This window comes from Sphingomonas baiyangensis, assembly GCF_005144715.1.
GTDB classification, from domain to species: domain Bacteria; phylum Pseudomonadota; class Alphaproteobacteria; order Sphingomonadales; family Sphingomonadaceae; genus Sphingomonas; species Sphingomonas baiyangensis.
On the sequence record NZ_SWKR01000001.1, the window covers coordinates 170,974 to 281,838 of the forward strand.

At 67.8% G+C, this 110,865-nt stretch carries 119 protein-coding genes and 1 pseudogene (1 of these 120 only partly in view); 37 read left to right on the forward strand and 83 right to left on the reverse strand.

The annotated features are described in order from the left end of the window. Positions 1-120 precede the first annotated feature (120 nt). The 6 genes from FBR43_RS00785 to pbpC all read left to right on the forward strand — a co-directional run bounded on the left by FBR43_RS00785 (position 121) and on the right by pbpC (position 12,222). Positions 121-1,530 (forward strand): glycosyl transferase family protein, encoded by a 1,410-nt coding sequence (locus FBR43_RS00785; protein ID WP_136941345.1) that lies wholly within the window; start codon positions 121-123, stop codon positions 1,528-1,530. Continuing rightward, positions 1,527-2,546 carry a hypothetical protein gene (locus FBR43_RS16010; RefSeq protein ID WP_169542422.1) on the forward strand — a complete coding sequence of 340 codons (1,020 nt, stop codon included), beginning with the start codon at positions 1,527-1,529 and terminating at the stop codon, positions 2,544-2,546. The genes FBR43_RS00785 and FBR43_RS16010 overlap by 4 nt, the downstream gene beginning before the upstream one ends. Positions 2,547-2,624: 78 nt before the next feature. Then, on the forward strand, positions 2,625-3,536 hold the full coding sequence (locus tag FBR43_RS00795; protein ID WP_136941346.1) for a sulfite exporter TauE/SafE family protein: 912 nt from the start codon (positions 2,625-2,627) through the stop codon (positions 3,534-3,536). Next, complete coding sequence (locus FBR43_RS00800; RefSeq protein ID WP_136941347.1) at positions 3,533-4,297, forward strand: TIGR02186 family protein; 765 nt, start codon at positions 3,533-3,535, stop codon at positions 4,295-4,297. The genes FBR43_RS00795 and FBR43_RS00800 overlap by 4 nt, the downstream gene beginning before the upstream one ends. Positions 4,298-4,396: 99 nt before the next feature. Continuing rightward, the gene (locus FBR43_RS00805; RefSeq protein WP_136941348.1) at positions 4,397-10,117 is read left to right on the forward strand and encodes an alpha-2-macroglobulin family protein; all 5,721 of its coding nucleotides are present in this window, start codon (positions 4,397-4,399) and stop codon (positions 10,115-10,117) included. Then, positions 10,114-12,222, forward strand: a complete 2,109-nt coding sequence (gene pbpC / locus FBR43_RS00810; protein ID WP_136941349.1) for a penicillin-binding protein 1C — start codon at positions 10,114-10,116, stop codon at positions 12,220-12,222. The genes FBR43_RS00805 and pbpC overlap by 4 nt, the downstream gene beginning before the upstream one ends. 257 nt (positions 12,223-12,479) lie before the next feature. On the opposite strand, the gene FBR43_RS00815 is transcribed toward pbpC, so the two are convergent. From FBR43_RS00815 to FBR43_RS00825, 3 genes are all read right to left on the reverse strand, one after another. Beyond that, positions 12,480-12,878 (reverse strand): VOC family protein, encoded by a 399-nt coding sequence (locus FBR43_RS00815; protein ID WP_136941350.1) that lies wholly within the window; start codon positions 12,876-12,878, stop codon positions 12,480-12,482. 167 nt (positions 12,879-13,045) lie between these two features. After that, complete coding sequence (locus FBR43_RS00820; protein ID WP_136941351.1) at positions 13,046-13,567, reverse strand: RcnB family protein; 522 nt, start codon at positions 13,565-13,567, stop codon at positions 13,046-13,048. Positions 13,568-13,768: 201 nt separating this feature from the next. Beyond that, a complete protein-coding gene (locus FBR43_RS00825) occupies positions 13,769-14,251 on the reverse strand; it encodes an outer membrane protein assembly factor BamE (protein ID WP_136941352.1) in 483 nt (160 codons plus the stop codon). Between the two features lie 116 nt (positions 14,252-14,367). Between FBR43_RS00825 and FBR43_RS00830 the strand changes: the two genes are divergently transcribed. Continuing rightward, positions 14,368-14,889 (forward strand): ubiquinol-cytochrome C chaperone family protein, encoded by a 522-nt coding sequence (locus tag FBR43_RS00830; protein WP_169542450.1) that lies wholly within the window; start codon positions 14,368-14,370, stop codon positions 14,887-14,889. After that, positions 14,886-15,416, forward strand: a complete 531-nt coding sequence (locus FBR43_RS00835) for a YceD family protein (protein WP_136941354.1) — start codon at positions 14,886-14,888, stop codon at positions 15,414-15,416. Before FBR43_RS00830 ends, FBR43_RS00835 begins: the two co-directional genes overlap by 4 nt. A 6-nt stretch (positions 15,417-15,422) precedes the next feature. Here FBR43_RS00835 and FBR43_RS00840 read toward each other — a convergent pair whose 3' ends face one another. Beyond that, positions 15,423-16,037 carry a TetR/AcrR family transcriptional regulator gene (locus FBR43_RS00840; protein WP_136941355.1) on the reverse strand — a complete coding sequence of 205 codons (615 nt, stop codon included), beginning with the start codon at positions 16,035-16,037 and terminating at the stop codon, positions 15,423-15,425. Between the two features lie 142 nt (positions 16,038-16,179). On the opposite strand from FBR43_RS00840, the gene FBR43_RS00845 reads away from it, so the two are divergent. Together FBR43_RS00845 and FBR43_RS00850 are read left to right on the forward strand one after the other, a co-directional pair. Further along, the gene (locus FBR43_RS00845; protein WP_249276382.1) at positions 16,180-18,585 is read left to right on the forward strand and encodes a TonB-dependent receptor; all 2,406 of its coding nucleotides are present in this window, start codon (positions 16,180-16,182) and stop codon (positions 18,583-18,585) included. Positions 18,586-18,679: 94 nt separating this feature from the next. Continuing rightward, positions 18,680-19,966 (forward strand): spinster family MFS transporter, encoded by a 1,287-nt coding sequence (locus FBR43_RS00850; RefSeq protein ID WP_249276383.1) that lies wholly within the window; start codon positions 18,680-18,682, stop codon positions 19,964-19,966. Positions 19,967-20,050: 84 nt separating this feature from the next. On the opposite strand, the gene FBR43_RS00855 is transcribed toward FBR43_RS00850, so the two are convergent. Beyond that, a complete protein-coding gene (locus FBR43_RS00855) occupies positions 20,051-21,355 on the reverse strand; it encodes a hemolysin family protein (RefSeq protein WP_136941356.1) in 1,305 nt (434 codons plus the stop codon). Between the two features lie 149 nt (positions 21,356-21,504). On the opposite strand from FBR43_RS00855, the gene FBR43_RS00860 reads away from it, so the two are divergent. After that, a complete protein-coding gene (locus tag FBR43_RS00860; protein WP_136941764.1) occupies positions 21,505-22,179 on the forward strand; it encodes an OmpA family protein in 675 nt (224 codons plus the stop codon). 77 nt (positions 22,180-22,256) lie between these two features. On the opposite strand, the gene FBR43_RS00865 is transcribed toward FBR43_RS00860, so the two are convergent. Continuing rightward, positions 22,257-22,688 (reverse strand): nucleoside deaminase, encoded by a 432-nt coding sequence (locus tag FBR43_RS00865; RefSeq protein WP_136941357.1) that lies wholly within the window; start codon positions 22,686-22,688, stop codon positions 22,257-22,259. Between the two features lie 23 nt (positions 22,689-22,711). Beyond that, positions 22,712-22,945, reverse strand: coding sequence for a hypothetical protein (locus FBR43_RS00870; RefSeq protein WP_136941358.1), 234 nt, complete (start codon positions 22,943-22,945; stop codon positions 22,712-22,714). A 150-nt stretch (positions 22,946-23,095) separates the two neighbouring features. On the opposite strand from FBR43_RS00870, the gene rpmB reads away from it, so the two are divergent. Next, complete coding sequence (rpmB, locus tag FBR43_RS00875; protein ID WP_136941359.1) at positions 23,096-23,389, forward strand: 50S ribosomal protein L28; 294 nt, start codon at positions 23,096-23,098, stop codon at positions 23,387-23,389. Positions 23,390-23,469: 80 nt separating this feature from the next. On the opposite strand, the gene FBR43_RS00880 is transcribed toward rpmB, so the two are convergent. Beyond that, a complete protein-coding gene (locus FBR43_RS00880) occupies positions 23,470-24,483 on the reverse strand; it encodes an esterase-like activity of phytase family protein (RefSeq protein ID WP_249276384.1) in 1,014 nt (337 codons plus the stop codon). 187 nt (positions 24,484-24,670) lie between these two features. Here FBR43_RS00880 and FBR43_RS00885 point away from each other — a divergent pair, with 187 nt between their 5' ends. Next, complete coding sequence (locus FBR43_RS00885; protein WP_136941360.1) at positions 24,671-25,066, forward strand: glycine zipper 2TM domain-containing protein; 396 nt, start codon at positions 24,671-24,673, stop codon at positions 25,064-25,066. Positions 25,067-25,169: 103 nt separating this feature from the next. Here FBR43_RS00885 and pgeF read toward each other — a convergent pair whose 3' ends face one another. Genes pgeF through lgt form a run of 4 tightly spaced genes read right to left on the reverse strand, consistent with a single transcriptional unit; the run spans position 25,170 to position 28,376 of the window. Further along, positions 25,170-25,934: a peptidoglycan editing factor PgeF gene (gene pgeF, locus FBR43_RS00890; protein ID WP_136941361.1), complete on the reverse strand. Its 765-nt coding sequence runs from the start codon at positions 25,932-25,934 to the stop codon at positions 25,170-25,172. Beyond that, positions 25,931-26,437 (reverse strand): GNAT family N-acetyltransferase, encoded by a 507-nt coding sequence (locus tag FBR43_RS00895; protein ID WP_136941362.1) that lies wholly within the window; start codon positions 26,435-26,437, stop codon positions 25,931-25,933. Before FBR43_RS00895 ends, pgeF begins: the two co-directional genes overlap by 4 nt. Continuing rightward, a complete protein-coding gene (locus FBR43_RS00900) occupies positions 26,434-27,504 on the reverse strand; it encodes a class I SAM-dependent methyltransferase (protein ID WP_394344001.1) in 1,071 nt (356 codons plus the stop codon). The genes FBR43_RS00895 and FBR43_RS00900 overlap by 4 nt, the downstream gene beginning before the upstream one ends. After that, positions 27,501-28,376, reverse strand: coding sequence for a prolipoprotein diacylglyceryl transferase (gene lgt, locus FBR43_RS00905; RefSeq protein ID WP_136941363.1), 876 nt, complete (start codon positions 28,374-28,376; stop codon positions 27,501-27,503). Before lgt ends, FBR43_RS00900 begins: the two co-directional genes overlap by 4 nt. A 111-nt stretch (positions 28,377-28,487) precedes the next feature. Between lgt and FBR43_RS00910 the strand changes: the two genes are divergently transcribed. Genes FBR43_RS00910 through phbB form a run of 3 tightly spaced genes read left to right on the forward strand, consistent with a single transcriptional unit; the run spans position 28,488 to position 32,482 of the window. Continuing rightward, entirely contained in the window at positions 28,488-30,722 is a 2,235-nt protein-coding gene (locus FBR43_RS00910) for a molybdopterin cofactor-binding domain-containing protein (protein ID WP_136941767.1), read from the forward strand. Beyond that, positions 30,719-31,726, forward strand: coding sequence for a ferrochelatase (gene hemH, locus FBR43_RS00915; protein ID WP_136941364.1), 1,008 nt, complete (start codon positions 30,719-30,721; stop codon positions 31,724-31,726). The genes FBR43_RS00910 and hemH overlap by 4 nt, the downstream gene beginning before the upstream one ends. Positions 31,727-31,759: 33 nt before the next feature. Further along, on the forward strand, positions 31,760-32,482 hold the full coding sequence (gene phbB / locus FBR43_RS00920; RefSeq protein ID WP_136941365.1) for an acetoacetyl-CoA reductase: 723 nt from the start codon (positions 31,760-31,762) through the stop codon (positions 32,480-32,482). Between the two features lie 120 nt (positions 32,483-32,602). Here phbB and FBR43_RS00925 read toward each other — a convergent pair whose 3' ends face one another. From FBR43_RS00925 to purB, 3 genes are read right to left on the reverse strand one after another with little or no spacing between them, the layout of a single operon-like run. Continuing rightward, entirely contained in the window at positions 32,603-35,194 is a 2,592-nt protein-coding gene (locus FBR43_RS00925; protein ID WP_249276385.1) for an HWE histidine kinase domain-containing protein, read from the reverse strand. Continuing rightward, positions 35,176-35,721 (reverse strand): biliverdin-producing heme oxygenase, encoded by a 546-nt coding sequence (locus FBR43_RS00930; RefSeq protein WP_249276386.1) that lies wholly within the window; start codon positions 35,719-35,721, stop codon positions 35,176-35,178. Before FBR43_RS00930 ends, FBR43_RS00925 begins: the two co-directional genes overlap by 19 nt. Further along, positions 35,718-37,040 (reverse strand): adenylosuccinate lyase, encoded by a 1,323-nt coding sequence (gene purB, locus FBR43_RS00935; protein WP_136941366.1) that lies wholly within the window; start codon positions 37,038-37,040, stop codon positions 35,718-35,720. The genes FBR43_RS00930 and purB overlap by 4 nt, the downstream gene beginning before the upstream one ends. Positions 37,041-37,248: 208 nt before the next feature. Between purB and FBR43_RS00940 the strand changes: the two genes are divergently transcribed. Next, positions 37,249-37,698, forward strand: coding sequence for an EF-hand domain-containing protein (locus FBR43_RS00940; RefSeq protein WP_136941367.1), 450 nt, complete (start codon positions 37,249-37,251; stop codon positions 37,696-37,698). Between the two features lie 66 nt (positions 37,699-37,764). Here the strand turns inward: FBR43_RS00940 and guaA are convergent, their stop codons facing one another. The 45 genes from guaA to FBR43_RS01170 all read right to left on the reverse strand — a co-directional run bounded on the left by guaA (position 37,765) and on the right by FBR43_RS01170 (position 69,060). Then, the gene (gene guaA, locus FBR43_RS00945; RefSeq protein WP_136941368.1) at positions 37,765-39,321 is read right to left on the reverse strand and encodes a glutamine-hydrolyzing GMP synthase; all 1,557 of its coding nucleotides are present in this window, start codon (positions 39,319-39,321) and stop codon (positions 37,765-37,767) included. 38 nt (positions 39,322-39,359) lie between these two features. Beyond that, positions 39,360-39,572, reverse strand: a complete 213-nt coding sequence (locus FBR43_RS00950; RefSeq protein ID WP_136941369.1) for a DUF2283 domain-containing protein — start codon at positions 39,570-39,572, stop codon at positions 39,360-39,362. 244 nt (positions 39,573-39,816) lie between these two features. After that, entirely contained in the window at positions 39,817-41,967 is a 2,151-nt protein-coding gene (locus tag FBR43_RS00960) for a prolyl oligopeptidase family serine peptidase (protein WP_136941371.1), read from the reverse strand. 84 nt (positions 41,968-42,051) lie between these two features. After that, positions 42,052-42,474, reverse strand: coding sequence for a 50S ribosomal protein L17 (gene rplQ / locus FBR43_RS00965; protein WP_136941372.1), 423 nt, complete (start codon positions 42,472-42,474; stop codon positions 42,052-42,054). Positions 42,475-42,716: 242 nt separating this feature from the next. Further along, entirely contained in the window at positions 42,717-43,781 is a 1,065-nt protein-coding gene (locus FBR43_RS00970; RefSeq protein ID WP_136941373.1) for a DNA-directed RNA polymerase subunit alpha, read from the reverse strand. Positions 43,782-43,879: 98 nt separating this feature from the next. Then, complete coding sequence (gene rpsK / locus FBR43_RS00975) at positions 43,880-44,269, reverse strand: 30S ribosomal protein S11 (RefSeq protein WP_066583941.1); 390 nt, start codon at positions 44,267-44,269, stop codon at positions 43,880-43,882. 105 nt (positions 44,270-44,374) lie between these two features. Continuing rightward, positions 44,375-44,743: a 30S ribosomal protein S13 gene (gene rpsM / locus FBR43_RS00980; protein WP_136941374.1), complete on the reverse strand. Its 369-nt coding sequence runs from the start codon at positions 44,741-44,743 to the stop codon at positions 44,375-44,377. A gap of 199 nt (positions 44,744-44,942) precedes the next feature. Next, on the reverse strand, positions 44,943-45,476 hold the full coding sequence (locus tag FBR43_RS00985) for an SRPBCC family protein (protein WP_169542424.1): 534 nt from the start codon (positions 45,474-45,476) through the stop codon (positions 44,943-44,945). A 72-nt stretch (positions 45,477-45,548) separates the two neighbouring features. After that, positions 45,549-46,196: an adenylate kinase gene (locus FBR43_RS00990; protein ID WP_136941376.1), complete on the reverse strand. Its 648-nt coding sequence runs from the start codon at positions 46,194-46,196 to the stop codon at positions 45,549-45,551. Between the two features lie 41 nt (positions 46,197-46,237). Next, the gene (secY, locus tag FBR43_RS00995; protein ID WP_136941377.1) at positions 46,238-47,611 is read right to left on the reverse strand and encodes a preprotein translocase subunit SecY; all 1,374 of its coding nucleotides are present in this window, start codon (positions 47,609-47,611) and stop codon (positions 46,238-46,240) included. Between the two features lie 194 nt (positions 47,612-47,805). Continuing rightward, entirely contained in the window at positions 47,806-48,351 is a 546-nt protein-coding gene (gene rplO, locus FBR43_RS01000; RefSeq protein WP_136941378.1) for a 50S ribosomal protein L15, read from the reverse strand. A 91-nt stretch (positions 48,352-48,442) separates the two neighbouring features. Further along, complete coding sequence (gene rpmD, locus FBR43_RS01005) at positions 48,443-48,619, reverse strand: 50S ribosomal protein L30 (RefSeq protein ID WP_136941379.1); 177 nt, start codon at positions 48,617-48,619, stop codon at positions 48,443-48,445. A 5-nt stretch (positions 48,620-48,624) separates the two neighbouring features. Continuing rightward, positions 48,625-49,371: a 30S ribosomal protein S5 gene (gene rpsE, locus FBR43_RS01010; protein ID WP_136941380.1), complete on the reverse strand. Its 747-nt coding sequence runs from the start codon at positions 49,369-49,371 to the stop codon at positions 48,625-48,627. Positions 49,372-49,373: 2 nt separating this feature from the next. Continuing rightward, positions 49,374-49,730 carry a 50S ribosomal protein L18 gene (gene rplR / locus FBR43_RS01015; RefSeq protein ID WP_136941381.1) on the reverse strand — a complete coding sequence of 119 codons (357 nt, stop codon included), beginning with the start codon at positions 49,728-49,730 and terminating at the stop codon, positions 49,374-49,376. Then, a complete protein-coding gene (gene rplF, locus FBR43_RS01020) occupies positions 49,730-50,263 on the reverse strand; it encodes a 50S ribosomal protein L6 (RefSeq protein ID WP_136941382.1) in 534 nt (177 codons plus the stop codon). Before rplF ends, rplR begins: the two co-directional genes overlap by 1 nt. Then, positions 50,263-50,658, reverse strand: coding sequence for a 30S ribosomal protein S8 (rpsH, locus tag FBR43_RS01025; protein ID WP_136941383.1), 396 nt, complete (start codon positions 50,656-50,658; stop codon positions 50,263-50,265). The genes rplF and rpsH overlap by 1 nt, the downstream gene beginning before the upstream one ends. Before the next feature lie 9 nt (positions 50,659-50,667). Further along, positions 50,668-50,973 (reverse strand): 30S ribosomal protein S14, encoded by a 306-nt coding sequence (gene rpsN, locus FBR43_RS01030; RefSeq protein ID WP_136941384.1) that lies wholly within the window; start codon positions 50,971-50,973, stop codon positions 50,668-50,670. Between the two features lie 19 nt (positions 50,974-50,992). Then, complete coding sequence (rplE, locus tag FBR43_RS01035) at positions 50,993-51,580, reverse strand: 50S ribosomal protein L5 (protein ID WP_136941385.1); 588 nt, start codon at positions 51,578-51,580, stop codon at positions 50,993-50,995. Continuing rightward, positions 51,580-51,891 carry a 50S ribosomal protein L24 gene (gene rplX, locus FBR43_RS01040; RefSeq protein WP_136941386.1) on the reverse strand — a complete coding sequence of 104 codons (312 nt, stop codon included), beginning with the start codon at positions 51,889-51,891 and terminating at the stop codon, positions 51,580-51,582. Before rplX ends, rplE begins: the two co-directional genes overlap by 1 nt. Next, complete coding sequence (gene rplN / locus FBR43_RS01045; protein WP_136941387.1) at positions 51,891-52,259, reverse strand: 50S ribosomal protein L14; 369 nt, start codon at positions 52,257-52,259, stop codon at positions 51,891-51,893. The genes rplX and rplN overlap by 1 nt, the downstream gene beginning before the upstream one ends. Before the next feature lie 62 nt (positions 52,260-52,321). Then, a complete protein-coding gene (gene rpsQ, locus FBR43_RS01050; RefSeq protein WP_136941388.1) occupies positions 52,322-52,600 on the reverse strand; it encodes a 30S ribosomal protein S17 in 279 nt (92 codons plus the stop codon). A 15-nt stretch (positions 52,601-52,615) separates the two neighbouring features. Next, a complete protein-coding gene (rpmC, locus tag FBR43_RS01055; RefSeq protein ID WP_136941389.1) occupies positions 52,616-52,819 on the reverse strand; it encodes a 50S ribosomal protein L29 in 204 nt (67 codons plus the stop codon). 2 nt (positions 52,820-52,821) lie between these two features. Then, entirely contained in the window at positions 52,822-53,253 is a 432-nt protein-coding gene (gene rplP, locus FBR43_RS01060) for a 50S ribosomal protein L16 (protein ID WP_136941390.1), read from the reverse strand. A gap of 5 nt (positions 53,254-53,258) precedes the next feature. Next, on the reverse strand, positions 53,259-53,969 hold the full coding sequence (gene rpsC / locus FBR43_RS01065) for a 30S ribosomal protein S3 (protein ID WP_136941391.1): 711 nt from the start codon (positions 53,967-53,969) through the stop codon (positions 53,259-53,261). A 3-nt stretch (positions 53,970-53,972) separates the two neighbouring features. Further along, on the reverse strand, positions 53,973-54,353 hold the full coding sequence (rplV, locus tag FBR43_RS01070) for a 50S ribosomal protein L22 (RefSeq protein ID WP_136941392.1): 381 nt from the start codon (positions 54,351-54,353) through the stop codon (positions 53,973-53,975). Beyond that, positions 54,353-54,631: a 30S ribosomal protein S19 gene (gene rpsS, locus FBR43_RS01075; RefSeq protein WP_136941393.1), complete on the reverse strand. Its 279-nt coding sequence runs from the start codon at positions 54,629-54,631 to the stop codon at positions 54,353-54,355. Before rpsS ends, rplV begins: the two co-directional genes overlap by 1 nt. Before the next feature lie 3 nt (positions 54,632-54,634). Further along, complete coding sequence (gene rplB / locus FBR43_RS01080; RefSeq protein WP_136941770.1) at positions 54,635-55,480, reverse strand: 50S ribosomal protein L2; 846 nt, start codon at positions 55,478-55,480, stop codon at positions 54,635-54,637. A 2-nt stretch (positions 55,481-55,482) separates the two neighbouring features. Beyond that, on the reverse strand, positions 55,483-55,800 hold the full coding sequence (locus tag FBR43_RS01085) for a 50S ribosomal protein L23 (RefSeq protein WP_136941394.1): 318 nt from the start codon (positions 55,798-55,800) through the stop codon (positions 55,483-55,485). Then, positions 55,793-56,419: a 50S ribosomal protein L4 gene (gene rplD / locus FBR43_RS01090; RefSeq protein WP_136941395.1), complete on the reverse strand. Its 627-nt coding sequence runs from the start codon at positions 56,417-56,419 to the stop codon at positions 55,793-55,795. The genes FBR43_RS01085 and rplD overlap by 8 nt, the downstream gene beginning before the upstream one ends. 2 nt (positions 56,420-56,421) lie before the next feature. Continuing rightward, positions 56,422-57,174 carry a 50S ribosomal protein L3 gene (gene rplC, locus FBR43_RS01095; protein ID WP_136941771.1) on the reverse strand — a complete coding sequence of 251 codons (753 nt, stop codon included), beginning with the start codon at positions 57,172-57,174 and terminating at the stop codon, positions 56,422-56,424. A gap of 285 nt (positions 57,175-57,459) precedes the next feature. After that, complete coding sequence (rpsJ, locus tag FBR43_RS01100; RefSeq protein WP_033921125.1) at positions 57,460-57,768, reverse strand: 30S ribosomal protein S10; 309 nt, start codon at positions 57,766-57,768, stop codon at positions 57,460-57,462. A gap of 161 nt (positions 57,769-57,929) precedes the next feature. Then, positions 57,930-59,120, reverse strand: coding sequence for an elongation factor Tu (gene tuf / locus FBR43_RS01105; RefSeq protein WP_136941396.1), 1,191 nt, complete (start codon positions 59,118-59,120; stop codon positions 57,930-57,932). Between the two features lie 104 nt (positions 59,121-59,224). Then, on the reverse strand, positions 59,225-61,318 hold the full coding sequence (gene fusA / locus FBR43_RS01110; protein ID WP_136941397.1) for an elongation factor G: 2,094 nt from the start codon (positions 61,316-61,318) through the stop codon (positions 59,225-59,227). Positions 61,319-61,480: 162 nt separating this feature from the next. Beyond that, entirely contained in the window at positions 61,481-61,951 is a 471-nt protein-coding gene (rpsG, locus tag FBR43_RS01115) for a 30S ribosomal protein S7 (RefSeq protein WP_136941398.1), read from the reverse strand. Positions 61,952-62,000: 49 nt separating this feature from the next. Continuing rightward, the gene (gene rpsL, locus FBR43_RS01120; protein WP_058716507.1) at positions 62,001-62,372 is read right to left on the reverse strand and encodes a 30S ribosomal protein S12; all 372 of its coding nucleotides are present in this window, start codon (positions 62,370-62,372) and stop codon (positions 62,001-62,003) included. Between the two features lie 199 nt (positions 62,373-62,571). Further along, a complete protein-coding gene (locus FBR43_RS01125) occupies positions 62,572-63,873 on the reverse strand; it encodes a Xaa-Pro dipeptidase (protein WP_136941399.1) in 1,302 nt (433 codons plus the stop codon). Positions 63,874-63,931: 58 nt separating this feature from the next. Beyond that, entirely contained in the window at positions 63,932-64,258 is a 327-nt protein-coding gene (locus FBR43_RS01130; RefSeq protein ID WP_249276388.1) for a DUF3140 domain-containing protein, read from the reverse strand. Continuing rightward, positions 64,255-64,506, reverse strand: a complete 252-nt coding sequence (locus tag FBR43_RS01135; RefSeq protein WP_136941400.1) for a hypothetical protein — start codon at positions 64,504-64,506, stop codon at positions 64,255-64,257. Before FBR43_RS01135 ends, FBR43_RS01130 begins: the two co-directional genes overlap by 4 nt. Before the next feature lie 79 nt (positions 64,507-64,585). Further along, positions 64,586-64,918, reverse strand: coding sequence for a hypothetical protein (locus FBR43_RS01140; protein ID WP_169542425.1), 333 nt, complete (start codon positions 64,916-64,918; stop codon positions 64,586-64,588). A gap of 61 nt (positions 64,919-64,979) precedes the next feature. Beyond that, entirely contained in the window at positions 64,980-66,395 is a 1,416-nt protein-coding gene (lpdA, locus tag FBR43_RS01145; protein ID WP_136941402.1) for a dihydrolipoyl dehydrogenase, read from the reverse strand. Continuing rightward, a complete protein-coding gene (locus FBR43_RS01150; protein WP_136941403.1) occupies positions 66,388-66,816 on the reverse strand; it encodes a PIN domain-containing protein in 429 nt (142 codons plus the stop codon). The genes lpdA and FBR43_RS01150 overlap by 8 nt, the downstream gene beginning before the upstream one ends. Further along, a complete protein-coding gene (locus FBR43_RS01155; RefSeq protein ID WP_136941404.1) occupies positions 66,817-67,074 on the reverse strand; it encodes a hypothetical protein in 258 nt (85 codons plus the stop codon). Between the two features lie 67 nt (positions 67,075-67,141). Further along, positions 67,142-67,519 (reverse strand): acyl-CoA thioesterase, encoded by a 378-nt coding sequence (locus FBR43_RS01160; protein WP_169542426.1) that lies wholly within the window; start codon positions 67,517-67,519, stop codon positions 67,142-67,144. Between the two features lie 4 nt (positions 67,520-67,523). Further along, positions 67,524-67,715 carry a hypothetical protein gene (locus tag FBR43_RS01165; RefSeq protein WP_136941406.1) on the reverse strand — a complete coding sequence of 64 codons (192 nt, stop codon included), beginning with the start codon at positions 67,713-67,715 and terminating at the stop codon, positions 67,524-67,526. 22 nt (positions 67,716-67,737) lie between these two features. Beyond that, positions 67,738-69,060, reverse strand: coding sequence for a pyruvate dehydrogenase complex dihydrolipoamide acetyltransferase (locus FBR43_RS01170; protein ID WP_136941407.1), 1,323 nt, complete (start codon positions 69,058-69,060; stop codon positions 67,738-67,740). A 130-nt stretch (positions 69,061-69,190) separates the two neighbouring features. On the opposite strand from FBR43_RS01170, the gene FBR43_RS01175 reads away from it, so the two are divergent. Together FBR43_RS01175 and FBR43_RS01180 are read left to right on the forward strand one after the other, a co-directional pair. Then, complete coding sequence (locus FBR43_RS01175) at positions 69,191-69,646, forward strand: universal stress protein (RefSeq protein WP_136941408.1); 456 nt, start codon at positions 69,191-69,193, stop codon at positions 69,644-69,646. A gap of 44 nt (positions 69,647-69,690) precedes the next feature. After that, complete coding sequence (locus FBR43_RS01180) at positions 69,691-71,010, forward strand: M28 family metallopeptidase (protein WP_136941409.1); 1,320 nt, start codon at positions 69,691-69,693, stop codon at positions 71,008-71,010. A gap of 13 nt (positions 71,011-71,023) precedes the next feature. Here the strand turns inward: FBR43_RS01180 and FBR43_RS01185 are convergent, their stop codons facing one another. Both FBR43_RS01185 and FBR43_RS01190 read right to left on the reverse strand, forming a co-directional pair. Then, positions 71,024-72,178 carry an RcnB family protein gene (locus tag FBR43_RS01185; protein WP_136941410.1) on the reverse strand — a complete coding sequence of 385 codons (1,155 nt, stop codon included), beginning with the start codon at positions 72,176-72,178 and terminating at the stop codon, positions 71,024-71,026. A gap of 117 nt (positions 72,179-72,295) precedes the next feature. After that, the gene (locus tag FBR43_RS01190; protein ID WP_136941411.1) at positions 72,296-72,778 is read right to left on the reverse strand and encodes a GAF domain-containing protein; all 483 of its coding nucleotides are present in this window, start codon (positions 72,776-72,778) and stop codon (positions 72,296-72,298) included. Between the two features lie 88 nt (positions 72,779-72,866). On the opposite strand from FBR43_RS01190, the gene FBR43_RS01195 reads away from it, so the two are divergent. Both FBR43_RS01195 and FBR43_RS16275 read left to right on the forward strand, forming a co-directional pair. Further along, positions 72,867-73,538: a hypothetical protein gene (locus FBR43_RS01195; RefSeq protein WP_169542428.1), complete on the forward strand. Its 672-nt coding sequence runs from the start codon at positions 72,867-72,869 to the stop codon at positions 73,536-73,538. A 62-nt stretch (positions 73,539-73,600) separates the two neighbouring features. Further along, positions 73,601-74,131 (forward strand): hypothetical protein, encoded by a 531-nt coding sequence (locus FBR43_RS16275; protein WP_212611865.1) that lies wholly within the window; start codon positions 73,601-73,603, stop codon positions 74,129-74,131. Between the two features lie 23 nt (positions 74,132-74,154). On the opposite strand, the gene arfB is transcribed toward FBR43_RS16275, so the two are convergent. Beyond that, entirely contained in the window at positions 74,155-74,562 is a 408-nt protein-coding gene (arfB, locus tag FBR43_RS01205) for an alternative ribosome rescue aminoacyl-tRNA hydrolase ArfB (protein ID WP_136941413.1), read from the reverse strand. After that, on the reverse strand, positions 74,555-75,223 hold the full coding sequence (locus FBR43_RS01210; protein ID WP_136941414.1) for an RluA family pseudouridine synthase: 669 nt from the start codon (positions 75,221-75,223) through the stop codon (positions 74,555-74,557). The genes arfB and FBR43_RS01210 overlap by 8 nt, the downstream gene beginning before the upstream one ends. Between FBR43_RS01210 and FBR43_RS01215 the strand changes: the two genes are divergently transcribed. Next, positions 75,222-76,019, forward strand: a complete 798-nt coding sequence (locus tag FBR43_RS01215) for a M15 family metallopeptidase (protein ID WP_249276389.1) — start codon at positions 75,222-75,224, stop codon at positions 76,017-76,019. The two genes, FBR43_RS01210 and FBR43_RS01215, sit on opposite strands and share 2 nt — an antisense overlap. A 13-nt stretch (positions 76,020-76,032) precedes the next feature. Here the strand turns inward: FBR43_RS01215 and FBR43_RS01220 are convergent, their stop codons facing one another. The 3 genes from FBR43_RS01220 to FBR43_RS01230 are packed head-to-tail and all read right to left on the reverse strand — an operon-like array spanning position 76,033 to position 77,959. Continuing rightward, complete coding sequence (locus FBR43_RS01220) at positions 76,033-76,557, reverse strand: DUF421 domain-containing protein (protein WP_136941415.1); 525 nt, start codon at positions 76,555-76,557, stop codon at positions 76,033-76,035. A gap of 43 nt (positions 76,558-76,600) precedes the next feature. Beyond that, positions 76,601-77,203, reverse strand: coding sequence for an NAD(P)H:quinone oxidoreductase (gene wrbA / locus FBR43_RS01225; protein WP_136941416.1), 603 nt, complete (start codon positions 77,201-77,203; stop codon positions 76,601-76,603). Positions 77,204-77,260: 57 nt separating this feature from the next. Next, positions 77,261-77,959: a pirin family protein gene (locus FBR43_RS01230; RefSeq protein ID WP_136941417.1), complete on the reverse strand. Its 699-nt coding sequence runs from the start codon at positions 77,957-77,959 to the stop codon at positions 77,261-77,263. An 81-nt stretch (positions 77,960-78,040) separates the two neighbouring features. On the opposite strand from FBR43_RS01230, the gene FBR43_RS01235 reads away from it, so the two are divergent. Both FBR43_RS01235 and ctrA read left to right on the forward strand, forming a co-directional pair. Continuing rightward, positions 78,041-79,084, forward strand: coding sequence for a LysR family transcriptional regulator (locus tag FBR43_RS01235; RefSeq protein ID WP_136941418.1), 1,044 nt, complete (start codon positions 78,041-78,043; stop codon positions 79,082-79,084). Positions 79,085-79,207: 123 nt separating this feature from the next. Then, positions 79,208-79,909, forward strand: a complete 702-nt coding sequence (ctrA, locus tag FBR43_RS01240) for a response regulator transcription factor CtrA (protein WP_136941419.1) — start codon at positions 79,208-79,210, stop codon at positions 79,907-79,909. A 323-nt stretch (positions 79,910-80,232) separates the two neighbouring features. Here ctrA and FBR43_RS01245 read toward each other — a convergent pair whose 3' ends face one another. From FBR43_RS01245 to FBR43_RS01260, 4 genes and pseudogenes are all read right to left on the reverse strand, one after another. After that, complete coding sequence (locus tag FBR43_RS01245; protein WP_136941420.1) at positions 80,233-80,880, reverse strand: hypothetical protein; 648 nt, start codon at positions 80,878-80,880, stop codon at positions 80,233-80,235. A 384-nt stretch (positions 80,881-81,264) separates the two neighbouring features. Further along, positions 81,265-82,896: pseudogene (locus FBR43_RS01250) on the reverse strand (amidohydrolase); the annotation flags it as partial. 5 nt (positions 82,897-82,901) lie between these two features. Continuing rightward, on the reverse strand, positions 82,902-83,756 hold the full coding sequence (locus FBR43_RS01255; protein WP_136941421.1) for an NAD(P)-dependent oxidoreductase: 855 nt from the start codon (positions 83,754-83,756) through the stop codon (positions 82,902-82,904). Positions 83,757-83,772: 16 nt separating this feature from the next. Further along, the gene (locus FBR43_RS01260; protein WP_136941422.1) at positions 83,773-84,111 is read right to left on the reverse strand and encodes a hypothetical protein; all 339 of its coding nucleotides are present in this window, start codon (positions 84,109-84,111) and stop codon (positions 83,773-83,775) included. An 80-nt stretch (positions 84,112-84,191) separates the two neighbouring features. Between FBR43_RS01260 and FBR43_RS01265 the strand changes: the two genes are divergently transcribed. Together FBR43_RS01265 and FBR43_RS01270 are read left to right on the forward strand one after the other, a co-directional pair. After that, complete coding sequence (locus tag FBR43_RS01265) at positions 84,192-85,436, forward strand: threonine ammonia-lyase (protein WP_136941423.1); 1,245 nt, start codon at positions 84,192-84,194, stop codon at positions 85,434-85,436. A 236-nt stretch (positions 85,437-85,672) separates the two neighbouring features. Continuing rightward, positions 85,673-86,455 carry an arginyltransferase gene (locus tag FBR43_RS01270; protein WP_136941424.1) on the forward strand — a complete coding sequence of 261 codons (783 nt, stop codon included), beginning with the start codon at positions 85,673-85,675 and terminating at the stop codon, positions 86,453-86,455. A 21-nt stretch (positions 86,456-86,476) separates the two neighbouring features. Here FBR43_RS01270 and FBR43_RS01275 read toward each other — a convergent pair whose 3' ends face one another. Then, complete coding sequence (locus tag FBR43_RS01275; RefSeq protein WP_136941425.1) at positions 86,477-87,232, reverse strand: TorF family putative porin; 756 nt, start codon at positions 87,230-87,232, stop codon at positions 86,477-86,479. After that, positions 87,225-87,683, reverse strand: a complete 459-nt coding sequence (locus FBR43_RS01280; protein ID WP_136941426.1) for a hypothetical protein — start codon at positions 87,681-87,683, stop codon at positions 87,225-87,227. The genes FBR43_RS01275 and FBR43_RS01280 overlap by 8 nt, the downstream gene beginning before the upstream one ends. Positions 87,684-87,832: 149 nt before the next feature. Here FBR43_RS01280 and FBR43_RS01285 point away from each other — a divergent pair, with 149 nt between their 5' ends. From FBR43_RS01285 to FBR43_RS01300, 4 genes are all read left to right on the forward strand, one after another. Then, the gene (locus tag FBR43_RS01285) at positions 87,833-89,521 is read left to right on the forward strand and encodes a sensor domain-containing diguanylate cyclase (RefSeq protein WP_249276390.1); all 1,689 of its coding nucleotides are present in this window, start codon (positions 87,833-87,835) and stop codon (positions 89,519-89,521) included. 76 nt (positions 89,522-89,597) lie between these two features. Beyond that, positions 89,598-89,795, forward strand: coding sequence for a hypothetical protein (locus FBR43_RS01290; RefSeq protein WP_136941427.1), 198 nt, complete (start codon positions 89,598-89,600; stop codon positions 89,793-89,795). A gap of 43 nt (positions 89,796-89,838) precedes the next feature. Then, positions 89,839-91,533 carry an AMP-binding protein gene (locus FBR43_RS01295; protein ID WP_136941428.1) on the forward strand — a complete coding sequence of 565 codons (1,695 nt, stop codon included), beginning with the start codon at positions 89,839-89,841 and terminating at the stop codon, positions 91,531-91,533. A 66-nt stretch (positions 91,534-91,599) separates the two neighbouring features. Further along, positions 91,600-91,899 (forward strand): GIY-YIG nuclease family protein, encoded by a 300-nt coding sequence (locus FBR43_RS01300; RefSeq protein WP_136941429.1) that lies wholly within the window; start codon positions 91,600-91,602, stop codon positions 91,897-91,899. Between the two features lie 47 nt (positions 91,900-91,946). Here the strand turns inward: FBR43_RS01300 and mfd are convergent, their stop codons facing one another. After that, complete coding sequence (gene mfd, locus FBR43_RS01305; protein WP_136941430.1) at positions 91,947-95,414, reverse strand: transcription-repair coupling factor; 3,468 nt, start codon at positions 95,412-95,414, stop codon at positions 91,947-91,949. 143 nt (positions 95,415-95,557) lie between these two features. Continuing rightward, positions 95,558-95,824 (reverse strand): FAD assembly factor SdhE, encoded by a 267-nt coding sequence (locus tag FBR43_RS01310; protein WP_136941431.1) that lies wholly within the window; start codon positions 95,822-95,824, stop codon positions 95,558-95,560. A gap of 72 nt (positions 95,825-95,896) precedes the next feature. Between FBR43_RS01310 and recG the strand changes: the two genes are divergently transcribed. After that, entirely contained in the window at positions 95,897-97,957 is a 2,061-nt protein-coding gene (recG, locus tag FBR43_RS01315) for an ATP-dependent DNA helicase RecG (RefSeq protein ID WP_136941432.1), read from the forward strand. Positions 97,958-98,115: 158 nt separating this feature from the next. Beyond that, entirely contained in the window at positions 98,116-99,999 is a 1,884-nt protein-coding gene (locus tag FBR43_RS01320; RefSeq protein ID WP_136941433.1) for an ABC-F family ATP-binding cassette domain-containing protein, read from the forward strand. Positions 100,000-100,012: 13 nt separating this feature from the next. On the opposite strand, the gene FBR43_RS01325 is transcribed toward FBR43_RS01320, so the two are convergent. After that, positions 100,013-101,371 (reverse strand): NAD-dependent succinate-semialdehyde dehydrogenase, encoded by a 1,359-nt coding sequence (locus FBR43_RS01325; RefSeq protein ID WP_136941434.1) that lies wholly within the window; start codon positions 101,369-101,371, stop codon positions 100,013-100,015. 95 nt (positions 101,372-101,466) lie between these two features. Here FBR43_RS01325 and FBR43_RS01330 point away from each other — a divergent pair, with 95 nt between their 5' ends. The 5 genes from FBR43_RS01330 (at position 101,467) to queA (ending at position 104,966) form a co-directional block, all read left to right on the forward strand. Further along, positions 101,467-101,712, forward strand: a complete 246-nt coding sequence (locus tag FBR43_RS01330) for an exodeoxyribonuclease VII small subunit (RefSeq protein ID WP_136941435.1) — start codon at positions 101,467-101,469, stop codon at positions 101,710-101,712. A gap of 23 nt (positions 101,713-101,735) precedes the next feature. Next, positions 101,736-102,620 (forward strand): polyprenyl synthetase family protein, encoded by an 885-nt coding sequence (locus tag FBR43_RS01335; protein ID WP_136941776.1) that lies wholly within the window; start codon positions 101,736-101,738, stop codon positions 102,618-102,620. A gap of 13 nt (positions 102,621-102,633) precedes the next feature. Continuing rightward, the gene (gene coaD, locus FBR43_RS01340; protein ID WP_136941436.1) at positions 102,634-103,140 is read left to right on the forward strand and encodes a pantetheine-phosphate adenylyltransferase; all 507 of its coding nucleotides are present in this window, start codon (positions 102,634-102,636) and stop codon (positions 103,138-103,140) included. Positions 103,141-103,220: 80 nt separating this feature from the next. Further along, positions 103,221-103,919 carry a peptidylprolyl isomerase gene (locus FBR43_RS01345; RefSeq protein ID WP_136941437.1) on the forward strand — a complete coding sequence of 233 codons (699 nt, stop codon included), beginning with the start codon at positions 103,221-103,223 and terminating at the stop codon, positions 103,917-103,919. A gap of 21 nt (positions 103,920-103,940) precedes the next feature. After that, complete coding sequence (queA, locus tag FBR43_RS01350; protein WP_136941438.1) at positions 103,941-104,966, forward strand: tRNA preQ1(34) S-adenosylmethionine ribosyltransferase-isomerase QueA; 1,026 nt, start codon at positions 103,941-103,943, stop codon at positions 104,964-104,966. 4 nt (positions 104,967-104,970) lie between these two features. On the opposite strand, the gene FBR43_RS01355 is transcribed toward queA, so the two are convergent. The 7 genes from FBR43_RS01355 to FBR43_RS01385 form a co-directional block, all read right to left on the reverse strand. Further along, the gene (locus FBR43_RS01355; protein WP_136941439.1) at positions 104,971-105,981 is read right to left on the reverse strand and encodes an aldo/keto reductase; all 1,011 of its coding nucleotides are present in this window, start codon (positions 105,979-105,981) and stop codon (positions 104,971-104,973) included. After that, complete coding sequence (gene pobA, locus FBR43_RS01360) at positions 105,978-107,156, reverse strand: 4-hydroxybenzoate 3-monooxygenase (protein ID WP_136941440.1); 1,179 nt, start codon at positions 107,154-107,156, stop codon at positions 105,978-105,980. The genes FBR43_RS01355 and pobA overlap by 4 nt, the downstream gene beginning before the upstream one ends. Then, positions 107,153-108,094, reverse strand: a complete 942-nt coding sequence (locus FBR43_RS01365) for a Gfo/Idh/MocA family oxidoreductase (protein WP_136941441.1) — start codon at positions 108,092-108,094, stop codon at positions 107,153-107,155. The genes pobA and FBR43_RS01365 overlap by 4 nt, the downstream gene beginning before the upstream one ends. Before the next feature lie 94 nt (positions 108,095-108,188). Then, the gene (locus tag FBR43_RS01370) at positions 108,189-109,088 is read right to left on the reverse strand and encodes a class III extradiol dioxygenase subunit beta (protein ID WP_136941442.1); all 900 of its coding nucleotides are present in this window, start codon (positions 109,086-109,088) and stop codon (positions 108,189-108,191) included. 1 nt (position 109,089) lies between these two features. Further along, positions 109,090-109,518, reverse strand: a complete 429-nt coding sequence (gene ligA, locus FBR43_RS01375; RefSeq protein WP_136941443.1) for a protocatechuate 4,5-dioxygenase subunit alpha — start codon at positions 109,516-109,518, stop codon at positions 109,090-109,092. Beyond that, entirely contained in the window at positions 109,515-110,540 is a 1,026-nt protein-coding gene (locus FBR43_RS01380) for an amidohydrolase family protein (protein ID WP_136941444.1), read from the reverse strand. The genes ligA and FBR43_RS01380 overlap by 4 nt, the downstream gene beginning before the upstream one ends. Further along, on the reverse strand, positions 110,537-110,865 hold the 3' portion of the coding sequence (locus FBR43_RS01385; RefSeq protein WP_136941445.1) for an NAD(P)-dependent oxidoreductase. It continues 538 nt past the right edge of the window; 329 of the gene's 867 nt are visible here — the last part of the coding sequence; its start codon lies off the right edge, out of view; it ends in the stop codon at positions 110,537-110,539. Before FBR43_RS01385 ends, FBR43_RS01380 begins: the two co-directional genes overlap by 4 nt.

Genomic DNA, 110,865 nt, shown 5'->3' on the forward strand with positions numbered 1-110,865 from the left:
GAAACGTACCGACCAGACATGCCTTCACCGCCAGAAAGCTCCGAAATGGCGGTGTCCGTCCAATAGCTTGCAAGCGCCGTAGCATCGGTAAATACTGATACTACCGAATCGGGGGCAACGATGGCGGGCGTCGAACAAGCGATCGCGAACCTGCAGTTCGTCGCCTATGAAGCGATGTTGTTCGCCGCGATCGGCTATCTTGTAGGCGGGTTCGACGATCTTCTGGTCGATCTGCTTTACTTGCTGCGCCGCCTGCTTTCATGGCTTGGTTTGCAGGATCGCAAGCGCGACATGCCGCCTGGCCCACCCGTCGTGCACGGGCCGCACTATTTCGCGATCCTCGTGCCCGCATGGGACGAGGCGGCGGTGATCGGCGCAATGCTGCGCACTGCGCTCGCACGGCTCGGCGATGCGTCCTATCGCATCTATGTCGGCGCCTATCCTAATGATCGCGCGACGATCGCCGCGATAAGCGATGTCGCGGCGGGTGACGCGCGCGTGGTGCTGGCCATCGGCGACCGGGCCGGCCCGACAACCAAGGCCGATTGCCTCAATACGCTGTGGCAGGCGCTGCTTATCGACGAGGCAGCGGGCGCGCCACGCGCGAGTGCGATCGTGCTGCACGATGCCGAAGACCTTGTCGACGCGGGCGAACTGCGCGTCTTCGCGCACCATCTGCCTGCGGCCGACGTCGTGCAGCTGCCCGTGCTGCCGCTCGTCGATCCGGCATCGCGATTCGTCGCGGGCCATTATCTCGACGAATTCGCCGAAAGCCACGCCAAGACGCAGCTCGTCCGCCAGGCACTGGGGGCGGCGCTGCCGCTCGCCGGCACGGGGTTCGCCGTGCGCCGCGACATGGTCGATCGCATCGCTGCGTCGCGCGGCGGCGCGCCGTTCGATCCCACCTCGCTGGTCGAGGATTACGAGCTGGGTCTGACGATTGCCGCGATGGGCGGGCGCGCGGTGTTCGCGCGCGCGGTCGCGCGGCCGGGCGGCGCGCCCATCGCGGTGCGCGCCTTCTTTCCCGGCACGCTCGATGCCGCGATCCGGCAGAAGGCGCGCTGGATGCTCGGCATCGCGCTCGCGGGATGGGATCGCACCGGCTGGGGCCGTACGCTCAATCCCGGCGATCACTGGATGCGCATGCGCGACCGGCGCGCGCTCATCGCGGTGCTGGTGCTCGCCGCGGCCTATCTGGCGCTGGCGCTCTGGGGCGTGCTGGCGGTGCTGCGCTGGGCACTCGGCCTGCCGCAACCCGCGCTGCCGCCGGCGGTCGACGCGCTGCTCGCCGCCAATCTCGCCCTGCTCGCGTGGCGGATCGCCGTGCGCATGGCGTTCGTCGGCCGCGCCTATGGCCGAACCGAGGCGCTGCTTTCGGTGCCGCGCATCTTCGTCGCCAATCTGATTGCGCTGATGGCGGCGCGGATCGCGCTGTGGCGCTATCTGGGGCTGCTGCGCGGCGCTCGCCTGCGCTGGGACAAGACGGCGCACCACTTCCCCGACGGGGCGGCGATCGATCGCGTCGCATGACGATGGCGGGCCGGCCGCTGCGCTTCGTGGCCGGCGTCGTCGCGGGATGGACGGTGCTGCGCATCGCCTTCCTCCTGCCCGAGGCAGCCTCGATCCCCGACGCGATCGATGCGATCGTGCCCAGTGCCGTCGCAGCCGAAGGCGCCGGGCCGGCACCAGACGGCCGCGTCGCGATCCTGCTGCCGCCGCCTGCCAGCGCCGCGCGGCCCTATCGAAGCATTGCGCGAGCGGTCGATATGGCGAGCGGCGACTCCGGCCCGCGCGACGCCACGCCATTGCTCCTCAAACGGCTACCGCCGGCCGGCATACTCAAGCCCCAACCGACGCCTGCGATCGCACCGCAGACGGCATCGATCACCATTCCGGGCCAGCAACGCACCGCGCGCAATGCGCGCTTCTCGGGCAGCGCGTGGGTCGCGCTTCGCGGCGGCAGCGGGCGGGCGATCGCCGATGGCGGCCAGCTTGGCGGGTCGCAGGCGGGCGTGCGTATCGGCTATCTGCTCGATGCACGGCGTCGTTTGTCCGCCACCGCGCGCATCTCGGCGCCACTGGAAGGCATCGGGCGCGAAGCGGCTATCGGCGTCGAGTGGCGACCCACCCGAGCCGCCGTCTCGATCATCGCCGAGCAGCGCATCGCGCTCGATGCGGGGCGTGGCGGCACCGCCCTGTTCGCGGTCGGCGGGTTCGGACCGCAGTCCGTCGGACACGGCTTCGAGGTCGAGGGCTATGCCCAGGCAGGCGGCGTGCTGCGCGACCGCATCGAGCCGTTCGCCGATGGTGCGCTGCGCATCGCGCGCCCGATCGCTGCCACGCCCATCGGCGCGCTGTCGCTCGGCGCCGGCCTGTGGGGCGGCGCGCAGCGCGGTGCCGCGCGGCTCGACATCGGCCCGTCGCTCGGCCTTGCGATGCCGGCGGGCGACCGCACGATCCGCGTGGCGCTCGACTGGCGCCAGCGCGTAGCCGGCCGCGCCCGCCCCGGATCGGGGGTTGCGCTCACGCTCGGAACCGATTTCTAGAGATCCGACGTTTCGCGGGGTATCGGCGGCCAATCCGGCCTTCGCCCCAGCGCTGCGGGCGTGTAACGCGGGATTGCCATGGACCTGTATCTCCCCATCGCCAATCTTTCGGTCAACGCGCTCGTCATCGTCGCGCTGGGGCTGGGCGTGGGGCTGCTGTCGGGCATGTTCGGCGTCGGCGGCGGCTTCCTGACCACGCCGCTGCTCATCTTCTACGGCATCCCGCCCACCGTCGCGGCGGCATCGGCGGCGAGCCAGGTGACGGGCGCCAGCGTCTCGGGCGTGTTCGCGCATGTGCGGCGCAAGGGCGTGGACTTCCATATCGGCGGGGTGATGGTGGCCGGCGGCGTCATCGGCGCGGGGGCCGGCGCGTGGCTGTTCGAGATACTGCGCGCCAATGGCCTCATCGATACGGTGATTGCCGTGCTCTACGTGCTGCTGCTCGGCTCGATCGGCGGGCTGATGCTCAAGGAATCGGTCGATGCGCGCCGCGTGCACAAGGGCGCGCGTCCGCCCGCGCGGCGCCGGCGCCATCATCCGCTGGTCGCGGCGCTGCCGCTGCGCTGGCGCTTCTACCGCTCGGGCCTCTACATCTCGCCATTGGCGCCGTTGCTGCTGGGCTTCGCGACGGGCGTGCTGACGATGCTGCTCGGCGTCGGCGGCGGCTTCATCCTCGTGCCCGCGATGCTCTATCTGCTCGGCATGTCGACGCAGGTCGTGGTCGGCACGTCGCTGTTCCAGATCCTGTTCGTCACGGGTGCCGCGACGATGGTGCACGCCGTCACCACCAAGGCGGTCGACATCGTGCTCGCGGTGCTCCTGTTGCTGGGATCGGTGGCGGGCGCGCAGATCGGCGCGCGCCTCGCGCAGAAGCTGCGGCCCGACCAGCTGCGCATGGTGCTCGCCGCGCTCGTGCTGCTGGTGGCGATCCGCATGGCGCTGGGCCTCGGCTGGCGGCCGGGCGAAATCTATTCGGTCGAGCCTGCATGATGCGCGTGCTCGGCCTGCTGCTCGCGGCGCTGCTGCTGGCGGGTGCGCGCGCGCCGGTGCTCGTGCCCGACGTGTCGCAGCGCGAGATCGAAATCATCTACAGCTTCACCGGCGCCGAGCTGCTGCTGTTCGGCGCGATCCTCTATCCCGACGGCGCCCGCCCCGCCGAAGGCGACGACGCCGCCGAGATCGTCGTGGTGGTCAAGGGCCCCACGCAATCGGTGCTGATGCGCGAAAAGGCCAAGGTAGCGGGCATCTGGGTCAATGCCGAATCGATGCGCTACCGCTCGGCGCCATCCTTCTACGCGATCGCCTCGTCACGCCCGATCGACGAGATCGTCGACGAGCGCACGCGCGCGATCTACGAGCTGGGGCTCGACAGCCTGCAACTCTCGCCCGTCAGCACCGCCGCAAGCGAGGTGCAGCAGCGCTTCGTTCAGGGTCTAGTTGACCTGCGCCGCCGCACCGGGCTGTTCGTCGAGGCGCCGGGCGCCGTCGAGATCACCGATGGCGTGCTCTACCGCGCGCGCGTGGCGATCCCCGCGCGCGTGCCCGTGGGGCGCTTCACCGCCGAGACCTTCCTGATCCGCGACGGACGCGTGCTGGCGGCGGCAGTGCGCGAGATCGACATCCGCAAATCGGGCTTCGAGCGTTTCGTCGCCAGCGCCGCGCAGAACGCCTCGATCCTCTACGGCATCGCCGCCGTCACACTCTCGGTATTGTTCGGCTGGGCGGCGGGCGCGATCTGGCGTCGATTCTGAGACGGCCGACCCGATAGTTTTCGTGGCATTCGCCGCGCGAGCGCGTAGCCTGCATCAGCGATCGGGGGATTGGCGATGCAGGGATGGATGCGAGTCGCAATGGGGGCGCTGGCGCTCGCGGTGGCACCGTTGGTGGCGCTGGGCGATACCAGTCCGCGCGTCGAGCTGGCGACACCCGGCTATGGCGGCGGCGCAATCGAACGCTTCACGCTGCGCTTCGACCAGCCGATGGTGGCGCTCGGCGATCCACGCGCCGCCGCGCCCGTCACGGTCGAATGCCCCATGGGCGGCTCGGGCCGCTGGACCGACCAGCGCAGCTACGTCCATGATTTCGCCGCCCCTTTGCCCGCCGGCACCGCATGCGTTTTCACGCTGCGCGAGGGACTGCGCAGCGCCGCGGGCTATGCCGTAGCGGGGCAGACGCGTTTCACCGTCGATGCCGGCGGCCCCTCCGCGCGCGCCGTGCTGCCCACGCGTTATGGCGGCGAGATCGAGGAGGATCAGGTGTTCCTCGTCGGATCGAACGGCGCCGCCGCACCGCGATCGGTCGCCGAGCACGCCTATTGCGCCGTCGACGGCATCGGCGAGCGCATTCCCGTCGACATCCTGCCGCGCGCGCAGACGAGCGAGCTGGTGCGGCGCATCGGCACCGATCGGTGGGAGCTGCGCGGCTTCCTGACCGACGCCGGCCTGGGCGATGCGCTGCCTGCCGATGCCGCCGGGCGCGATCGTGCGCTCGCCAGTGTCACCGCGCTCAAATGCCGCCGCCCGCTGCCGCCAGGGCGCGAGATGGCGCTGGTGTGGGGCGCGGGCATCACCGGCGCCGGCGGGCGTGCGGCGGGCACCGACCAGCGCTTCGACTATACCGTGCGCAAGCCCTTTACCGCGCGGTTCGAATGTTCGCGCGTCAATCCGCAGGCGGGGTGCAGCCCGGTGCAGCCCGGTCATGTGCGCTTCACCGCGCCGATTCCGCGCGCGCAGGCCGAGGCGATCCGCCTGACCTTCGCCGACGGCACCAGCGTTGCCCCCAGCCTTACCGACGAGGACAAAAGGCAGGCGACGCTATCCGACATCCGCTTCGCCGCGCCGCTGCCCGCCGACGCCAGCGCGCAACTCACGCTGCCCGCCGGCATCCGCGACGAGAGCGGTCGTGCCCTCGCCAATGCCGAGCGATTCCCGCTGGCGGTCCGCTTCGATGCCGCGCCGCCACTGGTGAAGTTCGCCGCCCCTTTCGGCATCCTCGAGGCAAGCGAGGGCGGCGTGCTGTCCGTGACGGTGCGCAACGTCGAGGCCGAACTTGGCGGGCGCAACGCCAATGTGACAGGCGCCAGCCTGCGCGTCGACGCCTCCGACGGCGAGATCGCGCGCTGGCTGCGCACCATCGACGATGCCGACGATACCGATATCCGCACCGTCACGCAGGGCGGGCGCGAAGTCCGCATCAACGATACCGGATCGCGCTCGATCCTCGCCGGCCGGCGCAGCGGCCAGTTTCGCGTCAACCTGCCGGGCAAGGGCAAGGCGTTCGAGGTGGTGGGCATCCCGCTCAAGACGCCGGGCTTCTACGTCGTCGAGCTGGCGTCGCCGCAACTCGGTCGGGCGCTGCTCGGCCGCGATGCGCCGCGCTATGTGGCGGCAGGCGCGCTCGTCACCAACATGGCGGTGCATTTCAAATGGGGCCGTGCCGCATCGCTCGCCTGGGTGACGGCGCTCGACAGCGGCAAGGCGGTGGGCGGCGCCGAGGTGCGCGTGACCGACAGCTGCACCGGCCGCCTGCTGGCGCGCGGGACTACCGATGCGCAGGGCCGGCTGCGCGTGGGCGGCGGCCTGCCCGAGCCGCAGACCTATTCAGACTGCGACAATGAAGGATCGCCGCATGCGCTGATGGTGTCGGCGCGCAAGGCAGGCGATTTCAGCTTCACGCTCACCGAATGGGGCGAAGGCATCCGCCCCTATGACTTCGACCTTCCCTATGGCTGGGACGAGCGCGAGGAGATCGTCCACACCGTGTTCGATCGCGCGCTGCTGCGGCAGGGCGAGACGATCCACATGAAGCACATCGTCCGCCGCCCGGTGGCCAAGGGGTTCCAGGCTGCGGGCGGCTGGCAAGGCACGCTCACGCTCCAGCATCGCGGATCCGACACGATGTTCGAGCTGCCGCTTTCGATCGACGCGGGCGGCATCGGCGAGAGCGAGTGGGCGGCGCCGGACGGCGCGCCGATGGGCGATTACGACCTGCGCGTGACGGTCGGCGACCGCACCATCTATACCGAGCAGTCGTTCCGCGTCGACGAATACCGCCTGCCGACGATGCGCGCGAGCGTAACGGGGCCGAAGGCGCCGCCGGTGCGCCCCGCCAGCGTGCCCGTCGATCTGTTCGTCGGCTATCTCTCGGGCGGCGGCGCGGCCAACCTCCCCGTCGATCTGCGCGTCGGCTGGAGCGAGCGCACCACCGCGCCCGACGGGTACGAGGCGTTCACCTTCGGCGGCGCCGCGATCGCCGAAGGGGTCAAGCCGCTCAACGGCGAGGGCGAGGAGGATGCCGCCCCCCTGCCCCCCACCCAGACGCTGCCCGCCATACTGCGCGCCGACGGCACCGCACGCACCGCGCTCGACGTGCCGGCAGGGCTGACCGGCGCCGCCGACATGCTCGTCGAGATGGATTATCCCGATGCCAATGGCGAGATGCTCACCGCCTCGCGCCGCATCGCCATCCATCCCGCCGCGGTGCAGATAGGCGTGCGCACTGATGGCTGGATGATGCAGGCCGACGACCTGCGCCTCAAGTTCGTCGCACTCGACCTGCAAGGCCGGCCGATCGAGGGCCAGCGCCTGACGGTCGAACTCTATAGCCGCGAAATCCTCACCGCGCGCCGGCGGCTGATCGGCGGCTTCTATGCCTATGACAACCGGATGCGCACGGTGAAGCTGGGCGAGGGATGCACCACCACCACCGACGCACTGGGGCTGGCGCAATGCGCGCTCGACCCCGGTGTCTCGGGCGAAGTCTATGCCGTCGTCACCGCGCGCGACGCCGACGGCAATGTCGCGCGCGCGACACGATCGGTATGGCTGACCGGCGAGGACGACTGGTGGTTCGGCGGCGACAATGGCGACCGGATGGACGTCATTCCCGAAGCCACCAGCTACAAGGCCGGCGAGACCGCGCGCTTCCAGGTGCGCATGCCCTTCCGCGAGGCGACCGCGCTGGTGACGGTGGAGCGCGAGGGCGTGATCGCCAGCTTCGTGACGCAGCTCGACGGCGCCGACCCGGTGGTCGAGGTGCCGATGCCCGGCGCCTATGCGCCCGATGTGTTCGTGTCAGTGCTGGCGGTGCGCGGGCGCGTCGGTGGCTGGAGCCTGTGGCTCGCCAATCTCGCGCGCGAATGGGGGCTGCCCTTCTTCAACCGTGAAGGCGCGCGACCGACCGCGACGGTCGATCTCGCCAAGCCCGCCTATCGGCTGGGCATCGCCAAGGTGCAGGTGGGCTGGGAAGCGCACCGCATGCAGGTAGCGGTGAAGGCCGATCGCGAGCGCTATGCCGCGCGCGACACCGCGCGCGCGCTGGTGCAGGTGCGCAATCCCGACGGCACGCCCGCGCCTGCCGCCGATCTCGCCTTCGTCGCGGTCGACGAGGCGCTGCTCCAGCTTGCCCCCAATGACAGCTGGGACATACTCGCCGCGATGATGGGCGAGCGGCCGCTCTCGGTGCTCACCGCCACCGCGCAGATGCAGGTGGTGGGCAAGCGTCATTATGGCCGCAAGACCGCCGCGCCGGGCGGCGGCGGCGGCGGCGATCTGTCGGGCCTCAACCGCGAGAATTTCCAGCCCGTGCTGCTCTGGCGCGGGCGCGTGCCGCTCGACGCGCAAGGCCGCGCGGCGGTTGCGGTGCCGCTTTCCGATGCACTCTCGTCCTTCCGGCTCGTCGCCATCGCCACGGCGGGTGCCGATCGCTTCGGCACCGGATCGGCAAGCGTGCGCACGCAGCAGGATCTGAGCATCTTCGCCGGCGTCCCGCCGCTGGTGCGCACCGGCGACCAGTTTGGCGCGGGCTTCACGCTGCGCAACGGCTCCGACCGGCCGATGCGCGTCACCGCCGAGGTCGCGCTGTTCCCCGCCATCGCGCGCGGCCGGCCGCTGACCGTCGATATCCCTGCCGGCGGCGCCGCCCCCGTCGCGTGGAACCTCACCGCGCCTGCCGATTCAGGAACGCTGCGCTGGCAGGTGACGGCACGCAGCGCCGATGGGCGCGCGACCGATCGCCTGACCGCCACGCAGGCCGTGGTGCCTGCCGTTCCGGTCGAGACATGGGCAGCGGCGCTCACACGCATCGGCGCGGGCGGCAGCCTGCCGATCGCCCCGCCCGCCGGCGCCTTGCCGGGCCGCGGCGGCGTCGAGGTGGCGCTTGCCGACAGCCTCGCCCCCTCGCTCGCTGGCGTGCGCGACTACATGGCCGCCTATCCCTATGCCTGTTTCGAGCAGCGGCTGTCGAAGGCGATCGCGCTCGGCGACATGGCGGCGTGGAACCGGCTGGCGGGCGAGTTGCCCGCGTATCTCGACGGTGATGGCCTGCTGCGCTTCTTCCCCGGCGAGACGCTGCCGGGATCGGAGGCGCTCACCGCCTATGTGCTCGGCATCACGGGCGAGGCCGGCCTGACGCTTCCGCCACAGCCGCGCGCGCGTATGATCGAGGCGCTGCGCGCGGTGCTCGACGGACGCTTACGGCGCGAGGATTATGGCGATGTCCGGCTCCAGCGCGTCGCCGCCTTCGCCGCGCTGGCGCGTGCGGGCGCGGCCACGCCGGCGATGCCCGGCCAGCTCGGCATCGGCACCGCCGAGATGCCTACCGCGAGCCTTGCCGAATATCTGATCGCGCTCGATCGCGTGCCGGGCCTCGCCAACGCATCGGCGCTCCGCGCCGAGGGCGAGCACGTGCTGCGCAGTCGGCTCGCCTATGAAGGCACGCGGCTCGATCTCACCGATCAGGATGACGCGGCATGGTGGCTCTTGTCGTCGGGTGACGAGGCGGCGGCAAAGGCGCTGCTCGCCACGCTCGGCCGACCCGGCTGGCAGGACGACGGCCCGCGCATGATGACCGGCCTTGCGCTGCGCCAGCGGCGCGGCCACTGGGATACCACCACCGCCAATGCCTGGGGCACCATCGCGACGCGACGGTTCGAGGCGATGTATCCGGCGAGCGCCATCGCCGGCACCACCACCGCCGCGCTCGGCAGCGCGCGCCAGTCTCGAAGCTGGCCGCTCGCGCTCGAGCAGCGACTCTTGCGCTTCGCGCTCCCCGCTGCCCCCGCCAGCCTCTTGCTGGCGCAGTCGGGTGGTGCGGGGCCGTGGGCGACCGTCTCGGTCAAGGCAGCAGTGCCGCTGATGCAGCCGCTCGCGGCGGGCTATCGTCTGACGCGTTCGGTCGAGGCGGTGCAGCGCCGCATGCCCGGCCGCTGGACGCGCGGCGATGTGGTGCGCGTGACGCTGAGCGTCGAGGCATCGGCGACACGCAACTGGGTCGTCATCAGCGATCCGGTGCCCGCCGGCGCCACCATTATCGGCGGCATGGCCAACCAGTCGGCGCTGCTGCGCGAGGGCGAGGATGGCGCGGGGCTGGCGCCCTCCTATGTCGAGCGCGGGCAGGACGCATGGCGCGGCTATTTCGGCTGGATGCCGCGCGGGCGGCACAGCGTGAGTTACACGATGCGGCTCAACGGCGCCGGCCGGCTGCAACTGCCCCCCAGCCGCGTCGAGGCGATGTATTCGCCCGCGATCCGCGCCGCGCTGCCCAACGCGCCGATGGTGGTGGCCGAGCGGTGAGACCGGCGTTTGCTGCGGGCGCGGTGATCGGCGCGGTGGCGCTCGGTGTGGGGCTCGATCATGCCACGCGCCCGCTGCCGCTCCCCGATGTGGCGACGGTGCGGGCGAAATGGCAGCCATCGGAGGCATGGCTATACGATCGCCACGGCCGGCTGATCGACAGCAGCCGCGTCGATTTCGCGCATCGCCGGCTCGGCTGGACACCGCTCGATCGCGTCGCCCCCGTCGTCCGCGCGACGGTGATCGCCGCCGAGGATCGCCGCTTCACGCGCCATGCCGGCATCGACTGGCTGGCGCTCGCCGGCAGCCTGCGCGACCGGATCGAGGGCAAGCGCGTACGCGGTGCCTCCACCCTCTCGATGCAGGTCGCCGGCATGCTCGCGCCGTCGCTCGCCACGCCCGGCCGCCGCGGCGTGTTCGACAAGCTCCGGCAGATGCGCGCCGGTCGCGCGATCGAGCGCAGCTGGTCGAAGGACGCGATTCTTGAGGCCTATCTCAATCTTGCGGGGTTTCGCGGCGAGGCGCAGGGCGTCGGCGCCGCCGCGCTCGGGCTGTTCGGCAAGACGCCCGCCACGCTCACGCGCGACGATGCCGCGCTGCTCGCAGCCCTGCTGCCCGATCCCGCCGCACCTGCCCCACGCCTCGCCGCGCGCGCCTGCGCGATCCTGCGCGACGGCGATTGCACGCGCCTGCCCGCGCAGGCCGCCGCGATGCTGGGGCCGGCACGTAGTCTCCAGCTCGACCCCGGCCTCGCGCCGCATCTGGCCGACCGGCTGCTGACTAGGCCGGGGCTGCGAATCGCCACCACGCTCGACGCGCGCGTGCAGCAGGCCGCGATTCGGGCGCTCAGGCGGCAGTTGCAGGGGCTGGGCGGCACGCGCGCGCGCGACGGCGCGGTGATCGTCGTCGACAACGTATCGGGCGACGTGCTGGCGCATGTCGGTGGCATCGGCGGCGCCTCGCGCGCGCCCGCGGTCGACATGGCGGCCGCCTATCGTCAGGCCGGATCGACGCTCAAGCCCTTCCTCTACGCGCAGGCAATCGAGCGCGGCTATCTCACCGCCGCCTCGATCCTCGACGATTCGGCGGTGCAGCTCGACACCGCCTCGGGCCTGTACGTGCCGCAGAATTACGATCGCGCCTTCAAGGGCCCGGTGCCCGTCCGCGCGGCGCTTGCCGGGTCGCTCAACGTGCCCGCGGTACGCACGCTGCTGCTCGCCGGGCCCGATGCATTCCGCGACCGGCTGTGGGACATGGGCTATCGCGGGCTGACCGAGGACGGACAATATTACGGCTTCAGCCTGGCGCTAGGCTCGGCCGAGGTGACGCTTGCCGAGCAGGTCGCCGCCTTTCGCGCGCTCGCCGATCGCGGTCGCTACGCGCCGCTGCGCTGGACGCGCGATGCGCCAGACACCGCCCCCCGCCCTGTTACGAGTGCAGCAGCGGCGTTCATCGTCGCCGACATGCTTGCCGATCCCGATGCGCGCGCCGCCAGCTTCGGCAGCGATTCGGCGCTGCGCCTCCCCTTCTGGGCCGCGGTGAAGACAGGCACGTCGAAGGGCATGCGCGACAATTGGTGCATCGGCTTCACCACGCGCTTCACCGTGGGCGTATGGATCGGCAATGCCGAGGGCGATCCGATGCGCGCGGTATCGGGCACCAGCGGCGCAGCACCCGTCTGGCGCGACCTGATGCTGGCGCTGCATGCCGGCAATCCCCCGCCCGCGCCGCGCCCGCCTGGAGATGTAGAGGCGGTGCCGGTGCGCTTCGCCGGCGGCATCGCCGCTCCGCGTCGCGAGTGGTTCGTGCGCGGCACCGCGCAGCCGCAGGTGGCGATGGCGCCCGAAGCTGCGCGCCGGCCGCGCATCACCAGCCCCGTCGCGGGCAGCGTCTATGCGCTCGATCCCGATATTCCGGCGCCGCGCCAGCGGCTTGCGGTGGGCGTCGCAGGCCCCGTCGCCGGCCACCGCCTGCGCATCGACCGGCGCGATCTGGGGCCGGCCGATGGCGGCGCGCTGATGCTCGCCGGGCCGGGGATGCACCGCCTGCAACTGCTGGCACCCGATGGCCGCATCGTCGATCAGATCCGCTTCACGATCCGATAGAACCAAAACGCCGCCCGCGCGTTGCGCGCGATGGTCCTACACCCCTTTCGGGACTGGTGCTGTATCGCACCGGCCGCGCTCGCTGCGTAACCGCGGCGCGGCCGTTCAGGGGTGTACGCGTGACTGCGGCGGGTGAAGCGGTAACGTACCACCTTCGGTTTGCTGGCCGAATGTTCGGTTTGGGCAGAAAATCAGACGTTCTCGGGATCGCATGGTCGAGGTCCGCTAGGGTCAGTTGCGGACCTGCGCCGGACGGATCAGGCAGGAAAATGAATGCCGCACATTTTGTTGCCGTCAGGATCACGAAAATAGGCCAGCACGACGGTGCCGAGGGAAGCCGTTTCACGCCGCCCGGGCGGAGCTTCGATCGAGGTCCCGCCAGCGGCAACGGCGGTATCGTGAAGCTGCTTCACCTGCTCGGGCGAGTCGCACGAAAAGGCGACGGTGCTACCGTTGGCGACGCTTGCCGGTTCGTCGTTGATCGGCTGGCTGACGATGAGATTGGTCCCGTTGCCGTTATTGTAGATCAGACGAGTATGGCCGCTGTCAGCGATGTTCCGCGTCCCTTCCCCAGCACCCAAGGTGGCGAGAACCTTGTCGTAGAAGCGCTTGGACCGTTCAATATCGTTCGATCCGACCATGGTGTGAAAAAGCACGTACGCTCTCCTGAAGGCAGATCGACATCCGATCGGCTCCAGCTTTCTCACCTATCCGCCATGCTACCAAGCCCTAATCGGCCCAGCCGCACCAAAACGCCCGAACCCCGGCCGGCGCCTTGCGACGCCGACCGGGGCTGGCCCTCCTGTTGGGCTGTTGGCGCGGCTTACCAGTAGAAGCCGCGAATGACGTCAACCACGCGACCGCGGCGATAATCGACCAGGATCACGTCGTTGTAATGGCGCACCCAGCGCTGGTTGCGCGCGACGGGCGGCAGGCGGTAGCGCCACGGATCGTTGATCCAGTAGCGCTGGCCATAATAAGTGGGCGCGATGCGCGTGCCGGCGCGGAACTGGTTGTAGCGGAACGGCGCGCGCCAGTTGCCGCGGGCATAGAGCGCGCGGTTGCCGTTACGATAGTCGCGCCAGTCGTTGCGCGCCCAGCGGCGGTTGCGGTCGTTGACGTCGCGGCGCAGCTCGCGCTGTGCCTGGCGCACGTCGCGCGCCTCGCGACGTACGTCGCGGCGGTCGCCGAAACGTTGCGCCTGCCGCAGCTCGCGCCGCTCCTCGCGCAGGTCGCGGCGGCTTTCGCGCACTTCGCGCTGCGACTGCGCGCTGGCTACGGTGGGAATCGCGACCGCCGGCATGGCGACTGCGGCCATCAGCGCGGTCAGGACAAATTTACGCATGAGCGATCCTCCTTCAACACCCGGCGGCGAATCGTCTTCGCTGCCGATGAGAAGGATTTAGGAGAGCCGCCCTGAACCGGTCGGGAACATGTCCGTCAGCCGCCAGACAGGAAGATTAACCGCGTACCGCGCGCTTGGAGAACGTTCGGGAGTTCGGTGCCGGCGCTGGAATGCGCTTATGGCGCATTCTCAAACGGGCGATCAGGGCTGGCCGCCCGCTCCCGGCCCCGCCCCCGGCGCACCGACGGTGCCGATATTGCCGAACAGCTCCTCGAAGAAGCTCTTGTCGCGGCCCAGCGTCGGCGTCTTCTTCGACAAGGGATCGACCGAGGCGATCTGCTCCTCGCCCATCCGGTCGATCGTTTGCACCACGCCCGCCTCGTCGAAGCGGATGCGCAGCGTCGTCTGCTTGTGCGCCTCGGGATTGTTGAAGGCGAGGTTGCGGCTGTCGCGCGAGACGTAATACCACTCGCCCTCGTTGAACTGCGCGGTCAGCGTCGGGCGACCGAGCACCTTGAGCACCGATTCGCGATTGTCGACGCCGGGCTGCACCGAATTGACCAGATCGGCGTCTATCACATAGCCCTGATGGCTGCGCAGCGGCGCGCACGCCGAAAGCGCAAGCCCCAGCGCCAGGACCGGAACGAGCCCGCGCGGGCCGATCGTCGACAGCTTCGGCGACATGAACAAATGCTCCTGAACTCAAGCGATACCCCGCCCGACCGATTGCATCGCGGGCGATTGCCCTCAATATGCGCCTGAGCGCCGCCAAACAAGGCTGCGCGCCATGACGGGATATGATGGGCCTGCTGCAACGACTTTTCGGCCGCGCCGAACCGCGCGACGCCGCCGCGCTCTACGACGCCGTGGTCGCGCGCGCACGCGACGAGCATTGGTATCTAGCCGGCCGCGTCGCCGACAGCGTCGACGGACGGTTCGACATGGTGGCGGCGGTGCTGGCGATGGTGATGCTGCGGCTCGAGGCCGAAGGCGAGGATCGCGACGCGCGCGTGCTGTCGGCCTCGCTTGCCGAATGCTTCGTCGACGACATGGACGGCCAGCTGCGCCAGATCGGCATCGGCGACATCACCGTCGGCAAGCATATCGGGCGGATGATGGGGATGCTCGGCGGCCGGCTCGGCGCCTATCGCGATGCGCTCGGCGCGGGCTCGCTCGAACCCGCGCTGGTGCGCAACCTCTATCGCGGCACCCCGCCCGCGCCCGAAGCGCTCGCACATGTCGACACCCGGTTGCGCGCGTTCCACGCCGCACTCGGCGATATACCCGTCGCGCGCCTGCGCGAAGGCGCGCTGCCGGCATGACCGCCAGCGAGTTTCCCCGCCCGCACCGGCTCGATCGCATCGGCATGGGCGAAAGCGACGTCGCGGTCGAGGCGACGCCCGACGAACGCGCCGCGCTCGCCCGCCGCTTCGCGTTGCTCGCGCTCGATCGGCTCGAAGCGAGCTACACGTTGCGCCGCGAAGGCGATGGCGTGCGCGCGCATGGCCATCTGAGGGCGGCGGCGACACAGGCCTGCATCGCCACCGGCGATCCCGTGCCCGCGACGATCGAACAGGATTTCGTGCTGCGCTTCGTGCCCGAACCCGGCGAGGCGCTGCCCGACGAGGTCGAGCTCGACGCCGACGATTGCGACACGATGTTCTTCACCGGCAGCGCGATCGATCTGGGCGAAGCGGCAGCCGAGACGCTGGCGCTGGCGCTCGCCCCCTTCCCGCGCAGCCCCGCCGCCGATGCCGCGCTCCGCGAGGCAGGCGTGCTCGGCGAGGATCAGGCAGGCACCGGTGCCTTCGGCGCGCTGGCGGGTCTGCGCGACAAGCTGGCGCAATAGCGCCCGCTACCCGCGCGGCGCGAGCCCGTGGCGCAGGAACTCGGCGATCTCGCCGGCGATCGCCTCGGGCAACCGGTCCTCCTCCCACACGCCGAAGCGCAGGCCCAGGAACACGTTCATCCCCATGATCGCCCAGGCATGGGCCTCGCCGACGTCGCCGCGCACCTCGCCGCGATCCGCGGCGGCGCGCAGCCGCGCGTGGATGCGCTCGGCAGTCGTCGCGTAATGCGCGTGGAAGCTCTCGGGGTCGACGAACTCGGCCTCGTCGATGATACGGTAGATTTCCTTGTGCGCGCGCACGAAGCCGATGAAGCGCTCCAGCCCTGCGCGCTCGGCGGCGATGCCATCGGGTGCCGCGCGGATCGCGGGCGCCACATGGTCGCGCACCTGCGCCGACATGTCGCGCACCAGCGCGCGGAACACCGCGTCCTTCGAATCAAAATAGGTGTAGAAGCTGCCCAGCGCCACGCCCGCGCGGCGGGTGATGCCGCTCACCGAGCCTTCATGGAATCCCTTCTCGCCGAATTCGAGCGCCGCAGCGTCGAGGATCGCGCGCAGCGTCTTGCGGCCGCGTTCGGTCCGCGGCTCCTTGCCTTCGCTGGCACTCGCGGCCGACGCCATCGTTCCGGCCTGCGGTTTCTCTGCTGCCGCCAATGCGCCCTCCCCCATTTCCCAAGTTGAAACCCGGTTCAGGTTTCAGTATAGCACCGCGCAGAACTGGACAAGCCGTGGATAACGGCATCGCATCGGGAGGGGATTTCGCATGGCATCGCCATTCACGCACGCTCGCAATTTTCTGCATCTGACCGTCGCCGCCGGCGCGATCATGGCCGCGGCCCCCGCCTTCGCGCAGCAGGCCGATCCCGAGGCGCTGGCGCAGGCCGAACTCGCCGAGCCCGGCGCGCAGGGCGATCAGGACATCGTCGTCACCGCGCGCCGCCGCGAGGAAACGCTGCTCGACGTGCCGATCGCGATCACCGCCTATTCGGGCGACGCGCTGGCGGCGCAGGGCGCCATCGACCTGTCGGACATCGGCGACACCACGCCCAACGTCACGCTCGAGCCGTCACGCGGCACCAACTCGACGCTTACCGCCTTCATCCGCGGCGTCGGCCAGCAGGATCCGGTTCCCGGCTTCGAGGCGGGCGTCGGCCTCTATATCGATGACGTCTATCTCAACCGCCCGCAGGCAGCTTTGCTCGACATCTACGACGTCGAGCGTATCGAGGTGCTGCGCGGGCCGCAGGGCACGCTTTACGGCCGCAACACCATCGGCGGCGCGATCAAGTACGTCACGCGCCGCCTGCCCGACGAGGTCTCGGTGCGCGCGCGTGCCACCTATGGCAGCTACGACCAGGCCGATGCCGTGCTCAGCGTCTCGGCGCCGCTCACCGACGGCATCCGCGTGGGGCTTGCCGGCGCGCGTCTCAGCCGCGGCGGCTTCGGCGACAATCTCACGCTCGGCATCGAGAACTACAACAAGGATATCTGGGCCGGGCGCGGCACCGTCGAGTTCGAGACGCCCGACAGCCGCCTGTTCGTGCGCATCTCGGGCGACTACACGCACGACAAGTCGAATGCGCGCAACGGCCACCGGCTCATCCCCGGCCTGCAATCGGGCGCGCCGGTGCTCGACGACGTGTTCGATACGCGCGCGGGCCTTGCCAATCCGGTCAACGATATCGAGGCGGGCGGCCTCGCGATGAACGTGTCGGCGCAGCTTTCCGACGCCTTCACGCTGCGCAGCATCAGCGCATGGCGCAAGGACACCAGCTTCACGCCCATCGATTTCGACGCGCTGCCCGCCGTCGATGTCGATGTGCCCGCGGTCTATCGCAACGAGCAGATCAGCCAGGAATTCCAGCTGCTGTACGAAAGCGATCGGCTCAACGGCCTTGTCGGCTTCTATTATCTCGATGCGCGCGCATCGACCAAGTTCGACGTGATCCTCGCCACCACCGGCCCGCTGCTGGGCCTCCCGGTGGGCGCGGGCTTCGGCCAGCAGACCGCGGGCGACGTGCGGACCGATACCTGGTCGGGCTTCGCCGACTTCACCTATGACGTCACCGACTGGCTGAGCCTCGCGGGCGGCGTACGCTATACCAGCGACACGCGCGCGTCGGACATCTTCAAGGCCAACCGGCTGGGCGGCGCCGATCCCGAATTCGGCGGCGCGGGCGCCAATCTGGGCGCGCCGATCACCGATTTCAGCGGCGAGGCGACCTTCGAGCGCTGGACGCCGCGCGCCTCGGTGTCGATCAAGCCCAATGCCGATACGCTCGTCTATGCCTCGTGGTCGCGCGGCTTCAAGGGCGGCGGCTTCGATCCGCGCGGCAACGCCAACATCGCGCCCAATACCAACGGCGTGCCCGGCATCCAGTATGACGAGATCTACGACTTCTTCCTGTTCGAGCCCGAAGAGGTCGACAGCTACGAAGTCGGCCTCAAGGGCTCGCTGTTCGATCGCGCCTTCACCTATCAGCTGACGGGCTTCTGGGCCGATTACAGCGACGTGCAGGTGCCCGGCTCGGTTGGCGTCGACGCCAATGGCGACGGCGTGTTCGAAGGCTTTGCCGGCGTCACCACCAACGCCGCCGCCGCGACGCTCAAGGGCATCGAGGCCGAGGTGTTCGCACGACTGGCGCGCGGCTTTGCGGGCGCGGGCTCGCAGCTGACCTTCGCGGGCACGCTCGGCTATATCGACGCGCAATATGACAGCTTCATCGGCCCGTCGGGCGCCGAGGTGTCGGACTTCCGCCGCATCCAGAACACGCCCGAATGGACCGCCAGCGGCACGCTCGGCGCCATCGCGCAGGTGGGTCCGGGCGAGCTCAACGCCTCGACCACGCTTTCCTACCGCAGCGAGACGACGCAGTTCGAGGTGCCCAATCCCTTCCTCGACCAGCCCGGCTTCGCGCTGTGGGATGCCAGCATCAACTACAGCTTCGGCCCCGATGCGCGCTATTCGATCGGGCTGCACGGCAAGAACCTGACCGACGAGCGCTACATCACCTCGGGCTATCTGTTCGCGGCGGCCAATCCGACCACGGGCATTCCCATCATCAACCCGCAGGGCACCTTCACCCCCTCGCTCGGCCGCGAGGGCGTGGCGACCGCCTTCTACGGCAACCCGCGACAATTCTACGTCACCTTCGGGGTGCAGTTCTAAAGGGGGGCGGGCGGGCGCCGCAGGGTGCCCGCCCTTGCCGTTGCTACAGGCGCGCCTTAGGCATCGGGCACAAGGACAGGACGAGGGGCGCGTGATGAGACAGGCCGCAAGCATGACGGCGCCGCCCACGCCGGCCTATCGCGCGACGGTGCTGGCGATGCTGCTCATCGTCTACACCTTCAACTTCCTCGACCGGCAGATCCTCGGCATCCTCGTCCAGCCGATCAAGGCCGATCTCGGCCTCACTGACACGCAGCTGGGCGCGCTCGGCGGCATCGCCTTCGCGATGCTCTATTCGACGCTGGCGGTGCCGCTGGCGATCGTCGCCGATCGGACGAGCCGCAGCTGGGTCATCACCATCTCGCTTGCCATCTGGTCGGGCTTCACCGCGCTGTGCGGGGTGGCGACCAGCTTCTGGCAGCTCTTCGCCTTCCGGCTGGGCGTGGGGGTGGGCGAAGCCGGTGGCGTCGCGCCCTCCTATGCGATGATCGCCGACTATTTCCCACCCGAGCGGCGCGCGCGTGCGCTCGCCATCTATTCGCTCGGCATCCCCATCGGGCTTGCCGGCGGGTCGATCCTCGGCGGCTTCATCGCCGCCACGGTCGACTGGCGCACCGCCTTCATCGTCGTGGGCGTCGCGGGCGTCGCGATCGCGCCCGTCTTCCGGCTGATCGTGCGCGAGCCGCCGCGTGGCATGAGCGACGCGATCGACGTGACCGCAGCCGCCGAGCGCCCTGCCGCGGGCACGGTGTTCCGCATGCTTGCCGCCAAACCCAGCTTCTGGCTGATGGGGTTCGCGGCCGGGTTCAGCTCGATGTGCGGCTATGGCCTCGCCTTCTGGGTGCCGTCGGTACTCATCCGCAGCTTCGGCTTCGAGCTGTTCGACGCCGCGCTCTACATGGGCTCGATCCTGCTGGTGGGCGGCTGCGCGGGCGTGTTCGCCGGCGGCGTGCTCGCCGACCGGCTGGGCCAAGCCGACAAGGGCGCCTATGCCAAACTGCCCGCGATCGCCTGGCTCGTCACGGTGCCGTTGTTCGCCGCCGGGCTGCTCTCGCCCTCGCCCGTCGTAGCGTGGTTCCTGTTCCTCATTCCCAACGGGCTCAACATCCTGTGGCTCGCGCCCGTCAACACCGCGATCCAGGGACTGGTGCCGCCGCAGATGCGCGCAACCGCCAGCGCCTGCTTCCTGCTCATCAACAACCTCATCGGCCTGGGGCTCGGCTCATGGGTGATGGGCGCGATGTCCGACGGCATGACCGCGGCCTATGGCGACGAGGCGCTGCGCTACGCCACCGTCGCGGCGCTGTCCTTCTATATCGTCGCGGCGGCGCTCATGCTGCTGGCGGTGCGCCACCTGCGCCGCGACTGGCACCGCGCCTGATCGACGAATGGCGGAAGCGGCCAGCGCCGCCCCCCTCCACCCCGGCCTTCGGCCGCGGTCCCCCTTCCCGTTCCGGAGAGGTGCTCAGCCGACCTCGGCGACCAGCAGCTTGTCGATCTTGCGGCCGTCCATGTCGACAACCTCGAAACGCCAGCCCTGCTCGGTGAAATCGTCGCCCTCGTCGGGCAGCCGCCGGAGCGCCGCAAGCACGAACCCCGCCACCGTCGCATAGTCGCGGTCCTCGGGCAGCTCGATGCCCAGCCGCTCGGCCAGCGCATCGGCGGCCATTGCGCCCGAGACCAGCAGCGATCCGTCCTCGCGCTCGATCACCGCCTTCTCGTCGCCGGCATCGAGGTCGGAGCGCAGCTCGCCCGCGATCGCCGCCAGCAGGTTGGCGGGCGTCACGATGCCTTCGAAATGGCCATATTCGTCGTGCACGAAGCCCATCGGCACGTCGGCGCGGCGCAGCATCGCCAGCGCGTCCATCGCATCGACCTGATCGGGCAGCACCGGCGCGGCACGTGCCAGCGCGCGCAGATCGACCGTGGTGCCCGCGATCAGCGCCGTCACCACGTCGCGCGCCTGCACCACGCCGATCACGCTGTCGACCGATCCCTCGCCCACCGGCAGGCGCGTGTGCTCGGTATCGCGCAGCCGCTCGCAGATGGTGTCGTGGTCGAGCGTCGCGTCGATCCACTCGACCTCGGTGCGCGGCGTCATGATCTCGCGCACCGGCCGGTCCGCGAGGCGCACCACGCCCGAGATGATCGAGCGCTCATGCTCCTCGATCACCCCCGATCGCGTCGCCTCGGCAGCGATCAGGTGCAGTTCCTCGGCAGTCACTCTGTTCTCGGCCTCGCGGCTGAGGCCTAGCAGCCGGAACACCAGCCCGGTGGTCGAATCGAGCAGCCACACGAACGGCGCACCCACCGATGCAAGCCCGCGCATCGGGATCGCGATCACCGAGGCGATCAGCTCGGGCGAGCGCAGCGCGAACTGCTTGGGCACCAGCTCGCCGATGACGAGCGAGAGAAAGGTGGTGGCGCCGATGACGAGCACGAAGCCAAGCGTCTCGGCCAGCTCGGCCTCGACGCCCAGCCGCGCGATCCGCGCCGCGGTCGGCCCGCCAAGGCTCGCGCCCGAATAGGCGCCGGCGACGATGCCCACCAGCGTGATGCCGATCTGCACCGTCGAGAGGAACTTGCCCGGATTGTCCGACAGCTTGAGCGCCGCCGCCGCGCCCAGGTTGCGCCCGCGCGCCATCGCCTCCAGCCGCGCACGGCGCGCCGAGACCAGCGCCAGCTCGCTCATCGCGAACACGCCGTTGAGCGCCACCAAAGCGAGGATGATGACGCAGTCGATCCAGGGAAAAGGGGGAAGCGGGTCCATCGGCGGGCAGCCCGGTCCTTACGGCAAAGCCGCGACCACGCACAAGCGCCAATGGCCAGCGCGTTCAGCTACCGTCGCGGAACAAGCGCCCCGGCCGGTTGTTACGCGGCCAGACTTAAACGGGGATCAGAAAGGTTCACGACATGCAGATGAAGTCCAAACTGCTCGCGATGGCCGCGATCGGCTCGCTCAGCGTCACCGCCGCCTGCGTCACCGATCCGGTGACGGGCGAGCGCCGCATCTCCAAGGCGGCGATCGGCGGCATCGGCGGCGCGGTAGGCGGCTATCTGCTCGGCGATCTCGTCGGCGGCCGCCGCGACCGTACCGAGAAGATTCTCGGCGCCGGCATCGGCGGCCTCGCGGGTGCCGGCATCGGCGCCTATATGGATCGCCAGGAGCGCGAGCTGCGCGAGCGCACCGCGGGCACCGACGTCGAGGTGATCCGTCAGGGCGACGACCTCATCCTCAACATGCCCTCGGGCATCACCTTCGCCTACGACAGTGCGACCATCCAGCCGCAATATCAGGGCACGCTCGATCGCGTCGCCGACGTGCTGGCGCGCTACGAGCAGACCTATGTCGATGTGTACGGCCACACCGATTCGACCGGCTCGGACCAATATAACCAGGGCCTGTCCGAGCGCCGCGCCGCGTCGGTCGCGCAGTATCTCAGCACGCGCGGCGTCGCGCAGGCGCGCATGGCGACGCGCGGCTTCGGCGAGACGCAGCCCATCGCGTCGAACGAGACCGAGGACGGCCGCGCCCAGAACCGCCGCGTCGAGATCAAGCTCGTGCCCGTCACGCAGGGCGACACGGGGTATTGAGGAAACAGGACCGCGGCCGGTCTGCCGATCGGCCGCGGTCCTATCTCGCGTCAGCAAGGTGGCGGGTACGCCCCCCCCTACCTCCGTCGTTCCGCAAAAAACTCGCGCAGCAGCGCACCCGCCTCGCTCTCGCCGATGCCGCCATATAGTTCGGGCCGATGGTGACAGGTCGGCTGGCCGAAGAAGCGCGGGCCGTGCTCGACCGCGCCGCCCTTGTGATCGGCCGCTCCCCAATATAACCGCGCAATGCGGGCATGGGCGATCGCGCCGGCGCACATCGCGCAGGGCTCGAGCGTCACCCAAAGGTCGCAATCCTCGAGCCGGTCGCGGCCCAGCACCTGTGCCGCGCGACGGATCGCGACGATCTCGGCATGGGCAGTGGGGTCGCAGGTGCCACGCGGCGCGTTGGCGCCCGTGGCGACGATTTCGCCGCGCCGCACCACCACCGCGCCCACCGGCACTTCGCTCGCGCTGCCCGCCGCGCGCGCGGCTTCGAGCGCGGCACGCATCGGTGCCGGCAGCCAGCCCGCGCTTATCGCGCGCCCTCCGCCTTCTCGACCTCGAGCGTCGGCACCTCGACGGTGCGGTTCACCGTCTGCACGTCGATCCGGCCGACATCGGCCTTGAACTCGGGCGCCTGCCCGCCTTCGACGCGGATCGTCGGCAGCTGCGCCGACTGCGTCTGGTCGAGGCTCACCATGCCCAGCGACATGAGGATGACGAGCACGAGCGCGGCAAGGCCGAGCAATACGAGGATGGCGCGCATGATTTCCCTCTTGAACCGATCGAAACGTCGCCGCAACAACGCAGCGTGCGGCGCGCCGGTTGCACCGACCGGGCGGAATCGGTTGACCGCGGCGGCGGCACAAGGTATCGGCGCGCTCTTTCCGGGCAACCCGAAACTCAGGATCATATCATGTCGCGCATTTGCGAGCTGACCGGCAAGGGCCGGCAGGTGGGCCACAACGTTTCCCACGCCAACAACAAGACCAAGCGCACCTTCCTGCCCAATCTGCAGAATGTGACGCTGATGTCCGATTCGCTCGAAAAGAGCGTCAAGCTTCGCGTGTCGACGCATGGCCTGCGTTCGGTCGAGCATGTCGGCGGGCTCGACAACTGGCTGGTGAAGACGAGCGACGACGATCTGTCGCTGCGCGCACGCCGCCTCAAGCGCGAAGTCGCCAAGAAGCTCGCGACCGCCGCTGCCTGATCCGCGCGGCGCCGGCTGGTGCTGCTGTGTGATCGACGTGAATGGCCTGCACGCCCCTGGCGTCGCGGGCCTTTTGCGTATCATCGCGCCGGCGGCAGGCGCGACGCATCGACGCGGAACTTGAGCAGCAGCGTGCGTTGCAGCACCATCTGGTTGTCGTCGGACACCAGCCACAGGATCGTCGCGCCGCGCTCGCGCACGATCGCCATCCCCTCGAAATTGTCGTGCAGCGCCGGGCGTTCGAGCCGCGCGATCGTGCGTCCCTTGATGGTGGCACCCGGTCGGATCGCCGCGGTATCGACGAGTTCGATCGTGTTGCGGAAGTAGAAGGGCAGCGAGAAGGCACGCGTCAGCACCAGCAGCCGCCCGTCGGGCAGTTGCGCGGCGTCGACCGGCCGATAGCCGCGCGGCGGACGATAGGTGAAGGCAAAGGCGCGCGCCGGCGCCGCCACCGGATCGCCCGCGAACATCACCGCCTGGCGCGTCCCGCGCAGCTTGCCGCGCGCAATCTCGGCGAAGGCGACGAAGCGGCCGTCGGCGAGCCGCACCAGCGATTCGGCACCGCCGTTGCGCGGCCATTCGCGCATCAGCGGCGGGCGCGCCATCCCGGTCGAGGTCGCCAGCGCGTCGTCGTAGCGCACGATCCGGTTGCTCGTCTCGAACCCCAGCCAGCGCGTGCCCGTCGCCGGGTCGTGAGCCATCGATTCGGAATCGCGCGCGGGGCGCGACCAGCCGCTGTTGCCGGTCTCGGGCAACGCCCATCCGCGGGCGTCGCGCGCCTCGCCCGGCAACGCCAGGCGAAAGCGCAGCACGTTGCCAAGGTCGCTGACCAGCGTGAAGCGATCGCCCTCGACGCTCAGCGCCGAATAGCCGCCGATGCCCCCGCCCCGCTCGCGGATCGCGACGCCGCCCAGATAGCTGAGCGCCCCCAGCCGCCGCCGCGCCGGCTCGCCGGGAAACAGCGGCACCGGCGTCAGCTGAAGGTCCGGCCGCGCCGGCGGCAGCGGCACGCCGGCATCGCCCGCATAGTCCTGCACGAACACGAGCATCAGCAGCACCGACAGCGGCAGGCGGGGAATAGCGGGCAAACGCACGCCCGGCGCCTAGACGGTTGCGGCGCGCGCCTCCACCCCCCGCCGGCGCGGGCCGCCATCCTGAACGGCGGATAACATGCGCATTCAGTATCGGCTCAAGGCGAATCGGCCAGAAGGGCTGCGTCGACGGCGAGCACTGCCCGTTCGCCGGCAATCGAATCGCTTAAAGGGAACGAGGAGAAACACGATGTTCAAGAAACTGACGCTGGCGGGGGCCGCGATCCTGATGGGGACCACCGCCGCCCATGCCGCGCCGACGGCCGTCGCGCCGACGGGCATCGGCACCGCTTCGACCTTCGCCGTGCCCGGCATCGCCAGTGCCGATGCCTCGGCCGACTTCCAGCGCCGCTGGCGCGGTGACGATCGCCGCTATTACGGCAACAACCGCCGCCGCACGCCGCGCCGGTGCAGCAGCACCGAAGGCACCGTGATCGGTGCCGTCGCGGGCGGTCTGCTCGGTAACCAGGTCGCCGGGCGTGGGGATCGCCTGCTCGGCACCGTGCTGGGCGGTGGCGTCGGCGCCCTCGCCGGTCGCGAGATCGACCGTGCCGGCCAGCCGCGCGGATGCCGTCGCTTCCGCTGATCGATCTTCTCTCGCGTAGCGTATCGAGAGTTCCCTCGCGTGGCGTACCGGGGGAAGGGAGCCGGCTCCGAAAGGGGTCGGCTCCCATATTTTTGTGCGGTGCCTACAACCCGATGATGCTGATCTGTCGTCCATAATCGGGTTCGCCGCGATGCGTCGCGCGGCGATAGCTGAAGAAGCGGTCGGGCTTGGCATAGGTATCGAGGCCGAGTGCCTCGATGCGCGCCAGCCCCGCCGCTGCGAGTCGGTGCGCGACATAGGCCTCGAGATCAAAATGCCAGTAGCCCGCGCGCTGCCCCGCAACGAAGAAGCGCTCGTTCGCCGCCTCGGCGGCGCAGAAGCGTGCGCGGAAGCCTTCATCGACTTCATAGCTTGCGCGCGCGATGCACGGGCCGATCGCCGCCGCGATCCGCGCGCGCCGTGCGCCCAGCGCTTCCATCGCCGCGATCGTCGCGTCGGTCACGCCGCCCAACGCACCCTTCCAGCCGGCATGCGCCGCCCCCACCACGCCCGCCTCGCGATCGGCGAGCAGCACCGGCGCGCAATCGGCGGTCAGGATGCCCAGCGCCAGGCCCGGCCGGTCGGTCACGAGCGCATCGGCATGCGGGCGCAGCGCCTCGGGCACCGACTGGCACACCGTCACGCAATCGCCCGAATGGATCTGGAACAGCGTCACCAGTTCGGCGCCCGGCAGCACCGCGTCGCGCGCCGCGATGCGATTGGCGGCGACTGCGCCCGCTTCGTCGTGCGATCCCAGCCCCACGTTCAGTCCGGCGTGGATACCCCCCGACACGCCGCCGCGCCGCCCGAGAAACCCGTGCGCGACGCCCGAAAGCGCGTCGGCGCGAATGACCTCGACTGCGCTCACAATGCGAGCCGCAGGATGCGGTCGTCATCGGCCTGCGTGCCGACCATGTAGACGTACTTGCCCACCTCGACGAAGCCGTAGCGCGCATAGAAGCGCCGTGCGCGATGGTTGTCGACGAACACGCTCAGATACATCTCGGCCTTGCCCTCGGCCTGCGCGGCATCGAGCGCCCAGTCCATCAGCACGCGCCCCGGTCCGTCGCCGTGATGCGCCGCCAGCACGTAGAGCTGGTGCAGGCACGCGGCATCGGCGGGGAAATCCTCGAAATATTGCGGCCCCAGCTTGGCATAGCCGATGGGCTGCCCCTCGATCGTCGCCAGCCGGAAGCGATAGGCGGGGTCGGCAAGTTGTGCCGCGAACCGCTCGGGCGCAAGCACGTCGCCCAGAAACGCGTCGAGATCGGCGCGGGCATAGAGCGTACCGAACGTCTCGATATAGCTTTGCTGCGCCATCGCCGCCAACGCATCGGCATCTGCCGCATGGCCGGCGCGATAGGCGATCATGCCAGCCCCTCGGGCACCGGCCAGCCGGGTGCGGTGATCGCCAGCACCTTGAACAGCTTGCCCATCGCCTCGGCGCCCGTCAGCCGCGCGCGATCGGCCTCGATTTGCCCGGCATGGCCCGGCACCGCACGCGCCAGCGCCTCGGCGCGCGGGCCGATGCCCAGCGCCTCGAGGAACGCGCCCTGCTCGACCGGACCATGCACCACGGCCCCCTCGGCCGCCGCCGCCTCGCCCAGCGTGCCGAAATCGACATGCGCGGTCAGGTCCTGCTCGCCCGGATCGTCGAACGGATTGGCGAAGCCGTGGCCGCGCACCGCCTGCAACGTGTCGCCGATCGCGGGACCGCGATAGCCATAGTCGATGACGAGCGCGACGCCGCCCTGCGCCACCACGCGCCGCGCCAGCGCGCGCATCACCGCGACGCCGGCGGGCGACGTCTCGAGGATCGCGCCGTCGGGCGCATCGCGAAACTGCGGCGGCACGATGGGGTCGAACACCGTGTTGCCGATCACCGGCACGAACAGCGTGCCCTGACACGCCACCAGCCGCTCGCGCCAGCCCTCGGGCGTCCTGACGAGCTGGCGGATCGGCAGCGCGTCGAAGAACTCGTTGGCGACCACCAGCAGCGCCCCGTCCTCGGGCACGCCGACCAGATCGAGGCACCATTCGGCGCCCGGCACCGCCTCTGCCTGCTTCGCGCGTAGCGCCGGGCTGGTCTCGATCAGGTGGACGGGCGGTGCCAGCCCCACCGTCGCCATCGCGCGCAGCGCATCGGCGGCGAGCGTGCCGCGACCGGGGCCATATTCCACATAGCGCGCATCGGGCCGTCCGGCGCGGTGCCACAGGTCAGTCAGCGCCAGGCCGACGAGCTCACCGAACATCTGGCTGATCTCGGGCGCGGTCGTGAAGTCGCCGCGCGCGCCCAGCGGATCGCGCGTCGCGTAGTAATGCGCGTTGGCCGCACCCATGAACTGCGAAAGCGACACCGGCCCGGCAAGCGCAATCGCTCGCGCCATGCGCTCGGCCAGCGCCGGATCGGCAGCGGTCACGGTACGCTCGTCGGTCACGCCACGCTTTCGCCGACGATCGGCTCGACGCGCTGGCGCCGCGCCTTCGAGCGCGCGATCAGATAGACGCCGCCGAAGATCATCGGCAGGCACAGATACTGCCCCATGTTGAGGCCGGTCGCGTCCTGCAGCCACATCAACTGCTCGTCGGCTTCGCGGAAGAACTCGACGAAGAAGCGCGCCGAGCCGTAGCCGAGCAGGAAGATGCCCACCAGCCGGCCTGGATAATAGCGCGCCTGCGTGCGCCAGAAGAACCAGGCGAGTACCGCCAGCAGCACCAGCCCCTCGAGCGCGGCTTCATAGAGCTGGCTGGGATGGCGCGGCAGGTCGAGCCCGGTGCGCGGAAAGACGATGGCCCAGGGCACGTCGGTCACGCGGCCCCACAACTCGCCGTTGATGAAGTTGGCAAGCCGCCCGAACAACAGGCCGAACGGCACGCAGCACGCGACATAGTCGTGCACGCGCAGCCAGTTGAGCCCGTGCTTGCGTGCCAGCGCGATGATCCCCAGCGTCACGCCGATGACGCCGCCATGGAACGACATGCCGCCGTCCCACAATCGGAATATCTGGAGCGGCGATCCGAACAGGTCGGGGCGATAGAACAGGATATAGCCCAGCCGGCCGCCCAGGATGATGCCGAGCGTGGCGTAGAACACCAGATCGTCGGCATGCTGGCGGCTCATCGGCGCGCCGGGGCGTTCGAGCAGCTTCAGGAGATACCACCAGCCGATGATGATGCCGGCGATATAGGCCAGCGAATACCATTTGAGCTGGAAGAACCCCAGATCGAGCGCCACGGGATCGAGCCCGAGCGATTCGAAATGCAGCCACGGCCCCGTCTGGGCGATGGCGGCGGCAAGGATTTCGGTCAAGCAACGTCCCCGGCTGGATGCGAACGCCCTGCGTCATAGAGGCGTGCGGCGCCCACGTCACGCGGGGAAGCCGCTGGCGCTCGCATCGGCCAGCGCCTACAGCCGGCAGTGATGAAGGCGGCGGCGCGACAAGGGGGCATCAGCAGGCGCGGGCTGCTGGTAACGGGCGGCGCCGGCATCGGCCTCGTCGTCGCATGGGCGCTGTGGCCGCGCCGCTGGCACGGTGCGCTGCCGCTAGGCGAGCGCGAGCACGGGTTCGGCGCATGGCTCAAGATCGGCGAGGACGGGCGCGTCATCGTGGCGATGCCCGTGGTCGAGCACGGCCAGGGCGCGTTCACCGCACTGGCGCAGATCGCCGCCGACGAACTGGGCGCCGACTGGCGCACCGTGGGGGTAGAGGTCGCCCCGCCCTCGCCGCTCTACGCCAATCGCCTTGCGGCCGAGGAGCTGTTGGGCGATGCCGCTCGCCGACTGCCGCTGCCGGCCGAAGCGGCGGGCGCGCGCGCGATGCGGCTGATGCTCACTGGCGGGTCGAGCAGCGTGCGCCAGTTCGAGCCGCTGCTGCGCGAGGCGGCGGCCGAGGCGCGCGTGCGGCTGTGCATGGCCGCCGCGCGCGACTGGGGCGTCGACTGGCGAAGCTGCACCACCGGCGATGGCTTCGTCACCGCGGGCGAACGACGCGAGCGCTTCGGCGTGCTGGCGGCGGCCGCTGCGGGCGAGACGCCGCCCGACGCCGTGGCGCTGCGCAACGATGATGGCGCACGGCTCGCAGGCATGCCGGTGCCGCGGCTCGATACGCCCGCCAAGGTCGATGGATCGGCCAATTTCGCTGGCGACATCCGGCTGCCCGGCATGGTGTTCGCCGCGATCCGGCAGGGTCCGCTCGGCGACACGCGCCTCGTCGCCGCCAATCGTGCTGCGGCCGATGCCGTGCCCGGCATGCGCCAGGTCGTCGCGACCGATCGCTGGATCGCGGCGATCGCCACCAATGGCTGGGCTGCCGAACGCGGGCTCGACGCGCTGGCGCCACGCTTCGAGACACGCGGCGCGCCGTCCGATGTCAGCGTGGCGGCGGCGCTCGATGCCGCCTTCGATCGCGCGGGCGGGCGGATGCACGAAGCGGGCGACGTCGCCGGCGCCTTCGCCGCGCCGCGCATCGTCACTGCCGGCTATCGCGTCGCGCCCGGCCTGCATGCCGCGATCGAACTGCCCGCCGCCACAGCCGCCTTCGCGGACGGCCGCCTGCGGCTGTGGCTGGCGACGCTCGCCCCCGCCTCCGCGCGCGCCGCCGCCGCGCGTGTGCTCGGCATCGGCGAGGAGCGCGTGACGGTGATCGCGATGCAGCTCGGCGGATCGTTCGGCGCCGGGCTCGATACGCTCGTCGCCGAGCAGGCGGCCTTGCTCGCGCAGGCGACGGGCCGCCCCGTGCAGCTCAGCTGGTCGCGCGCCGAGGATATCATCCGTGCCCGCCCCCGCCCGCCCGCCGCCGCGCGGATGCGTGCGCGGCTCGATCGCAACGGCCGGCTCACCAGCTGGCACGCGCGCATCGCCACGCCGCCGCTCGGCCACGAGCTTGCCGGCCGGCTGCTCGCGGGCGATGCGTTTGCCGCCGCCTCGCTCGCCCTGCCCGGCAGCGGCGATGCGGCAGCGGTGGCAGGCGCGGTGCCGCCCTATGCGATCGGTTCGGTCGCGGTCGATCATCACGCCGCCGATATCGGCTTTGCCGCCGGCCATCTGCGTGGCGGCGCGCACGGCGCCTCGGCCTTCTTCACCGAGAGCTTCATCGACGAGCTCGCGCGGCTGGTATCGGTCGAGCCCAATTATTTCCGCATCCAGATGCTCGGCCAGAATGCGCGGCTCGCGAACTGCCTCAATACCGTCGCCTCGCTCGGCGGCTGGCAGGGCGGCGTGCTCGGCAGCGGCCAGGGCATTGCCTGCCATGCAATGCGCGGCTCGCACATCGCCATCCTCGCCGAGGCGCGCATCGAAGGCGGCCGCGTGCGCTGCGACCGGCTGGTCGCGGCGGTCGATTGCGGGCGCGTGCTCCATCCCGATCTCGTGCTCCAGCAGATCGAGGGCGGGCTCATCTTCGGGCTCGCACAGGCCACCGGCTGCACGACACCGCTCAAGGAAGGTCTTGCGGAACGGCGGCGGCTCGCCGATTTGCGGCTGCCTATGCTTAGCGACATTCCCGACATCACCGTGGAGATCATCCGCAGCGAAGCCGAACCCGGCGGCGTCGGCGAGATCGCCGTGCCGCCCGTGGCCCCCGCGATCGCCAATGCGGTGATGGCGGCATCGGGCCTCCGGCTGCGCCGCCTGCCGCTCGATCCGGCCAATCCGTGAACCTCCCCCCCGATCATCCGCCGGTCGAGCGCCCGCGCATCGGCGTGCTGCTCGTCAATCTGGGCACGCCCGACGGGCATGACGTCGCCTCGGTGCGCCGCTACCTCAAGGAGTTCCTGTCGGATCGCCGCGTGGTCGAGATCCCGCCGATCGCGTGGCAGCCGATCCTGCGCGGCATCGTGCTCAACACGCGCCCGCGCAAGTCGGCCGAGGCCTATGAGCAGGTCTGGACGCCCGACGGCTCGCCGCTGGCGGCGATCACGCGGGCGCAATCGCGCGCGCTCGAGGTCCGCTTCGGGCCGAAGGTGCTGGTCGACTGGGCGATGCGCTATGGCCGCCCCGCGATCGCCGAGCGGTTGCAGGCGATGAAGGATGCTGGCTGCGACCGTGTGCTGCTGGCACCGCTCTATCCGCAATATTGCGCGGCGACCACGGCGACCGCCAACGACAAGGCGTTCGCGCATCTGGCGACGATGCGCTGGCAACCCGCGATCCGCACGCTGCCGCCCTATCATGACGACCCCGCCTATATCGCCGCGCTCGCCGAATCGGTGCGCACAGGCCTCGCCGCGCTCGACTTCGCGCCCGACGCGCTGGTCGCCAGCTTCCACGGCATGCCGCAGCGCACGCTCGAACTCGGCGATCCCTATCACTGCCACTGCCAGAAGACCGCGCGTCTGCTGGGCGAAGCATTGGGGCGCGAGCTGGTGGTCGCCTTCCAGTCGCGCTTCGGTCCCGCCAAGTGGCTCGGCCCCGCGACCGACGAGACGCTGGTCGAACTGGCAAAGGCGGGCAAGCACCGCGTCGCCATCTTCGCGCCGGGCTTCTCGGCCGACTGTCTCGAGACGCTCGAGGAACTGGCGATCCGCGGCCGCGAGAGTTTCGAGGAAGCCGGCGGAACCCATTTCGCCTATCTGCCTTGTCTCAATGCGGAAGCGCCGGGCATCGCGATGCTCGAGACGCTGATCCGCCGGGAGCTTGCCGGGTGGATCGACCCCGCCTAGCTTGATCCCGGTCAAGAACGAGGAGAGGACGGCATGGCTCGAGTGGCGATCGTAACCGGCGGAACACGCGGCATCGGCGAGGCGATCAGCCTCGCGCTCAAGGACATGGGCATGACGGTGGCCGCCAACTATGCCGGCAACGAGGAAAAGGCGCGCGCCTTCACCGATCGCACCGGCATCGCTGCCTATAAGTGGGACGTGGGCGACTATGACGCCTGTCAGGAGGGCTGCGCCAAGGTCGCCGCCGATCTCGGCCCCGTCGATGTCGTGGTCAACAATGCCGGCGTCACGCGCGACGGCACGATCCTCAAGATGAGCCGCGAGATGTGGGAAGACGTTATCCGCATCAATCTGGGCGGCTGCTTCAACATGGCCAAGGCCGTGTTCCCCGGCATGCGCGAGCGCAAATGGGGCCGCATCGTCAATATCGGTTCGATCAACGGCCAGGCGGGCCAGTACGGCCAGGTGAACTATGCCGCCGCCAAATCGGGTATCCACGGCTTCACCAAGGCGCTGGCGCAGGAGGGCGCGCGCGCCGGCGTGACGGTCAACGCGATCGCCCCGGGCTATATCGATACCGACATGGTGGCCGCCGTGCCTGCCGACGTGCTCGAAAAGATCGTCGCCAAGATCCCCGTCGGCCGGCTGGGTCAGGCGAGCGAGATCGCGCGCGGCGTCGCGTTCCTGTGCTCGGAGGAAGGCGGCTTCGTCACCGGATCGACGCTGAGCATCAACGGCGGCCAGCACATGTACTGACGGGCGAAGGCGCCGTTCCCGAACGGCGCCGGTGCCCGGCCCAACCGGGCATCGCCCGTCCCGGCCGGCGGGCGCAGCCCGGCCGACGAGTCACCGGCTTTGCCGGTGACCGACCCGACCCTACGCCCCCAGAATCTGCGCGATCACCCGCCGCATGTTGATCGCTGTATAGGGCTTCTGGAGCACCGGCACGCCTTCCAGCGCCGGCGGCAGCTGCAACTGCTCGCCATAGCCCGTAGCAAACATGAACGGCACGCCGCGCGCCTGCAACGCATCGGCGAGCGGCAGGCTCGTCTCGCTGCCCAGATTGACGTCGAGCACCGCCACCACGAACTCCTCGCGCTCGATCTCGGCGAGCGCATGGCTGACGGTGCTCGCCGTCACCACGCGCGCGGCACCCAGTGCCGAGAGGATATCCTCGGCATCCATCGCGATGATGAGGCTGTCCTCCACAAGCAACGCGGCGCCCGCGATCGGCCGGTCCTCCTTGGGAACCGCGGCGCTGTCGCGCGGATCGGGCACCAGCGCCGGCGCGTCGGGTGCGGGATGCGCGTCGTCGATCACGATGTGGCGCGCCGGTACGCACAGATCGACTTCGAGCCCCGCGAGCGCATAGCGTATGTCGGCACGGCCGCCCAGATCGTAAGGCACCGACCGCTGGATGATCGTGGTGCCGAAGCCCTGCCGTGTCGGCGGCTGCACCGGCGGCCCGCCGCGCTCGCGCCAGCATATGTCGAGAACGCCCTCGGCATCGACCCGCCAGTCGACGCGCACCGTGCCGCTATCGGCCAGCGCACCATATTTGGCCGAATTGGTCATCAGCTCGTGCAGCACCAGCGCCAGCGTGCTGAACGCCTGCGGCCTGAGCAGCACCGGATCGCCCGCCAGCTCCAGCCGCGAAGCGCGCCCGCCCAGATACGCCGCCGCCTCGGTCTCGATCAGCCGCCGGAGCGGTGCCGGCGACCAATTGTCCTGCGTGATCTGGTCGTGCGCGCGCGCCAGCGCCTCGATCCGCCCTTCGAGCATCCGCACATAAGCGGCGGCATCGGCGGCGGGGTCGCGCGACTGGCGCACCAGTCCGCGGATCAGCGCCAGGATGTTGCGCACGCGGTGATTGAGCTCGGCGATGAGCAGTTCCTGTCGCTCGGAAGCGCGCCGCCGCTCCTCCTGCGCGCTGTCGGACAGGCGCAGCACCACCTCGATCAGCGAGGCGCGCAGCATCTCGGCCACCCGCAATTCGGGATCGATGAACGGCTCGGACCGCCCACGCACTTCCTCGCGCCATGCATCGAAGCTCTTGCGCGGGCTGAGGCGACTGCCGTGCACGCCGTAATGCGCGGGCTTGTAGGGGTCGCCGCCCCAATTGACGCTGCGGATGCGCTCCTGGCGGAACAGCATCACATAGTCGCGCGGGCTGCGCGAGATGGGGATGGCGAGCATCCCCGCGGCACGATCGGCATAGTCGGCCGCCGCCGGCAGCAATGCCGAGAGATGGTCGGTCGCGTAGATGCGCCCACCCGTCATCGCGTTGAGCCGCCGCACGATATCGGGGATGGCGGCGGGCGGCGGCGTCTCGCCCGACAGCGCCATGCGCCCGTCGAGCCAGATCGCGATACCGTCGCACGGCACCGTCGATCGCAGCATCTCGCCCAGGAACTCGGGATTGTCGAGCAGCTCGGCGTCGCCGGCGATCGCCGCTAGCAGCCGGTCCGAGGCGGCACGCGCCGCGGTCTCGTAGCTCGCCATCGCCTTGCGCTCGCGGCTTTCGAGCTTGAAGGCGAACATCTGGCCGAACAGCTCGGCAATCGAGCGGCGCTCGAAGCTTGGGCGGCGCGGCGCATAATGGTGGCATGCGAACAGTCCCCACAGCCGCCCCTCGACGATGATCGAGATCGACAGCGACGCCGACACGCCCATGTTCTTGAGATATTCGATATGGATCGGCGAGACCGATCGCAGCACCGACAGCGAGAGGTCGAGCGGCTGGCCGCGCTCGTCGCGCTGCGGCACGATCGCCACGGGCTCGTCGTCGACATCGGCGATGATGCGAAACGGCGTGCGGATATACAGCTCGCGCGCTTGCTGCGGAATGTCGCTCGCGGGATAGCGCAGGTCGAAGAAGCTGCCGATGCCGCCGCGCACCGCCTCGCCCACCACGGTGCCCGATCCGTCCTGATCGAAGCGATACACCATCACGCGGTCGAAGCCGGTGAGCGCGCGCACCTGTCGCGCGCCCTCGCGGTAGAAGGCCGGCAGGTCGCCCGCCATGTCGAGCCGCGCGATCATCGCGCGGATCGTGCTTGCGGTGTCGGACGTCGGCTCCAGCGCGCTCGCCTCGGCCTCGAGCACCACGGTATCGCCCACCATGTGCATCGCGAAGTCGAAGGCGCGCTGCCCCGCCGTATCGATCGGCAGGCCGAACACGCGTTCCACCGCATCGGCGCCGCGCAGCAGCGTCAGCCGGTTGCGCAGCGTATGGATCGCCTCCTCGCTGAAATAGTCAGACACATGCGTGCCGAGCATCGCCTCGGCGATCACGCCGAGCATGTCGCCGACATTCTCCGAAGCGCGCCGCACGATCCAGTCGGGGGAGAGCGCCAGCAGGAAGCCGAAGGGCTGAATCGCGCCGAGCTGGTGGATGGGCTCGCGATCGCAATTGGTCAGATCGACCGGATAGTCGGGTTGGTGCACGCCTACGCTTTCGTCAGCCAAGCGCGCCCACGATACTCGAACACGCCAAAGATTTCGCGCGCCGCCACGATTGCAACGTCTTGCGACGCCGGTTGGTACAGGATCGTATCGAGCTTTGCCAGCAATTTGGACCAGTTTCCCGCAGGTTGATCCGCATCAAGAAAATCGAGTGGCGCGCCTTCGGGCACCAGCCGGCGCAGATGCCGTGCACCATGGCGAGAGCCTTCGAGCACATAGAGCGCGGCGGCGATCCGCGCCTCGCCCGCCACCATCGCGCCGTCGATCGGCACGGGGTCTATCGCGATGCCGAGTGCGCGAGCATCGGCCGCCAGCAGATGGCCGCGCCGCCGCTCAGGCCAGTCGGGCAGTACGTCGCCGGCGCCGGCAGCGTCGAGCGCATCCTCGATTCCCAGCATCGCCTCGGCCTGCGCGCCGATGAAGCGGCGATAGCCGTCGGGATCGCGCAGGTCGAAGCCCATGAACAGGGCATCGAGCCGCTCGTGCGCGTCGCGCGTCGCGTCGCGCAGCAGGCGGTGCGCTTCCCTCAACCGCCGCCCTCGCCGAACACGCGCGCGAAGATCGTGTCGACATGCTTGAAATGATAATCGAGGTCGAAGCGCGCCTCGATCTCTTCGGGCGCGAGCGCGGCGGCAACTTCGGCATCGTCCTTGAGCAACTGCATCAGCGACAGCTGCCCGTCCGATTCCCACACTTTCATCGCGTTGCGCTGGACCAGCCGGTAGGCGTCCTCGCGGCTGACGCCCGCCTGCGTCAGTGCCAGCAGCACGCGCTGCGAATGCACCAGCCCGCCCATGCGATCGAGGTTGCGCTGCATCCGCTCGGGATAGACCAGCAGCTTGTCGATCACGCCCGTCAGCCGCGCCAGCGCGAAATCGAGTGTGATCGTCGCATCGGGTCCGATATAGCGCTCGACCGAGCTGTGGCTGATGTCGCGCTCGTGCCACAGCGCCACATTCTCGAGCGCGGGCGTGACATAGCCGCGTACCATGCGGGCAAGGCCGGTCAGATTCTCGGTCAGCACCGGATTGCGCTTGTGCGGCATCGCCGACGAGCCCTTCTGGCCGGGAGCGAAATATTCCTCGGCCTCGAGCACTTCGGTACGCTGGAGGTGACGCACTTCGGTCGCCAGCCGCTCGATCGATCCGGCGATGACGCCCAGCGTCGCGAAGAACATCGCATGGCGATCGCGCGGGATCACCTGCGTCGAAACGGGCTCGACGGTGAGGCCCATCTTCTCGGCGACATGCGCCTCGACCGCGGGGTCGATATTGGCGAAAGTTCCCACTGCGCCCGAAATGGCACAGGTGGCGATATCGGCGCGCGCCGCCACCAGCCGCGCGCGGTTGCGGTCGAACTCGGCATAGGCCTGCGCCAGCTTGAGGCCGAAGGTGACGGGTTCGGCATGGATGCCGTGGCTTCGCCCGATCGTCGGCGTCAGCTTGTGCTCGAACGCGCGGCGCCTGAGCACCGCCAGCAGCTCGTCGAGGTCGGCGATCAGGATGTCGGCGGCGCGTGCCAGCTGCACCGCCAGGCAGGTATCGAGCACGTCCGAGCTCGTCATGCCCTGATGCAGGAAGCGCGCGGCATCGCCGGTGCGCTCGGAGACATGCGTCAGAAAGGCGATGACGTCGTGCTTGGTCTCGCGCTCGATCGCGTCGATCCGCTCGACATCGAAGGGCGGCGCGTTGCGATCGGCTTCCCAGATCGCCGCGGCGGCTTCGCGCGGCACCACCCCGAGTTCGGCAAGCGCATCGGTCGCATGTGCCTCGATCTCGAACCAGATGCGAAAACGGGCCTCGGGCGTCCACAGCTCGGTCATCGCCGGACGGGCATAGCGCGGGATCAAAGCGTGTCCTTTCGTCTCTCGATGCGCACTTCGTCGCATCCACGCCACAGAATTGCGATGAGGCGCTCGCTAGCAAGGACTAGACGAAGCGACAATCATTTTCGGTTCTGGAACATGAATGCGGGCATACCCATTTAGATATTCGAAGTTCATGACGGTATGTCGAATCGTTAGCGCGATATACTGCTCGCATACAGGAGGAAGAACAATGCTCAAGTCCGTTCTACTCGCCAGTGCCATGCTCGTTTCGGCTCCTGCACTTGCGCAGGACATGCCGCAATCGACGCCTGCCGATCCGGCTCCGGCGCAGACGATGCCTGCAACACCCGATACTGCGGCACCTTCGAGCAAAACCGACGCGACCGTCGCCGACTCGACCGCGACCACGCAGCCCGCACCGGCCAGCCCCGCGCAGATCGCCGAAGTCGTCGATGCCGAGTTCCCGACATACGACAAGGACGCCGATGGCGAGATCACCGAGGCCGAGTTCGGCCAGTGGATGGTAGCGCTGCGCAGCGCCACCGATCCGGCAACCGACGCGCAGAGCGCCGAGGTCCAGACTTGGGTGGGCCAGGCATTCGCGTCGGCCGACACCGATCAGTCTGAAAAGGTATCGAAGGCCGAGCTCACGACCTTCCTGTCGCAGGGCGCCTCGTAACCTCTCGGATACTTGCTGAAAATCGCCGCCGGGTGCCCCGCATCCGGCGGCGTTTCCATGCGCGCGTCATTCCCACTCGATCGTGCCCGGCGGCTTGCTCGTATAGTCGTATACCACGCGATTGATGCCGCGTACTTCGTTGACGATGCGTGTCGCGACGCGCGGCAGGAAATCGCCGGGGAAGCCGAACACCTCGGCAGTCATGCCATCGGTCGAGGTGACGGCGCGCAGCGCAAGCACGCTGTCATAGGTACGCCCGTCGCCCATCACGCCGACAGTGCGGACCGGCAGCAGCACCGCAAAGGCCTGCCAGATCGCATCGTACAGCCCGGCATTGCGGATTTCCTCGAGATAGATCGCATCGGCCTTGCGCAATATGTCGCACCGCTCGCGCGTGACCTCGCCGGGAATGCGGATGGCAAGGCCGGGGCCGGGAAACGGGTGCCGGCCGACGAAAATCTCGGGCAGCCCCAGCTCGCGGCCCAGCTCACGCACCTCGTCCTTGAACAGCTCGCGCAACGGCTCGACGAGCTTCATGTCCATGCGCTCGGGAAGCCCGCCGACATTGTGGTGGCTCTTGATCGTCACCGAAGGGCCGCCGGTGAAGCTCACGCTCTCGATCACGTCGGGATAGAGCGTGCCCTGTGCCAGGAACTCGGCGCCGCCGATCTTGCGCGCCTCGTCCTCGAACACGTCGATGAAGGTCTTGCCGATGAACTTGCGCTTGGCCTCGGGATCGGTGACGCCGGCCAGGCCATTGAGGAACAGCGTCTCGGCATTCACATGCACCAGCGGAATGTTGTAGTGGCCGCGAAATAGACTGACGACCTGATCGGCCTCGCCGCTGCGCATCAGGCCATGATCGACGAACACGCAGGTCAGCTGCTCGCCGATCGCCTCGTGGATCAGCACCGCTGCTACCGCCGAATCGACCCCGCCCGACAGCCCGCAGATCACGCGCCCCTGCCCCACCTGCGCGCGGATCTCGGCGATCTTCGCGGCGCGGAATTCGGCCATCGACCAGTCGCCCGGCGCGCCGCAGACATGGCGCACAAAATTGGCGAGCAGCCGTGCACCGTCGGGCGTGTGGACGACCTCGGGGTGGAACTGCATCGCGTAGTAACGCCGCGCATCGTCGGCGATGACGGCGAAGGGCGCGCCGGGGCTGGCCGCGACGGGGCGGAACCCGGGCGCCAGCTCGGTCACCTTGTCGCCATGGCTCATCCAGACCTGATGCGTCTCGCCTTCGGACCACATGCCGTCGAACAGCGCGCACCCGTCGCCGATGGTAATGAACGCGCGCCCGAACTCGCCGCTGTCACCGCCCTGCACCTGCCCGCCCAGCTGATGCATCATCACCTGCTGGCCGTAGCAGATGCCAAGGATCGGCAGCCCCGAATCGAAGATCGCCTGCGGCACGCGCGGGCTGGCATCGTCGAGCACCGATGCCGGGCTGCCCGACAGGATGATGCCGGCGGGTCGCATCCGCTCGAACGCTTCCTCGGCCGTGGTGAACGGCGCGATCTCGCTGTAGACGCCCGCCTCGCGCACGCGCCGCGCGATGAGCTGCGTAACCTGGCTGCCGAAATCGACGATGAGGATGGACTGGCTGGGCGTCTGCATGGCGCCCGCATAGCGGCACCCGCGAATGGGGGGAAGGGTTAGGCCGCCTTGAGCGATGTGAGCGGCACGCCGACTGCCTCGAGCGTGGAAAGATCGAACCGGCTTGCGCCATCAATGTCGATGCCGACGAGGCGGCCGTCGGAGTCGATATCGGCGATCACGCCCTCGACGATCTCACGCGTATCGACGCCGGGCGCATCGGTAAGCTCGATATAGAGGCTGTCGGTCTCGGCGTAGTAGTGGAGCTTCACGATGGAAAATCCCGGTAGTTGCGGTCGAGGAAGGCGTTGTGAATCGTCTCCCCATCCTCAAGAAGCACCACCCTTAGCACACGGCCCTCGCTTTCACCCTCCAATATAACTCTTGTCCAGCAGCGCACTCGACCATCGGGCTGAACCTCGCGCCGCAACGGACGGTCCCGCGCGGCCGCGCACCATTCAAGCCGCAGATATGGGCGCCGTACCCGTACCTGCTCGTCGAAATAGCGCATTGTCTTCACCGTGCCGGCTTCACCTCCAGCCCCGTCCACTTCGCCGCGAAGGCATAGAGATCGGCGGTTTCCTCGATGATCTTGTCGGTCGGCTTGCCGCTGCCATGGCCGGCGCGCGTCTCGATGCGTACCAGATGCGGCTTCGGCCCCAAATCCTTCGATTGCAGCATCGCCGCATATTTGAAGGTGTGGCCGGGCACCACGCGATCGTCGGTATCGGCCGTCGTCGCGAGGATCGCGGGATATGCCTTGCCTTCGCTCACATTGTGATAGGGCGAATAGGCAAAGAGCGTCTTGAAATGCTCTTCCTCGGCCGGAACACCATAATCATAGGTCCAGTAGCGTCCCGCGGTAAACTGGTCGAAGCGCAGCATGTCCATCACGCCGACGGCGGGGAGCGCCGCGGCGAACAGATCGGGCCGTTGATTGACCACCGCGCCCACCAGCAGGCCGCCATTCGATCCGCCCTGGATCGCCAGCCCGTCCTTCCTGGTGATGCCCTGAGCGATCAGATACTCGCCCGCGGCGATGAAGTCGTCGAACACATTCTGCTTGTTCTGGCGGCGGCCGGCATCGTGCCACGCCTTGCCATATTCGCCGCCGCCGCGGATGTTCGCCACCGCCAGCACGCCACCCTGCTCGATCCACGCGATGCGCGACGAGGAAAAGGCGGGAAGCTGCGAGATGTTGAAGCCGCCATAGGCATAGAGCATCGTTGGCGCGGGGCCAGTCACGTCCTTGCGGCGTACCACGAACATCGGCACGCGCGTGCCGTCTTTCGAGGCGAAGAAGCGCTGCTCGACCGCGATCGTCGCAGGATCGAACGCGACCTTGGGTTGCTCCCAGATCTCGGCGCGGTTGGCAGCGACGTCGTAACGATAGATGGTCGTCGGCACATTGTAGCTGGTGAAGACGAAGAACGTCTCGTTATCGTCCTGATCGCCGCCGAAGCCAACTACCGTGCCGATGCCCGGCAGCGTCACCTTGCCATCGGGCTTGCCGTCGAGCGTGAAGCGACGAACCTCGGACTTCGCGTCGACCATATAGCTGGCGATCAGCTTGCCGCCGACGATCGACGCGCCTTCGAGCACTGCGTCGTCCTGCGCGACCAGCTCGCGCACGCTCGGCTGCGCCTCGGCGAGATCGAGCGTCACGATGCGGCTGCGCGGCGCATCCTTGTCAGTCATAAGGTACAGCCGCGTGCCGACATTGCCCACCACGTTCCACGCGGCATCGAGCTTGTCGAACAGCACGCGCGGCTTGGCATCACCCTGGAGATCGACGATCGCCAGATTGTTCGAGGTGCCGCCCGGTGCGCTCGTCAGCACGATGTAGCGGCCATCGTCGGTAACGCCCGCACCGTTCAGATATTTGGGCTGGTCAGGCGTCGAGAAGATCAGCCGGTCGGCCGATTGTGGCGTACCGAGCTTGTGGAAATACACCATGTGATTGTCGGCGCCCGCCTGGAAGGCGGTGCCTTCGCGCGGCTCGGGGAAGCGCGCATAATAGAAGCCCGATCCGTCCTTCGCCCAGTCGATGCCGGTGAACTTGGCCCAGCTGATTTCATCCGCCAGCGCCTTGCCCGTCGACACGTCGAGCACGCGGATCGTCCGCCAGTCGCTGCCGCCATCCTGCACGCCATAGGCGAGCAGCTTGCCATCGTCCGACGGCGCCCATTGGCCAAGCGCGGTCGCGCCGTCCTTCGACCAGCCATTGGGATCGATCAGCACGCGCCCCTGGCCCTTCAGGCTGTCGCGTACGTAGAGCACTGCCTGGTTCTGGAGGCCGCTATTGTAGCTGTAGAAATAGCGCCCGCCCTTTTCATAGGGCACGCCGAAGCGGCCATAATCGAACAGCTCGGTCAGCCGCGCCTTGAACAGGTCACGACCCGGCAACGTATCGAGATAGGCGTCGGTCACCTCGTTCTGCGCGGCGACCCAAGCGGCCACTTTGGGATCGTTGCGGACGTCGTTCTCGAGCCAGCGATAGGGATCGGCGACGCGCACGCCGAATTGCTCGTCCACGACATTGCCGCGCTCGGTTTCGGGATAGGTGATGGGTGCGGGCATCGAGGCGGCGGTTTCCCTGGTCTGGGGCGCAGCGGCTAGCGGCGCGGCGAAAAGAAGCGGCAGCAGGACGAGCGATGCACGACGCATGGCGGGCAGTCTCCGATGAAACGAGAAAGGCCGCACCCTAACGGGCACGGCCTTTCGCGCAAGTCGGATCGGAAACGCCCGGAATCAGGCCGCTTCGTCGAAATCCTCGTCGGTCATCACCGGGCCCGAATCCTGGCCCTTCGCACTGACATCGCGATCGACGAACTCGATGATCGCCATCGGCGCAGCGTCCGACGCGCGCGGGCCGGCCTTGATGATGCGCGTGTAGCCGCCGTTACGATCGGCATAGCGCGCGGCAAGCACGTCGAACAGCTTCACCAGCTGCGCATCGTCGAGCAGGCGGGCATGCGCCAGACGACGGTTCGAAAGACCACCCTTCTTGGCAAGCGTCACCAGCTTCTCGACATAGGGGCGAAGCTCCTTGGCCTTGGCCACCGTCGTGGTGATCTGCTCGTGCTTGATGAGCGCGGCCGACATGTTGCGGAAAAGCGCGGCGCGATGCGCCGAGGTACGCTGGAGCTTACGACCGCCATATTTGTGACGCATGGGTATATCCTTTTCGTTCGTTCGGGGGCCGTGTCAGGTACCCCGGACCAGGTGGCCGTTGAAGGCCGCCACCATTCGCCTTTCCAATTCCTCCCTGAGCTTGCTCGGGGAGAGGGACCGCCCGCAAAGCGGGTGGTGGAGGGGTACGGCGTGGCAAAGCCACGCCGTCGTCGGCCGGACCTTGCGGCCCGCCGGCCGGAGCTTCGCCGTCTCGGGAATAGCTTGCGCTATTCCCGTGCGGCTCAGCCCATGATCTCCTGCTCGAGCTTCTTGGCCATTTCCTCGATATTCTCGGGCGGCCAGCCGGGGATTTCCATGCCCAGCCGCAGCCCCATCGAGGACAGCACTTCCTTGATCTCATTGAGCGACTTGCGGCCGAAATTCGGCGTGCGCAGCATCTCGGCTTCGGTCTTCTGGACCAGATCGCCGATATAGATGATGTTGTCGTTCTTGAGGCAGTTGGCGCTGCGCACCGAAAGCTCGAGCTCGTCGACCTTCTTGAGCAGGTAGCGATTGATCGTCGCGGTATCGCCCGGCGTCTCGGCAGCGGCCACCGCCATGCCGGTCTGCACCGGCGCGGCGCGCGTCATCGCCGAGTCGTCGAAGTGGACGAACAGCGCGAGCTGGTCCTGCAGGATACGACCGGCATAGGCCACCGCATCGTCGGGCGTGACGGTGCCGTCGGTTTCGATCGTCAGCGTGAGCTTGTCATAATCGAGCTCCTGCCCGACGCGGGTGTTCTCGACCTTGTAGCTCACCTGCCGCACCGGCGAATACAGCGCATCTACCGGGATCAGCCCGATCGGCGCATCGGCGGGGCGATTGGCGACCGCGGGCACATAGCCCTTCCCGATATCGGCGGTGAGCTCCATGTTGAGTGTCGCACCCTCGTCGAGATGGCACAGCACCAGATTGGGGTTCATCACCTCGATGTCACCCGACACCGCGATGTCGCCCGCCTTCACCTCGGCAGGTCCGGTCGCCGACAGCTGAAGGCGCTTCGGCCCTTCGCCCTGCATGCGCAGCGCGATCTGCTTGACGTTGAGGACGATGTCGGTCACGTCCTCACGCACGCCAGCGAGCGAGCTGAACTCGTGCAGGACGTTCTCGATCTTGATCGACGTGACGGCCGCGCCCTGAAGCGAAGACAGCAGCACGCGGCGCAGCGCGTTGCCCAGCGTCAGGCCGAAGCCGCGCTCGAGCGGCTCGGCGACGAAGGTCGCCTTGCGCTTGGGATCGCCACCGGGCTTCTTCTCGAGGCCGCTGGGCTTCTTCAGTTCCTGCCAGTTCTTTGCGTTGACGGACAAGCTCTCGTCCCCTGGGTTGGGCCGGCGCTGGGGCGGCGCTGGCCGGGTAAACTACGTCGCCGCTCGTCAGCGGCGACGCGAAAGGATCGGCGTCGCGATCAGACGCGGCGACGCTTCGAGGGCCGCACGCCGTTGTGCGGAATCGAAGTGACGTCGCGGATCGAAGTGATCTGGAAGCCCACGGCCTGCAGCGCGCGAAGCGCCGACTCGCGGCCCGAGCCCGGACCCTTGACCTCGACCTCGAGCGTGCGCACGCCATGCTCGGCAGCCTTGCGGCCTGCGTCCTCGGCAGCGACCTGCGCGGCATAGGGCGTCGACTTGCGCGAGCCCTTGAAGCCCATCATGCCGGCCGACGACCACGAGATGGCATTGCCCTGTGCGTCGGTGATCGTGATCATGGTGTTGTTGAAGCTGGCGTTCACATGCGCGACGCCGGCGGTGATGTTCTTGCGCTCGCGACGGCGAAGGCGCTGCGGTTCACGTGCCATTGGAAATCGTCCTGACCTGAATAGCGTGGTACGGAGGCCGGCGGGCTGTCCGCCACTCACCTGCCTCCGGCGGAGAAGAAGTGCGAGCGGTCCCCCGGACCGCTCTTACTTCTTCTTGCCCGCGATCGGCTTGGCCTTGCCCTTGCGGGTACGCGCATTGGTGTGCGTGCGCTGGCCGCGAACCGGAAGCCCCTTGCGATGACGCAGGCCGCGATAGCAGGCGAGGTCCATCAGACGCTTGATGTTCATCGCGGTCTGGCGACGAAGATCACCCTCCACGGTGTGGCCGGCGTCGATCGCCTCGCGGATCTGAAGCACTTCCTGGTCGGTCAGGTCCTGCACGCGACGCTCGGCGACGATGCCCAGCTGATCGGTGATTTCCTTGGCCTTTGCCGGGCCGATACCGTGGATATACTGCAGCGCGATGATTACGCGCTTGTTGGTCGGGATGTTGACACCCGCAATACGAGCCATGAACGTTTTTCCTCCAGCTCCACGAAAGGCGGCATGGCCGCGCGCCCCTCATCTCGTCGCGTTGATCCGTAACGCACGCGAGCGGCGGACGCGTAAAGGCGCCGCCGGACCACGGAAACGTTCGGAAGCCCGGGCCACTAAGGCCGGAGTCGCGCGCTGTCAAGCTCGAGGGAACCGGCGACGCTTCCGTGCGTGCCCGTCATGAGCCCGGCGCCGCGCGCTCGGCGGCCGCCTTCAGCCGGGCAAGCTGATGCAGCAGCACGTTGTCGACCAGGGGCGCCATCGTCTCGCCGCCCGCCTGCATGTGGCCGCCTACGACGTAGCGCATCGTCACCTTCGTCGCGCCCTCGCCTTCGGCATCGAAGCGGAAGGTCAGCGTCGCCGCCACCGCCTCGGCCTGCAATGGACCGAGACCGCCCGTCATGCGAACCATGCGCCCCGGCGCGACATAGACGATATGCGCGTGCTCGATGCTGCCTTTCCCGTCGGGAATGCGCTCGCAGAAGCACCCCGTCGCCTGCGCATCCATGTAGAGATTGGCTGCATCGCCCGAATAGCTGTGCTCGGCGTCCCACCAGCTGGCCGGTGCGCGGAAGCTGTCCCAGACGCGCGCGGGCGGCGCGTCGACGGTAATTGCGGCATCGATAACGAAGCTGCTAAGCGCCGCAGACGTAACCTCGGCCGCGGCCGGCGCCCCGATGCTCATCGCCGCCGCCATCAAGATCGTACGCATCGCGCCCTCCCCTGCCCGCAAAAGAAGCGCGCGGACGCGGCAAGTCAAGCCGGCACCCCGAGCAATCATGTCTTACGAGTCGAGGATCGCCTCGATCGCCGCCGTCACATGCGCGATGTCGGCCATGCCGTCGATCCGCTTGACCAGGCCCTTGGCTTCGTAATGCGGCAGGATCGGCGCGGTCTTGGCGCGATATTCGGCCATGCGCGTGCGGACGGTCTCGGCATTGTCGTCGGGCCGGCGCTTGAATTCGTGCGCACCGCAAACGTCGCAGGTGCCGGGCACGTTGGGCGTCTTGAAGCGGTCGTGATAGCCTTCGCCGCAATTGGCGCAGGTGAACCGCCCGGTGATGCGACTGACGAGCGCGTCCTCGTCGACGACCAGTTCGATCACATGGTCGAGGCTGCGCCCGCGCGCGGCGAGCAACGCATCGAGCGATTCGGCCTGCGCGGCGGTGCGCGGATAACCGTCGAAGATCAGGCCCGGCCCGTCGCCCAGCGCATCGAGCCGCTCGCCGATGATGCCCGAGACGATCGCGTCGGAGACCAGCGCGCCCGCTTCCATCACGGCCTTGGCCTCGAGCCCCACCGGCGTGCCCGCCTTGACCGCGGCACGCAGCATGTCGCCGGTCGAGAGCTGCACCATGCCGCGCTCGTGCTCGAGCCGGCTAGCCTGCGTGCCCTTGCCCGCGCCGGGCGGCCCCAGCAGGATGATGTCCACGGCCTCGATCCCCCCTGTTTCCGGTACGAAACGGCGGCGCCTCAGCGCAGCCGACCGCCCTTCAGCTTGGCCTTCTTGATAAGGTCGCCATATTGATGCGCAAGCAGATGCGACTGGATCTGCGTCACCGTGTCCATCGTCACATTGACCACGATCAGCAGGCTGGTGCCGCCCAGATAGAAGGGGATGCTGAGCGCCGATACCAGATATTCGGGCACGAGGCAGATGAAGGTCAGATATGCCGCGCCGATCACCGTGATGCGCGTCAGCACATAATCGAAATACGCCTCGGTGTTCTTGCCGGGCCGGATGCCGGGAACGAAGCCGCCATAGCGCTTCAGATTGTCCGCCGTCTCCTCGGGATTGAACACCACCGCGGTGTAGAAGAACGAGAAGAAGACGATGCCGAGCCCGTAGAGCAGCATGTACACCGGGCTGCCGTGCGTCAGATACTGGTTGAGCCCGATCACGAACTCGTTCCAGAAACCGTCGCCGCCGCCCGCCGCGGCGCCCTGCCCCGCGAACTGGCTTACCGTCAGCGGCATCAGCAGCAGCGACGAGGCGAAGATCGGCGGAATGACGCCGGCGGTGTTGATCTTGAGCGGCAGGTGGCTGCGCTCGGCCTGCATGCCGCGCTGCGTCTGGCGCTTGGGATACTGGATCAGAATGCGGCGCTGCGCGCGCTCCATGAAGCAAATCAGCAGGATGAGGCCGACCACGGCGGCGATGATGCCGATCAGGCGAACGGGATCGAGCGTGCCGGTGCGACCACCCTCGAACAACTGCACCAGCGTGGTCGGCAGATGCGCGACGATGCCTGCCATGATGATTAGGCTGATGCCGTTGCCGATGCCGCGGCTGGTGATCTGCTCGCCCAGCCACATCAGGAACATCGTGCCGCCGATCAGGCTGATGACGCAGCCGATGCGGAACAGCATACCGGGCTCGACCACCGCCTGCGCGCCCGCCGATGCGCCGAACGCTTCGAGCCCGACGGCGATGAACCAGCCCTGCACCGCCGTCAGGCCGACGGTGCCGTAGCGCGTATACTGGTTGAGCTTCTTGCGTCCGCTCTCGCCTTCCTTCTTGATCGCGGCCAGCGTGGGGCTGAGCGAGGTGGCGAGCTGCACCACGATCGACGCGGTGATGTAGGGCATCACACCGAGCGCGATGATCGACATGCGTTCGAGCGCGCCACCCGAGAAGGTGTTGAAGAAGTCCATCACGCCGCCCTGCGTCTGCTGCGCGAGCAGATCGAGCTGGGTCGGGTCGATGCCGGGCAGCGGCACATAGCTCAGCATGCGGAAGATGATGAGCGCGCCGAGCGTGAACCACAGCCGCTTCTTCAGTTCGGTCGCCTTGCCGAATTTCGACAGGTTGATGCTGGTCGCGAGTTGATCGGCGGAGGATGCCATGTGCTGTCGATGTCCCGGGAATCAGTTCGGGCGGAACCTTCGCCCGTGTCGAACGTGCATATAGGCCGTCAAGGCGCGATGTCTAATGGAGCCACGCCCGGACGTCGCCGCTAGAGCGGAATCGCGTGCCGCGGCGGGGAGCGCTTTGGGTCGCGCGGCAAAAAAGGGGCGGCGTCGCCGCCGCCCCAAAGCAATCAGCCCTGCTGCTTGGCCTTCTTGGCCTCGATGCGCTCGGCGCGGGCCTTGCCCTTCTTGGCGGCGGCCTTCTCGGCAGCCGGCACCACCTCGATCACCTCGACCGAGCCGCCGGCGGCTTCCACCGCCTCGCGTGCACCCTTCGAGGCGCCGGCGACGCGGAATGCGAGCTTTGCTGAAAGCGTGCCCTTGCCCAGCAGGCGTACGCCGTCCTTGCCGCCACGCGTCAGCCCGGCGGCATTCAGCGCCGCCTGATCGATCGTGCCGCCGGTCTCGAGCGTGCCGGCGTCGACGGCCTTCTGGATCATGCCCAGATTGACCTCGGCATAGTCCTTGGCGAACGGATTGTTGAAGCCGCGCTTCGGGATGCGCATGTGGAGCGGCATCTGGCCGCCCTCGAAGCCGTTGATCGCGACGCCCGAGCGCGCCTTGGCGCCCTTCTGGCCGCGGCCGGCGGTCTTGCCCAGGCCCGAGCCGATGCCACGGCCGACGCGCACGCGCTCCTTGCGGGCGCCCTGATTGTCGCGGATGTCGTTGAGTTTCATGTTGTGCACTCGCTTTCGCTTTGTTCGCGCTGAAAAGTCGGAAGGGGGCCGTTAGCCCCCTTCCCTCGTCCTGTCATGTGCAATCGGGACTTCAGTCCTCGACCGACACCATGTGATGCACCTTGCGGATCATGCCGCGCACCTCGGGGGTGTCGTCGAGCTCGACCGTGCGATGCATCTTGTTGAGGCCCAGACCGACCAGCGTCGCGCGCTGGTCCTTGGTCCGGCGGATGGGCGAGCCCGTCTGCGTTACCTTGAGCTTGGCCATATCGATCACTCCGCAATCGCCGCGGCATCGGCCTCGGCGGTCTGCGAACCGCCACGGCCGAGCAGGTCGGCGATCTTCTTGCCGCGGCGCTGTGCGACGGCCTTGGGCGAGGTCTGCTCGCCAAGAGCCTCGAACGTGGCGCGGATCATGTTGTAGGGGTTCGACGTGCCGGTCGACTTGGTCACCACGTCGGCGACGCCAAGGCTCTCGAACACCGCGCGCATCGGACCGCCGGCGATGATGCCCGTGCCCGACGGTGCCGAGCGGACATAGACGCGGCCGGCACCGAAATGCCCGAGACCGTCATGGTGCAACGTCCGGCCCTCGCGCAGCGGCACGCGGACCATCTTCTTCTTGGCCGCGGCCGTCGCCTTCGAGATCGCCTCGGGCACTTCGCGCGCCTTGCCGTGGCCGAAGCCGACGCGGCCCTTGCCGTCGCCCACGACGACCAACGCCGCGAAGCCGAAGCGCTTGCCGCCCTTCACCGTCTTCGAGACGCGGTTGATGTGGACGAGCTTCTCGATCAGCTCCTCGCCGCCGTCATCGGCACCGCCACGACGATCGTCACGGCGCCCGCGATTGCCATCACGGCCACCACGGTTGCGGTCGTTGCCGCCGCCGGGACCGCCACGACCGCGGCCACCACGACCGCCACGCGGCGCGCCACCGGGCGCGAAGTTGCCGGGAGCCGCATTGGCGTCCTGCGTCGTCGCCTCTGCCGGCGCGCCGCCCTGGTTGTTGTCGTCCGCCATGCTCAGAACTCCAATCCGCCTTCACGCGCGGCATCCGCCAGCGCCTTCACGCGACCATGATAGAGGAAGCCGCCGCGATCGAAGACGACCTGCGTGACGCCCGCTGCCTTGGCCACTTCGGCCAGCCGCTTGCCGACCTGCGCCGCCGCTTCGGCCGTCGCGCCAGCCTGGCCGCGCACGTCCTTGTCGAGCGTCGAGGCTGCGGCCAGCGTGTGACCGGCGGTATCGTCGATCACCTGCGCATAGATGTGCCGGCCCGAGCGGTGCACCGAAAGCCGCGGACGGCCGCCGGCACGCGCCTTGAGCGTGGTGCGGTTGCGGCGACGCCGCTTCTCGAACAGAGAAAGACCCTTGGTCATTACTTCTTCTTCCCTTCCTTGCGGAAGATGAACTCGCCATCGTACTTGATGCCCTTGCCCTTGTACGGCTCGGGCTTGCGCCAGCGACGGATCTCGGCGGCGACCTGGCCGACCTTCTGCTTGTCGATCCCGCTGATCTCGACGGTCGTCTGGTCGGGCGTCTTGATCTCGATCCCTTCGGGGATGTCGAAATTGACGTCGTGGCTGTAGCCGAGCTGCAGCTTGAGCGTCTTGCCCTGCGTGCTGGCGCGGTAGCCGACACCGGTGATGAGCAGCTTCTTCGAGAAGCCCTCGGTCACGCCCGTCACGAGGTTCTGCACCAGCGTGCGCTGCATGCCCCAGAAGGCACGCGCGCGCTTGGTGTCGTTCGCCGGCTGCACCGAGATGCCGCCATCGACCGTCTCGTACTTGATGTCGTCGGCGAGCGGCATGGTGAGAGTGCCCTTGGGACCCTTCACGCTGAGCTCGCCGCCCGCGATGTTCGCCGTCACGCCCGAGGGGACGCTTACCGGCTTCTTGCCGATGCGGCTCATCAGAAGACCTCCGCGAGCACTTCGCCGCCGACATTCTGCTCGCGCGCCTCGGCGTCGGAGAGAACGCCCTTGGGCGTCGAAACGATGGTGATGCCAAGGCCGTTGCGCACCTTCGGCAGTTCCTGCGAACCCGAATAGACGCGGCGGCCGGGCTTCGAGACGCGCGCGACGTGCTTGATCGCCGGCTGGCCTTCGAAATACTTCAGCTCGATGCGAAGGCCCGCGGCGGGGCCCATCTGCTCTTCGCTGTAGCCACGGATATAGCCTTCGCGCTGAAGCACGTCGAGCACGCGAACGCGCAACTTCGAGGCAGGCGTCAAGACGCTGTCCTTGCGCGCGCGCTGGCCGTTGCGGATGCGGGTGAGCATGTCACCCAGGGGATCGGTCAAAGCCATCTTCGGTCCTTACCAGCTCGACTTCACGACGCCGGGGATCAGGCCCTTGTTGGCCAGATCGCGCAGCATGACGCGGGCAAGACGGAACTTGCGGTAATAGCCGCGCGGACGCCCGGTCAGCTCGCAGCGGTTGCGGATGCGCGTCGGGTTGCCGTTGCGCGGGAGCTCGGCCATCTTCAGCCGCGCGATCAGACGCTCGGTATCGTCGAGCGACGTGTCGTTCGCGATCGCCTTGAGCTTCGCATACTTGGGCGCATACTTCGCGACCATCTTGCGACGCTTCTCGTTCTTGTTCACAGAACTCAGTTTCGCCATGACTTAAGTTCTTCCTTCCTTACGCGGCCTGCTTGGCTTCGTCGTCCGCCGCAGCCTGCGGGAACGGGAAGCCGAAGAGACGCAGAAGCTCGCGAGCCTCGTCGTCGGTCTTCGCGGTGGTGGTGACGATCACGTCCATGCCGCGCACCTTGTCGATGCGGTCATAGTTGATCTCGGGGAAAATGATCTGCTCTTTGATGCCGCAGGCATAGTTGCCACGGCCGTCGAACGACTTGGGGTTGAGGCCCCGGAAGTCGCGGACGCGCGGAAGCGCGATCGTGACGAAGCGGTCGAGGAACTCGTACATGCGCTCACGACGCAGCGTCACCTTGACACCGATCGGCATGCCCTCGCGCAGCTTGAACTGTGCGATCGACTTCTTGGCGCGCGTGACGACGGGCTTCTGGCCGGCGATCAGTTCCATCTCGGACGCCGCCTGGTCGACGCGCTTCTTGTCCTGCGTCGCCTCGCCCACGCCCATGTTAAGCACGATCTTCTCGATGCGCGGAATCTCGAGCGCATTCTTGTAGCCGAACTTCTCGGTCATCGCCTTGGCGATGCTGTCGTCGTACAGCTTGCGCATCCGCGGGATATACTTGTCCGCCATCAGATGGCCTCCCCGGTCTTGACCGCGACGCGCACCTTCTTGCCGTCACGGGTTTCGAAGCGCACGCGCGTTGCCTTGCCGTCGCCGGTCACATGCGCGACCTTCGAGACGTGCAGCGGCGCTTCCGAACGCTCGAGACCGCCCTGCGGCTCGGCCTGGCTGGGCTTCTTGTGACGCACCGCCACGTTGACGCCCGACACGACGACCTTGTCCTCGCGCGGCATCGAACGCACGACCTCGCCGGTCTTGCCCTTGTCCTTGCCCGACAGGACGATGACGCGATCGCCCTTCTTGATCTTTGCAGCGGCCATTACAGCACCTCCGGCGCGAGGCTGATGATCTTCATGTAGCCGCGGCCGCGCAGCTCGCGCACCACCGGGCCGAAGATACGCGTGCCGATCGGCTCTTCGTTCTTGTTGACCAGCACCGCGGCATTGCCGTCGAAGCGGATCACCGAACCATCGGCGCGGCGGATATCCTTGCGCGTGCGCACGATGACGGCGCGATGCACGTCACCCTTCTTCACGCGACCACGCGGAGCAGCTTCCTTGACGCTGACGACGATGACGTCGCCCACGCCGGCCGTGCGGCGCTTCGAGCCGCCCAGCACCTTGATGCACTGCACCCGCTTCGCGCCGCTGTTGTCAGCGACGTCGAGATTGGACTGCATCTGGATCATCGATCCGGTTCCTTCTCAACTGGGGTGGATACCGACCCAACCCCGCCTTGCATCAAACTGGCTCAGGCTTCCGCCGCGGCCGCAACTTCCTCGGGCGTCGCATGGGTGTTGACCCGCGCGATCACCTTCCAGGTCTTGAGCTTCGAGATCGGCGCGGTCTCCTCGATGCGCACGGTCTCGCCCTCGCGATACTCGTTGCCCTCGTCATGGGCGTGATACTTCTTCGAGCGGCGGATGATCTTGCCGTAGAGCGGGTGCTTCACCTTACGCTCGACGCTCACCACCACCGTCTTGTCGGTCTTGTCCGAGACGATCATCCCGGTCAGCACGCGCTTCGGCATGTCTTCGTCCCTTCCTTACTTCGCGGCCGAGCGCGCGCGCTCGGTCTGAAGCGTCTTGATGCGCGCGATGTCGCGACGCACTTCGCGCACGCGGCTCGACTTCTCGAGCTGGCTGGTGGCGGCCTGGAAGCGCAGGTTGAATGCCTCGCGCTTCAGGTTGCCCAGCTCCTCGCCCAGTTGATCGTCGCTCTTGACGCGCAGATCGGATGCCTTGGTCATGTTCAGCCCTCCAGGTGCGACGTGTCGCCGAGGCGCGCGACGACCTTGGTCTTGATCGGCAGCTTCATCGCCGCCCGCTCAAATGCCTCGGCCGCAAGCGGGCCGGGTACGCCGTCGAGCTCGAACAGGATGCGGCCGGGCTTGACGCGCGCTGCCCAGAATTCAGGCGCGCCCTTGCCCGAGCCCATGCGGACTTCGGCCGGCTTCGACGACACCGGAACGTCGGGGAAAATACGGATCCACAAACGCCCCTGGCGCTTGATGTGACGCGTGATCGCGCGGCGCGCCGCCTCGATCTGGCGCGCGGTGATCCGCTCGGGCTCCATAGCCTTCAGGCCATACGAGCCGAAGTTTAGGGCAGCGCCGCCCTTGGCCTCGCCCTTGATCCGGCCCTTGAAGGCCTTGCGGAACTTGGTGCGCTTGGGTTGCAGCATCGGACTTAGTTCCTACGGTCGTCGCGCGCCGGGCGAACGCCCGAGGTCTGCGATTCCATGTTGAGGCGATCGGTGGCCATCGGATCATGGCCGAGGATTTCGCCCTTGAAGATCCACACCTTCACGCCGCACACGCCATAGGCGGTATGCGCCTCGGCCTCGGCATGGTCGATGTTGGCGCGCAGCGTGTGCAGCGGCACGCGACCTTCGCGATACCACTCGCTACGCGCGATCTCGGCACCGCCCAGACGGCCGCCGCAGTTGATGCGGATGCCCTCGGCGCCCAGACGCATCGCCGACTGCACCGCGCGCTTCATGGCGCGACGGAACGCGATGCGGCGCTCAAGCTGATCGGCGATGCCCTGCGCGACGAGACGCGCGTCGACTTCGGGCTTGCGGATCTCGACGATGTTCAGCGACACCTCCGAGGCGGTCATCGAGCCGAGCTTCTTGCGAAGCTTCTCGATGTCGGCGCCCTTCTTGCCGATGATGACGCCGGGGCGCGCCGCGAAGATCGAGATGCGGCACAGCTTGGCCGGGCGCTCGATCACCACCTTGCTGATCGCCGCCTGCTTGAGCGTCGACATGATGTACTGGCGGATCTTGAGATCCTCCAGCAGCAGCCGGCCATAGTCCGCACCCTCGGCGAACCAGCGGCTGTCCCAGGTGCGGTTGATCTGGAGACGAAGCCCGATCGGATTGCTCTTGTGACCCATGGATCAGGCCTCCTCTTGCACTTCGCGAACGACGATCCGCAGCCGCGAGAACGGCTTGAGGATGCGCGTCGACTTGCCGCGGCCACGCGTGTGGAAGCGCTTCATGGTGATCGACTTGCCGACCGACGCCTCGGTGACGACGAGCGCGTCGACATCGAGATTGTGGTTGTTCTCGGCATTGGCGATCGCCGAGGCGAGCACCTTGCGCGCGTCGACCGCCATCGCCTTCTTCGAGAAGGCGAGAATGTTCATCGCGTCGCTCGCCGGCTTGTTGCGGATCAGCGCAGCTACCAGGTTCAGCTTCTGCGCAGAACCGCGGATCTGCGTGCCCACCGACAGCGCCTCGTTGTCGCCCACGCGACGGGGAGCCTTAGGCTTCGACATCAGCGCTTGCCCTTCTTGTCGGCGGCGTGGCCGGGGAAGAAGCGCGTCGGCGCGAACTCGCCGAGCTTCATGCCCACCATGTCCTCGTTGACCGAAACCGGCACGAACTTGCGGCCGTTATAGACGTTGAACGTCAGGCCCACGAACTGGGGCAGGATCGTCGAGCGACGCGACCAGGTCTTGATCGGGCCGCCGCGGCCACCTGCGTCCTGCGCGGTCTCGGCCTTCTTGAGAAGGCTGAGCTCCACGAACGGACCCTTCCATACCGAACGAGCCATCGCTTAGCCCTTCTTCTTCGCGTGACGGCTGCGGATAATCATCTTGTCCGTCGCCTTGTTGTGACGGGTGCGCGCACCCTTGGTCGGCTTGCCCCACGGCGTCACCGGATGGCGACCGCCCGAGGTCCGGCCTTCACCACCGCCATGCGGGTGGTCGACCGGGTTCTTGGCGACGCCGCGCGTAAGCGGGCGCTTGCCCAGCCAGCGGTTGCGGCCCGCTTTGCCGAGATTCTGGTTCTGGTTGTCGGGGTTCGAGACCGCACCAACCGTCGCCATGCAATCGCTGCGGATATAGCGCTGCTCGCCCGAGTTGAGGCGCACGATCACCATGCCGCGGTCGCGACCGACGACCTGCACATAGGCACCTGCCGAACGTGCGATCTGGCCGCCCTTGCCGGGCTTCATCTCGACATTGTGCACGATGGTGCCGACGGGCATCTGGCCCAGCTCCATCGCGTTGCCCGGCTTCACGTCGGTCTTCTTGCCGGCGATCACCTTGTCACCGACGCCAAGGCGCTGCGGCGCGATGATGTAGGCGTAGTCGGTCGCCTCGGCCGTGCCATAGTTCACCAGCGCGATGAACGCGGTGCGGTTGGGATCATATTCGATCCGCTCGACCGTGCCCTCGACGTCCCACTTGCGGCGCTTGAAATCGACGATGCGATAGCGCTGCTTGTGGCCGCCGGCGATGCCGCGCGACGTCACATGGCCCTTGTTGTTGCGACCGCCGGTCTTGCGCTTGCCTTCGGTCAGCGCCTTGATCGGACCGCCCTTGTGCAGGCCCGAGCGATCCACGAGGATCAGTCCGCGGCGTGCCGGCGAGGTCGGATTGTAGTTCTTGAGCGCCATGGTCAATTGACCCCCGTCGTGACGTCGATCGAATCGCCGTCCTTCAGCGTCACGATCGCCTTCTTGATGTCGGAGCGCTTGTAGGGAACACCCTTCCAGCGCTTGGTCTTGCCCTTGTGGACCAGCGTGTTGACGCCGACGACGCTCACGTCGAACAGCGCCTCGACGGCGGCCTTGATCTCGGGCTTGGAAGCCTTGCTGGCGACCTGGAACACAACCGCGTTGTGCTCGGACACCATCGTCGACTTCTCGGTGATGTGCGGCGCGACGATCACGTCATAATGACGGTTGTCGATCGCGGCCTTCTGCTTCTTAGCCATGGAAGCGCGCCTCCAGCTTCTCGACGGCGGCGCGCGTCAGCACCAGCGTGTCGTGCTTCAGGATGTCGTACACATTGGCGCCCACTGCGGGGAGCACGTTGACGTGCGACAGGTTGCGGGTGGCGAGCGCGAAACCGTTCTCGACCGTCTCGCCATCGATCACCAGCGCGGTCTTGCCGAAGCCCAGCTTCGAAAGCGTGCCCGGCATCGCCTTGGTCTTGGCTTCGGCGACCTTGAGGTCGTCGAGCACGATCAGCGTGCCGGCGGCCGCATGGCTCGAAAGCGCCATCTTCAGCCCGAGCTGGCGAACCTTCTTGTTCAGGCTCGAGTTGAAGTCGCGCAGGCGAGCACCGTGGGCCTTACCACCACCGATGAACACCGGCGCACGGCGATCGCCGTGACGGGCCGTACCGCCGCCCTTCTGACGACCGAACTTCTTGCCCGTGCGGGCAACGTCCGAGCGCTCGCGCGTCGGGCGGGCGGTGCCGCGGCGGTTGTGCAGCTGCCAGGTGACGACGCGGTGCAGGATGTCGGCACGCGGCTCGACGCCGAACACGGCATCGTTGAGCTCGAGCTCGCCCTTGTCGCTCGCGTCGAGGGTTTGAACCTTGACCTTCACGTTCAGCCCTCCTGGCCGTCGGTCGCTGCCGGCGCGTCGCTCTCGGCGGGCGTGTCGGCTGCGGCGTTGTTGTTGTCGGCGATCTGGCGAAGGCCGGCGGGATAGGGCGCATCCTTGTGGCGGGCGACCTTCACCGAATCCTTCACGATCAGCCAGCCGCCCTTCGATCCGGGCACCGATCCCTTGACGAAGATCAGGCCGCGCTCGGCGTCGGTGCTGACGATCTCGAGATTCTGCTGGGTGCGGTTACGGTCGCCCATGTGGCCGGCCATCTTCTTGTTCTTGAAGACCTTGCCCGGATCCTGGCGATTACCCGTCGAACCATGCGAACGGTGGCTGAGCGAGACGCCGTGCGTGGCGCGCAGACCGCCGAAGCCCCAACGCTTCATGGCGCCCGCAAAGCCCTTGCCCTGCGTGCGGCCCGACACGTCGACCATCTGGCCGGCGACGAAGTGATCGGCGCCGATCTCGGCACCCACATCGAGCATCGCATCGTCGGCGACACGGAATTCGCAGAGCTGCGCCTTGAGCTCGACCTCGGCCTTGCCGAAATGGCCGCGCTGCGGCTTGGCGGTGTTCTTGGCCTTGGCCGAACCCGCGCCGATCTGGACCGCGACATAGCCGTCACGGTCGGCGGTGCGCTGCGCAACCACCTGCACGTCTTCCAGCGCCAGGACGGTGACGGGCACGTGGCGGCCGTCGTCCCGGAACAGGCGGGTCATCCCCAGTTTCTTCGCGATCACGCCAGTGCGCATGACCTGTTGCTCCCATACAGAGGCCCGCGAACCGAGAAGCCGGTGCGCGGGCGTGCCCAACCCATGATGAAAAGCGTGCCCCGTCCCGGGCTGGCTGTCCGGCGAACCGGACGTGACGGGGAACGCTGTCCCGGCGGCTTGCGCCACCGGCGGTATTCCATTGTCTCTGTTCGTCATGCCGGCGGGCCGGCACCTCCTCGTGGTGGCGAGACGCCTTCCCCACGGAGCCCCCCGCTTTCGCGAGGGTGACGCGAATCCCCTCGGGGGCTCGCGGAAGCCGGCGCTTTAGGCCAGCTTGATCTCGACGTCAACGCCTGCGGCCAGATCGAGCTTCATCAGCGCGTCTACCGTCTGCGGCGTGGGCTGCACGATGTCGAGCAGGCGCTTGTACGTGCGCGTCTCGAACTGCTCGCGCGACTTCTTGTCGATGTGCGGGCCACGGTTGACCGTGAACTTGTCGATGTGCGTGGGCAGCGGAATGGGGCCACGGATGAGCGCGCCGGTGCGACGGGCGGTGTCGGCGATGTCGCCGGCGGCCTGGTCGAGCACGCGATGGTCGAACGCCTTCAGGCGAATGCGGATATTGTTGTCCATGTTCCCTACCGATGCGAAAGAGCGGGCCCCGCTACCGGGACTCTTGCTGGTTTACGCGACTGTCGATTTCGGCCCGTCCGTACAGACGTGCGGGCCTTCCATAAATAGGCAACGGCCGACCCGGTTGCCCGGGCCGGCCGCTTCCAAGGCTGGCGCCTATATTACTTCGAGATGCCGCTGACAACCCCTGCGCCGACGGTACGACCGCCCTCGCGGATGGTGAAGCGCTGGCCGACGTCCATGGCGATCGGCGCGATCAGCTTGACGCCGAGCGCAACGTTGTCGCCGGGCATGACCATCTCGGTGCCCTCGGGCAGCTCGATCGTGCCGGTCACGTCGGTCGTGCGGAAGTAGAACTGCGGACGATAGTTGGCGAAGAACGGCGTGTGGCGGCCGCCCTCGTCCTTCGACAGCACGTACACTTCCGAGTTGAACTCGGTGTGCGGCGTGATCGAGCCGGGCTTGGCCAGAACCTGACCACGCTCGACTTCCTCGCGGCCGACGCCGCGCAGCAGCGCGCCGACATTGTCGCCCGCCTGGCCCTGGTCGAGCAGCTTGCGGAACATCTCGACGCCGGTGACGGTCGTCTTGCGCGTGTCGTGGATGCCGACGATCTCGACTTCCTCGCCCACCTTGACGATGCCAGTCTCGACGCGGCCGGTCACCACGGTGCCGCGACCCGAGATCGAGAACACGTCTTCGATCGGCATCATGAACGGCTTGTCGAGCGGACGATCGGGCTCGGGGATCGACTCGTCGACCGCAGCCATCAGCTCGAGGATCGCGTCGTGGCCCAGCTTCTTGTCGCTGTCCTCGAGCGCGGCGAGCGCCGAACCGCGGATGATCGGAATGTTGTCGCCGTCGAACTCGCGCTTCGAGAGCTCCTCACGGATCTCCATCTCGACCAGCTCGAGGATTTCCTCGTCGTCGACCATGTCGACCTTGTTGAGGAACACCACCATCGTAGGCACGCCGACCTGCTTGGCGAGCAGGATGTGCTCCTTGGTCTGCGGCATCGGACCGTCGGTGGCCGACACGACGAGAATCGCGCCGTCCATCTGCGCCGCGCCGGTGATCATGTTCTTCACATAGTCGGCGTGGCCGGGGCAGTCGACGTGCGCATAGTGGCGATTGGCGGTCTCGTACTCGACGTGCGCCGTCGAGATCGTGATGCCGCGCTCGCGCTCCTCGGGCGCCTTGTCGATGTTCGCGAAGTCGACCGCGACGCCGCCGCCGGTCTCGGCGAGCACCTTGGTGATCGCGGCCGTCAGCGAGGTCTTGCCGTGGTCGACGTGACCGATGGTGCCGATGTTGAGGTGCGGCTTGTTCCGCTCAAACTTTGCCTTCGCCATGTTTCCCTACCTTCTGATTCAATTTCCCGGCCACCAAGGGGACTCGCGAGAACGCGGCCCCATAGCGGCTGTTTTCGGTTTGCGCCAGCCCGTGCGGGTGGCCGTTACGCCATCTTCGCCTTGACTTCCTCGGCGACGTTGGCGGGCACTTCGTCATAGTGGCTGAACTGCATGCTGTACTGCGCGCGACCCTGCGTGAACGAACGCAGCTGGTTGACGTAGCCGAACATGTTGGCCAGCGGCACGATCGCCTCGACCGCCTGCGCGTTGCCGCGCGTATCGGTGCCCTGGATCTGGCCGCGACGGCTGTTGAGGTCGCCGATCACGTCGCCCAGATAATCCTCGGGCGTCACCACCTCGACCTTCATCATCGGCTCGAGCAGCTTGATGCCCGCCTTCTGTGCCGCCTCGCGCATCGCGCCGCGCGCACAAATCTCGAACGCCAGCGCCGACGAGTCGACGTCGTGGTACGCGCCGTCGGTCAGGTGCACTTCGAAGTCGATGATCGGGAAGCCGATCAGCGAACCCGTCTCGGCAGTCTCGCGGAAGCCCTTCTCCACCGACGGGATATATTCGCGCGGAATGTTGCCGCCCTTGATCTCGTCGAAGAACTGGAAGCCCGAACCGCGCTCGCCGGGGATCACCGTCACCTTGACGCGGCCGAACTGGCCCGAGCCGCCCGACTGCTTCTTGTGCGTATAGTCGAGATCGACCTTGCGGGCCAGATACTCGCGATACGCAACCTGCGGCGCGCCGACATTCGCCTCGACCTTGAACTCGCGCTTCATGCGGTCGACCAGGATCTCGAGGTGAAGCTCGCCCATGCCCTTGATGATCGTCTGACCCGATTCATGGTCGGTCGAGACGCGGAACGAGGGGTCCTCGGCAGCCAGGCGATTGAGCGCGAGGCCCATCTTCTCCTGGTCAGCCTTGGTCTTGGGCTCGACCGACAGCTCGATCACCGGCTCGGGGAACTCCATCCGCTCGAGGATGATGGGGTTCGCCGGATCGCACAGCGTGTCGCCCGTCGTCGTTTCCTTGAGGCCCGCGATCGCTACGATGTCGCCGGCGCGCGCTTCCTCGATGTCCTCGCGGCTGTTGGCATGCATCAGCAGCATGCGGCCGATCTTTTCCTTCTTGTCCTTGACCGAGTTCAGATAGCCGCCCTTGGTCAGGATGCCCGAATAGATGCGCGCGAACGTCAGCGTGCCCACGAACGGATCGTTCATGATCTTGAACGCGAGCGCCGAGAAGGGCGCCTCGTCCGACGAGGGGCGCTCGTCGGGCGTCTCGCCGTCGAGCTTGACGCCCTTGATCGCCGGCACGTCGAGCGGGCTCGGCAGATAGTCGACGACGGCGTCGAGCAACGGCTGCACGCCCTTGTTCTTGAACGCCGAGCCGCAGACTACCGGCACGAACGACATGTTGAGCGTACCCTTGCGGATCAGCTTCTTGAGCGTCGCCGCGTCGGGCTCGTTGCCCTCGAGATACGCTTCCATCGCGTCGTCGTCCTGCTCGACGGCGAGCTCGATCAGTTCGCTGCGATACTTCGCCGCCTTATCGGCCAGCTCGTCGGGGATCGGCTGATATTCGAACTTCGCGCCCAGGCTCTCCTCGAGCCAGATGATCGCGCGGTTCTCGACCAGATCGACGAGACCCTTGAAGCCGCCCTCCATGCCGATCGGCAGATACAGGACGGCAGGCTTGGCGCCCAGACGATCGATGATCGACTGCACGCAGAAATAGAAATCGGCGCCGGTGCGATCGAGCTTGTTGACGAAGCACATGCGCGGCACGCCGTACTTGTCGGCCTGACGCCACACGGTTTCCGACTGCGGCTCGACACCGGCAACGCCGTCGAAACAGGCGACCGCGCCGTCAAGCACGCGCAGCGAACGCTCGACCTCGATCGTGAAGTCGACGTGGCCCGGCGTATCGATGATGTTGATGAGGTGCTCTTCGCCCTTGCCCTCTTCCGCACGCCACTTGCAGGTCGTCGCGGCCGACGTGATCGTGATGCCGCGCTCCTGCTCCTGCTCCATCCAGTCCATCGTCGCGGTGCCTTCATGCACTTCGCCGATCTTGTAGGACTTGCCGGTGTAATAGAGGATGCGCTCGGTCGTCGTCGTCTTGCCGGCGTCGATGTGCGCCATGATGCCGATGTTGCGATAGCGCTCGAGCGGATGGCTGCGGGCCATGGGATACTCCTGGTGCCGGCAATGCGGCGTGGGTGCGGACGGGGTTTGCGGGGCCTTTAAACCCCGCGTCTGGCGTTGAAAAGCCCATGCGCGCGGCGCACCGGACCATCTCGACAGACAATAATCGGGGGGCGGGCCAACACGGCCCAGCCCCCATATAGGTTACCAGCGATAGTGCGAAAAGGCCCGGTTGGCTTCGGCCATGCGGTGCGTGTCTTCGCGCTTCTTCACGGCGTTGCCGCGGTTGTTCGCGGCGTCCATCAGCTCGCCCGAGAGGCGTGCCGACATGGTGTTCTCGCTGCGGTTGCGTGCCGCGGTGATGAGCCAGCGGATCGCCAGGGCCTGCGCACGCTCGGGACGCACCTCGACGGGCACCTGATAGGTCGCACCCCCGACGCGGCGGCTGCGCACTTCGATGCCGGGCGCGATGTTGTTCAGCGCATCGTGGAACACGCCGATCGGATCGCGCTTGGCGCGCTGCTCGACGGTATCGAGCGCCGAATAGACGATGCCCTCGGCGACGGCCTTCTTGCCGTCGAGCATCACGCTGTTCATGAACTTCGAAAGAACCTGATCCCCGAACTTGGGATCGGGCAGGATGACCCGCTTTTCGGGACGACGACGACGTGCCATTTGATTTCTACCTCTTCACTTCAGCCTGGTGGTCAGATCGCTGACCGGCTTACTTCGGACGCTTCGCGCCGTACTTCGAGCGGGACTGCTTGCGATCCTTGACACCCTGGGTGTCGAGCACGCCGCGCAGCACGTGATAGCGCACGCCGGGAAGATCGCGCACACGCCCGCCACGGATCAGCACCACCGAGTGCTCCTGCAGGTTGTGGCCTTCGCCCGGAATGTAGCTGATGACTTCGCGCTGGTTGGTCAGGCGCACCTTGGCCACCTTGCGCAATGCCGAGTTCGGCTTCTTCGGCGTCGTGGTATAGACGCGGGTGCAGACACCGCGCTTCTGCGGGTTCTGCTCCATTGCAGGGACCTTCGACTTGGCCTTCTGCAGTTCGCGGCCCTTGCGGACCAGCTGGTTGATCGTCGGCATGAAGCCCTTCACCTTGCTAGTGGGTTACTTTGCTAGAGCCCTTGCGAGCGAATACGAAAACGACCCGGACGCGCACGCCCAGGTCTTTGACGTCTCCAACAACGTTCATCGCTTGTCGCATCGGCGCTTGCGGAATCGCAAAGCACCGGAGCGAACCGGCGCGCCTATACGCGCCGCCGCCTGACGGGTCAATGGGCGCTCAGCGCGGCGGCACGCCTGTCCCCGCCACCACCGCCCCGCCCTTGATGACGGTATCGGCGCGTTCGAGCACGGTGATGTCGGTGAGCGGATCGCCCGCCACGGCCACCATATCGGCATAGCGGCCCACCGCGATGGCGCCGACATCGCCCGAACGGCCGAGCGCCTCGGCGGCGTTGACCGTCGCCGATTGAATCGCCTGCATTGGCGTGAGGCCATAGCGCACCATCACCGCGAACTGCCGCGCATTGTCGCCATGCGGATAGATGCCGGCATCGGTCGAGAAGATCATGCGCGTGCCCGCTCGCGCGGCCTTGCGGAAATTTTCGCGCTGCTGCGTGCCGATGCGACGCTCCTTCTCGATATTCTCGGGCAGCACGCCGTTCTTCGCCCCTTCGGCCAGCGTGTACTCGGTATTGTAGATGTCGAAGCCTAGATAGGTGCCGCGTGCCTTGGCCGCAGCGATGCCGGCGTCGTCGATGAAGCTCACATGCTCGATCGTGTCGAACCCCGCCTCGATCGCCGCACGGATGCCTTCGGCGCCGTGCGCATGTGCCGCGGCTTTCAATTTCCAGAAATGCGCCTCGTCGGCGATGGCCTTGAGTTCCTCGGCACGGAGTTGCTGCACGCCGGGCTCGGTATTGCGGCTGAAGACGCCGCCGGTGGCACATGCCTTGATGACCTCCGCGCCATATTTGCGCTGCTCGCGCACACGTTTGCGCAGTTCGTCGGCATCGTCGCCGACGGCGGGCGACTTCCGCTGGAACGACGGCGGCAGGAACGTCTCGTCGCAATGCCCGCCGGTGGCACCAATCGAATAGGCGGCGGGCACGATGCGCGGGCCCTCGATCCACCCTTCCTCGATCGCCTGCTTCAGCCCCACATCGGCATAATTGTCCGAACCGACATTGCGTACCGTGGTGAAGCCCGCGCGCAGCGTGCGCGCCGCATTGCCCGCCGCCTGCGCGACCCAGAAGCTGTCGGTGAACTGCAAGCCCGTATAACCGCCATATCGGGGATTGCTCGTCAGATGGACGTGCATGTCGATCAATCCGGGCAGGATGGTACGTCCCGCAAGGTCGATCCGCTCGGCATCGGGCGGGAGGGCAGTGCCGCCGGACTGCGTGGTGACGGCCGTAATGCGTCCATCGGTGACGATGACGAGCGGCGCGTCGACGGTTCGGCCGTTCGTCACGTCGATCATCCGATCGGCCGTGATTACCACCACCCTGGGAGCGTTCTGCGCGCCGGCGGGAGCCGCCGCAACCACGGCGGCCACGGCCGCGAGAACCAGGCTACGCATCGACAATCCCCCCAAATGACACGCGATCATGGCGCTATGGCAGCGCCGGCTCAAGCCGTCATTTCAGCGGATCATGACCCCAGTTCATCAGCGAATAGCGCCAGTCCGAGTGCTTCTTGTCGGATTGCGGCCCCTGTTCGGCGTGCCGCGCGACATAGCCCACGACCTTGCGCATATGCGCATAGTCGTCATCGGTGAGGTCGGCTTTCTTCTTTCGCCTGATGGTCACGATCCTGCGGCCCGATGCATGGCCCACGCTCTCGCCGCCATCCTTCTGGCCGACACGCTTCGACTCGTCGGTAGCGAGCCAGTCTTCGAGTTCCTTCGGAGCCATATTCACGGCTTCGTTGAAATCGCGATAGGTCTCGTCGCAATCCTCGCTCACATCATGTTGCCCATCATCGGATCGGCCATGTTGCCGTCCATGGCATTGCCATCGGCCATCGCGTTGGCGATGTTCATCTGCTCCTCGCGCTGCACCTGCAACGGACCCTCGTTGTCGTTCTCGAACGCGTAGTTCGCCTGCGCGTCGTTGAGCACGACATTGCCGCTGTTGGTCGTGGCGATCTCGTCGGGCGATCCGCACGCGATCAGGCCGAGTGCGGGGATCAGGGCAAGCAGGGTAAGGCGCATCGATCAATTCCTTCGAGCTTCGGAGATACCAAGAACAAGCGGCAGCACTGGAGGTTGCCTCGCCACGGCAGGCGCCGTCTCAGCGTCCGCGGTCGGACGTTTCGTTGGTAATCATGCCATTGCCCGTCACATCCTCGGTCGACATGCCGGTGCCCATCGGCGTCGCTGCATCGCCGGTGCCGCCGATACTCCCCGATTGGGTGTTCGCAGCGGCAGGCGGCAGGGGCGAAGCGTCAGAGGCGCCGGCCTCGCCCGCGCGTTCACTGGAGGTGGCGGGTTCGGCAGGCGCATAGTCTACCGTGGCGCCGTCTGGCGCGGGCACTACGCCATTTCCCGCCGTCGCCTCCTCGCCCCCGTCGCCGCACGCAGCGAGCAGCAGAGCGGGCATCACGGCTGACAATATGCGGCGCATCGCAGTCCTCCTCCGGCAAATCGCTCGACCGATAGAACAACGATGCGCGCGCTAGGTTGCGTCAGATGTGCAGCGCCCTTCCATAGGCCGCGAGCACGCTCTCGTGCATCATCTCGCTCAGCGTCGGATGCGGGAACACCGTCTGCATCAGTTCGGCCTCGGTCGTCTCGAGCTGCTTGCCCACGGTATAGCCCTGGATTAGCTCGGTAACCTCGGCCCCCACCATGTGCGCGCCCAGCAGTTCGCCCGTCTTGGCGTCGAACACCGTCTTGATGAACCCCTCGGCCTCACCCAGCGCGATCGCCTTGCCGTTGCCGATGAAGGGGAAAGTGCCCGCCTTCACCTCGTAGCCGGCTTCCTTCGCCTTGGCCTCGGTCAGCCCGACGCTCGCGACCTGCGGGTGGCAATAGGTGCAGCCGGGGATGTTACGCGGGTCCATCGCGTGCGGGTGCACGTCCTTGTTGCCCAGCGCCTGCGCGATCGCCTCGGCGGCAATGACGCCCTCGTGGCTTGCCTTGTGCGCCAGCCAGGGGGGTGCGGTGATGTCGCCGATCGCCCACAGCCCGTCGATATTGGTGCGGCACATCGCATCGGTCTTGAGGAAGCCGCGATCGTCCATCGCGACCTTCAGCTCCTTCAGCCCGACATTCTCGGTGTTGGGCACGATGCCGATGGCGACGATGACATGGCTGAACTCGGCGTCGGACACCTTGCCCGCCTTGTCCTTGAGCTTGACGGTGACGCCCTTGTCGCCCGCCTTGAGATCGCTGACGCCGGCGCCGGTCAGGATCGTCATGCCCTGCCTCTTCAGCGACTTCTCGAGGAAGGCCGAGACATCGGCGTCCTCGACGGGCACGATGCGGTCCATCATCTCGACCACGGTCACGTCGGCGCCCATGTCGTTGTAGAAGCTGGCGAACTCGATGCCGATCGCGCCTGATCCGATGACGAGCAGCCTGGTTGGCATCTCCGGCGGCGTCATCGCGTGGCGATAGGTCCACATGCGCTTCCCGTCGGCGGGCGTGCCCGGCAGATCGCGTGCGCGCGCGCCGGTGGCGACGATGATGTGTTTCGCGCTCAGCGTCTCGGTGCCCTTGTCGCCCTTCACCTCGAGCTTGCCGGGCGCCACCAGCCGCCCCTCGCCCATGTGCACGGCGATCTTGTTCTTCTTCATCAGGTGCGTGACGCCCTGATTGAGCTGCTTCGACACCCCGCGCGAGCGCTTGACCACCGCCGCCAGATCGGCGCTGATCTTCTCCGCCGCCAGTCCATAGTCGCCGGCGTGCTGCATGTAGTGGAAGATCTCGGCCGAACGCAGCAGCGCCTTGGTGGGGATGCAGCCCCAGTTGAGGCAGATGCCGCCCAGCAGCTCGCGCTCGACGATCGCGGTCTTGAGGCCGAGCTGGCTTGCCCGGATTGCGGCGACATAGCCACCGGGGCCGCTGCCCAGCACGATGAGGTCGTAGGTTTCAGCCATCGGTTGCTCCGTGATTTCGATTGGTCCGCACAGGGATTGCACGGCTGATATTGCGTGTCGTCCAGACCGCAACTCCGATGCCGAAGAAATCGACATCGCGGCTCCAGATTTCGGCATCGAACGCAAGCGCAGTCGCCAGGACCGGCCAGTCGCTCTGTCCGCCCGCTTCCAGCCGTGCGCGGGCTTCGGCCTCGCAGTGGACGAAGGCGAATGGCTGAACCGGCGCGATCAGTTCAAGCAGCCCATCCACGCGCGCGGCCGCATCTGCACCCCGTCGCTGCGCGATGGCATGTTTCGCTTCGAAGATCATCGGCATCGGCGTCAGCAATACGCTCTCAAGCGCGATGTCGAGCAACAGCGGCAGCGATCGGCCAAGCATAGCGCTCACCATGACATTCGCGTCGACAACGAACGTCGGCATTCAGTTGGCCGAATCTAGCGGCGCTCCCCAGGGATCGAGCCCCAAAGCGGCGAGATCGACCTCGAGATCGACACCCTTGCCCTTCATGTCCTCCTGCCAGCGGCGGATCGCCGCGACGGCTTCGCGCATCCGCTCGGGATCGCGCAAGCGCGGCGTGAACGTGCCGACGATACGGCCATGGTTGGTGATTTCCACCGGCTCGGCACCGCGAGCGATTTCGCTGAAACGCTCGCGAAACTCCTTGATGCCCATCTTCACGTTTGCCGCTCCCAAAATATGTCACTGGAAGATACACAAATCGTGCGCACGCGTCCATTTTAACGACTTAGGCTCCGATCGCCCGCGGCCGCTTGGCCTCGTCGATCGCGACGAACACGAAGCGCGCCTGCGTGACGCGGCACTGCTCCTCCTGGTGCCGGTCGCGGCGCCATGCCTCGACTGCGATCGTCATCGAGGTGCGCCCGACCTTCACCAGATCGGCATAGACCGAAACCTCGTCGCCCACCGCCACGGGCGCGTGGAACACCATACCGTCCATCGCGATCGTCACCGCCCGGCCCTTCGAATAGCGCGCGGCGACGAGGCCGGCGGCCATGTCCATCTGGCTCATCAGCCAGCCGCCGAAAATGTCGCCATAGGCATTGGCGTCGGCGGGCATCGTCGTCACGCGGATCGCCGGCTGGCCCTCGGGCGGAATGCTCATTTCCTCAACCATGCGGCGACCGGCCCCGCCACGCCGCTACGAGCGGACGCACGCCGAGCACGATCACCACGCCCATCGCCGCCGCCGTGACGATCCGGATCGAATCGCGACCGATCGGATATGCCCATTCGGCGAGCGCGCCGATCGCCCATGCAGCCGCCAGCCCCAGCGCGATATACACTAGCTCGACGAGCACGCGCACCGCCGGCGCCCTGCCCTCACGCGATCATCGCGAGCGGGCTTTCGACCAGCTCGCGGAACAGCTTCATCAGCTGCGCGCCGTCGGCGCCGTCGATCGCGCGATGATCGAAGCTGCCCGTCGCCGACATGACCGTCGCCACGCCCAGCGCATCGTCGATCACGAAGGGGCGCTTCTCGCCCGCGCCCACCGCCAGGATCATGCCCTGCGGCGGATTGATGACGGCATCGAACTGCTTGATGCCGAACATGCCCATGTTGCTGATCGAGGCGGTGCCGCCCTGATATTGCTCGGGCTTGAGCTTGTTGTCCTTGGCCAGCCCCGCCAGCTCCTTCATCTCGGTCGAAATCTTCGACAGCGACTTGGCGGCGGCATCGCGGATGATCGGCGTGATGAGGCCCGAGGGCGTCGATACCGCGACCGACACGTCGGCACGGTGGTAGCTCACCAGCTGGTCGCCCAGGAACGTGACGTTGCACTTGGGCGTCGCTTCCAGCGCCACGCCGAGCGCCTTGATGAGCAGATCGTTGACGCTGAGCTTCACACCGCGGCTCTCGAGCCCCTTGTTGAGCTCGCCGCGCAGCTTGAGCAGCGCATCCAGCCGCACGTCGACGGTCAGGTAGATGTGCGGGACGGTCTGCTTGGCCTCGGTCAGGCGGCGCGCGATCGTCTTGCGCATGTTCGACAGCTTTGAGACTTCGTGCGGGATGCTGTCGTCGAACCACACGGCGGACGGCTTGGTGGGCGCAGGCGCGGCCTCGGGCGCGCTCGCCGTCGAAGCGGTTGCGGGCGCCTTGGCAGCCGACGACTTCGCACCCTCGAGATCGGCCTTGACGATACGACCGTTGGGACCAGAGCCCTCGACGCTCGCGAGATCGACGCCCTTTTCGGCCGCAATGCGACGTGCAAGCGGGCTGGCCTTGACGCGCGCACCGTCATCCTGCTTCGCGACGGCGGCGGGCTGCGAGGCCGGCGATTCCTTCTCGGCCTTTACCTCGTCCTTGCGCGCGGCATCGGCATCGGCCTTGGGCGCGCTGTCGGCCTTGGGCGGCGCGTCGCTCGCGGTCTTCGTCGGTGCCTCGACCGCACCGGCATCCTCGCCCTCTTCGGCAAGCATCGCGATGACGGTGCCGACTTTCACCCCATCGGTGCCTTCGGCCACCATGATCTTTGCGATCGTCCCCTCGTCGACCGCCTCGAACTCCATCGTCGCCTTGTCGGTCTCGATTTCGGCGAGCAGATCGCCCGATTTCACGCTGTCGCCTTCCTTCACCAGCCATTTGGCCAGCGTGCCTTCCTCCATGGTGGGCGAGAGGGCAGGCATCTTGAGTTCGATCGGCATGGGCTTCCCCGAAGGACTGGTTGGCGCTGGAACGCCTCTCCATCGCCATGTGTCCCGGCCGGGTCAAGGGGACGGGGTTGCGCGCAGGTGCGCGGCGCGCCACCTTCGCGTGCGGGGGAGAGCAACGGCCATGCGCACCTATCTGGTAGTGATCGACGAGAGCCCGGAAGCCGAGATCGCGATGCGCTTCGCCGCACGTCGCGCGGTGAAGACCGGCGGCAGCGTCGAAATCCTCGCGCTCATCCCCACGCCCGATTTCGTCCAGTGGGGCGGCGTGATGGCGACAATCGAGGACGAGGCGCACCAGCGCGCCGAGGCACTGGTGACGGGCGCGGCGGGCACGCTGCTGAGCGAATCGGGGCTGAAACCCTCGATCACCGTGCGCCAGGGCGAAGGCCCGAAGATCGTCCGCGAGATGATAGCCGCCAATCCCGACATCGCCGCGCTGGTGCTCGGCGCGGCGGCGAGCGGCCCGCCGGGCCCGCTCGTCAGCCATTTCGCCGGGGCGGATGCCGGCGCGCTGCCGGTGCCGCTGATGATCGTTCCCGGCAGCCTCGACCGCGATGCGATCGACCGGCTGAGCTGAGAAGCTCGCTTGCCAAGCCAGGCCGGCACCGCCACGCTGGCGCCATGCGCATCACCCTCACCGCTTCGCTGCTGCTCGCCACCCCTGCCGCCGCGCAGGACGCTCCCTCGCCACAGCGGCTGCGCGCCGACGTGCAGACGATGGTGGGCTTCGGCACGCGTCATTCGGCATCGACCACGACCGACCCGAAGCGCGGTATCGGCGCGGCACGCAAATGGGTGCAGGGCGCGTTCGACCGGATCGGCCGCGACTGTCGCGGCTGCCTGACGACCGAGACGATCGCGCGCAGCTTCTCCGGCCCGCGCGCGCCGAACGGGCTCGAGATCGTCGACGTGCTCGGCGTGCAGAAGGGCAGCGAGCCGAACCGTGTGGTGATCCTCGTCGCGCATCTCGACAGCCGCAACAGCGATGTGATGGACGCGTCGGGCGATGCGCCCGGCGCCAATGACGATGCATCGGGCGTGGCGCTGCTGCTCGAGGTCGCGCGCGCATTGTCGAAGCAGCAGCACCGCGCCACCATCGTCTATGGCGCGCTGTCGGGCGAGGAACAGGGGCTTTGGGGCGCCACGCTGCTTGCCGAGACGGCTCGCGAGCGCGGCTGGACGGTCGATGCGGTGCTCTCGAACGACATGGTGGGCAACACCGTCGGCCAGAACGGCGTGCGCATCGCCGATCGCGTGCGCGTGTTTTCCGAAGGCATCCGCTGGTCCGAAACGCTCGAGGAGCATCGCCGGCGGCGTGGCGAGGGCGGCGAGGATGACGGCCCGAGCCGCGCGCTCGCCAAGGCGATCCGCCAGACCGCGGCAGCAATGCCCGGCGCGCTCGAGGTGTTCGCGGTGCGCCGGCCCGACCGCTTCGGCCGCGGCGGCGATCACGAGGCGTTTCTGCGGCTGGGCTATCCAGCCGTGCGCTTCACCGTGGCGGCGGAGAATTACGATCAGCAGCACCAGGATCTGCGCACCGAGAACGGTCGCGTCTATGGCGACACCATCGACAAGATGGACTTCGATTATGCCGCCAAAGTCACCGCCATCAATATCGCGGTGGCGCGTCGGCTGGCCGATGCGCCGTCGGCACCCACCGGCGTCAGCGTCGACGGTGCGGTGAGTACCGATTCGACCGTGCAGTGGGCGTCGGTGCCGGGCGCTGCCGGCTATCGCATCCATTGGCGGCGCAACGATGAGCAGGACTGGACCGATCACCGCGACGTCGCCGCGGGCGCGACCAGCATCGTCCTGAAGAACGTGATCGTCGACGATCATTTCTTCGGCGTGTCGGCGCTCGCCGAAGACGGCAGCGAGAGCCTCGTCGCGTTCGCCGGCCGGACCGTTCCGCAAACGGTGCCCGGCTCGACGACGCGATAGGTCAGGCGCGACCTCAGCGGCGGCGCAGCGCCTTTCCGTGGCGCGGCGCATAATGATGCGTCACGTGGCTGGTGGCGGGATAGCTGATCGTCACCGTGGTGGTGGTGACGGGCGGATAATACCAGCCGCCCGCAACATAGCCCGGCTGCGTGACGACGGTGCTGCACGAATGGCTGCACTGGACCGGCGGCGCGCTGTGATAGGCGTGCGGCTGCGGCGCGCCATGGTGCACCCACGCCTGCTGCGGCGCATGATGCGTGACGTGCCGCTCCTCATACCGATAGTCGGCGCCATGCCCGCCGTCGTACGGCGTCGCCAGCTCGGCATGATCGATGCGGTCCCCCGGCAGCGGCTGCACGACCTCGCGCCGATCGCCCCACGCGACCTGCGGGGCGGGCGGCGGGCCGGCATGGTGCTGCGGCGGCGGACCTGCATAAGCGGGCGGCGGCGGCGCCGCCGCGCGGCGGCGATCCTGCGCGCTGCCGATCGCGGCACCCGCGATCGCGCCCGCACCGCCGCCGATCAGCGCGCCGGGCAGCCGGTTGCCCGGACCCGCGATCGCGCCGCCAGCGATGGCGCCCACCGCCCCGCCGACGACAGCACCCGTGGTGGTGCCGCTGCGCGAAGGCGGCGGAGGGGGCGGCGCGGTTGCCGCAGCATAGCCCTCGTCGAAATAATAGCGGCCGTTGTCGTAGCGGCTGGCATAGTCCTGCTCGCTATAGTCGCCGGGATAGTCCCAATAGGCGTCCTCGCGGTTCCATTCGATGCCGCTGACCGAATCGATCACGCGGCCCTGCTGATCGATCAGCACGGCATCGTCATAATAGCGATACCAGTTCTGGCCATAGCCGGGGGCAGCCAGACCGAAGCTGGCAAAATCGGCGATGTAGAAACTCGGCGCCACCCAATATTGCGGCATAACCCAGCCGCGCACGGGCGCGCGATACGCCGCCCAGCCGCCCGGCGCGCGCCAGCCGCCATGCCAGCGTCCGTTGAAGCGCTGCCCCCAGCGCGTCCAGCGCATCGGCTGGCCGGGGCGGACATGCCCGCGATGCATCGTCTGCATCCGCTGCATCGAAGGCGTGCGCATGCCGCGCTGGCCATCGGCCGCATCCATGGCGGCGGGCGCGGCGCCGAGCGCCAGCGCGGTGAGGAAAAGCGTCTGCATCGTTCCGGCTCCTGCCCTGTTACCCCCTGCCAAACGGCAGGACGCGTTCAGGGTTTCTTAACCGATGCGCAGATGAGTCGCGAATCGCGAGATCGTCGCGCCGCGTCCCGTTTCGGGTCAGGCGATGCGCGGCGCGAGCACCGCCATCAGCGCCTCGCAGCCCGCGGCATCCTCGGCGTCGAAGCGCGCCGGGCTGGGGCTGTCGAGGTCGAGCACGCCAATCAGCACGCCGTCATGGACGATCGGCACCACCAGTTCGGAACGGCTGGCGGCATCGCAGGCGATGTGCCCCGGAAAGGCGTGGACGTCCTCGACGAGCTGCGTCGCGCGCGTCGCCGCCGCGGTGCCGCACACGCCCTTGCCGAAGGGAATGCGTATGCACGCCGCCTTGCCTTGAAAAGGCCCGAGCACGAGCTCGCCGCCGACATTGCGATAGAAGCCCGACCAGTTGAGATCGTCCAGATACTGCCCGATCAGCGCGGCGGCATTGGCCATGTTGGCGATGGCGTCGGCCTCGCCGGCGGTCAGCGCGTCGAGCGCGGAGAGGAGATCGCGATAGAGCTCGCGCTTGTCGGTGTTAGCGATGTCGAATGCGTACATGGCCGGCGATGTAGGCGCGCGGATGGCGTCCGGGAAGTGGGTCGGGAACACCTATTGCGACGTAGCGCCCCGCCATTCATGATGCCTCATGGACTTCATGAAGTGGCTCAATTCGCTCGACGAGCTTCTCTACGAAGTCATGAGCTGGCTGCTGTTCTTTCCGATCACGTTGTGGCGCGCTGCCGTTCGGCCGCTGACGCTGATGGACGAGGTCGACCGGCAGCAGGCGCTTCCCGAAGACCAGCAATATGCCTCGCTGCTCAGCCCGCCGCTTTTCCTGGCTCTTGCGCTGCTACTGGCGCACGCCACCGCGATGGCATTGGGCCAGACCGATGCGATCATCGCCAACACCGATGGGTTGGCAAGCCTCATCAACGACACGACGACTGCGCTGGTGCTGCGCGTGGTGGTGTTCGCCAGCTTCGCGCTGTGCCTGGCGGCGCGCCTGGTGCGCAGCCGGCGGGCGCCGCTGAGCCGCCTGAGGCTGCGGCTGCCATTCTACGAACAATGCTATCCCGTCGCGATCTTCGCGCTCGGCCTCAGCCTCGGCACCAGTTTTGCCGGTATGGCGGACACCGCCACCCATATGCTCGGCATGGCGCTAATTGCGCTGAGCGTCCTTTACTTCAGCGTGACCGAGACGCGTTGGTTCGCCGATCGTCGGGGCGTCGGCTATCCGCGCGCGATCGGCAACGTGGCATGGGCAATAGTGGAAGCATTGCTGCTGATGATCGCGATTGGCTTCCTGTTCACGCGGTAAAGCCGGTACGTGGAGGTGACGTTCCACCCGTGCTATAGTGCGTATGCCGACGGGAGACCGACATGAAGCGAGTCTGCGTGTTGCTGATGTCCATGCTGGCGGCGCCGGCCTCCGCGCAGGATACCCCTCGCGATCTGCGCGACATGGTGGGCGCACGCGCCGGTCAAGCCGAAGCAGAGCTGCAGCGCCGCGGCTATCGATCCGCCGGCGGGCAGCGGGGCGACGATCGCAGCTATACCTATTGGTGGAATGCCGATCGGCGGCAGTGCGTGACGATTGCAACGATGAATGGGCGGTACGATTCGATCACCCTTTCGCCCGCGCCCGATTGCCGCCAGCGCGCAGCGATGCCAGCCGAGCGCCGCGATCGCGATGTGCGCAGATCGGGCATGGCGGCGCCATATGATCTCTCGCAGCGATGCCGAAGCGAGGCTGCGTCGCGTTGGGACCGGCGCCCGAGCGAGATTACGGTCAATGCGCCGATCCGCCAGCGTACCGGATCGCTGACGCAGGGCTGGTTCGAGAACGGCACGCGCACCCAGTTCTTCACCTGTCGTTTCGACGAGGATGATCGCTTCTTGGGTGTAAATTAGACAAAAGGCCGGTACCGCCCCCCTCAATCAACCGACACCCGCCCCCGCCCCGCCTTCACTGCCGCGCGACTCTTCTTCGCGTCCACGCGCCGTGCCTTGGCGGCGCGGCCGGGCTTGGTGGCGATGCGGCGGGCGTCGCGCTGTTTCGCGCGGGCGATGAGCTCGGCGGCGCGTTCGCGGGCATCAGTGCGGTTGGCGTCCTGCGTGCGGAAGCGGCGGGCGACGATCAACAGTTCGCCACCGGCGGTCATCCGCGAGCCGGCCAGCTCCTTGAGGCGCGCATAGGCATAAGGCGCAAGACCGAGTGCGAACACGTCGATGCGCAATTGCACCGCGGTCGCCACCTTGTTGACGTTCTGGCCGCCGGGGCCGGTTGCGGCGAGAAAGCGTTCCTCGACGATCGCGGCTTCGGGCAGCGGCACGTCAGCCATGGTCCGATCCGGCATCGCCGAAGCCGGCAGCGGCGAAGCGCGGCGGCAGCGGCGCCTCGGCTTCGGCCGGCGGCTTGCCGTCGCGCGGCAGCGACAGGCGCTGGGCGTGCAGCAGCATGATCGTCGCGCCGCCCTTTCCGTAAACGGGGTCGCCAACGATTGGCAGGCCAAGCCCGCTCGCGGCATGCACGCGGATCTGGTGTGTCCGCCCGGTCTCGGGGCGGAACGCCACCAGCGCGCGGCCGCCCGCCTCGCCCAGAACCTCCCAATGCGTCACTGCGCGCTTGCCGTTCGCCTGCGGCACGATGCGCCAGCCTGCCTCGGCGCTACTCGTCTTGCCGAGCGCCATGTCGATCGTCCCGGCCGACGCCTGCGGCATTCCGTCGAGAACTGCGACATAGCGTTTCGCCACCACGCCCGCCTCGAACGCCTGATGGAACCGCTTGTGCGCCTTGGGGTTGCGCGACAGGAGCAGGCATCCGCTGGTGTCGCGGTCGAGCCGGTGGACCGGCGAGGGAGGACGCTTGAAGCCGAACAGCAACTCGCCGACCATCGATTCGACGCTCGCCGAGCGATCGCGCGGCGTGTCGACGGGCAGCCCGGCGGGCTTGTCGACGATCAGCGCCTCGCCATCGATGAACAGGACACGATCATGGAGCATGGCCGCACCTAGCATGGCGCGCGTGACAACGGGAGGGGGGATGCTCGCGGCACTGGCAAGCTGCGCGACGCCCGCGCACGCCCCGCCGGCACCGGCGCCCGCCCCGGCGCCAATAACCATCGCGATCACGCCGCCGCCCGTCGTCGTACCTGCGCTGCCGCGCCGCGCGCCCGTTGCGCTGTGCGATCGCGGAATGGTCGCCCCCGGCCCGGATGGGCGGCTGCTCGGTCATTTTCCCTATCCCGAAACGCCCGCGACAACACTCGTGCCCGCCCCGGCCGCGCTCGGCGACGACACCTGCCGCGTCCATCCGGCGATGCTGCCCGATCTCGAACGGCTAATCGCCGCGTCGAACGTCGATCCTACGGTCGCCGGGCAGCTGCGCGCGGTCTCTTGTCATCGCAGCGTGCCGTTGCAGGCGCAGACATTCTGCGGCGGCATCGCCTCGGGCCGCACGCAGGGGTTTCGCGATCGTGCCTGGGCATCGGCGCCACCGGGACACAGCGAACACGCGACAGGCTATGTCATCGACTTCGGCACGCGCGATGGCGGTGGCTGTCCCGATGCCGATGCGTGCTTCGCCGCGACACCGGTAGGCAAATGGCTGCTCGCCAACGCGCCGCGCTACGGCTTCGAATTGTCGTTCCCCGCGGGCAACAAGCAGCAGGTGAAGTGGGAGCCGTGGCATTGGCGCTGGGTAGGCAGTGGCAAGGCCGTGCCCGGTGCCCTCCCCGCACGGCGCGTATTTGCGCGGGCGAATACGCTGTTCCCGGCAGCGCCGATGCTGCCGCGCTGACGCTTGTCGCGGCTCAGCCGACGTCGCGCACGCCGTGGAGCACCGCGGCGCCTGGCGCATGGTCGCCGTGTGGGGTGATCGAGATGTCGCCGGTGGGCTCAAGCACCATCAGGGCGACCTGTTCAGGCGCGGCGATGCCTGCCTCGCGCAGCTTGGCCATGATATCCGCACGCGCGATGCGGCCCGCAGCGAGCGCGGCGTCGAACATCTCGCCGTCACGCATCAGCAATAGCGGCGCATTCTCGGTCGCCTGGCGAAACCTGTCGCTGCGCTGCCGCGCCCGCGCATAGCCGAACTGCGCGAGATTGAGCGCAACGATCGCCCCCAGTGCCTGGAGATACGCTGTCCAGCCCGTTGCCGTGGCAGCCGAAGCCAGCAACGATCCCGTCGCCAGCGTGACGACGAAGTCGATCGCGGTCATCTTCGACAGCGTGCGCAATCCCACCGCACGCACCATGAGCGCGATCGCGGCAAGCGCCACGACGGGCAGCACGGCTACGCGCACCATCAGATCGAACGACTCGGGCAGCGCGAACATCGCCCCCCTCTAGGGGACGATGCGCGCCATCACCAATGCGCCCTTACCCCGCCAGCTTCGCTGCCGTTTCGGCAACCCGCCTGCCCATGTAGCGTGCGCCGTCGAGATCGACCGCGCTTGGCATGCGGCTGCCGTCGGCGCCGGCGATCGTCGTGGCGCCATAGGGGCTTCCGCCCTTCACCTCGTCGACGCCGTTCTGGCCGTCGAAGCCATAATCGAGTCCGACCACCGCCATGCCGAAATGCAGCATGTTGGTGATGAGCGAGAACAGCGTCGTCTCCTGCCCGCCATGCTGGCTCGCGGTTGAAGTGAACGCGGCGCCCACCTTGCCGTTGAGCGCGCCGCGGAACCACAGCCCGCCCGCCTGATCGAGAAAGCTCGCCATCTGGCTCGACATGCGGCCGAAGCGCGTAGGGCTGCCGAAGACGATGCCGTCATAGTCGGCGAGGCGATCGACGCTGTCGATCAGCGGGTGCGTGTGATCGTCCTTGAACCCAGCCGCCTTGGCTACCTCGGCGGGTGCGGTTTCGGGCACGCGCAGCACGTCTACTTCGGCGCCGCCGGCGCGCGCGCCTTCGGCGGCCGCATCGGCCATCGTCGACATATGGCCGTACGACGAATAATAAAGGACAAGGATTTTTGCCATGACAAAGCTCCGGGCTGAGCGCCGCGCGACACCGTCAGGCGCCGCGCGGCGACGTGATTATTCGGCGTCGACGAGCACGATCTCGGCGTCGTCGACCGCGCGGATGACATAGGTCTTGTCGCCGGTGAGCGCCGCGCCATCGCGTGCGTTCACACGCTCGCCATTGACCTCGATCGCGCCCTTCGCCGGCACAAGATACGCGTGGCGACCCGCGCCGACGCTGTGGCGCACTTCCTCTCCCGCCTTCAGCGTAGCACCCATCACGCGGGCATCGGCGCGGATGCGCAGCGTATCGACATCCTCGTCATACCCGCTCGCCAGCGTCACCAGCCGCCCGGCGCGGTCGTCGCGCGGGAAGGGCTTGGCGCCCCAGCTCGGCGCGCCGCCCTTGGTCCGGGGTTCGATCCAAATCTGGAACAAGGTCGTCGTTTCGGGCTCGAGATTATATTCGGCGTGGCGCACGCCGGTGCCCGCCGACATCACCTGCACGTCGCCGGCCGCCGTGCGGCCTTCATTGCCCATCGAGTCCTTGTGCGTGATCGCGCCCGAGCGGACATAGGTGATGATCTCCATGTCGCGATGCGGGTGGGGCGGGAAGCCGCTGTTGGCGGCGATCTCGTCGTCGTTCCACACGCGGATGGCGCCCCAGCCCATGCGTGCCGGATCATAGTAATTGGCGAAGCTGAAATGATGGCGGGCATTGAGCCAGCCATGCTCGGCATGGCCGAGGCTTTCGAACGAACGCTTGTCGATCATGGGAACCTCCACTTGCTTGGCATCAAGATAGGCGGCACGATCGGCGCGTAAATGGAAACTGTGGAAACGGATCGTTTCGCCATGCAGCTACCCGATTTCGAAGCCTGGGCGATCTTCGCAAGCGTAGTCGAACATCGCAGCTTCAGCGGCGCCGCCAGCGCGATCGGCGTGAGCAAGGCGACGGTGTCGAAAGCGATCACCCGGCTCGAAGCGCGGCTCGGCACCGCCCTGTTCCACCGCACCTCGCGCCGGCTGACGCTTACCAGCAGCGGCAAGGCGCTCGCCGATCACGCGCAGCGCATCCTGGGTGAAGGCGTGGCGGCCGAGGAAGCCGCGCTCGAAGGCGCGCAGGCGCCCGCGGGGCTCGTGCGTGTCGCGGCCCCCATGAGCTTCGGCGTACGCCATGTCGCCCCCGTCGTCGCCGAGTTCCTCGCCGCGCACCCGGCGATCCGTATCGACCTGTCGCTGTCCGACGCGCGCGTCGATATCGTCGCCGAGGCGATCGACATCGCGCTGCGCATCGCCGACCTTCCCGACAGTTCGATGCGCGCGCGCCGCCTGTCGGACATTCCGGTGCACACCGTTGCGGCGCCGGCCTATCTGGCGCGCGCGGGCACGCCGGCGCATCCCGCGCAGCTCGCCGACCATGCCTGTTTCAGCTACACCAACGTCCGCGCCGCGACTTGGCAATATCGCCGCGCCGATGGCGAGAGCGCGGCAGTGCGCGTCGACGGCCCCTTCGCGGTAGACAATGGCGAGGCGATGCTGCCGGCGCTGCGCAGCGGGCTCGGCATCGCGATGCTCCCCGCCTTCATCGTCGACCGTGATCTGGCCGACGGTACGCTGGTGCCGCTGTTCGCCGGCTGGAGCCCGCCGCCCGTCGCGCTGCATCTCGTGACGCCGCCCAGCGCCAGGCGGCCCGCGCGCGTCGAGGCGCTGATCGATTTCCTCTCACAGCGGCTGCGCAACGTGTGCCAACTAGCTGTTGAAATCCGCGAAAGAGCGGATTTCAGACGGCACCTGCCCGCTCCCCCTCCCGGCCGCCCACAAGATATCCTGATGGGGGGCCGGGAGGGGGAGCGGGCTGGAACCGCACTCGATAAATCCCAACGACTCGTGGACTAAAGCCGGTTAGGAAGAAATTAACCTTTTGCCTTCAGACGTGCTTAGGTTAATGAATTGGCCCAACGCCATGTGCACCGACAGGGGGTGGATGCGGCGGCAACCGGCGACGGGGGGATCGAGAGCATGCGCGTACTATTGATCGAGGACGAGCCGACGACTGCCAAGGCGATCGAGCTGATGCTCACGACCGAGGGGTTCAACATCTACACCACCGATCTTGGCGAAGAGGGCCTCGATCTCGGCAAGCTCTATGATTACGACATCATCCTGCTCGACCTCAACCTGCCCGACATGCACGGCTACGACGTGCTCAAGAAGCTGCGCGTCGCACGCGTGCAGACGCCGGTGCTGATCCTTTCGGGCATCAGCGAGATGGATTCGAAGGTGCGCAGCTTCGGCTTCGGCGCCGACGATTACGTGACCAAGCCCTTCCACCGCGAGGAACTGGTGGCGCGCATCCACGCCGTCGTCCGCCGCTCGAAGGGGCACAGCCAGTCGGTCATCAAGACGGGCAAGCTCGCGGTCAATCTCGATGCCAAGACCGTCGAGGTCGACAATGCCCGCGTCCACCTGACGGGCAAGGAATATGCGATGCTCGAGCTGCTTTCGCTGCGCAAGGGCACCACGCTGACCAAGGAAATGTTCCTCAACCACCTTTATGGCGGCATGGACGAGCCCGAGCTCAAGATCATCGACGTGTTCATCTGCAAGCTGCGCAAGAAGCTGAGCATGGCGACCGACGGCGAGAACTATATCGAGACCGTTTGGGGCCGCGGCTACGTGCTACGCGATCCCGAGGAAGTCCGCGAGGCCGCGGTCGCCTGAGTTTCACCTACAGCGGGGGCTGTAACGCGTACCGGCCGCAGCTTCGGGGGAAGCTGCGGCCGGTTTTCGTTTGGGGTTTTTGTCACCAGCGAAATATCTTCGTGTTAATCCGAAATATTCGTGGTACTCTATATAGCCCACTTACGCTTCGGAGCATCTGGATTATGCTGACGCAAATTAAGGAAATGATATATTTGAGTTAGCGGATTGAGAAATACCTCGAAGAAATCACTACCGATACGTAGGAACTGGTCTTAACCCTGAGATGTTCCGGGCTGTTTTGGCGTACCCCTCTTTTGACACTTCTGTCTCATTGGCGGCCCTTAGCTCGGGTCTCGCAGACGAATGCTACGCTGCCCTAAACGCTGAGCTAATGCGTTTGCTGGCTCAAGAAACTCTCTTGAGTGTGGTGGCTGAGATGCAAGGGCCGCAACGATCATGCTTAAGGTCATAAGATTGTCCACAGCCGCCCCATATTTGTTCAATTCAGACTCGATTTCGATTGCAGTTAAGCCTGTTGCATACTGTGGAGTCCGCTTTGCCAAGCGATCCATACCGTCAAAATCAATAAACGATGGGCGAAGACGACAGCTTCCATCAGGAAAGCTGAGTACCGTACCGTGGGCGGCTAGGTTCCGCAGCCACTTATCTTGATTCAATTTGGCGAACACCGATTTCAACATCTTCTCGACAAAGTCGGCTGCGCGTCGCTGATTCTGGTTTGGCTTGGCCTCGAGCATAGAGCGGAAGCGGAGGTGAAAACTTTTCAGGATAATTTCTCGGCGCTGATCCATGCTTTTTGCACTGAAGATAATCACGCTGGCGAATGAAACATCAACGGTGCCTCCAGGATTTGGGGAAAGTAGATTCCCTAGAAGAAAGGCCAGTCGATCGTCGATGTCACCGCCGGTGGTAGTCACCCGGCCGATTGCTGCATAAAGATGCACCGGGTTTTTATTTGAGGTTTCCATGGCGAAAATAGACCATATTGGCGATGACACCTATTCCGAAGCGGAAACGGCGACCCGTCGACAGGCAGCGCTGCGGGATATGCTTGCCACTCCCCAAGCCGCAAAAGGCTAGCAAGAAGGACGGCAAGGAGTCTCATTCGAAATAGCGTTTGCGGCGTTCTTCGATCGAGCGGGGTGGCTCGTGCCACCGTTACGGTTTAGCAGTTCCACAGACCTATGGGCCCGGACCAAAACTGCCCGCGAACAGCGTTTATCATCTATTCCTCTTAGAATACGCTCCGTAGCATCCCGTCCCCCCTCACCGCCCCTCGCGCACCCGCCGGTCCTCCGCCCCACCGTCGTCGTCGGCAGCACCTCCGCCGGCACCTCCCCGGCGCCGCGCCCGCGTTCCCACATCTTGGTGCCGCCGACCCATGTCTCGAGCACCACCGTCTCGCGCAGTTCGGCGGGTGTCACTTGGCTCACGTCGCGGTCGACGATGACGAAGTCGGCGCGCATGCCCGGCGCCAGCCGGCCGAAGCGGTCCTCGCCGAAGCCCGCATATGCGCCGTCGATGGTGAACGCCTTCCACGTCTCCTCGCGCGTCAGCGCTTCCTCGGCGCGCCAGCCGCCAAAGGGCTGGCCGTCAGGCCCCTGCCGCGTGAAGCCTGCTGCCCAGCCGACGAACGGATTGGGGCTTTCGACCGGATAGTCCGATCCGAAGGCGATCCGCGCGTCGTTCTTCAGCATCGATCGCCACGCATAGGCGCCGCCCAGCCGCGCATCGCCCAGTCGTGCCTCGGCCATCGTGCGGTCGCTTGTCTGGTGGACGGGCTGCATCGAGGCGATGATGCCCCCGCGCCCGAAGCGCGGCAGATCGGCGGGGTCGACGATCTGCGCATGTTCGATGCGCCAGCGCCGGTCGCCGGGATAGCTGGCGCCCAGTTCCTCGATCGCCTCGAGCACCTGCTGGTTGGCACGGTCGCCGATCGCGTGGACGGCGAACTGGAAGCCGTCCATCGTGCCGCGGCTCAGTTGGTTGAGCAGCTGCGTGTCGGTCTGGAAGCCCAGCCCCGTATTGCCCGCCGCATCGGCATAGGGCGCCTTGAGCCACGCCCCGCGCGAACCGAGCGCGCCGTCGAGATACAGCTTTACCCCGCCCAGCCGCAACCGGTCGTCATACAGCCAGGGCGTCGGCCCGCTGCCGCCCACGCGCAGCGCGGTATCGACCGAATCGGCATAGGTCATGATCCGCATCCGCAGCAGGTCGCGGTCGCCCATGAAGCGATAGGTCATCCAGTCGTCGAGCGTGGCGCCCATGTCGGCGGTCGCGGTGATGCCGTTCGACAGCAGGATTTCCTGCGCCTTCAGGAACGCGGCGTTGCGGTCGCGCGGGGAAGGCGCGGGCAGCGCCTTGGCGACGAGCGCCATCGCGGCATCGACGAACACGCCCGAAGGCGCGCCACCCGCGCCCTTCTCGATCCGCCCGCCGCTCGGCGACACGCTCTTGGCGGTTACGCCGGCGGCCTTCAATGCGGCGCTGTTGGCCCAGCCGGCATGGCCGTCGACGCGTTCGAGCCATACCGGGCGGCCGGGCACGATCGCGTCGAGCTCGGCGGCGGTGGGGAAGCGGCCCAGCCCCCATTTCTCCTGGTTCCAGCCGCCGCCGGTGATCCACGGGCGATTGGGATTGGCCGCGGCATAGGCGGCGATCTTCGCCTTGGCCTCTTCGAACGTCGCGGTGTCCGACAGGTCGAGCGCCAGCGCCTGGAAGCCCAGCCCCATCACATGGCCATGCGCATCGATCATGCCGGGAATCAGCACGCGGCCCTTCATGTCGGTGCGCCAGTCGAGCTTTTCGGGGCGCTTGTCGCGGCGCTGGAGAAGCTTCACCACCTTGCCGTCGCGGCCGATGACGATGCCGGTGAAGCGCACCACGCGCCCGCGCTCGTCGAGCGTCATGCCGTCGACATTCTCGATCAGCGCATCGGCAAGCGCCGGCTGGGCAAGCAACAGGGCCGCAGCGGCCAGCAACATACGCTTCACTTCGCCAATCTCCTTACCAGCGCGCTCGTGTCTTGCCGTGCGCCGCCCATCTTCTGCACCTCGGCATAGAATTGATCGACGAGCGCGGTCACCGGCAGCGTCGATCCGTTTGCGCGCGCTTCCTCCAGCGCGAGGCCCAGATCCTTGCGCATCCAGTCGATCGCGAAGCCGAAGTCGAAGCGATCCTCGGCCATCGACTGCCAGCGATTGACCATCTGCCAGCTCTGCGCCGCACCGCCCGACACCGCCTCGAACACGCGATCGAGGTCGAGGCCCGACGCCTGCGCGAAGCGCAGCGCCTCGCTCAGCCCGCCGAGCACGCCGGCGATGGCGATCTGGTTGACCATCTTGGTCTGCTGCCCCGCGCCGGCCGCACCGACATGGACGATGCGCGCCGCGTACGCCGCCATGATCGGCTCGGCCGCCGCCATCGCCGCGGGCGATCCGCCGCACATGATCGCGAGCGTGCCCGCCTCGGCCCCCGCCTGCCCGCCCGATACCGGCGCGTCGACGCTGAGCGCGCGGGCGCCCGCCAGTTCGCGCGCGATGTGCGCCGACACGGTGGTGTGGTCGATGAACACGGCATCGTCGCGCATCGCCGCGAACGCGCCACCTTCGCCCAGCGTCACGGCGCGCAAATCGTCGTCGTTGCCGACGCAGGCGATCACCGCGTCCTTCCCCACCGCCGCCTCGGCGGGCGTGGCGGCGACGCTGCCGCCATGCGCGGCCGACCACGCCTCGGCCTTGGCGCGCGTGCGGTTGTAGACGGTAACGGCGTGCCCGGCGCGCGCCAGATGCCCCGCCATCGGGGCGCCCATCACGCCCATGCCGATGAATGCGATCTCTGCCATGGCGCCGTGCTTAGGGTCAGGATGCGCGCGCGGCAACGCCGCCGCAGTCGTCGGGCCGTACCGTATAGGTGGTGCGCAGCCCCGGCGTGACATAGCCGCCCGACGCCTCGACGCCCGATTTGCAGACGATGCGGATCGCGCCGTCGCGGCGCGGGCGGCCGGCCCAGTACCCGGCGGCGAACTCGCGCATCGCACGCGGACGCCCGTCGCCATGCTCGACCAGCACGCGCGCCACCTTTCCTTCGGGGTCGTGAACCACGGCGAACTCGTTAAGCCACAGGTCGATCGACGCCACCGCGATCGCCGCCAGGATGACGAGACCGGCGATACGCAACGAGAAGAAATAGCGGTGCATCGTCGCCAAGCTAGGGTTGCACCGCCGCAATGTGCAAGGCGGTTCCCCCCGGCGCGGCGATGGGCTAGGCGCGGACCATCATGGCCACGCACGCAATCCCCCCGTCCGCCGACCTGCCGGTCGCCCTTGCCGATGTCGAACGGGCGGCACAGCGCATCGCGGGCGCGGTGGTCCGCACGCCGACGCTGCACAGCCGCACGCTGTCGCAGCTCACCGGCGCGGAGGTGTGGCTGAAGTTCGAGAATCTCCAGTTCACCGCGGCCTACAAGGAACGCGGCGCGCTCAACACGCTGCTCCAGCTCGACGATGCCGCGCGCGCCAAGGGCGTCATCGCCGCGTCGGCGGGCAATCATGCGCAGGGCCTTGCCTATCACGGCAACCGGCTGGGCATTCCCGTCACCATCGTCATGCCGCAGCACACGCCGACGGTGAAGGTCACGCAGACCGAAGGGCACGGCGCCACCGTGATCCTCGAGGGCGAGACGTTCGACGCCGCGCACGCCCATGCGCGCAAGCTCGAGGCATCGAACGGCTACACCTTCGTCCATCCCTTCGACGATGCGCGCATCGTCGCCGGCCAAGGCACGATCGCGCTCGAGATGCTCGCCGACGTGCCCGCGATCGATACCTTCCTGGTGCCCATCGGCGGCGGTGGGCTGATCTCGGGCATCGCCACCGTCGCCAAGGCGCAGGCGCGCGCCATCGAGGTCGTTGGCGTCGAGGCCGAGCTCTACCCCTCGATGTACAACCGCACCAAGGGCACCGATCTGCCCTGCGGCGGCGACACGCTGGCCGAGGGCATCGCGGTGAAGGAGCCGGGTGGCCTGACCGCGCAGATCGTCGGGGCGCTGGTCGACGATATCGTGCTGGTCGGCGAGCGGAGTCTCGAGGAAGCCGTAAGCCTGCTGCTCCAGATCGAGAAGACCGTGGTGGAGGGGGCCGGCTCGGCAGGCCTCGCCGCGCTGATCGCGCATCCCGAGCGGTTTCGCGGGCGCACCGTCGGCACGGTGCTGTGCGGCGGCAATATCGACACTCGGCTGTTAGCCAATGTGCTGCTGCGCGATCTGGCGCGATCGGGCCGGCTGGCGCGGCTGCGCATCCGGTTGCAGGATCGCCCCGGCGCGCTGTTCAACGTCGCGCGCATCTTCCACGAACAGGGCGTCAACATCATCGAGGTGTATCACCAGCGCGTGTTCACCACGCTTCCCGCCAAGGGCCTCATCACCGATATCGAGTGCGAGACACGCGACCGCGCGCATCTCGACCGGTTGATGAACGCGCTGCACGCGGCGGGATACGAGGCAACGCCGGTCGAGCTGGCCTGAGGGCGCGCCGAGCCGAGTCCGCGCCGCGCCGAAGCGAATCGTCGCCCGCTGGGGTCGGCGGCTGTCGCTTGCTATGGCGGTTCGTGCCGGTCCGTTCCGATCCGGGCGCATCGAAAATGCCTGCCGCGGCGTTAACGTTCTTTCATGGTAAAGCGCCTTTTCATCACGAATCGACCGCTTCATAGTGGCTGCCACGGGCCGCATCGGGCGGTCGATCAGCTAGGGGCCGCCGAAGCGTGACCGCACCTTTCCGCTTTCCGCGCTTCTTCGTGACCAGCCCGTCGCCCTGCCCCTATCTGCCGGGAAAGCAGGAGCGCAAGGTATTCACCGAGCTGTCGGGACAGCATGCCGGTGAGCTCAACGACGCGCTGGGTCGCATCGGTTTTCGCCGCAGCCAGTCGGTCGCGTACCGGCCGAGCTGCCCATCATGCACCGCCTGCGTGTCGGTGCGTGTAGTGGCCGAGGGGTTCGCGCCCAACGCCACGCAGCGCAAACTCATGCGCCGCTTCGGCAATCTCGAGATCAGCGCCTGCCGGCCCTGGGCGACCGAGGAACAGTTCGATCTGCTGCGCCGCTATCTGGCCACGCGCCACCCCGGCGGCGGCATGGCGGCGATGGACGAGCATGACTATTCGGACATGGTCGAGCACAGCCCGGTGCGCAGCTATGTCGTCGAGTATCGCCTGCCTTCCGAGAATGGCCGGCCCGGCGAGCTGGTGGGCGCCTGCATCACCGATCAGCAGGCCGACGGGCTTTCAATGATCTACAGCTTCTTCGCAGCCGACCGGCCCGATTGCAGCGGACTTGGCACCTATATCATTGTCGATCACATCCAGCGCGCGCGCAAGGCGCAGCTCGGCTATGTGTATCTGGGCTATTGGGTGCGCGGGTCGCAGCGCATGGAATACAAGATGCGCTATCAGCCGATGGAAGTGCTCGGCCCCAGCGGCTGGTCGCCGATGCCGGCGCCGGTGGCCCGGCCCGCTGCCATGCCGGCAAGGGTGCGCGAACTCGTCTGACCGTCGCCGGCGGACCCGCCCTCAGAAGAACAGCGCGATATGCGCGGTGAGCCGATCGCCCGCATCCTCGCGGTTGGCGAAGGGCGACGCGGCGGCCACTTCGTCGGCGATATCGGTGCCGCTGTAGCGCACGCCGATGGCGACGTTGCCCACCGTCCGCTCCACGCGCACGCCCCAGTCGGTATAATCGCCATCGGGTCGCAGCCGCGCGGCGCGAACGAAATCGTCGGTGCCGCCGGTCGTGCGGCCGACATGCGCCAGGATGCTGTAGGGCGTCGCAGGGATCGATCCGCCAACACGCGCACCAAGATACAGATTGTCGCCGCCGATCGAATCCTGCGGCGGCGCGTAATGCGCAAAGCCCTCGATCTGCGCCGGGCCGATGGCATAGCCCAGCACCGCGTCGATCTCGCCATAGGAGGTCTCGCGCTCGCCGGGAAAGAAATGGCCGGTGACGCCGCCCGTAACGGTCAGCCCGCCGCCAAGATCGGCGACATAGGCCGCCGATCCGTCGAGCCCCAGATCGGCGCCGGCATGGCGCGGACTGCCGCGCAGCGTCGTGGCGCGTGCTTCGACACGCAGCGCGCCTGTCACCGGCAGCGTCGCGATCGCATCGAGCGCGACCTTGCCGTCACTCCAACTGATGCCCCGCCGCCGGTGATCGGTCGTGACCTCGACCGAGCCTGACGCGCGCGCAGCGGTCTGCGCCGCCGCCTCGCTTGCCGTCACGCACAGCACGGCACTGCACAGCGCCGCGCGCCAGCGGCGATCAGCCATTCGGCGCGACCGCTTCGAGTTCGGCGAGCAGCGTGCTGCGATCGGCCTCGGCCGCGGCGATCAGCCGATCGCGCACTGCGGGGGTCCGCGCCGCCACTTCGCGCTCGATCGCGCCGCGCTGCGTCATGCACGCGCCGGGCCGACTGCCCTTGAGCGTCCGGTCGGTCGCAATGGCGCGCTCGCCCGCGACGCCGCTGCCTTCGAGCGTACGCGCGACGGTGACGCTGGCGGTCCAGTGGCAGCGCTGCGTGCTTGGCCGGCTGGGCGGCGCGATGCCGCGCTGGTCGGTCTCGATCGCCACGTCGGCGCGATAGATGGCGCCGATCGCGGTGCCGCGATGATCGATGGTGACGCGATGCTCTAGCGCATCGTCGATCGTCGCCGGGATAGGCGTTGCGAAGTCGGTCGCCGCCGGCATCGACAATGCCAGCGCGGTCGCGAGGATGTGCATGGTTCGTCTCCTGCTCGGCCGCCGTTATCGACGGTCCATGCCCGAATAATCGTCACCGCTCGCCTTGGTTGCAAGCGATACCATTGCGAATGTGCGCCGGCGCAACGATGCTTTACCTGCTGTTCGCCTTTGCCGCTTAATCGGGTTGCATGGGGCCGGGGATACGCAACATCATGATCGTGGTGGCGACGCTGCTCGCCATGCTCGGCCAGCCAGCCGCTGCAAGGGCGAACGCCGCGATCGGCACGTTGTTGCCCGTGTGCATCGCGCCGGCGCAGGCGGGCACGATCGCGGATGTCGCAGCCGGACGCCTGACCGGCGATTGCCGTACCGAGCAGACACGCTTCGGCGAGGGCGATTTCTGGGCGATCGCGCCGGCAGTACCGGCGCGCGCGGCGGGCAGCGAGCCGATCGACCGGGTGCGCATCGGCAGTCTGTGGCAGGAGAGCGTCTCGCTGTTCGTGCTGTATGCCGACGGCCATCTGGTCCGCATCGATGCCGATCAGCGCGGCATTTCGCGGCGCATCCAGCTTGGTGCACGGGTCGAGTTCAGGCTTCCCTTGCGCGCGGCCGCCCCTGCGAAACTCGCCTGGCTGGTCGAGGGATCGGCCAATCGGCGCGGCATCCTGATGGGCGCCGAACTGCTGTCGCACGACGACAGCGCGCACGCCAATCTGGCGCTCGGCGCGATGTATGCCTTGTTCGCCGGGCTGTGCATCGCGCTCATCGTCTACAATCTGGCGCTGTGGGGTGCGCTGCGGCACCGTTTCCAGCTCGCCTATTGTCTGATGGTGGCGATGCTGCTGGCCTATGCGGGCTCTTCCTCGGGCGCGCTGGCATGGCTTTGGCCCAAGATCGCCAACAACGACCGGCTGCGCATCAATTACGTAACGCTTGCCGGTGCCGCGGCGGCGGCCTTGTGGTTCGTGCGCAGCTTCTTCGAGCCGCGCGTGTTCGCCGGCATCGTCGGCAAGGCGATCGACGTGGCCATCGTGCTTCTGGCGGCGGCGGGCCTCGCCTTCGCACTGGGCTCGCACTGGTGGATGCGCGAGTTCGACCTCGCCTATACGCTGTCGTTCGGTGCGCTGCTAAGTCTCGTTCCGCTGGTATTGTGGCGAGCATGGCGGGCACGGAGCGACTATCTGTGGCTGTTCGCCATCGCCTGGGCAGCGCCGGTGGCGATGGCGGCGCTACGCGTCGCGCACAATCTGAACTGGCTCGACTGGAGCATCTGGATCGACAATTCGACGCTGATCGCGATGGCGGCGGAGGCGTTGCTCTCGAGCCTCGCCATCGCCTACCGCATCCGCCTTTTGAGCGACGAGCGCGACGTCGCGCTGGCGCAGGAAGTCGAATCGCGCCGCCTGTCCGAGATCGATCCGCTGACGGGCCTGCTCAACCGCCGCGCATTCCTAGCCGGGGCGATCGGCCGCGCGGGCCGGCAGATGTTGCTGCTCGTCGACATCGACCATTTCAAGCGCGTCAACGACGCCATCGGCCATGACGGCGGCGACGAGGTGCTGCGGGTGTTCGCGCGAACGCTGCGCCAGGCGGCGGGCGACACGACGCTGGTCGCGCGGCTGGGCGGCGAGGAATTCGCACTCGTGGCGGACTGCGGCGCGACGCTCGATCCACATATGCTGATCGAGCGGCTGCGGCTGACGCGGATGCCCTTCGATATGCGTGTTACCGCCAGCATCGGCCTGTGCAGCGGTCCGCTCGCCACCGAGGCCGACTGGAAGCGCCTGTACCAGGGCGCCGATCGCGCCTTGTTCGAGGCAAAGGCGCAGGGTCGCGATCGGATTCGTTCGGCGGATATGCTGGCGGCGGTTGCCTGACTGGGCTATGGGATCGTTCAGCCATGCGAAAGCTTCGCAGGCGTAACGAGATTTCGCCGTTCCGGGAGCCCACGCCATGCTTCAGCGCCGCATCGCCTTGCTGGCCGCCATTGCCGCCTGCGCCGTGCTGATCGCGCTCAAGCCGCCGACCGGGCAGATTCGCCTCGCGCTCGACACCGGCAATGAAAGCGCGCCCGCCCTGTTCGAGGCTGCGGTCGAGGTAGGCGCAGTGGGCGTGTCGGTGGTCGTGGACGCCTCGCGCCGACTACGCTGAGGCGCGGTTGCGCGCGCCGCGCAACCTGCTTACACCAATGTAAATGAGCGATCCCGAAGACGCCTGGCGCACCCGCTATCTGCACCCCGGCAGCTGGGAGCATCGCTTCCCGCCCGCCACGATGATCGATCTGTTCGAGGAAACGGCGCAGCGCTTGGGCGACGCGCCGCTGATCGAGTTTCTCGGCCGCCGCTACAGCTACCGCGAAACGATGGAAGGCGTGCATCGCGTCGCCTGCGGGCTTGCCGCGATGGGCTATGGCAAGGGCGACCGGATCGGGTTGTTCCTGCCCAACGTGCCGCATTACGTGGCCGCCTATTACGGCATCCTCAAACTCGGTGCCACGGTGGTGAACTTCTCACCGCTGTACACCGTCGACGAACTGGCGCACCAGGTCGAGGATTCGGGTACGCGGATGCTGTTCACGCTGTCGGCATCGGCGCTGCTGCCGACGGCGGTGAAGGTGCTCGAACGCAGCACACTCGAGCGGCTGGTGGTGGGATCGATCGCGGGCGCGCTGCCGCCGACCAAATCGCTGTTCTACCGGCTGTTCAAGGGCAAGGAGATCGCCGCGCGGCCCGACGATGCGCGCATCACCGCCTTTTCGGCGCTGATCGACAATCAGGGCAGCTGCACCACGCCGCCGCTCGATCCGGTGCGCGATCTGGCGCTGATCCAGTATACCGGCGGCACCACCGGCACGCCCAAGGGAGCCATGCTCAGCCACGCCAATCTGGCGGCGAACGCGCGGCAGGTGGCGGGGCTCGATCCTCAGCTCGGCCAGGTTACCGATCGCATTCTGGGCGTGCTGCCGATGTTCCATGTGTTCGCCAACACCTGCGTGCTCAACCGCACCGTGGTGGCAGGCGGCGAAATCGTGCTGCTGCCGCGCTTCGAAGCCGGACAGGCGCTGGCGGCGATCGCACGCACCGGCGCCACCGCGCTGCCGGGCGTGCCCACCATGTACCGCGCGCTGCTCGATCATCCAAAGTTCGGCGATACCGACCTGTCGAGCCTGCGCATCTGCATCTCGGGCGGCGCGCCGCTGCCCGCCGAACTCAAGAGCCGGTTCGAAGCCGCGGCGGGCTGCAATCTCGTCGAAGGCTATGGCCTGTCCGAAAGCTCGGGCGTCGTCTCGTGCAACCCCTATGAGGCAGCGAACAAGGACGGCACGATCGGCCAGCCGCTGCCCGACACGCGCATCGCGCTGGTCGACAAGGAAGACCCTGCCCGCGCCGCGCCCGCCGGCGAGCCGGGCGAGATCGTAGTGGCAGGTCCGCAGATCATGTGCGGCTACTGGAACCGTCCCGACGCCGATGCCGAAGTGTTCGTGACCGATGCCGAAGGCATGCGCTGGCTACGCACCGGCGATGTGGGCACGATCGACGAGGACGGGTTCGTGCGCATCGTCGATCGGCTAAAGGACATGATCGCGGTAGGCGGCTTCAAGGTGTTCCCCAGCCAGATCGAGGCGATCCTCTACCATCACCCCGCAGTGCGCGAGGCACTGGTGATCGGCATGCCCGATACCTATCGCGGCGAAGTCCCGCGCGCCTATGTAACGCTGGAGGACAACAGCGACACGACGGGCGAGGCGATCGCCGCCTGGCTCAATCCCCAGCTCGGCAAGCACGAGCGCGTCGACGCCGTGGTGGTGCGCCTGGCGCTCCCCAAGACGATGATTGGCAAATTGAGCCGCAAGGATTTGGTGGCGGAGGTCGCGGCGGAGGCGGGGTGAGCGATCGACTGCCGTTTGTCGTCACCCCGGGCTTGACCCGGGGTCCCGCTTCGTTTTCGTTGCGATATGCGAGGTGGTGAACGGGGCGGCTGGGTCTACATCATGGCGCATCGCTACCGCGGCACGATGTATGTCGGCGTAACCGCAAACCTCCCTGCTCGCATCAAGCAGCATCGCGGTGGCGCGGGATCGGATTTCTGCCGGCGGTACGGCCTTTCTCGCCTAGTCTGGGCGGAGCGGTGCGCGACGATGCTCGACGGCATCGCCCATGAGAAGCGGCTGAAACGGTGGCGTCGGGAATGGAAGTTTGCGCTGATCGAGCGAGGCAACCCCGAATGGCAGGACATGTTCGACAGGGTCGTGTGAAGGAGCAGCGGGACCCCGGCGCAAGGCCGGGGTGACGGTATCGCGCCCTACCCCGCCGCCTTAGCCAACCCGCGGCTGATCTGTAGCGCGGCGTTCAGCCGCGCCTTGGGCGTCGCGAAGCCGCGGGCCACCACCAGCTTCATGTCGGGGCGCAGCTTCGCGGTGCCCTCGAGCCGCTGGACATAGGCCATCAGCCCCTCGACCGAAGGGAAGCGATCGCCGTGGAAGGTCACCAGCGCGCCCTTCGGCCCGACATCGAGCTTGGCGATGCAGGCCTTCTTGGCGTGCAGCTTGGCTTCCATCAGCACCAGCAGATTCTCGGTCGCCTCGGGCAGCGTGCCGAAGCGGTCGATCAGTTCGGCGGCGAAGGCATCGATGCCGGCGCGATCCTCGACGTCGTTGAGGCGGCGGTACAGCCCCATGCGCAGGTCGAGATCGGGCACATACTCCTCGGGCAGCATGATCGGCGCATCGACGGTGATCTGAGGCGAGAAATCGGTCGGGCGCAGCTCGCCGTCATCGGCCTTGCGGCCCGCCTTGGCATCGAGGATCGCCTCCTCGAGCATCGACTGGTACAGTTCGTAGCCGACTTCCTTGATATGGCCCGACTGCTCGTCGCCAAGCAGGTTGCCGGCGCCGCGAATGTCGAGATCGTGGCTGGCGAGCTGGAAACCCGCGCCCAGCGAGTCGAGATCGGAGAGCACCTTGAGCCGCTTGGTCGCCGCCTCGGTCATCTGCCGCTCGGGCGGCGTCGTCAGATAGGCATAGGCGCGCGTCTTGGCGCGGCCCACGCGCCCGCGCAGCTGGTATAGCTGCGCCAGCCCGAACTTGTCGGCGCGGTTGACGATCATCGTGTTGGCGCTCGGGATGTCGAGCCCGCTCTCGACGATGGTGGTCGATACGAGTACCTCGAACTGCTTATCATAGAATGCCGACATGCGTTCTTCGACATCGGTCGGCGCCATCTGGCCGTGCGCGACGATGTAGCGCACTTCGGGCACTTCGGTGCGCAGGAAGCTCTCGATATCGGGCAGACCGGCGACGCGCGGCGTGACGAAATAGCTCTGGCCACCGCGATAATGCTCGCGCAGCAAGGCCTCGCGGATCACCACCGGGTCCCACGGCATCACATAGGTGCGCACCGCGAGGCGATCGACCGGCGGCGTCTGAATGACCGAAAGCTCACGCAGGCCGCTCATCGCCATCTGCAAGGTACGCGGGATCGGCGTGGCGGTGAGCGTCAGCACGTGAACGTCGGCTTTCATCGCCTTCAGCCGCTCCTTGTGCGTCACGCCGAAGCGCTGCTCCTCGTCGACGATGACGAGCCCCAGCCGCTTGAAATCGAGCGCCTTGGCGAGCAGCGCATGCGTGCCGATCACCACGTCGATCGTACCGGCTTTAAGCCCCTCCTTCACGCGCTTGGCCTCGGCGGCGGGCACCAGCCGCGAAATCTGCCCGACCTCGATCGGGAAGCCCTCGAACCGCTGGCTGAAATTGGCGTGATGCTGGCGCGCGAGCAGCGTGGTGGGGCAGATGACCGCTACCTGCATTCCCGCCATCGCCGCGACGAAGGCGGCACGCAGCGCCACCTCGGTCTTGCCGAAGCCGACATCGCCCACCACCAGCCGGTCCATCGGCTTGCCTGCCGAAAGATCGCCGAGCACGTCGTCGATCGCGCGGTCCTGGTCCTCGGTTTCCTCATAAGGGAAGCGATCGAGGAAGGCGGGATAGCCGCCGGCGTCGGGCTCGGCGACCTGGCCGGGGCGCAGCGCACGCTTGGCCGCCGTGGCGATCAGTTCGCCGGCGATCTCGCGGATGCGCTCCTTCATCCGGCTCTTGCGCCGCTGCCAGGCTTCGCCGCCCAGCCGGTCGAGGCTCGCATTCTCCTCGCCCGCGCCGTAGCGGCTCAGCACCTCGAGATTCTCGACGGGCACGTAGAGCTTGTCGCCGCCGGCATATTCGAGCGCCACGCAGTCGTGCGGCGCCTTCTGCACGGGAATCTGCGTCAGCCCCTCGTAGCGGCCGATGCCGTGATCGGCATGGACGACGAGATCGCCCGGCGACAGCGTCGCCAGCTCAGCGAGAAAGGCGTCGGTCGATTTCTTGCGCTTCTTGCGGCGCACCAGCCGGTCGCCCAGCATGTCCTGCTCGGTCAGCACCGCCACGCCGGGGGCGGTGAAACCGTGATCGAGCGGCAGCACCACGAGCGCAGTCGCCTTGGCGCCGATGCCCTGCGCTTCCTGCCAGCCCTCGGCGATCACAGCGTCGTTAAGGCCATGATCGGCAAGCAGCCCCATCAACCGCTCGCGCGCGCCCGCCGAATAGCTGGCGAGCACGGGCTTGCGGCCTTCCCTGCGCAGCTTGGCAAGATGCGCGACCACCGCTTCGTATACATTCGCCTGCGCGGCGCGCTCGGGCGCGAAATCGCGCGGGCCATCGACGCCGAAGTCCATCGCGCGGACGCTTTCGGGCTCGTGGAACGGCGTCAGCAGATGCGCCGGGGTCGCCTCCACCGCCTTCGCCCATTCGTCGGGCAGCAGATAGAGCTGGTCCTGTCCCAAGGGGCGGTAGCTACCCGGATCGCTCGACTGCGCGCGCACGCGATTGGCCTGGTAATCGGCGATCCCCTCGAACCGCGAAGTCGCCGCCTGCGGCGCGTTCGAATCGCGCAGGATGACGGCATCGTCAGGCAGATGGTCGAACAGCGTCTCCATCCGCTCCTCGAACAGCGGCAGCCAGTGTTCCATCCCCGCCAGCCGCCGGCCTTCACTGATCGCCTGATATAGCGGATCGCCCGTCGCGGTGGCGCCGAAGCGTTCGCGGTAGCGCGCGCGGAACCGCTTGATCGTCTCCTCGTCGAGCAGCGCCTCGGACGCCGGCAGCAGCGTGAACCCCTCGACGCGGCCCGTGGTGCGCTGGTCGGCGGGGTCGAAGCTGCGCACGCTTTCGATCTCGTCGCCGAAGAAGTCGAGCCTCAGCGCATGCTCGGCGCCCGAGGGATAGAGGTCGACCAGCCCGCCGCGGATCGCGAACTCGCCCGCATCGTGCACGGTATCGGTGCGGACATAGCCGTTGCCCGCGAGCAGCGCCGCGAGCTTGTCGAGCGAGATGCGCTCGCCGGGCGCAAGCCGCGCCACCAGCTGGCGGATGCGGAAACGCGTCAGCACGCGCTGCGTGGCGGCGTTGACGGTGGTTAGGAACAGGCGCGGGCGGGCGGGCGCCTGTTGCAGCGCGTGCAGCGCCGCGAGCCGTTCGGACATCGCGCGCAGCGAGGGGCTGGCGCGATCATAGGGCAGACAGTCCCAGGCGGGGAACTGCACCACCTCGATCTCGGGCGCGAAGAACGGCGCGGTGGCGGCGATCGCGCGCATCTCGTTCTCGTCGGCGGCGATGAACACCGCCCCGCCCGGCGCCGCGCGTGTCAGGTCGGCCAGCAGCGAAGGCACGAAGCCCGCCGGCGCGCCGGCCAGCGTCAGCGGAGTTCGGGCGGCGAGGATCTTTGAAAGGTCTGGCATGATGTTCAAGCGGTGACCGTCCAAACCCGTTCGTGCTGAGCTTGTCGAAGCACCGTCCTTCCCTGCGACGGTAGAAAGTGGGAGTACGGCCCTTCGGCGGGCCTGCCCGGAGCCTGTCGAAGGGCTCGGGGCGAGCGAGTGGTTTAGCGCGCGATCGGCACGTAATTCAGCGTCTCCAGCGCCGCCATCAGCGGTCCGCGATACTGCACGGGCACCGCCTGCGTCCCCATCGCCCACGCCATGATGTCGACATCCTGTTCCTCGAGCAGCGTCTCGAACAGCGCGATCTCGTCGTCGCCCCAGCGCACATGATGCGCATCGAAGAAGCCGCCGATCAGCAGATCGGCCTCCTTGGTGCCGCGATGCCATGCGCGAAAGCGCAGCCGCTTCAATCGATGTTCGCGATCCATGCCACCTCCAACGCCGATAAGCCGGCGGGCGCTGGCGGCGACCGTCGGCTGGTGTATGGGGGGCAGATAGGCATGCGACCCGATTTGCTCAATCCACTGTTCGCCGAAGTCACTGCGCTCAAGGGCGTGGGACCGGCGCTCGCCAAGCCGCTCGAACGGCTCAAGCTGTCGCGCGTGGTCGATGTCGCGTTCCACATGCCGACGGGCTGGGTCGATCGCGTGCCGCGCGACGAACTCGACGCCGCCGATGCCGGCCGCGTCATCGCGATCACGCTCACCGCGATCGACTATCGAAGCTCGCAAGGCCGCGGACCGAACCGCGCGCGCGCGGTGGATGCCAAGGGCAACACCGTCAGTCTCGTCTATTTCGGCGGCCATTCGGGTTGGGTGAAGAAGCTGTTTCCGCTCGGCGAGCCACGTTTCGTGTCGGGCAAGCTCGAACTCTATGGCGAGGAATTGCAGATCGTCCATCCCGACATTGTCGTGCCGCCTGCCGAAGCCGAGACGGTGGGCGGGCGCGAGGCAGTGTATCCGCAGGCCGAAGGCATCAATTCGAAGCGGCTTGCGGGCTTCGCCGCACAGGCGATCGAACGCGCGCCCGATCTGCCCGAATGGATCGAGCCGAGCGTGCTCGCACAGCATGGCTGGCCGGGCTGGCGCGCGGCGCTGGCGGCGATCCACGCCGATCCCGCCGATGCCAGCGCGCGCGCGCGGCTCGCCTATGACGAGCTGTTCGCCAACCAGCTCGCGCTGCTGCTGGTGCGCGGCGAGGCACGCGCCAGGCGCGGGCGCGCGCTGGCGGGCGACGGGCGGCTGCGCGCGCGGCCGAACCTGCCCTATGCCCCAACCAGCGCACAGGCGCGCACCATCGCCGAGATCGAGGGCGACCTGGCGCAGAGCCGCCCGATGCTGAGGCTGCTCCAGGGCGATGTCGGATCGGGCAAGACGCTGGTGGCGACGATGGCGCTGCTGATCGCCGCCGAGGCGGGCGCGCAGGGCGCGCTGCTGGCGCCCACCGAAATCCTCGCGCGCCAGCATCACGAGAACCTCTCGCGGATGCTGGCGGGCATCGCCAGCGTCGCCATCCTCACGGGACGCGACAAGGGCCGCGTGCGCGAGGGCGTGCTGATGGGCCTCGCCGACGGATCGATCGACATCCTGATCGGCACCCACGCCATCTTTCAGGACACGGTGACCTATCGCGATCTGGGGCTGGTGGTGGTGGACGAGCAGCATCGCTTCGGCGTCGCGCAGCGGATGCTGCTGCAAGGCAAGGCGCAACGCCCGCCGCATCTGCTGGTAATGACCGCCACGCCCATCCCGCGCACGCTGACGCTGGCGCAATATGGCGAGATGGACGTCAGCCGACTGGACGAGATGCCGCCGGGCCGCGAGCCGATCGAGACGCGCGTGGTGTCGGAGGACCGGCTGGCCGAAGTGGTCGAGGCGCTGGGGCGGCATCTGGAAGGCGGCGGCCAGGCCTATTGGGTGTGCCCGCTCGTCGAGGAAAGCGAGAAGTCCGATCTTGCCGCCGCCGAGGAGCGCGCCGAGACGCTCCGCCGCCGCTTCGGCGACGATGCCGTCGCGCTGGTGCATGGCCGCATGAAGCCGCCCGAAAAGGACGCCGAGATGGCGCGCTTCTCCTCGGCGCGCGCGGGCGTGCTGGTGGCGACGACGGTGATCGAGGTGGGCGTCGACGTGCCCAACGCGACGCTCATCGTCATCGAACATGCCGACCGCTTCGGCCTTGCCCAGCTGCACCAGCTGCGCGGGCGCGTGGGGCGCGGCGGCGGGAAGTCGGTCTGCCTGCTGCTGCGCGGCGCGACACTGAGCGAGACGGCACGTGCGCGCCTGGCGCTGATGCGCGAAAGCAACGACGGCTTCCGCATCGCCGAGGAGGATCTGCGGCTGCGTGGCGCCGGCGAGCTGCTGGGCACGCGCCAGTCGGGCGAGGCGGCGTTCCGGCTGGCCACGCCCGAACTGCTCAGCGAGCTGCTGCCGATTGCAAACGCGGACGCGCGCCTACTCGTCGATCGCGACGGCGGCCTCGCCGGCCCACGCGGCGCCGCGGCGCGGCTGGCGCTCTATCTGTTCGAGCGCGATGCAGGGGTGGCGCTGCTGCGATCGGGGTAGCGCTTCACGCCTACCGTTCGTGCTGAGCCTGTCGAAGCACTGCTCTTTCTTGGAAGAACGGCACTTCGACAAGCTCAGTGCGAACGGGAGGGGGCAACGCTTCCCCATACAACCGACAGCGTTGCCCCTGCCCGCCCTCTCGCCTATCAGCCGCCGCCATGATCCGGTTCGACGGCATCACCGTTCGCCTCGGCGGCAACACCATCCTCGACGGCGTGTCGGCGGCCCTGCCGCCCGGCGCGCGCGTGGGGCTGGTGGGCCGTAACGGCGCGGGCAAGTCGACGCTGATGCGCGTGCTGACGGGCGGGCTCGAACCCGATTCGGGTGGCATCGATCTGCCGAGCGGCGCGCGGATCGGCTATCTCGAACAGGAAGCGCCCGCAGGCGACGGCACGCCGATCGCCACTGTGCTCGCCGCCGATCGCGAGCGCGCCGAGCTGATGGCGATCGCCGACGACGAAGCCGATCCGGTTGCCGCCGCTGCCGCGCACGAACGGCTGAACGCGCTGGGCGCGCATGCCGCCCCGGCGCGTGCCGCGCGCATCCTTGCCGGGCTCGGCTTCGACGAGGCGGCACAGCACTGCCCGCTCGACAGTTTCTCGGGCGGCTGGCGGATGCGCGTGGGGCTGGCGGCGCTCCTGTTCTCGCAGCCCGATCTGCTGCTGCTCGACGAGCCATCGAACCATCTCGATCTCGAAGCGACCTTGTGGCTCGAGGATTTCCTGCGCTCCTATTCGGCAACGATGCTGATCGTCAGCCATGAGCGCGATCTGCTCAACAACGTCGCCGACCACATCCTGCATCTCGATCACGGCCGCACGCAGCTGTACGTCGGCGGCTATGATGCGTTCGAGCGGCAGAAGCGCGAGCGCGCCGCGCATCAGGCCGCCGCGCGCGAGCGTCAGCTGGCCGAGCGCGCCAAGCTCCAGGCGTTCGTCGATCGCTGGCGCTACAAGGCGCACAGCGCCCGCCAGGCGCAGAGCCGGATGAAGGCGCTGGCGAAGATGGAGCCGGTGGCCGCGATGGCCGACGATCCCAGCCTGGTCTTCGATTTCCCCAGCCCCGCCGAACTGAAGCCGCCGCTGCTCGTGCTCGATCAGGCCGCTGTCGGCTACGAGGCGGGTAACCCCATCCTCAAGCGCCTGAACCTCCGGCTCGATCCCGACGATCGCGTCGCGCTCTTGGGCCGCAACGGCAACGGCAAGACCACGCTGGCGCGACTGCTGGCGGGGCAGCTGGCGGCGATGGACGGTACGATGACTGCCGCGGGCAAGCTGCGCGTCGGCTATTTCACCCAGTATCAGGTCGAGGAACTCGATTCGGACGACACGCCGCTCGATCACATGGCGCGGCTGATGCCCGGCGCGCCGCCCAAGGCGGTGCGCGCGCAGCTCGGGCGCTTCGGCTTCACCGGCGACATGGCGACGCGCAGCGTCGGGCGCATGTCGGGCGGCGAGCGCGCGCGTCTGGCGCTCGCGCTGGTGACGCGCGACGCGCCGCACCTGCTGATCCTCGACGAACCGACCAACCATCTCGACGTCGACGCGCGCGAGGCGCTGGTGCAGGCGCTGGCGGCGTTCGAAGGCGCGGTGGTGGTCGTCAGCCACGACCGCCACATGCTCGAACTCACCGCCGACCGGCTCGTGCTCGTCGACGGCGGCACCGCGCGCAGCTTCGACGGATCGATCGCCGACTATACGCAGATGGTATTGGGCCGCGACGGCGCGGGAAGCGCCTCGTCGCCCGCAAAGGCCGCGAGCAACAAGGCCGAAGCGCGTCGCGCATCGGCCGAGGCGCGCGATCGCCAGCGCGAACTGCGCAAGGCCGCCAAGGCCGCCGAGAGCGAGATCGCGAAGCTCGAAGCGCGCCGCGCGGTGCTCGACCGCGCCATGTTCGAGCCAGGATCGGCCGCCCCCGCCGAGGCCGGCCGAACGATGACCGACCTCCTGCGCGAGCGCGCCGAAGTCTCCACGAAGCTCGAAGCCGCCGAAGCGCGCTGGCTCGAAGCCGCCGAGGCGATCGAAGGCGACATGGCCGCCTGATCGCCGCGCCGGCTCAGCCGAGCACCGCGGTCAGGTTGAGAAACTCGTGCAGCCCCCATGGCCCCAGCTCGCGCCCATGGCCCGACCGCTTGATGCCGCCGAACGGCGCTTCGGGGATCGAGGCGAGCATCCGGTTCACCGCGATCATGCCGGCGGCGATGTCGCGTTCGAAGCGTTCGCGCTCGCCGGCATCCTGCGTCCACACGCTCGACCCCAGCCCGAACGGCACATCGTTGGCGAGCGCGATGGCATCGTCGATATCGGCGGCGCGGAACAGCATCGCGACGGGGCCGAACAGCTCCTCCTGCGCCGTCGGCGCGTCGCGCGGCACGTCGACGAGAATGCCCGGCGTCAGATACGCGCCCGGCATCGGCGGCTGCTCGGCACCGAACAGCAGGCGCGCGCCCTCGGCCTGCGCCTTGGCCACCTGATCGACCACGGTATCGCGCTGCTCGAAGCTCGACAGCGGCCCCATGTCGACATCGTCCATCGGATCGCCGATCGTCACCGCGCGCATCGCCGCCTCGAACCGCTCGAGGAACGCGTCGTACACATCGGTGTGGATGATCATGCGCTTGGCGCAGATGCACGATTGCCCGGCATTCTGGATGCGCGCCTTGGCGGCGACCTTCGCCGCTTCGTCGAGATCGGCCGAGGGCATGACGATGAAGGGGTCCGACCCGCCGAGCTCAAGCACCACCTTCTTGAGCAGCCGGCCGGTGGCTTCGGCCACCTTGGCGCCGGCTCCCTCGCTGCCCGTCAGCGTCGCGGCGACGATGCGATCGTCGGCGAGGATCGCCTCGACCGCCTGCGACTTGACCGCGAGATTCTGGAACAGTCCCGCCGGCGCACCCGCCTTGTCGACCATCTCGACGATCGCCTGCGCGCAGCCCTGCGTGATCGAGGCGTGCTTGAGCAGGCCGACATTGCCGCCCAGAAGCGTGGGCGCAAGGAAGCGCACTACCTGCCAATAGGGGAAGTTCCACGGCATGATCGCGAGCACCGGCCCCATCGGGCGCCACAGCGCGCGTGCCGGCGTACCGTCGGCGGTCGCGATCGTCACCGGCTCGAGCATCGCCGGGCCGTGCTCGGCGTAATGACGAAGGCCCGCGGCGCATTTGTCGACCTCGGCGAGCGCCGACTTGTACGTCTTGCCCATTTCACACACCGCGATGCGCGCGAGCCGCTCGCGCTCGTGCTCGAAGGCGTCGGCGATGCGCGCCAGCAGGGCTGCACGCTCGTCAGCCGGAGTGAGCCGCCACTTGCGCCACGCCTTGTCGGCGGCGGCGAGCTTGGCTTCGATCGCGGCCTCGTCGTCGATCGGCAGCGCCTCGCCGGGTTGGCCGGTCGCGGGGTTCGTCGTCTGGAACATCGGTTTCCTCGTTGCGAATGGGTGATCGGCACAGCCAACGTGCCGATGTGCGCGGGAGTTGCAACGCGCCCCCCGTCTGCCGCATAGCGTGCCGCATGGCTGAAGATGCGGGCATCACCGGGCTTTCGTTCGAGGAAGCGCTGAAGGAACTCGAACGGATCGTCGCGCGCCTCGAAAGCGGCGATGCACAGTTGCAGGAGGCGATCGACCTCTACGAACGTGGCGACCGGCTGCGCCGGCAATGCGCCGCGCGGCTCGATGCCGCGCAGGCGCGGATCGAGGCGATCCGGCTCGATGGCGAGGGCCGCCCCGCCGGCACCCAGCCCTTCGGCAATTCGTGAGCGGGTTCGTGCGCCACGCCTCGATGCCGCTGCAAGCCGCGCTGCGCGAGGTCGCCGACGATATCGATCGCCGCTTCGACAGCCTGCTCGCGGTACCCGACGATCCGCGCGCCGACCTGTATCGCGCGATGCGCCATGCCGCGATCGGCGGCGGCAAGCGGCTGCGGCCGCTGCTGGTGGCGGCGACCGCGCGGCTGTTCGGCGTCGATCGCGACTGCGCCGGGCGCGTCGGCGCAGCGATCGAGTGCATCCACGTCTACAGCCTGGTGCATGACGACCTGCCCGCGATGGACGATGACGACCTGCGCCGCGGCAAGCCCACGGTGCACAAGGCCTATGGCGAGGCCATCGCGATCCTCGCGGGCGACTGCCTGCATGCGCTGGCATTCGAGATCCTTGCCGACGACAGGACACATGGCGACCCCTATGTTCGCGCCGAACTGATCCAGTGCCTCGCGCACGCCTCCGGTCCCGCGGGGATGGGCGGTGGCCAGATGATGGACCTCGAGGCCGAGAAGACGAGCTTCGACCTGCCCACCGTCACACGGTTGCAGGCGATGAAGACCGGCGCGCTCATCGCCTGTTCGGTCGAGAGCGGCGCGATCCTTGGGCGCGTGCCACCCGAGGGGCGCACGGGGCTGCGCGGCTATGCGCGCGACGTGGGGCTCGCCTTCCAGATCGCCGACGATCTTCTCGATGTCGAGGGCGACGAGGAAGCGGTCGGAAAGGCGCTGCGCAAGGACGGCGATGCGGGCAAGGAGACGTTCGTGTCGCTGCTCGGCGTCGATCGCGCGCGCGAGCAGGCTCGGCTGCTGGTCGAGCAGGCGATCGACCATCTGCACAGCTTCGGCAACGAGGCCGACCTGCTGCGCGATATCGCCCGCTTCACGCTCGAGCGCGATCGCTGAGCCGGAGACCCGCATGACGCAGCGCACCGCCGTCTATCCCGGCACCTTCGATCCCGTCACGCTCGGCCACATGGACATCATCGGCCGTGCGGCGCGCATCGTCGACCGGCTGGTCATCGGGGTGACGACCAACCCCTCCAAGTCGCCGATGTTCGCGCTCGACGAGCGGCTCGCGATGGTGCGCCGCGAGGTCGAGGGCATCGACGGCGAAATCCATGTCGTCGCGTTCGATTCGCTGCTGATGGACTTCGCCGAGCGCGAGGGCGCCGAGATGATCGTGCGCGGGCTGCGCGCCGTCTCGGACTTCGAATATGAATATCAGATGGCGGGCATGAACCAGCAGCTGAACGACCGCATCGAGACGGTATTCCTGATGGCCGACGTATCGCTGCAACCCATTGCCAGCCGGCTGGTAAAGGAAATCGCGCTCTATGGGGGCGATATCGGCCGCTTCGTGTCGCCTTTGGTCAAGGCCGAGGTCGAGGCGCGCGTCGACGCGGTCGGCCGCAAAGGCAGCTGACCGCCGCCCGCACCCGCTTTGCGCTGCGGCGCTTTTGTTCTACCAGAGCGCCAGATCGCGCTTTCCATACCGGGGTATCCATGCGTTTCCTTTCAGCCTTGCTCGCGCTTGTCGGCTTGTGCACCGCGCTGCCTGCCGCCGCGCAGATCGTTCCCGTCACCGCCACGGGCCGCGCGACACCGCCGGCGACCACCGACAAGGAGAATCTCTGGCTGCTCGATCTATCGACCGGCGGCCGCGTCACCATCTGGCTGCGCCCCGATGTGGCCCCCAAGATGGTCGAGCGCGTCAAGACGCTGACGCGGCAGGGCTTTTACAACGGCCTGCCCTTCCACCGCGTGATCGAGGGCTTTATGGCGCAGGGCGGCGATCCCAAGGGCGACGGCACCGGCGGATCGCCGCTGCCTGACGTCGAAGCGGAGTTCAACTATCTGCCGCATGTGCGCGGCGCCGTCTCCGCCGCGCGCCAGGGTGCTCCCGACGATGCGCCCGCCGAGGTGAAGACCGCGGCCGAGAACAGCGCCAACAGCCAGTTCTTCATCGTGTTCACGCCGCGGCTCAGCCTCGACAAGGAATATACGGTGTTCGGGCGCGTGCTGAGCGGCATGGAGCATGTCGACGCGATCCCGCGCGGCGAGCCGCCTGCCGCTCCCGCGACGATCGTGCGCGCCTATATCGCCGCCGACAACCCGCCGCCCTTCCAGGCCGTGGCGCCCGCGCGTGCGACGCTCCCCGAAGGCGAGCAGGAAGTGACGCTGCCCGGCGCGAGCGACGACTGAGGCGCACGTGGCGCGCATTCGATGAACGTTGACCTGTTCGATTTCGCGCTGCCGCCCGAGCGTATCGCGCTGCGCCCGGCAAGCCCGCGCGACGCCGCGCGAATGCTGGTGCTCGACGGGTCCGACACCCGCGACGCCTCGGTGCGCGACCTGCCCGGCTGCCTGCGCGCAGGCGATTGCCTGGTGTTCAACGACACGCGGGTCATCCCTGCGCAGCTCGAAGGGCGCCGCGGGGAGGCGCGCATCGGCGCCACGCTGCACAAGCGCGAAGGGCCGCGCCGCTGGCGTGCCTTCGTGCGCAACGCGAAACGGCTGCGCGAGGGCGACGCGATCGATTTCGGCGCCGGTGTGTCGGCGATCGCCTCGGATCGCGGCGACGATGGCAGCTTCGCGCTCGATTTCGCCGGCGACGAACCCGTCGAGACGCTGCTTGCGCGCGCGGGCACGATGCCGCTGCCGCCCTATATCGCGGGCAAGCGCCCCACCGATGCGCGCGACGCCGAGGATTACCAGACGATGTTCGCCGCCGAGCCCGGCGCGGTCGCGGCCCCGACGGCGGCGCTGCACTTCAGCCCCGCACTGATGGACGACTTGGCAGCGGCGGGAATCGAGCACGCCACGCTGACGCTGCATGTCGGCGCGGGGACATTCCTGCCGGTCAAGGCCGCCGATACCGCCGAGCACCGGATGCACGCCGAATGGGGCCGCATTGACGCGACGACGGCCGACCGCCTCAACGCCGTGCGCGCGCGCGGCGGCCGCGTGATCGCGGTAGGCACTACCAGCCTGCGCCTGATCGAGAGCGCCGCACGCGATGACGGCAGCATCGCCCCGTTCGAAGGCGACACCGCCATCTTCATCACGCCGGGCTACCGCTTTCGCGGCATCGACGGGCTGTTGACCAATTTCCACCTGCCGCGCTCGACGCTGTTCATGCTGGTCTCGGCGCTGATGGGGCTCGATCGGATGCAGGCGGCCTATGCGCACGCCATCGCCAACGACTATCGCTTCTATTCGTACGGCGACGCTTCGCTGCTGCTGCCCTGAGGCGTCAGGCGAGTTCCTCGTCGGCGAACGTCTCGGTATCGATCTGCGCCTGCATCGGTGCGGCATAGCGCGCGCCGCGGATGGTGCCGGCCGCGAACACCGCGCTCGCCTTTTCGAGCAGCGCGGGCTCGAGCGACAACGTCGCCGCCGCCAGATCCTCGTCGAGATGCGCGATGCTGCGCGTGCCGGGTATCGGCACCACCTGCTCGCCGCGCGATAGCACCCAGGCGAGCGCGAGTTGGGCCGGCGTAACGCCTGCATCAGCGGCCAGCGCCTCGAAGCGTGATACCGCCGCCAGATTGTGGCGCAGATTGTCGCCGGTGAAGCGCGGCATGTTGCGGCGGATATCGCCCTCGACATAGTCGTCGCTGCGTACCGCACCAGCGAGCAACCCGCGCGCGACGGGCGAGAAGGCGACGAAGCCAATGCCGAGTTCGCGACAGGTGTCGAGCACGGCGATCTCGGGATTGCGCACGACCGGCGAATACTCGCTCTGCACCGCCGCCACCGGATGCACGGCATATGCGCGGCGGATCGTTTCGGCGCCCATCTCGCTGAGGCCGATCGCGCCGATCTTCCCCGCTTCCTTCGCCCGCACCAGCGCGCCGACCGATTCCTCGATCGGGACCCTCGCGTCGAGGCGATGGAGATAATAGAGATCGATATGGTCGGTGCCGAGGCGCTGGAGCGCGCCGTCGAGCGTGCGCGCGATCGCGGCGGGCGAGCCGTCGAGCCCGCGCTTGCCGTCATGCAGGTCGAGCACGCATTTGGAGGCGAGCACGAACTCGCCGCGGCGGTGCATCACCGCCTTGGCGATCAGCCGTTCGTTGGCGCCACCACCATAGAGTGCCGCGGTATCGAGCAGCGTCACGCCCTGGTCGAGCGCATGGTTGAGCAGCCGCGCGCCCTCGGCTTCCGAGGGCGTCTCGCCGTAGGCGTGGCTGAGGTTCATGCAGCCCAGCCCGATCGCCGAGACGCGGATGCCGCCGATCGAGCGGACGGGAAGCATGGTCATACGGGCAATCCTACGTAATTCTCGGCGATGGCGGTCTGCATCGCCGTCGATTCGGCGACATAGTCGAGCTCGGCGCGCTGCATCCGGTGCTCGAACGCGCCGTCTTCGGGAAAGCGATGCATCAGCCGCGTGAGCGACCAGCTGAAGCGCTCGGCCTTCCAAACGCGCGCCAGCGCGCGTGCCTGATAGCCGTCGATCCCGCGCGTGTCGCCATGCTTGAGCGCGGCGATAAGCGCCTCGCCCAGATACACCACGTCGGACGCGGCAAGGTTCAGCCCCTTGGCACCGGTGGGCGGTACGATATGCGCGGCGTCGCCGGCCAGGAACAGGCTGCCGCGCCGCATCGTCTCGAACACATAGGAGCGCAGTGGCGCGATCGACATTTCGAGTGCCGGACCGCGCACCACCGGCCCGTCGGCAAGCGGCGCGAAACGGCGGTCGAGCTCGTCCCACAACCGCGCCTCGGGCCAGTCCTCCACACGCTCGGTCAGCGGCACCTGAATATAGTAGCGGCTGCGCGTAGGCGAGCGCATCGAGGCGAGCGCGAAGCCGTCGGCGGTGTTGGCGTAGATCAGCTCGGGGTGGCACGGCGGCACATCGGCAAGGATGCCGAGCCAGCCGAACGGATAGGCGCGCTCGAATTCCGGCCCCGCACCCACCGCCTTGCGGCTCGGCCCGTGGAAGCCGTCGCACCCCGCCACGAAGCGCGCCTCGATCCGCACCTCCTCGCCCGCATGGCGACAGGTGACGACAGGCGCGTCGCCGTCGATATCGTGGATCGCGACGTCGCTCGCGTCGAACAGCACGGGCAAACCGCGCGGCTCGGCGGCCTCGATCAGGTCGCGCGTCACCTCGGTCTGGCCGTAGACGGTGACGTGGCGGCCCGTCAGCGCCTTCACGTCGATGCGGATGGTGCGATCGTCGGTGGCGAGATTGAAGCCCTCCTCGATCAGCCCTTCGGCGTCGAGCCGTTCGGCAATGCCGAGCGAGCGCAGCAGATCGGTTGTCACGCTCTCGAGCACGCCGGCACGGATGCGGCTTTCGACATGCGCGCGGCTCTGGCGTTCGACGACGATGCACGCGAGCCCCGCCTGGCGCAGCATGTGGCCGAGCAGCATCCCCGCCGGCCCCGCACCGATGATGACCACATCGGTGCGGCGCACGGCCACGGTCATGCCTGCAACTGGCGCTCGAGCGCGTCGAGCACGCGGTAGCACGGCAGCACCTGCGCCACCGAGCTGTTGGGCTCGCGCCCCTCGCGGATGGCGCTCACGAACTCGCGGTCCTGCAACTCGATACCATTGGTCGATACCGCGACGCCCGACAGGTCGATCGGCTCCTCCTTGCCCGTCACCAGATCGTCGTAGCGCGCGATCCAGGTGCCGTTGTCGCAGATGTAGCGGAAGAAGGTTCCGAGCGGCCCGTCATTGTTGAAGCTGAGCGACAGCGTGCAGATGGCGCCGCTTTCGGCCCGAAGCTGGATCGACATGTCCATCGCGATGCCGAGTTCGGGATGCAGCGGCCCCTGCACCGCATTGGCCTGCACGATGGGGCCCGCCTGATAGGCGAACAGATCGACGGTGTGCGCGGCATGGTGCCACAGCAGGTGATCGGTCCACGAACGCGGCTCACCCTTGGCGTTCATGTTCTTGCGGCGGAAGAAATAGGTCTGCACGTCCATCTGCTGGATCGCGAGATCGCCCGCCGCGATCTTGTCGTGCAGATATTGGTGGCTGGGGTTGAAGCGGCGCGTATGCCCCACCATCGCCACCAGTCCGGTTTCCTGCTGCTTGGCGAGCACGGCTTCGGCATCAGCCAGACTGTCGGCCAGTGGAATCTCGACCTGCACATGCTTGCCGGCGTCCATGCACTGGATCGCTTGCTCTGCGTGCATCTGCGTCGGCGTGCAAAGGATGACGGCATCGACATCGTCGCGCGCAAGGCTTTCAGCGAGGTCGGTGCAGGCATGGCCGATGCCGTATTTGTCGGCGACCGCCTGCGTCGGTTCGAGCCGCCGGCCGACAAGGCTTACGACCTCGACGCCGTCGATGTTCTTCAGGCCATCGAGATGCTTTTCACCGAACGCGCCGGCGCCTGCGAGGGCAATGCGCATGATCGTTTCTCCAGATTGATCGTCGCCCCAGCGAAGGCTGGGGCCTTTGGCCGCACGAGGCCCCAGCCTTCGCTGGGGCGACGGCGGCCGGATGTCACTCGGCCGCGATGGCCTGCTGCACGCTGTCGCTGCCCGTCATGTCGTATCCTTCGCCATTGTCGGGGCGCAGGACCATGTGGCCGATCGCGGTGTTCGAGCACGGCACGTGATAATGCCGGTGCAGCGCGCGCGTCTTCTTGCCCAGCGCGCCGCGCATCACGAGCCACATCACCATCTCGATGCCCTCGGAGCCCGTCTCGCGCAGATATTCGATGTGCGGAATGCGGCGCAGATGATCGCTGTCACCCACCAGCCCGTCGAGGAAGCGGTTGTCCCATTCCTTGTTGATGAGGCCGGCGCGCGGCCCCTGAAGCTGGTGGCTCATGCCGCCGGTGCCCCAGACCTGCACGTTGAGGTCCTCGGGGAAGCTCGCGACGGCACGCGCGATCGCCTCGCCCAGCGCCCAGCAGCGATTGCCCGAGGGCGGCGGATAGGTGACGACGTTCACCGCCAGCGGCACGACCTTCACCGGCCACGCATCGGGCTTGCCGTACATCATCGACAGGGGGACGGTCAGGCCATGATCGACGTCCATCTCGTTGATGATCGTCATGTCGAACTCGTCGAGCACCAGGCTCTGCGCGATGTGCCAGGCAAGATCGGGATGCCCCTCGACCTCGGGCACCGCGCGCGGGCCCCATCCCTCGTCGGCAGGCTTGTAGCGCTCGCCACAGCCAATCGCGAAGGTCGGAATGATCTTCATGTCGAACGCCGACGCGTGATCGTTGTAGACGAGGATCACGACATCGGGCTTCTCGGCCTTTTCCCATTCGCGCGTCCATTCATAGCCGGCGAAGATGGGGCCGAAATAATCGTCGCTATCCTTGTTGAAATCGGATGCGACGCCGAGCAGCGGCACATGGCTCGATGCCACGCCTGCGGTAATCCTGGCCATGTCAGCGGGCCTCCTTGATCGAACGATTGCCCTCGGGCGAACGGCCGCCCGCAAGCATCATCTTGGTGTAGGTGTCGAAATCCATGTCGGTCATCGTCGAGACGGCCTGCGCAAAACTCTGCCCGTCGGTCGAGAACAGCTTCGACAGGAAATAGACGTTGCCGCCCAGTTCCAGACAGCGATTGTAATCGCGCTTGAGGATCGCGTCCTTCTGTTCGTCGGACAGCGGCCATTCGTTGAGATACGCGGCCTCGTCGGCGCGGAAGCGCTCGCGTGCCTCGTCCTTCATCAGGCTCATCGCGAACTGGTTCATGTGATAGCCGGCGCGCGCGCGCTTGGCGGTGAACACCTTGGTGCCCGGAATGTCCTCGAACTCGGCAAGATAGGCGTGGATGTCGCGCGGACCGTTCGCGCTGTCTTCGGGGGTCATAGCCCTCGCTCCTTCAATTTGGCGTCGAGCCGGGGAAAGACGCGACGCGCATTGGCTTCGTAGATTGCATGGCGCTGCTCGTCGCTGATCGGCAGCGCATCGACATAGCGTTTGGTGTCGTCGAAATACTGGCCGGTGGTGGGATCGATGCCGCGCACCGCGCCCACCATCTCGCTACCGAACAGGATGTTCCTGGTGTCGATCACCTCGGCCAGCAGGTTCACGCCCGGCTGGTGATAGACGCAGGTATCGAAGAACACGTTGTTCATCACATGGCCGTCGAGCGCGGGTTTCTTGAGCATGTCGGCAAGGCCGCGATAGCGCCCCCAGTGATAGGGCACCGCCCCGCCGCCATGCGGGATGATGAAGCGCAATGTGGGAAAATCGGCGAACAGATCGCCCTCGATCAGCTGCATGAAGGCGATGGTGTCGGCAGCGATGTAATAGGCGCCCGTCGCGTGCATCGCCGGGTTGCAGCTGCCCGACACGTGGATCATCGCCGGCACGTCGAGCTCGACCATCTTCTCGTAGAAAGGATACCAGAAACGATCGGTGAGCGGCGGATGCTCGAACCGCCCGCCGCCGGGATCGGGATTGAGGTTGCAGCCGATGAAGCCGAGCTCGGTGACGCAGCGCTCGAGCTCGGCGATCGAGCCCGCCATGTCGGCCTTCGGGCTTTGCGGCAGCATGCACACGCCAGCGAAGGTTTCGGGGTAGAGATCGACGCAGCGCGCGATCAGGTCATTATTGGCGCGCGACCAGGCGATGGCGACCTGCTCGTCGCCCACATGCGGCGCCATGGCGGAAGCGCGCGGCGAAAAGATCGTCATGTCGGCGCCGCGCTCGCGCAAAAGCCGCAACTGGTTCGCTTCGAGCGTCTCGCGGATCTCGTCGTCGGTGATTGCGGGATAGGCGGGTGGCGCCTCGCCTGCCTTGAACGCCGCCTTCTGCGCCTCGCGCCATTCCGAATGCGCGGCGGGAGCGGTGGTGTAGTGACCGTGGCAATCGATGATGAGCGTCACGCGGCATCCTTCAAGCGCTGGAGAAACGGCAGCAGCGTGCGCAGCTTGTGCGCCAGCCCGGCAGGCGGCGCGGCGTGCAGCCGGCCGATCGCACGCTGGCGCTCGGCAGTGGCTCGGCTCATCGCGCTGCCGGTACCGAGCGCATCGAGCGTTGCGACCACTTCGTCCATCTCGGCCGCGCGGCGCGCGCCGTGCACCATCATGCGATCGAGATTATAGTCGAAGCGGCGCGCCCAGTCGGCGCCAGGCCAGCTGGCATCGAGCGAAGCGACTACGGCGTCGCGCACGCCCGCCGCCTCGGCCGCGAGCGCGCATTCGGCACTGA

Coding starts and splice junctions, on each gene's coding strand:
- FBR43_RS00785 (WP_136941345.1), top strand. CDS start 121: ATGGCGGGCGTCGAACAAGCGATCGCGAACCTGCAGTTCGTCGCCTAT.
- FBR43_RS16010 (WP_169542422.1), top strand. CDS start 1,527: ATGACGATGGCGGGCCGGCCGCTGCGCTTCGTGGCCGGCGTCGTCGCG.
- FBR43_RS00795 (WP_136941346.1), top strand. CDS start 2,625: ATGGACCTGTATCTCCCCATCGCCAATCTTTCGGTCAACGCGCTCGTC.
- FBR43_RS00800 (WP_136941347.1), top strand. CDS start 3,533: ATGATGCGCGTGCTCGGCCTGCTGCTCGCGGCGCTGCTGCTGGCGGGT.
- FBR43_RS00805 (WP_136941348.1), top strand. CDS start 4,397: ATGGGGGCGCTGGCGCTCGCGGTGGCACCGTTGGTGGCGCTGGGCGAT.
- FBR43_RS00820 (WP_136941351.1), bottom strand. CDS start 13,567: ATGCGTAAATTTGTCCTGACCGCGCTGATGGCCGCAGTCGCCATGCCG.
- FBR43_RS00825 (WP_136941352.1), bottom strand. CDS start 14,251: ATGTCGCCGAAGCTGTCGACGATCGGCCCGCGCGGGCTCGTTCCGGTC.
- FBR43_RS00830 (WP_169542450.1), top strand. CDS start 14,368: ATGGGCCTGCTGCAACGACTTTTCGGCCGCGCCGAACCGCGCGACGCC.
- FBR43_RS00835 (WP_136941354.1), top strand. CDS start 14,886: ATGACCGCCAGCGAGTTTCCCCGCCCGCACCGGCTCGATCGCATCGGC.
- FBR43_RS00840 (WP_136941355.1), bottom strand. CDS start 16,037: ATGGCGTCGGCCGCGAGTGCCAGCGAAGGCAAGGAGCCGCGGACCGAA.
- FBR43_RS00845 (WP_249276382.1), top strand. CDS start 16,180: ATGGCATCGCCATTCACGCACGCTCGCAATTTTCTGCATCTGACCGTC.
- FBR43_RS00850 (WP_249276383.1), top strand. CDS start 18,680: ATGAGACAGGCCGCAAGCATGACGGCGCCGCCCACGCCGGCCTATCGC.
- FBR43_RS00855 (WP_136941356.1), bottom strand. CDS start 21,355: ATGGACCCGCTTCCCCCTTTTCCCTGGATCGACTGCGTCATCATCCTC.
- FBR43_RS00860 (WP_136941764.1), top strand. CDS start 21,505: ATGAAGTCCAAACTGCTCGCGATGGCCGCGATCGGCTCGCTCAGCGTC.
- FBR43_RS00865 (WP_136941357.1), bottom strand. CDS start 22,688: ATGCGTGCCGCGCTCGAAGCCGCGCGCGCGGCGGGCAGCGCGAGCGAA.
- FBR43_RS00870 (WP_136941358.1), bottom strand. CDS start 22,945: ATGCGCGCCATCCTCGTATTGCTCGGCCTTGCCGCGCTCGTGCTCGTC.
- rpmB (WP_136941359.1), top strand. CDS start 23,096: ATGTCGCGCATTTGCGAGCTGACCGGCAAGGGCCGGCAGGTGGGCCAC.
- FBR43_RS00885 (WP_136941360.1), top strand. CDS start 24,671: ATGTTCAAGAAACTGACGCTGGCGGGGGCCGCGATCCTGATGGGGACC.
- FBR43_RS00895 (WP_136941362.1), bottom strand. CDS start 26,437: ATGATCGCCTATCGCGCCGGCCATGCGGCAGATGCCGATGCGTTGGCG.
- FBR43_RS00910 (WP_136941767.1), top strand. CDS start 28,488: ATGAAGGCGGCGGCGCGACAAGGGGGCATCAGCAGGCGCGGGCTGCTG.
- phbB (WP_136941365.1), top strand. CDS start 31,760: ATGGCTCGAGTGGCGATCGTAACCGGCGGAACACGCGGCATCGGCGAG.
- FBR43_RS00940 (WP_136941367.1), top strand. CDS start 37,249: ATGCTCAAGTCCGTTCTACTCGCCAGTGCCATGCTCGTTTCGGCTCCT.
- guaA (WP_136941368.1), bottom strand. CDS start 39,321: ATGCAGACGCCCAGCCAGTCCATCCTCATCGTCGATTTCGGCAGCCAG.
- FBR43_RS00960 (WP_136941371.1), bottom strand. CDS start 41,967: ATGCGTCGTGCATCGCTCGTCCTGCTGCCGCTTCTTTTCGCCGCGCCG.
- rplQ (WP_136941372.1), bottom strand. CDS start 42,474: ATGCGTCACAAATATGGCGGTCGTAAGCTCCAGCGTACCTCGGCGCAT.
- rpsK (WP_066583941.1), bottom strand. CDS start 44,269: ATGGCACGTGAACCGCAGCGCCTTCGCCGTCGCGAGCGCAAGAACATC.
- rpsM (WP_136941374.1), bottom strand. CDS start 44,743: ATGGCTCGTATTGCGGGTGTCAACATCCCGACCAACAAGCGCGTAATC.
- FBR43_RS00985 (WP_169542424.1), bottom strand. CDS start 45,476: ATGCGTACGATCTTGATGGCGGCGGCGATGAGCATCGGGGCGCCGGCC.
- secY (WP_136941377.1), bottom strand. CDS start 47,611: ATGGCATCCTCCGCCGATCAACTCGCGACCAGCATCAACCTGTCGAAA.
- rplO (WP_136941378.1), bottom strand. CDS start 48,351: ATGAAACTCAACGACATCCGCGACAATCAGGGCGCCCGCAAGGAGCGC.
- rpmD (WP_136941379.1), bottom strand. CDS start 48,619: ATGGCCAAGCTCAAGGTAACGCAGACGGGCTCGCCCATCCGCCGGACC.
- rpsE (WP_136941380.1), bottom strand. CDS start 49,371: ATGGCGGACGACAACAACCAGGGCGGCGCGCCGGCAGAGGCGACGACG.
- rplR (WP_136941381.1), bottom strand. CDS start 49,730: ATGACCAAGGGTCTTTCTCTGTTCGAGAAGCGGCGTCGCCGCAACCGC.
- rplF (WP_136941382.1), bottom strand. CDS start 50,263: ATGAGCCGCATCGGCAAGAAGCCGGTAAGCGTCCCCTCGGGCGTGACG.
- rpsH (WP_136941383.1), bottom strand. CDS start 50,658: ATGGCTTTGACCGATCCCCTGGGTGACATGCTCACCCGCATCCGCAAC.
- rpsN (WP_136941384.1), bottom strand. CDS start 50,973: ATGGCGAAACTGAGTTCTGTGAACAAGAACGAGAAGCGTCGCAAGATG.
- rplE (WP_136941385.1), bottom strand. CDS start 51,580: ATGGCGGACAAGTATATCCCGCGGATGCGCAAGCTGTACGACGACAGC.
- rplX (WP_136941386.1), bottom strand. CDS start 51,891: ATGGCCGCTGCAAAGATCAAGAAGGGCGATCGCGTCATCGTCCTGTCG.
- rplN (WP_136941387.1), bottom strand. CDS start 52,259: ATGATCCAGATGCAGTCCAATCTCGACGTCGCTGACAACAGCGGCGCG.
- rpsQ (WP_136941388.1), bottom strand. CDS start 52,600: ATGCCGAAGCGCGTGCTGACCGGGATGATCGTCTCGGACAAGACCGAC.
- rpmC (WP_136941389.1), bottom strand. CDS start 52,819: ATGACCAAGGCATCCGATCTGCGCGTCAAGAGCGACGATCAACTGGGC.
- rplP (WP_136941390.1), bottom strand. CDS start 53,253: ATGCTGCAACCCAAGCGCACCAAGTTCCGCAAGGCCTTCAAGGGCCGG.
- rpsC (WP_136941391.1), bottom strand. CDS start 53,969: ATGGGTCACAAGAGCAATCCGATCGGGCTTCGTCTCCAGATCAACCGC.
- rplV (WP_136941392.1), bottom strand. CDS start 54,353: ATGTCGAAGCCTAAGGCTCCCCGTCGCGTGGGCGACAACGAGGCGCTG.
- rpsS (WP_136941393.1), bottom strand. CDS start 54,631: ATGGCTCGTTCGGTATGGAAGGGTCCGTTCGTGGAGCTCAGCCTTCTC.
- rplB (WP_136941770.1), bottom strand. CDS start 55,480: ATGGCGCTCAAGAACTACAATCCGACCTCGCCGGCACGCCGCGGACTG.
- FBR43_RS01085 (WP_136941394.1), bottom strand. CDS start 55,800: ATGGCTAAGAAGCAGAAGGCCGCGATCGACAACCGTCATTATGACGTG.
- rplC (WP_136941771.1), bottom strand. CDS start 57,174: ATGCGCACTGGCGTGATCGCGAAGAAACTGGGGATGACCCGCCTGTTC.
- rpsJ (WP_033921125.1), bottom strand. CDS start 57,768: ATGGACAACAATATCCGCATTCGCCTGAAGGCGTTCGACCATCGCGTG.
- tuf (WP_136941396.1), bottom strand. CDS start 59,120: ATGGCGAAGGCAAAGTTTGAGCGGAACAAGCCGCACCTCAACATCGGC.
- fusA (WP_136941397.1), bottom strand. CDS start 61,318: ATGGCCCGCAGCCATCCGCTCGAGCGCTATCGCAACATCGGCATCATG.
- rpsG (WP_136941398.1), bottom strand. CDS start 61,951: ATGGCACGTCGTCGTCGTCCCGAAAAGCGGGTCATCCTGCCCGATCCC.
- rpsL (WP_058716507.1), bottom strand. CDS start 62,372: ATGCCGACGATCAACCAGCTGGTCCGCAAGGGCCGCGAACTGCAGAAG.
- FBR43_RS01125 (WP_136941399.1), bottom strand. CDS start 63,873: ATGCGTAGCCTGGTTCTCGCGGCCGTGGCCGCCGTGGTTGCGGCGGCT.
- FBR43_RS01135 (WP_136941400.1), bottom strand. CDS start 64,506: ATGCGCCTTACCCTGCTTGCCCTGATCCCCGCACTCGGCCTGATCGCG.
- FBR43_RS01140 (WP_169542425.1), bottom strand. CDS start 64,918: ATGCGCCGCATATTGTCAGCCGTGATGCCCGCTCTGCTGCTCGCTGCG.
- lpdA (WP_136941402.1), bottom strand. CDS start 66,395: ATGGCTGAAACCTACGACCTCATCGTGCTGGGCAGCGGCCCCGGTGGC.
- FBR43_RS01150 (WP_136941403.1), bottom strand. CDS start 66,816: ATGCCGACGTTCGTTGTCGACGCGAATGTCATGGTGAGCGCTATGCTT.
- FBR43_RS01160 (WP_169542426.1), bottom strand. CDS start 67,519: ATGAGCATTCCGCCCGAGGGCCAGCCGGCGATCCGCGTGACGACGATG.
- FBR43_RS01170 (WP_136941407.1), bottom strand. CDS start 69,060: ATGCCGATCGAACTCAAGATGCCTGCCCTCTCGCCCACCATGGAGGAA.
- FBR43_RS01175 (WP_136941408.1), top strand. CDS start 69,191: ATGCGCACCTATCTGGTAGTGATCGACGAGAGCCCGGAAGCCGAGATC.
- FBR43_RS01180 (WP_136941409.1), top strand. CDS start 69,691: ATGCGCATCACCCTCACCGCTTCGCTGCTGCTCGCCACCCCTGCCGCC.
- FBR43_RS01185 (WP_136941410.1), bottom strand. CDS start 72,178: ATGCAGACGCTTTTCCTCACCGCGCTGGCGCTCGGCGCCGCGCCCGCC.
- FBR43_RS01190 (WP_136941411.1), bottom strand. CDS start 72,778: ATGTACGCATTCGACATCGCTAACACCGACAAGCGCGAGCTCTATCGC.
- FBR43_RS01195 (WP_169542428.1), top strand. CDS start 72,867: ATGGACTTCATGAAGTGGCTCAATTCGCTCGACGAGCTTCTCTACGAA.
- FBR43_RS16275 (WP_212611865.1), top strand. CDS start 73,601: ATGAAGCGAGTCTGCGTGTTGCTGATGTCCATGCTGGCGGCGCCGGCC.
- arfB (WP_136941413.1), bottom strand. CDS start 74,562: ATGGCTGACGTGCCGCTGCCCGAAGCCGCGATCGTCGAGGAACGCTTT.
- FBR43_RS01215 (WP_249276389.1), top strand. CDS start 75,222: ATGGCCGCACCTAGCATGGCGCGCGTGACAACGGGAGGGGGGATGCTC.
- FBR43_RS01210 (WP_136941414.1), bottom strand. CDS start 75,223: ATGCTCCATGATCGTGTCCTGTTCATCGATGGCGAGGCGCTGATCGTC.
- FBR43_RS01220 (WP_136941415.1), bottom strand. CDS start 76,557: ATGTTCGCGCTGCCCGAGTCGTTCGATCTGATGGTGCGCGTAGCCGTG.
- wrbA (WP_136941416.1), bottom strand. CDS start 77,203: ATGGCAAAAATCCTTGTCCTTTATTATTCGTCGTACGGCCATATGTCG.
- FBR43_RS01230 (WP_136941417.1), bottom strand. CDS start 77,959: ATGATCGACAAGCGTTCGTTCGAAAGCCTCGGCCATGCCGAGCATGGC.
- FBR43_RS01235 (WP_136941418.1), top strand. CDS start 78,041: ATGCAGCTACCCGATTTCGAAGCCTGGGCGATCTTCGCAAGCGTAGTC.
- ctrA (WP_136941419.1), top strand. CDS start 79,208: ATGCGCGTACTATTGATCGAGGACGAGCCGACGACTGCCAAGGCGATC.
- FBR43_RS01245 (WP_136941420.1), bottom strand. CDS start 80,880: ATGGAAACCTCAAATAAAAACCCGGTGCATCTTTATGCAGCAATCGGC.
- FBR43_RS01255 (WP_136941421.1), bottom strand. CDS start 83,756: ATGGCAGAGATCGCATTCATCGGCATGGGCGTGATGGGCGCCCCGATG.
- FBR43_RS01260 (WP_136941422.1), bottom strand. CDS start 84,111: ATGCACCGCTATTTCTTCTCGTTGCGTATCGCCGGTCTCGTCATCCTG.
- FBR43_RS01265 (WP_136941423.1), top strand. CDS start 84,192: ATGGCCACGCACGCAATCCCCCCGTCCGCCGACCTGCCGGTCGCCCTT.
- FBR43_RS01275 (WP_136941425.1), bottom strand. CDS start 87,232: ATGGCTGATCGCCGCTGGCGCGCGGCGCTGTGCAGTGCCGTGCTGTGC.
- FBR43_RS01280 (WP_136941426.1), bottom strand. CDS start 87,683: ATGCACATCCTCGCGACCGCGCTGGCATTGTCGATGCCGGCGGCGACC.
- FBR43_RS01285 (WP_249276390.1), top strand. CDS start 87,833: ATGGGGCCGGGGATACGCAACATCATGATCGTGGTGGCGACGCTGCTC.
- FBR43_RS01290 (WP_136941427.1), top strand. CDS start 89,598: ATGCTTCAGCGCCGCATCGCCTTGCTGGCCGCCATTGCCGCCTGCGCC.
- FBR43_RS01295 (WP_136941428.1), top strand. CDS start 89,839: ATGAGCGATCCCGAAGACGCCTGGCGCACCCGCTATCTGCACCCCGGC.
- FBR43_RS01300 (WP_136941429.1), top strand. CDS start 91,600: ATGCGAGGTGGTGAACGGGGCGGCTGGGTCTACATCATGGCGCATCGC.
- mfd (WP_136941430.1), bottom strand. CDS start 95,414: ATGCCAGACCTTTCAAAGATCCTCGCCGCCCGAACTCCGCTGACGCTG.
- FBR43_RS01310 (WP_136941431.1), bottom strand. CDS start 95,824: ATGGATCGCGAACATCGATTGAAGCGGCTGCGCTTTCGCGCATGGCAT.
- recG (WP_136941432.1), top strand. CDS start 95,897: ATGCGACCCGATTTGCTCAATCCACTGTTCGCCGAAGTCACTGCGCTC.
- FBR43_RS01320 (WP_136941433.1), top strand. CDS start 98,116: ATGATCCGGTTCGACGGCATCACCGTTCGCCTCGGCGGCAACACCATC.
- FBR43_RS01325 (WP_136941434.1), bottom strand. CDS start 101,371: ATGTTCCAGACGACGAACCCCGCGACCGGCCAACCCGGCGAGGCGCTG.
- FBR43_RS01330 (WP_136941435.1), top strand. CDS start 101,467: ATGGCTGAAGATGCGGGCATCACCGGGCTTTCGTTCGAGGAAGCGCTG.
- FBR43_RS01335 (WP_136941776.1), top strand. CDS start 101,736: ATGCCGCTGCAAGCCGCGCTGCGCGAGGTCGCCGACGATATCGATCGC.
- coaD (WP_136941436.1), top strand. CDS start 102,634: ATGACGCAGCGCACCGCCGTCTATCCCGGCACCTTCGATCCCGTCACG.
- FBR43_RS01345 (WP_136941437.1), top strand. CDS start 103,221: ATGCGTTTCCTTTCAGCCTTGCTCGCGCTTGTCGGCTTGTGCACCGCG.
- queA (WP_136941438.1), top strand. CDS start 103,941: ATGAACGTTGACCTGTTCGATTTCGCGCTGCCGCCCGAGCGTATCGCG.
- FBR43_RS01355 (WP_136941439.1), bottom strand. CDS start 105,981: ATGACCATGCTTCCCGTCCGCTCGATCGGCGGCATCCGCGTCTCGGCG.
- pobA (WP_136941440.1), bottom strand. CDS start 107,156: ATGACCGTGGCCGTGCGCCGCACCGATGTGGTCATCATCGGTGCGGGG.
- FBR43_RS01365 (WP_136941441.1), bottom strand. CDS start 108,094: ATGCGCATTGCCCTCGCAGGCGCCGGCGCGTTCGGTGAAAAGCATCTC.
- FBR43_RS01370 (WP_136941442.1), bottom strand. CDS start 109,088: ATGGCCAGGATTACCGCAGGCGTGGCATCGAGCCATGTGCCGCTGCTC.
- ligA (WP_136941443.1), bottom strand. CDS start 109,518: ATGACCCCCGAAGACAGCGCGAACGGTCCGCGCGACATCCACGCCTAT.